Consider the following 83,090-nt stretch of genomic DNA (forward strand, 5'->3'; position numbering starts at 1 on the left):
TTTCCTGAATTACAGGATGATGCCACCAAACACGAAGCCCAGTGCCACAGAGGTAGAGATAGTTACCACACCCGGGATGAAGAATGGGTGGTTGAAGACCAAGTTACCGATACGGGTTGAACCTGTGTCATCCATCTCAACCGCGGCAAGTAGCGTTGGGTAAGTTGGCAGTACGAACAGCGCACTTACTGCTGCGAAAGAAGCAATTGCTGTTAGCGGAGCAACACCGATAGCCAATGCCGCAGGCATCAGAGCGGTAGTGGTTGCGCCCTGTGAGTACAGCAGCATAGAAGCAAAGAACAATACCATTGCCAGCATCCATGGGTAATCGCTCAGTAGTGAACCTGCCACTTCTTTGATGCCATCAACGTGACCGTTAACGAACGTAGAACCAAGCCATGCCACACCTAGTACACACACACACGCTGTCATACCAGAGCGGAATGTTGGCGCCGCTGGGATTTTCGCAGCATCGATACCGGTAGTGAACACGATAGCCGCTGCTGCCGCTAGCATGAAGGTCATGATTGCTTCGTTACGGCCCAGTGCAGGGTTCTCAATCAGGCCAACAGAGCCAGAGATAGCCGCTGCATAAGCAACAACAATCAAGATAGCCGCTAGGAAGATGAAGGTCGCTTTCTTCGCTGTTGCAGGGATCTCACGCTTGGTTGAACCCTGAAGCTTGATTAGGCCTTTCTCTAGGCGCTCCTGGTAAACCGGATCGTCTTTTAGCTCACAGCCTAGGAAGTTAGCAACGAATGCACCAACCATACATGCAATGAAGGTGGTTGGAATACAGATTGCCAGCAGGGTTAGGTAGCCCACTCCGAGCGGTTCAAGAATGCCAGAGAAGAAGACAACCGCTGCGGAGATAGGCGATGCGGTGATCGCGATTTGAGAAGCAACAACAGCGATAGATAGCGGACGTGAAGGTCGGATACCCTGCTCTTTGGCTACTTCAGCGATAACTGGAAGCGTTGAGAACGCCGTGTGGCCAGTACCTGCCATTAGGGTCATCAGGTATGTCACGATAGGCGCGTAAAACGTAATACGTTTTGGGTTCTTACGTAGGAAGTTTTCGGCTAGTTCAACCAGCCAATCCATACCACCGGCAACCTGCATAGCAGCAATCGCAGTGATAACAGACATGATAATAAGGATTACGTCAATTGGGATATAGCTTTGGCTTGTTGGCATACCCAACAGCAGAGAAAGCACGATAACACCGGCACCACCTGCCAGACCAATACCAATACCACCAATTCGTGCGCCCAAGAAAATGAACGCGAGAACGACTAATAGTTCTACACCAACCATATGATTGTCCTGTCTAAAAGTTAAAAAATATAAAAGGGGAAATCTGTAGCAAAAAAAGGCGGATCCTCATCCTGAAAATCCGCCGGGCTGTTTATCGGTTACAACTTAGTTGTAACGCTTAGCCTTGTATTCTGGGTGCATTAGGTTCTGTACCGAGAAAATGTCATCTAGTTGCTCTTCCGTTAGAAGACCACGCTCTAGAACAACTTCACGGACACTCTTACCTGTTTCAGCACAAATCTTACCAACAATGTCACCTTCGTGGTGGCCAATGAATGGGTTCAGGTAAGTAACGATACCGATAGAGTTGAACACGAAGTACTCACATACTTCTTTGTTGACAGTGATACCGTCGATGCACTTGTCACGTAGGTTGATACACGCATTCTTCAGGATATCGAGAGACTCGAACAGTGCCTGACCGATCACTGGCTCCATCACGTTCAGCTGAAGCTGACCGGCTTCTGCCGCGAAAGTGATTGTTGTATCGTTACCGATAACTTTGAAGCAAACCTGGTTCACCACTTCTGGGATAACTGGGTTTACTTTCGCTGGCATGATAGAAGAGCCAGCTTGCATTTCTGGAAGGTTTAGCTCGTTAAGACCAGCACGAGGACCTGAAGATAGAAGGCGCAGGTCGTTACAGATCTTAGATAGCTTAACGGCAGTACGCTTAAGTGCACCGTGAACCATTACGTAAGCACCACAGTCAGAGGTTGCTTCGATTAGGTCTTCAGCGGGCACACAAGGTAGGCCTGTTACTTCAGCTAGGCGTTGAACTGCAAGTTCCTGGTAACCAGTTGCTGCGTTCAAGCCAGTACCGATGGCCGTTGCACCTAGGTTAACTTCTAGAAGCAGTTGAGCGGTGTACTGAAGGTTTTTGATTTCTTCTTTGATAAGTACGCCGAACGCACGGAATTCTTGGCCAACAGTCATAGGTACTGCGTCTTGAAGCTGGGTACGGCCCATTTTCAGGATAGAGGCGAATTCTTTGTCTTTCGCATCAAAAGCACCTTTTAGGTACTCTAGCGCTTCCAGCATGCTCATGACACTGTTGTATACTGCTACGCGGAAACCGGTAGGGTAAGCACAGTTAGTCGACTGAGACTTGTTAACGTGGTCGTTCGGGTTAACGATGTCGTATTCGCCTTTCTCTTTGCCCATAAGCTCAAGAGCAAGGTTTGCAATAACTTCGTTGGTGTTCATGTTTACAGAAGTACCGGCACCGCCTTGGTAAACATCTGACGGGAACTGATCCATGCACTTACCTGTATCAAGGATCGCATCACATGCTTTAATGATGTATTCGCCAACTTCTGATGGGATAACGCCCAGCTCTTTGTTCGCCATAGCAGCGGCTTTCTTGGTAAATACCATACCGCGAACGAACTCTGGAACGTCAGAGATTGTAGTTTTAGAGATATTGAAGTTTTCTACTGCACGTAGGGTGTGGATACCCCAGTAAGCGTCGGCTGGAACTTGGCGTTCGCCTAGTAGATCTTCTTCGATACGAGTTGCAACGTTGTTTACCATTGCTTCATTTTTTTCTAGATCAATCATCTGAGACATGACGTAGCCTTAGTGGAATCTGCTAATTAAATTCAAATATTGAGCCAATTCTGAAACTTTAGAATCCATTCCGCAGAGAGTTTGGCTAGATGATCGTACCTGACACCTATTGTCTGCTGCCGATAATACTCCCCTTTAGGGGTAAAAACATAACCCAGATCACTTTTTTAAATGGACTGAAAACATTTGCACTAGAATGAGATCTTGCTCACAAAGACTGTTAACAATTTCCCCTTGGCTTATGTGCAAAAATGACCTTCTATGACAAAATGTGAATATGATGTTTCTATGTTACGGCCGTCTTATTGTAATCAATCGTTACATAGAAACCCGATAGAATAGAGTTGAAAAATGTCTGTCTGCTCCCAATATTTGTAGTATACAGAGAGATTTCTGTAGTGTGGCACCGGTGTGTTACATGTCTGACTCCAATTATCGCCTACCTGCAAGGGGAAAACCGTGTTTCCGATATTACTGTTTTTGTTTATTGTCGTGCCGATTGTCGAAATCGCCCTGTTCATTCAGGTGGGTGGTTTCCTTGGCCTAGGGCCGACAGTGGGGCTTGTGCTGGTCACGGCGGTAGTCGGTGCATCACTGGTACGCAGTCAGGGAATTGCGACCCTGATGTCGGTGCAAAGCCGCTTGCAGCAAGGGGAACTGCCCGCCCAACAAATTGTAGAAGGCGTCATGCTTGCCGTTTCAGGCGTATTGCTGTTGACCCCGGGGTTCATGACTGACGCCATGGGGATGGCGGTGTTGCTGCCTGGTCCACGTGCGTGGTTGGCCAAGCAGTTGATGAGCCGGGTGAAGGTTCAGGGGATGTCATCCGGGGCGGGGTTCAGTGCGGGATTTGGTCCGCAGGGCTTTGGCCAACACGACCCCTTCGAACAGCAGAAGCATGACCCATTCCATGATGGCGCTCAGGGCAGCCAGCAGGAGGGGGATGTGTTTGATGGCGAGTTTGAACGTAAAGACGGCAAGAAAGATGACGATGATTCGCCGCGACTACCTTAAGCATAAGCGCTTATAGAAACGACAGACATAAAAAGACAGCCTCGGCTGTCTTTTTTGTTAATGCTGTTCATATTTGTTTCGGTGGGGTTATTGGCTAGATAGAAGGAGTGGCTTGCCAGCGCCGGCGGAGCTTGATCGCATACAAATAGGCTGCCAAACCGCTGATGGCATTGGCAATCGCAATCCCGAAAAACAATCCTTTGGTGCCGTGCAGCTGGCTACCCAACCAAGCGGCGGGTAGCAGCAAGGCAAATAGGCGGAACAGATTCCACATCAGGGCCTCCATCGGTCGGTGCATCGCATTCAGGGCGCTGATCAGTAGCATACAAACCGCTTGCAAGCCGTAACTGGCCGGAACGGCAACCAGATAGTGCCAGAGTTGAGATTGAACCGCTGGATCTTGGCTGAACAAGGAAGACAACGGCCAGCTAAGTGGCACCATCATAATGAAGATCAGCAGTTGGAACAGGATGGCAAAGCGCATCGCCGTAAATAGCGCGGCAAAGGCACGTTGCGGTTTATCGGCTCCAAGGTTCTGTGCCATGAACGGCATCAGCGCTGAGCCGAGCGCCATCATCACGGTGATCAGAATCGACTCGATGCGCATCGCCGCTCCGTAGGCGGCGACGGATGCGGTGCCCTGAACTGCCAGCAGTGCCATTAACAAGGCCCCCGAAAGGGGATTGAGTGCATTGGAGAGGCCGGCCGGCGTGCCAATTTGCATGATTTGCCGCCAATCGCTGACGAGGCGGGCCAGCTGCGGCGGTGCAACCAGTTTTTCCCGCTTGATCAGTACATGTAGCGAGCCGGCTAGGGCGAAGGCCCAGCTGATTCCGCTGGCAATGGCCGCCCCTTTCACCCCGAGTTCAGGAAACGGACCGATACCGAAGATCAAAAGCGGATCCAAGGCGCCATTGATTGCCCCGGCGAGGATCATGATCTTGGCTGGGGTCTTGGCATCCCCTGTTGCCCGAATCGCACTGTTGCCGGCCATCGGGATCACCAGCAGCGGGATCGCCAGGTACCAGATAGACATGTAGTCGCTGATAATTGGCAGCAAATCGGCCCGTGCGCCAATCAAGCTAAATAGTGGATCGATGGTCAGCATACCTAACGTGGAGGCGAGTACCATCAGCAGCAGTGCCAGCAACAGGCCATGGGTGGTTAATCTGGCAGCACTGCGGGTATCACCGCTGCCCAGCAGCCGGCCGATGCTGGTCGAAATCCCGACACTGATGCCCATGGTAATGCAGTTGATGGCAAAGGTGATGGGGAAGGTAAAACTGACCGCCGCCAGTGCCTCGGTACCCAGCAGGGAGATAAAAAAAGTATCGACCAGGTTGAACATCAAAATCGCCACCATGCCGAAGATCATCGGAACGGTCAGGCGCTTGAGGACGTCTGAGATTGGTTCGGACAGCAGCCCGTGTTTATCCGGCCGACTGGTGCCAGCCCTATTAATATCTGGCTTGTTGTTATCTGCCATGGTCGTCTCGGGAAAAGAATGCCCGCTTACCCTAATGCAAAGAGTGTGATCGGGCAAAAATTCTCTGCGTTATTTTGCAAAAAAAACGTCTCTGGGCCTTGGGTTCTAGAAAAAAGACCCAACATGTTTATGTATCAGAATAAGTAAGGGCCTTAACCCCCTTGCCTTGTTATTAGTATGGATATTACCAATCAGGAGAGACGACCGATGAACATTCGTCCTTTACATGACCGAGTTATCGTTGAGCGCCAAGAAGTTGAATCAAAATCTGCTGGCGGCATCGTTCTAACTGGTTCTGCAGCTGAAAAATCTACTCGCGGTGTTGTATTGGCAGTAGGCAAAGGCCGCATTCTAGAAAACGGTACGGTACAGCCACTGGACGTTAAAGTTGGTGATACTGTGATCTTTGCAGAAGGCTACGGCACCAAGACTGAAAAGATTGACGGTAAAGAAGTCCTGATCATGTCTGAAAACGACATCATGGCAATCGTTGAATAATCCGATCACCTCGAATTAAGAATTAAGAAAGGAAGACTGAAATGGCTGCTAAAGACGTTAAGTTTGGTAACGACGCACGAGTTAAAATGCTAGAAGGTGTCAACGTTCTGGCTGATGCAGTAAAAGTAACGCTGGGTCCTAAAGGCCGTAACGTGGTACTGGATAAATCATTTGGTGCACCAACCATTACTAAAGATGGTGTCTCTGTCGCGCGTGAGATTGAACTGGAAGATAAATTCCAGAACATGGGCGCACAGATGGTTAAAGAAGTCGCTTCTCAAGCAAATGATGCGGCGGGTGACGGTACCACAACAGCAACAGTATTGGCTCAGTCAATTATTACTGAAGGCCTTAAAGCCGTTGCTGCGGGCATGAACCCAATGGATCTTAAGCGCGGTATCGACAAAGCGGTTGTCGCTGCTGTTGAAGAGCTAAAGGCTCTTTCTGTGCCATGTGCCGACACCAAAGCAATCGCTCAGGTAGGTACTATCTCTGCTAACTCTGACACAACTGTTGGTAACATCATTGCGGAAGCAATGGAAAAAGTAGGCCGTGATGGTGTTATTACGGTTGAAGAAGGGCAGGCTCTGCATGATGAGCTAGATGTTGTTGAAGGTATGCAGTTCGACCGCGGTTACCTGTCTCCTTACTTCATCAACAATCAGGAAGCGGGCAGCGTTGATCTGGAAAACCCATTCATCCTGCTTATCGACAAGAAAGTATCGAACATTCGCGAGCTTCTTCCTGCGCTAGAAGGTGTTGCTAAGGCATCTCGCCCACTGCTTATTATCGCAGAAGACGTTGAAGGTGAAGCACTGGCAACGCTAGTTGTGAACAACATGCGCGGTATCGTGAAAGTGGCTGCGGTTAAAGCGCCTGGTTTCGGTGACCGCCGTAAAGCTATGCTTCAGGACATCGCGGTGCTAACTGCGGGTACGGTTATTTCTGAAGAGATTGGCTTAGAGCTTGAAAAAGTTCAGCTAGAAGACCTAGGTCAAGCGAAGCGTATTACGATCACTAAAGAAAACACCACTATCATCGATGGTATGGGTGAGGAAGAGATGATCCAGGGTCGTGTAGCCCAGATTCGCCAGCAAATCGAAGACGCAACGTCAGACTACGACAAAGAGAAACTACAAGAGCGTGTTGCTAAGCTAGCAGGCGGTGTTGCAGTGATCAAAGTGGGTGCTGCGACTGAAGTTGAAATGAAAGAGAAGAAAGACCGCGTTGAAGATGCCCTACACGCAACACGTGCAGCGGTAGAGGAAGGCGTGGTTGCGGGCGGTGGTGTTGCACTTATCCGCGCAGCTTCAAAAGTCGTTGGCCTTGAAGGCGACAACGAAGAGCAGAATGTTGGTATCCGTGTTGCACTACGTGCAATGGAATCACCAATTCGTCAAATCACCAAAAATGCGGGTGATGAAGAGTCTGTTGTTGCTAACAACGTTCGCGCTGGCGAAGGTAACTACGGTTACAACGCGGCAACGGGTGAGTACGGCGATATGATCGAGATGGGTATCCTAGACCCAACGAAAGTAACGCGCTCTGCACTTCAGTTCGCAGCCTCTGTTGCTGGTCTTATGATCACCACCGAAGCGATGGTCACTGATAAACCACAAGCTGATGCTCCAGGAATGCCTGATATGGGTGGTATGGGCGGCATGGGTGGTATGGGCGGTATGATGTAATACCCCTATCTCACTGAGATAGCTTGAAAAGTTGATAAACGGAGGCACAAGCCTCCGTTTTTTTATGCCTGATAAACCGCGGTAAGGGGCAGCTTGGAGACAATTTGTCCTATGGTGGGCTTATCAGAAAAAAAGCCCCAAAAGCTGCACACAATATATTGTCTTATTTATCAATGACTTATGTGCTTATTAACGGCGTTATGGTTATGGTCGGTTTTCGATCTGCTTTTCCCTGATATTTAACCAGTAAGCTGTACGGTGCTGGGATTTCGAATAGGGTAAGTCAGTGATAGCAGGGGAAATTCCAGTAAATAGCCTGCGGTAGTTTGCATGGTAAAAAGCGCAAAAAGCTGCACACTAAATAAGCTCTTTTAAATCAGTGGTTTACGTTCGTATTGGGGCGGCAGGTATTAGTTTCTGATATTGGCTTGCTTTTAGCTGTAATTTTCGATTAAAGCTGTACGCTTGGGGGGCTCTTTCCCTGAACGCCTGCCGGAAAATGGCTAAAAGAGCAGAGCTGAGTTTGTCAGGGAAAAAGCCGTAAAAGCTGAACAATTATTTAATTGTTTATAATCAATTGATTAGGTGTCACTAAGAGGGGGGGGGCTACGGGGTGTTAATTTGCTCACCAAAAAGCCGATTTCAACCCTTATCGCTGTACGCCTGTTTTTCCTCGGTGTTTGACTCTTCTGCGATTGCTTGCTTCTCGCTGCTGTGTCGTCTTACCTTTTTTAGCTGGCGGCGATCACTCAAGTGGGCATGGACTCCTTTGCGCAGGATGCGCAGGCTGTTTTCTAACTTGTCGACGCCGAACAGAATGGCGACCACGGCACCTGTCATAATCACTGCGGTTTGGCCATAGCCCAAGCCGATAGTGATCCCAAGAGCGGCCAGCATCCAGACCACCGCTGCTGAGGTGACACCATGAATTTGTCCGTCTCTGGTCATCATTACCCCAGCACCGAGGAAGCCTATTCCTGTGATCACCTGTGCCATGACCCGGGAAATATCGGCATTATTGCTCGACAGCGTTTCGCCGAGGGTAATGAAAAAGTAGGTTCCCATAATAATGAGTGTCGAAGTGCGGATCCCGACCGGTTTACCCCGAACTTGGCGTTCTACCCCGATAACCGTGCCACAAATGGCACATTGGAGGAGAGCGGGCCAGGTGAAGGGAGTAATATCAAGCCATAACATGGCTGTTGCTCCTATTATTAAGACGGATTGGGTGGATGAAAAAAGCAGCCTTTAGGCTGCTTGTGGTTTTTTGTTTACCTCACGCCTTAACGACGGTGTGGCTACTGGTGAGAGTTGCGACGGCTGTTGCGCTTGCCCGCATGCTTTTCGATGTACTCGACAATCATCCCGGCAATATCTTTGCCTGTTGCACCCTCAATGCCTTCCAGGCCAGGGGAAGAGTTCACTTCCATGACCAGTGGTCCGCGCTTTGAACGCAGTAAATCAACCCCGGCAACGCTCAGTCCCATCGCTTTTGCCGCCGCAACTGCGGTCTTACGCTCTTCTGGGGTAATGCGGATCAATGAGGCACTACCACCACGGTGTAAGTTGGACCGGAACTCGCCTTCTGCCCCCTGGCGTTTCATCGCGGCAATGACTTTATCACCGATAACGAAGCAGCGGATATCGGCACCACCGGCTTCTTCGATAAACTCCTGCACCATGATGTTGGCTTTCAGGCCCATGAAAGCTTCGATCACGCTCTCGGCCGCTTTTTGTGTCTCGGCCAATACCACGCCAATGCCCTGGGTGCCTTCGAGCAATTTGATCACCAGCGGTGCGCCGCCGACCATCTTGATCAGATCCGGCACATCATCAGGCTTGCTGGCAAAACCGGTAATAGGCATGCCCACCCCTTTGCGGCTGAGTAACTGCAGAGAACGCAGCTTGTCCCGAGAACGCGAAATCGCTATGGACGGGTTCACTGAGAACACATCCATCATTTCGAACTGACGCAATACCGAGCAGCCGTAAAATGTAATGTCCGCACCGATGCGCGGAATAATGGCATCAAAGCCAGTCAGATCTTGGCCTTCGAAATGAATCGATGGCTTGACCGAGTTGATATTCATATAACAACGCAAGGCGTTGATGATTACAGCTTCATGGCCGCGCTGTTCAATGGCTTCGCGCAGGCGGCGGGTTGAGTACAGGTTTTCGTTCTGGGAGAGAATGCCAATTTTCATTGCGTTACTCATTAATAAGGTGATGGATAGTGTGCCGGGCGTGAAGTTTGGCTGCCTTCCCCGCCAGCAAATTGGAGCGCGACTATGCGCTTCCTTGGTTCAAAAAGCGAGCGATTTGGCGATGATCTTTTTTGATTGAATCAATAAAAGATATTGTTTGAATCTTTACTATCTGGCCTATCATGTTTGTTTTCCTTTTTCAGGCTTGCTTGGTAAAAAGCGTGAAAAGCTGAACATGAATTTAAATTTATTTATATCAATGACTTAAGTGTTACTTTTTGGGGGTTTATGATAGGCCAAATAGTTGTACAGGTTTTATCTGAACAAAGGGGGGTTTGCTGTTCGTGTTGTGTATCCTGATCGTAAACGATGCTTTTTTGCTTGCCGTGAGCTCATGGGGTAAAAAGCTCAAAAAGCTGAACATAATTAAATCATTAAAAAACAATCACTTAGGAGGTGATGGTTGATGTTTATCCTTGGGTGTTGTGTTGGGCACCTAAAAGGTGTTTGCTTTCTTGTTTGCTGTACGTGGAGGCTAGAGTGATATGACCCCCGTAAAGTAGACTCGGGGGTTAACTTCTCTACAGGGGAACTATTCGAGACGCAAATCCAGCGGGGTTTTGCTGCGGCGGCCGCCGATTTCCCGAGTCAGCTTAGGGACTAAGTAGCCCGATACATTTTCCATTAGGCCAGCCATTAGTTGGCGGGCCGTGTTGTCGTCGACCATGAAGTGCGCTGCGCCTTGGACTCGATCCAGTACATGCAGATAATAGGGAAGGATGCCGGTGTCGAACAGGGATTCGCTGAGGTGGATCAGGGCCTCGACGGAGTCATTGACGCCTTTGAGCAATACCCCTTGGTTCAGCAGTGTCACATCAGCCTGCTTGAGTGCCAGCATCGCCTGAGCCAGTTCCTCGTTGATCTCATTGGCATGGTTGATATGGGTGACCAGCACCGTTTGCAAACGGCTGTGGGCCAGCTGCTGGCACAGCTCTGGGGTAATGCGGGAGGGCATGACCACCGGCAAGCGGGAGTGGATACGCAGCCGTTTGATATGGGGGATCGCGGCAATGCCCTCTATCAGCCAGGCTATTTCACTGTCCTTGGCCATCAGTGGATCGCCACCAGACAAGATGATTTCATTGATTTGAGGTTGGCTGGCGACATAATCCAGCGCCAGCTGCCAGTTGCGTTTGCCGCCTTGATTATCCTGATAAGGAAAATGGCGGCGGAAGCAATAGCGGCAATTAACGGCACAGCCGCCTTTGACTATCATCAGGGCCCGGTTGTTGTACTTGTGCAGCAGGCCGGGAATGGCATTGTCCTGCTCTTCGAGTGGATCCAGAGAATACCCTGAGTGTACCTCGAATTCCTCCGCCAGAGGCAATACCTGTCGCAATAACGGATCGTTAGGGTTGCCAACTTCCATTCTATCGACAAAGCTCTTAGGGACACGCAGCGCAAATAATTTCCGGGCCGCCAAGCCTTCTGCCCACGGGGTGGGATCGATTTTCAGGCTATTTAGCAGCTGAATCGGATCAGAAATCGCATTAGCAAGATCATTCAGCCAGTTTTGCTCAACAGATGAGGCGTTTCGGGTTATTATGTCCGGCATTAAATACAACTCGAAGATGTTAAGAGGATAGAAATGGCGTCTTTCAGCACCAATGAATTCCGCGGCGGAATGAAAATTATGCTAGATAATGAACCATGTGTCATTATCGAAAACGAATTTGTTAAGCCGGGCAAAGGCCAGGCGTTCAACCGCGTTAAAATCCGTAAGCTGCTTTCAGGCAAGGTACTGGAGAAGACTTTCAAGTCTGGTGAAAGCGTTGAAGCTGCAGACGTAATCGATACTGACCTTGATTACCTCTACAACGACGGTGAATTCTACCACTTCATGAACAATGAAACGTTTGAGCAAATTGCTGCAGACGTTAAAGCGGTAGGCGAAAACGCGAAGTGGTTGGTAGAAAACAACACGTGTACACTAACACTGTGGAACGGCAACCCAATTGCCGTGACACCACCGAACTTCGTTGAACTTGAAGTGACTGAAACGGACCCTGGCCTGAAAGGCGATACTCAGGGCACTGGTGGTAAGCCTGCAACACTAACAACAGGCGCGGTAGTACGTGTACCACTGTTCATCGCTATCGGTGAAGTGATCAAAGTTGATACCCGTTCAGCTGAATACGTGGGCCGTGTGAAGTAATTCATTTCCGGTTATAAAAAAGGTCGCTTAGGCGGCCTTTTTTGTTTCTGTTACAAAGAGTTCGACTCGAGTTTTTGAAGTGCGTTTGATGCATTGAGGTGGGTGCGTCATTTTGCTTCTATTTGTGCGTTAAGTTTCATATCCTAGACCACACAGTGGAATAATAACAAGTTGGTACAGGGAATATGGATTTTAAGCCTCAGGCGCAGCAAGCGTTAAAGAAAAAAGTATCGTTACCCGTTGTGGGCGGGATCCTGGGGGTGGCAGCGCTCTTCGGTCTGGTCAACAACTCCGTACTCATGACGGATGCGGGTTATACCTATGTACACCAGAATAACCTGACCGGTGAACTGGATGTCTTCAACCAGCCTGGTATCCACTTCAGGATGCCGTTTTTGTCGAAAATCACTAAATATGATCAGGTGATCACTGTCTCCTATGGCAATACCACGGGTGAAGACTTTTACCAGCGCCTGCCGCCGATTCAGGTCCGCTTCGCCGATACCTATGTTGGGGAAATTCCGGTCACTTTCCGTTTTAAACTGTCGCAAGGTCATGACTCTATTATCAAAATGCACCGTGAGTTCCGCAATAACAGCAACCTCATTGATGCCCTGCTGGTAAAAAATGCCCGCAATGTGACGGTCATTACGGCCACCCAGTACACCGGCGAGGAGTTTTTTCAGGGCGGCCTGAACCAGTTTAAGTCCAAGCTGGGCGATCAGTTACGTGACGGGATATATATGACCGAGCGGCGTCAGGTTGAGGTTGAGCAGATTGATCTGGCGCCGGTAGGCATTAACCAGAGTAACTCCAACCAACTGCAGCGTACTCAGCAGTTGGTATGGAAAACGGTACCGATGCTCGATGTACAAGGCAATCCCAAGCGGCAGGATAACCCGCTGCGCCAGTATGGTATCGCTGTGACCCAGGTGACGATCGGTGATCCTAAACCGGAAGGGCAACTGGACAAGCTGCTAACCGACAAGAAGCGTTTAGTCGCTGATCGGATCCGGGCTATCCAGGAGCAGGAAACCTCCAAGGCGCAAGCGGAAACGGAGCAATTGCGCAAGGAAATCCAGCGCACCCGTGAAGTGCAGGATGCCCAACGCAACAAAGAGCTGGCGATTATCTCGCAGCAAAAAGAAGTCGAGATCGCACGGCAGATCGCCGAGCGAGAGATTGTCGAGGTCGAGAAAAAGAAGCGGCTAGCAGAAGTGGATAAGGAAAAAGAGTTGGCTATCGCAGAAGCCAATCTGGCTATCCAGAAAGCAAATGCGCTGTCGGCAGAGTACGAAGCTAAGGCTATCTTGGCCAAAGGGCGGGCAGAAGCCGAAATCCTCAAGGCCAAATACGATGCCTACGGTGCCAACCGGGATGTCTACTTGGCCGAGCTCAATCGCGATGTGTCGACCTCTTTGTACAACAACCTGAAGAATTACCAGATCGAGATGCCGAAAAACTACTTCGGTGGCGAGGGGGGGAAAATGACCACTAACCTGGATGTGATCACCGGCTTTGGGGCGTTGGGGATTTTGGAGCAAAGTGAGAAACTGACAAAGCAGGCGCAATAGCGTTCAAACTGGTCGAGCAGGCATAAAAAAAGCACCGCTATGCGGTGCTTTTTTTGTTTCGTATCACGATTAGATCATGAATACGAAAATTACAGCCAGTGCAGACACAAGGAATGCTGCTGCGTAGCATGCGATCTTACCTACCACACCAGTGTGGAATTTCAGGTCGTGCATACCGTGGTGCAGACGGTGCATCGCGTGCCACATTGGCAGAGCCAGAGTCGCGATAGTAAATAGTGCACCGATGATGCTGGTGACGAAGCCGGCAACGCGCTCGTAGCTCATTGAATCAGCGTCTAGGATACCCAGTGGTACCATGATACCCAGTACCAGCACAGTCACAGGTGTCAGCATTGCAAACCAAGTACCGCCAGCACCAAACAGACCCCACCATACTGGTTCGTCAGAACGTTTAGGATTTAGATTAACCACGTGGTTCTCCTTAAACTAGAACTAGTACGAACAGCGAGATTGCAGCAACTGCAGCCCACTGAGCCAGAACAACAACTTTCTTGTCCAGTGTCTTGCCTTTCAATTTGATAGGCATTACCTGAGGCATCATGCTGAAGAAAGTCTGTGCGTGGAACAGGCTACCCGCCAATGCCAGCACGTTCAGAATTACAACTACTGGGTTAGCCATAAACTCTAGCCAGCCCGCCCATGCTTCAGGGCCCTTCACTAGGCTACCTAGACCGAAAGTCAGACAGATAGTGAAGAAGATTAACGGTAAAATAGTTGCTTCACGAACCATGTAGAAGCGGTAGAAAGGGTGATCCTTCCACCAGGTGCGCTTCATTTCGCGAACGTAAGGTTTACGATTGCTCATCCTTATGCCTCCTGAGGCTTCATCATGGCGATAACGAAATCTTTAGACGATTCCACTTTGCCTTGGTTAACCGCTGCTGCTGGATCGACGCTCTTCGGACACACTTCAGAACAGTAGCCAACAAAAGTACAGCCCCATGCACCGTTTTCACCGTTGATCAGCTTCATACGCTCATCAGAACCGTTGTCACGGCTGTCTAGGTTGTAGCGGTGCGCTAGGGTTAGCGCTGCAGGGCCGATGAACTCAGGGTTCAGGCCGAACTGAGGACATGCTGAGTAGCAAAGACCACAGTTGATACAACCAGCAAACTGCTTGTACTTCGCCATTTGTTCAGGCGTCTGGTTGTTTGGACCGTCTTCAGGTTTGCGATCGTTACCGATGATGTACGGCTTGATAGCTTCTAGGCGCTCGATGAATGGCGTCATGTCGACAACCAAGTCTTTCTCGATAGCAAAGTTAGCCAGCGCTTCGATTTTCAGACCGTTCGGGTAATCACGCAAGAAAGTCTTACAGGCCAGTTTTGGCACCTTGTTGACCATCATGCCGCAAGAACCACAGATTGCCATGCGGCAAGACCAGCGGTAAGCCAGATCTTTGTCTAGGTTGTCCTTGATGTAACCTAGTGCATCAAGGACAGACATGGTTTCGTTAAACGGTACTTCGAACATTTCGAAGTATGGTTCTGCATCTTTTGCTGGGTCATAACGCAGAATTTCTACTTTTTGGATGCGATTGTCTGACATTATGCCTGCTCCTCTTTCTTCGCTGCCGCTTCAGCTGCTTCTTTTGCTGCAGCTTCTTCAGCCGCTGCACCGTATAGACGGGCTTTTGGCTGAGACTTGGTGATTGTTACGTCGCTGTACTCGATACGAGGAGCGTCATCACCGTTGTAGAAGGCTAGCGTGTGCTTCAGGAAGTTCACGTCGTCACGCTCTGTACAACCATCGTCAAGACGTTGGTGTGCGCCACGAGATTCCTTACGCTGAATCGCAGAGTGAGCCATGGCTTCAGCAACTTCTAGGCCGTAACCAATTTCAATTGCATAAAGTAGGTCAGTGTTGAATACCTTGCCCTTGTCTTTGATGCTGATGTTCTTAAAGCGAGCGCGAAGTTCTGCTAGCTTATCAACTGTTGCTTGCATCAAATCTTCTTGGCGGTAGATACCACAACCGGCTTCCATGGAGTGACCCATTTCAGTACGGATATCAGCCCAGTTCTCGTCACCTTCCTGAGACAGTAGGGTATCGATACGATCTTGAACGGCCTGAACCTGTGCGGTGATAGCGGCTTCGTTCCAGCCTTTGAATTCTTCAGCGCGTTTTGCAGCACCTTCACCAGCTAGGCGACCAAATACCACAAGCTCTGCAAGAGAGTTAGAACCTAGACGGTTTGCACCGTGCAGGCCAACAGAGGAACACTCACCAACCGCGAATAGGCCTTTGATGCGTGTTTCGTTGTGCTTGTTAGTTTCGATACCACCCATGGTGTAGTGAACTGTTGGGCGAATTGGCACTGGCTCTTCTGCCGGATCAACGTTTACGTAAGCTTTTGCAAGCTCACAGATGAACGGTAGACGCTCGTGTAGGTATTCTTTACCTAGGTGGCGCAGGTCAAGGTGTACAACATCGCCCAATGGGTGTTTGATGGTGTTGCCTTTCTGCTGCTCGTGCCAGAATGCCTGAGAAACTTTGTCACGCGGACCCAGTTCCATGTATTTGTTCTTCGGCTGGCCGATTGGTGTCTCTGGGCCCATGCCGTAGTCTTGCAGGTAACGGTAACCGTTTTTGTTCAGCATGATACCGCCTTCACCACGACAACCTTCGGTCATCAGGATACCTGTGCCTGGTAGGCCAGTTGGGTGGTACTGAACGAATTCCATGTCACGCAGAGGGACACCGTGGCGGAAGGCCATTGCCATGCCGTCACCGGTTACGATACCGCCGTTGGTGTTACAGTTGTAAACGCGGCCAGCACCACCTGTTGCAAGTACAACAGACTTCGCTTTTATGCAGATCAACTCACCTTCGGCCATGTGGATAGCCACAAGACCCTGTACTTCACCTTCTTCAACCAATAGGTCGACAACGAAGTACTCATCGAAACGCTTGATCTGATCGTATTTGATAGACGTTTGGAACAGAGTGTGCAGCATATGGAAGCCGGTTTTATCCGCGGCGAACCAAGTGCGCTCAACCTTCATACCACCGAAGCGGCGTACGTTCACGTCGCCATTTTCTTTACGGCTCCACGGACAGCCCCATTGCTCTAGCTGGGTCATTTCGCGGGTCGCGTTTTCTACGAAATATTCAACAACGTCCTGTTCACATAGCCAGTCACCACCGCCAACGGTGTCGTTGAAGTGGTTGTCCAAGCTATCCTCATCCTTGATGACGGCAGCGGAGCCACCCTCTGCAGCTACGGTATGAGAGCGCATTGGGTAAACTTTAGAAATAAGAGCAATTTCCAAGTCTGGGTTTGCTTCTGCAGCAGCGATGGCAGTACGAAGACCTGCACCACCTGCGCCGATTACAGCGATATCTGTGGTAATTGTTTTCACAGCTATCCTCCGGAGGTAAGACGATAAAATTTAAAAAAGTACGCCTAAGCGTACTTAACCTTGAAATCCTAGTGGCATTCTATGAAACAATATCGATAGAAAATTTGATTTAGACGCGACTTTTTAAACGAAATAACCCAAAAGTATAAGGTGATTACAGAAAGTGTGATTGTTATCACAATTTGTAATGTTTTATGGTTGTTAATTACTCGAAATGAAATGTGTTATTTGTTTCTGGCTCATTAAGGATGTGTTTCGGTATTTATTGCTAACGCACTAATAAAAAACAGTTTATATGACGGTTAAATGAATACTTCTATTATGATTGTTGTGTAAATGCCGATCCTGTGATTTTTGTGTTAATTATTTATTTGTTTTTGGTGTTTAAAATGCGGCTAGGTTGAATGGTTGTTGAACATGTTTTTTTCATATTTCTTCATAACTTTTTGTGTTGCAGACATTGGTGAATACTGGTGGTCATGAAGCACTGGATTATCGTACTGAGTCTTCGCTTTATTGGGCAGTAGGTATTTGGGGATATTGGGGTAAAATATAGGTTTATTTTACCCTCAATGTTTGGTGATTACTGGCTATGACTATCCACTGGCAACCGACCGCTCCTCTTACCCAGCTTAAGCAGCGTGCTGCGATACTGGCGATGATCCGACACTTTTTCGTGCAACGTGAGGTACTGGAAGTCGATACTCCGGCGATGAGCCAAGCAACCGTGACAGATATTCATCTTCACACCTTTCAAACGACCTTTGTCGGTCCAGGCTTTGCCGATGGCCAGTCGCTTTACCTGATGACCAGCCCGGAATTTCACATGAAGCGCTTACTTGCTGCGGGTAGTGGTCCTATCTATCAAATTTGTAAGTCTTTTCGCAATGAAGAGTCGGGCCGCTTTCACAATCCGGAATTTACCATGCTGGAATGGTACCGCCCTGGCTTTAATCACCATGCCTTGATGGATGAGATGGATGACTTGCTGCAATTGATACTGGGTAGCGGGCCAGCCGAGCGAATGACCTACCAGCAGGCATTTATCGGTGTGCTTGGGGTATGTCCGCTGGAAGGTGATATGCCAGCGCTCAAGGTGGTGGCGGCTAATTTGGGGCTGGCCGATATCGCCGAACCCGAGCAGGATCGCGATACCTTGCTGCAACTGCTGTTCAGTGTCGGTGTCGAGCCTAAAATTGGCCAGCAGGTACCTGCTTTTGTCTATGATTTCCCGGCTTCTCAGGCTGCCCTGGCTCAAATCAACCCGCAAGATGACCGTGTTGCCGAGCGCTTCGAGGTGTATTTCAAGGGGGTCGAGCTGGCAAATGGTTTCCACGAACTGTCCGATGGGGATGAGCAACTCTCCCGCTTTGAAGCTGATAACCGCAAACGCGAGGAAATGGGGTTAGCCCCGCAGCCGATTGACATGCATTTGATCGAGGCGCTGCGTGCCGGCTTCCCGGATTGTGCCGGTGTGGCGTTGGGGGTGGATCGTTTGATCATGCTATCGCTGGGGGTAGATCATATTGATCAGGTTAGTGCTTTTCCGATCACTATCGCTTAGTGGTTGATCGCAAAGCGTATGCTAACGCGATCCACAACGAATGAACCGCGCGGCAACTTGCCGCGCGTTTTTTTGCCGGTAGAAACGGTTCATGCATCTGCTGACAGGAGGGTATTACTGCCGCGTCTATAAGCTGGGGGAACAGCCAGTCGTTCAGGGGGCATGGTATGGCTTCGTCGCAGGGTAGGATTCCAAGGCGTCTTAACCAAACAGAGCAGAGCATAATCAAACTGCGCACCAAATGCAAATGATTATCACTTATAATTGATGCGATATCCTTAGACCCGGTCAATGTCTTGCGGTATATCCGTGAGAAGAGGCAAGGGGGATTCACCGTCTTTACTCCAGGACGACTCGGGCATTGAGGGGCTGCAGTGGACGGGCGTTGTCGCCCATCACTTTACGCAAGCTGTCGATTTGCTGCTCGGTACCGGTTTGGGCTTCGCGCATCACAAACCACCGTACCCCTTCGCTACATGGGGGGGTGGTCAGTGAGCCGTTGAAACGGAAATACTCTCGTTCCCTCGGTAGCAGATCCACTGGGTTCAGGGCGTCTTTGAGTGGTAGGGTTTGATCTGCTTCTGGCACGGTCGCCAGCAAGGTGTTGAACGCCTCGTTGCCTCGCGGTCCGGTATTAAACATGACTGCCACGACGGCCAGTTGCCCCTCGGCATTGGCATGGACGAAATGCACTTCGAGCGGGAACTGTTTGCCGGCGATATAGTTTTCCGATGGGGTATGGAAATGGAACTGCTTGAGGTCGAAGGTTTGATCATCGATAACCAGCTGGTTCTTGCCCTCGACATTGGCTTGCACGGTATGGCCGTTGTTAATTACCTCGTGGACCTTGCCTTGGTAATCTATCTGCAGCGGGGTCAGTTCAGCCTTGATAGTGTGCTTGATATCGATTGGGGTTTGGTTGACCCCCTCGCAGGTGACAAAGTTCTTGCCCCAGTTCTCGGCACCATGCTCCCCCTCGTAGCTCCATTCTGCCGCTTGGGCACTGGACAAGGATGCTGCCGCTATGGCGAGCAGTAATACTTTGAAAGACGGTGATTTCACTTTTGTTCCTCTCTTATTTTTCTATTCAACTAGCCAACCTTTCCAGTGTAGTGGGTGGGGCGTCGCTGTGGAGGGGAAGGTAGTGAAATTGGCAGCCATATCCAGTAATAGGGAAAAACGCAGGCAGTTCTTGAAAACCTAGTTATTGATTTTGCGAGGACTTCCCCAAAATACCCCCCAAAAAAAGCCGCCCTTGGTTGGACGGCTTTGCGGAGGGAGAACTGTTAGGCTACGAGCATCAGATCTTAAAACGTGAAACGTCACGGCACATATTGGCGGCGGTGCTGTGCATTTCCTTGGCATTTTCAGTCACCGCATCGGTTTGGACCGACAGGTGATCAGACACATCTTTGATCGCCTGGGTGTTGCGGCTGATATCTTCGCTGACGGCTCGTTGCTCTTCGGCGGCGCTGGCAATCTGGGTCGCCATATCCGAAATCTCGCTGATCGCCTGAGTGATTTGGCTCAGGCTGTCACTGGCAGCTTCGGCAAAGCCGACACTCTCATCGGCTAGGTTGGTACTTGCCTGCATGCTGTCGACCGCTTGGCGGGTATTTTTTTGCAGGGCCTCGATCATTGAGCGGATTTCCTCCGTCGAGTCATGGGTACGCTGGCTCAGGACCCTGACTTCGTCGGCTACAACCGCAAACCCACGGCCCTGCTCACCCGCTCGCGCTGCCTCTATGGCGGCATTGAGCGCGAGCAAGTTGGTTTGCTCAGCAATCCCTTGGATGGTCGATAGGATCTGGTTGATATTCTGGGCGTTACTTTCCAATTCATGGATTACGCTGGCGGCATCGCCGACTTGGGTTGCCAGCGAAGTAATGGCATTGCGGTTTTGGCTGATCACCCCTTGGCCCTGTTCGCAGGAGCTGGTTGATGCCTGCGCGGCGGCAGCGGTCATTTCGGCATGGCTAGCCACTTCGGCAGAGGTGGCTGACATCTCGTGGATGGCGGTGGCAATCTGGTTGATGTCGTTCTGCTGCTCGTTCACCTTCTGGTTGGCTTGCAACGTTTGCTGTGCGGACAGCTCGGCTTGTTCACCAAGACGGTCTGATTGGGTGACGACCCCTTTGATCATGGTTTGAAGCTGGCCGAGGAAGCGGTTCATGTTATCGGCCAGTACGCCGATCTCATCCATGCGTTCAATATCAATGCGTTGGGTAAGGTCACCTTGACCTTCGGCCAGTTGGGCGACTGATTCACTGAGTCGTGATAGCGGGCGCAGCAAATTATTGATAATCAGTGTAGCGATCGCCGAAATCACAATATACAGGCCGACAGAAGCCAACAGGATAAATTTGATTTGCTCGCCGATAGAGGCAAAGGCCAGATCTTTGTCTTCCACCAAAGCCAGTGTCCAGTCTGTCCCTGCGATAGGGGTGGCATAGATGAGCTTATCCTGACCGTCGCTATCGAGATGGAAAGTGTGGATAGCCGGGTTGGCAACCAGTTGCTGGAGCAGCTGCGGTGATAAATCGCGATCCAGCTCGGTCAGTGGCTGCTGGCTCAGGGATTCATCACGGTAGGCCACAATGTTGTTGTTGCCATCGACCAAAAAGGCAAAGCCGCTGTTGTCCAGTTTTAGGTTAAGCACCTGGTCGATGATATCGGTAATGGTTAAGTCGGCCGCCAGTACCCCACGGTGTTGGCCCTGAAAGGCTTTGGCAAAACTGACCACCATGCTGCCGTCGAAATCCTCGTAGGGTTCGGTCAGGATAAGCTTGTTTTGGCGCATTGCATCCTGATACCAAGGGCGGGTGCGGGGATCATAGCCTTCAGGCCAATCTTCGGTTTTGTCACCGTAGGCAATGCTACCGTCATTGAAGCCGGCGTAGACCGACAGGAACTGTCCGGCCCGCTTGGTGAGCAGCAGTTCACGGTCGACATTGTCCTGGTTGGCTATCAGGCTTTCGTTGGCCTGCATCATATCACTACGGATGGTGAGCCAGTCACTGATATTACTGCTGGTACCTTGGGCAATATCGCGCATTTGATTGTTGATGGCGCTGGTGGTCTCCTGCTGGAGTTGGGAGATGGATATCCAGGCCTGGACGGCACTGACGGTAGCGATAATTACTGCTATCGCCAGTTGTATCTTATGTTTGATCGTTAGATTCATTGTTATCTCTCTCGGCAGCCAGATGTTGATTTTATATAGATGGCATTTCCGGTGTGGTTTAGCGGAGCGGTGTGTACCTAGGACAAAGCGAAAACGCCTATGGCAGAAGGTGAATGATCATCATCGATAATTCACCGAATTAAAGTGATCGGGTTAACAGAGTTATGCTTCTAAAGGGGCGGAATAGTATGGTTGTGTGAAGGCGGTCTAAGCTGCCTTCACACTTTTGGGGTGGGCCCGGTTAGGTCAGTATCAGCGCGGCGGCATAGACCACAGCAAGGCCGACCAAGCCGATGATGAGGCCGGTTTTTGCCATGTCTTTGCTTTCAATTAACCCCGTTGAGTAAGCTAATGAGTTCGGTGGTGTCGAGACTGGCAGGATCATACCGAGCGAGGCCGAGAACGCCACAACGACCAGTACGCCTTGCAGGCCACCCATTGACGCTAGGCTTTCCATGGAAGCCGCGACCGCTGCTGCTATCGGGATCAACAGGTTGGCGGTAGCCGTGTTGGACATGAAATTCGCCATCAGCCAACAGATAATCGACAGGGTCAGTACCACGGCAATCGGTGATAGGGCATCGTAGTCCACCGCATGGGCCAGGGCTCGGGCCAGACCGGTTTTATCCAGCGCGAGACCAATGGCAATACCACCGGCAACCAGCCATAGCACTTCCCAGTTGATCAGTTTGATTTCCTCTTTACCCATGATCCCTGTCAGGGTGAACACGGCGAGCGGAATAATGGACACCACATAGACATTCATGCCATGTAGCGAGCTGGTCATCCACAACAAGATAGTGAGAGTGAAGGTGATATAAACCACGACGGCCTGCCAGCTTTTCTGGAACTGACCATTGAGCTCGAGTTGCATGTGGGTTTGGGTGGATGGAAACATTTTTTGTAGCAACCACCAGGCAAAAGCCAGTTGGAGAATAACAAACGGTAGACCAATCACCATCCAGCCAAGGAAGCTGATCGCATTCTCACCGGTTAAATATTGTAAGGCAATGGCATTGGGCGGGGTACCGATTGGGGTCGCAATACCACCGGTGTTGGCGGCAATAGGGACACACAGCACCAATGCCTTGATGCCGATATCGCCTTTGGGTACCGAAGCGACGATGGGGGCCAGTAGGGCCAGCATCATGACGGTGGTCGCGGTGTTGGACATGAACATCGAGAATACCGCGGTGATCAACATCAGGCCAAGCATAATAAATTTCGGCTGGGTGCCGAACGGTTTGAGTAGGACCCGTGCCAAATTGTTGTCCAGTTCATACTTGGAGGCGGCAATCGCGAGGGCAAAGCCCCCCATGAACAGGATGATGATTGGCGATGAGAATGAACCGAGGATATCGGTGTACTTGAGCACTTCCCCCATCTCATGGCCTGCCGGTGGTGTCCGGAAGGTATGCAGCCCGCTATCGGAGATCATGATCAGCTGCGAGGTAATGATCAGGATCGAGGTGGCAAAGACAGGGACGGGCTCCAGTACCCAGAGCAGGGCCGCAAGAGCAAAGATAGCCAGAAGGCGATGTTGGGAAACGGTTAATTCAGCGATAGGAATAGCATCAATCGGCAGCATTAGGATCCCGAGCGGGATCCCGAATGCGACCAGCAGCTTAACTAGCTGGGATATTGGGATTTTTTTCATGATATGTTGGTTTGCTTATATTATTGACTGACCCCAGCATACTATTTGGGTGTTGATATTTTCCTCGATATGGTCAATTTTTTGCATAAAAAAAGGGCCGTAAAAGGCCCTTTTTGTTCAAAAATGTTAACCGTTTAGACTTCTGGCTGCTCCGCTGAAACACGCTTTGCGTAGGCACTGCCCATCTTGGTCGGCACACCGGCTTCAAGCCCGTCGACAAATTCAATGGCATTTTCCGGGAACAGGTTGATCACGGTTGAACCCAGTTTGAAGCGGCCCATCTCATCCCCTTTCTTCAGGGTAATAGCTTGCTCACCGTCGGCTGGGTAATTCCAGCGGTGAATTTGCGGGCTGCGCGGTGGCGTAATGGTACCTGCCCATACGGTTTCAATGCTGCCAACAATCGTGGCACCAACCAGTACCTGTGCCATTGGGCCGAACTCGGTATCGAAGATGCACACCACGCGTTCATTGCGGGCAAACAAGTTCGGTACATTTTTCGCGGTAAGTGGATTAACCGAGAACAGCTCGCCTGGTACATAGACCATATGGCGCAAGGTGCCATCACATGGCATATGGACACGGTGGTAATCTTTTGGTGACAGGTAAAGTGTCGCAAAGTGGCCATCTTGAAACTGATCAGCCAGTGCTTGGTCGCCACCCAGCAACTCAACCGCTTCATAGGTGTGGCCTTTAGCCTGAATAAGCTCGCCGCCAGTGATTGGACCTAGCTGGCTGACACAAGCATCAGCAGGGTGGCAGATGACCGCCGTATCGTCATTGATTGGGCGGGCGCCGTCTTTCAGCTCCCGGACAAAGAAATTGTTGAAGGTGTCGTAAGCCGCAGGATCTGGGTTACGAGCTTCATTCATGTCAATGCCGTACTGGCGGATGAACCAGCGGATTACCGCGGTCGTTAACTTGCCGGCTTTCATTGAGGCGAGTTTGCCTGCAAGTTGCGTCAGGGTTTGCTTTGGCGCGCAGTACTGCAAGCCGATTTTGAAATTGTCGTGCACGGTATCATCCAGAAACAGTGAGTTTTTCAACAAGATAGTTACGTTATTATAACGTTGGCTCGTAATAATACCTAACTTGTTGGGGAAAGTCAGTTACTTGCTGTCGAGACTGCAGCTCCCCGCCGATACGGGGAGATGCACAGCGATCAATCAGGTTTGTTGCGTGAGAATTGGCGGTTGGCGATATTCTCAGACATGCTGTCGATGATCTTATGGTAGCTGTCGTAGCGAGCTTGGTGGATCTTGCCTGCCTCAACCGCTTCGCGAATGATACAGCCCGGATCATTGCCGTGCTTGCAGTCACGGAACTTACAGCCACCCAAGTATTCGCGAAATTCAACGAATGCCTCGGTCACCTGCTCGGGTTCGAGATGCCATAGACCGAACTCTCGTACCCCTGGTGAGTCAACCAAGTCACCGCCGTCAGGAAAGTGATACAGGCGCGCAGCTGTCGTTGTATGCTGGCCCAGACCGGAGTTTTCCGAGACATCACCGATTTCGGCATCGACTTCGGGCATCAAGGAATTGACTAGGCTTGATTTACCTACCCCTGACTGGCCGGCAAAAATGCTGATGTGATCTTTGAGATCATTTCGCAGCCCATCAAGGCCTTCCCCTGTTTCCGAGCTGACCAATCGCACTTCGTAGCCGATATCTTGGTACAAGGCGAGGGTTTCTTCTACGCGGGCGCGCTCTTCTGATGCTAGCAAATCGACTTTATTGAGAACGATCAGCGGAGGGATACCAACGGTCTCGGCTGCGATCAGGTAGCGGTCAATAATATTGAGCGATAGCTCGGGCAGCACGGCCGAGACAATGATGATCTGGTTGACATTGGCGGCCACGGCTTTGACGCCATCATAGTAATCTGGGCGGGTAAGCATCGACTCACGTTCATGGACGGCCTCTACTACACCGTTAATGCCTTGGAGTGCTTCAACGCCTGGACGCCAGACAACGCGGTCTCCAGACACCAGGCTCTGGATACTCCGTCGCAAGTTGCAGCGATGGATGATCCCGGTTTCCGGATCTTCGATATCGGCATGTTGGCCGAAACGGGTGATCACCAAGCCTTCGCGGGCTGATTCCAGCAGGGTTTCATCCCACTGAATATCATCTTTTTCGCGTTTCAGGCGTTTGTTTTGGTTTGAGCGCACACGGCGGCTCTGACCTTTAGTAAGCTTTTTCTTTTTTGCCACAAGAATATCGTTCAGTTAAGTTGGCTTACGGTAATATACCGATGCATAGTCCGCCGAAAAACCTGCCGTTGCAATCTCGGCATTGGCGCTAGTTTGGTATTATCATACATGGTTTACTCATAGAATAGGCAATATCCGATGATGATCAGCGATCAGAACCTAATTTGGATCGATTTAGAAATGACCGGGTTGGATCCAGAAACCCATAAAATCATTGAAATTGCGACAGTTGTGACCGATGCGCAGCTCAATGTGTTGGCTGAGGGGCCGGTACTTGCGATTCACCAGCCTGAAGCGGAATTGGCCAAGATGGACGAATGGTGCACCACAACCCATACCAGCAGTGGCTTAGTTGAGCGGATCCGCCAGAGTAATGTGAACGAAGAAGAGGCCATTCGCCAAACTATCGCGTTCTTGGAGCTGTGGGTGCCAAAAGGAGCGTCGCCAATTTGTGGCAATAGTATTGGCCAGGATCGCCGTTTCCTTTATAAGCATATGCCGGAACTCGAGCAGTACTTCCATTACCGTTACCTGGATGTCAGCACACTCAAAGAGCTGACCCGTCGCTGGAAACCGGAAGTGCTTGATGGTTTTAGCAAGAAGGGCAGCCACTTGGCACTCGATGATATTCGCGATTCGATTGCTGAATTACGATACTATCGTGAGCAAATAATGAAAATTTGATGAGTAAATAGACGGTTGGATAGGAAAGAACAAATTTTTTTTGAGAACTATTGCATCCGTCTCATTTCCTCGTATAATGCGCAGCCTCGAAAGGCAATTCTTACTTTAGTTTGCCTTTCAATAAAATACGGACGCGGGGTGGAGCAGCTTGGTAGCTCGTCGGGCTCATAACCCGAAGGTCGTCGGTTCAAATCCGGCCCCCGCAACCAATTTACTTGTTGAAATACAAGTCTGCGACACTAGCTCAGTTGGTAGAGCGCAACCTTGCCAAGGTTGAGGTCACGAGTTCGAACCTCGTGTGTCGCTCCAAATTGGTTTTATTGCTGAGGCGATAAGACAATAGTTGTTACCGTACTTTAACGGTGAGTATAAATCGGACGCGGGATGGAGCAGCTTGGTAGCTCGTCGGGCTCATAACCCGAAGGTCGTTGGTTCAAATCCAGCTCCCGCAACCAATTTACTTGTTGAAATACAAGTCTGCGACACTAGCTCAGTTGGTAGAGCGCAACCTTGCCAAGGTTGAGGTCACGAGTTCGAACCTCGTGTGTCGCTCCAAATTTAAGGCTTTCATTGTGCCTAACAGTGACATGCGACACTAGCTCAGTTGGTAGAGCGCAACCTTGCCAAGGTTGAGGTCACGAGTTCGAACCTCGTGTGTCGCTCCAGATTTAAGGCTTTCATTGTGCCTAACAGTGACATGCGACACTAGCTCAGTTGGTAGAGCGCAACCTTGCCAAGGTTGAGGTCACGAGTTCGAACCTCGTGTGTCGCTCCAAATTGAATCTCATGACGAAAGTGGTGAGTAAGTGAAACACAGGTAAAGCTGGTAGAGCGCAACCTTACCAAGGTTGAGGTCACGCCTAGCTCCTCGAAGATCGGGAACCTCGTGTGTCGCGCCAAATTGGTTTTATTGCTGAGGCGATAAGACAATAGTTGTTACCGTACTTTAACGGTGAGTATAAATCGGACGCGGGATGGAGCAGCTTGGTAGCTCGTCGGGCTCATAACCCGAAGGTCGTTGGTTCAAATCCAGCTCCCGCAACCAATTTACTTGTTGAAATACAAGCCTGCGACACTAGCTCAGTTGGTAGAGCGCAACCTTGCCAAGGTTGAGGTCACGAGTTCGAACCTCGTGTGTCGCTCCAAATTGGTTTTATTGCTGAGGCGATAAGACAATAGTTGTTACCGTACTTTAACGGTGAGTATAAATCGGACGCGGGGTGGAGCAGCTTGGTAGCTCGTCGGGCTCATAACCCGAAGGTCGTCGGTTCAAATCCGGCCCCCGCAACCAATTTACTTGTTGGAATACAAGTCTGCGACACTAGCTCAGTTGGTAGAGCGCAACCTTGCCAAGGTTGAGGTCACGAGTTCGAACCTCGTGTGTCGCTCCAATTTCAGGAAAGATGTGCTCCTACGAGGAACCTCGCGTACCTAGTCGGCCACGTCGCTCCAATTTCATTGCTGCCGCTGCATGAGCAGAGGTACGGCAAAGCTACTACTGTGAAGTATTAGTTCAATTGCAACATTCCTGGGTTAATCGACTCTCGATAATCTTGTGTGTTGTTTCAATGTTCCATAGCCTAAGGGCTATTGGGAACCGTTATGAAGCGATCAGCTTCGAAGACATCATTGTTGATTTGCCTCTACAGCCTTATGGCTGTTTATTTTTATTAAGCAATATCAAGATGCTCTGTTAGTGTCACATGACGACACAAGCTCTTTGAATGGTTTGATACGGGTGATGTAAATTGCCAGCAGGGAGCTGTGAATCGTATCTGTCTTAATTTATCCCGACCAGCTGATGCCTGAGCGCCTTGTCGTTCGTGGCTTTGAGACTGTGGCGGATAGAAAATTCTTTGATCGTACACAGAGTTATCCACAAAAATATGTTGTGGGTAAGTCGGTTGATTACGTGTGCCGATACCGTGTGAACAAGTCTGTATTTATCTTTTATTTATTCAATAAGACATGAGACGATAAATTTTTATCCACAATATAAGGCTTTGTTTTATATGGGTTTGAGTTTATTTGTTCAAGGCTTATATACAACCTGATCCACCCTGTGGATGTCTGGATAACTTTTTCCGGGTGGTCTATGCCGGGCTGTGTTTAATATTGGAAATAGCAGATAAAGAGACAAATTTGAAAATGTTTTCCACATTTGTTCAGAAGCCTGATCGAGCTCTCACTATGTGTGGATAACGTTGCAATATGACAGCCGGATAGATTTCGCCGGCTAGGCATCACGTGGTAGGCCTTTCTCTACAATCCGAATAAGCCGTTTGGTACTGGCAGGCAGAACACTGATAGTATCTTGTTGGCACCTTTCGAGTTGCTTGTCTTTAGCCCATTGGATATGCACATCCAATAACGCATTTTCACCCTCTCTGGACTCCAATGCTTCGATGATTTCTGGGCTATATGGGGCATTTCCCATCGCAATGGTCAAATTTCGAAGCCATTGATTATGGCCGATGCGGCGAATTGCTGAACCTTCAGTGTTTTTCAGGAAAGCGTCTTCTGTCCAAGCGTACAGTGTAGTCAAAGGCTGCTGGCGTAAGCTGTCACGACAGTGATAATCGGCTTCTTTTGTCACCTCGGAAAAGCGGTTGAACGGACAGACAAGCTGGCAATCATCACAGCCGTATACCCGGTTGCCAATGGCTTCGCGGAATTCTTCAGGGATCACTCCGTCATATTCTATGGTGAGGTAAGAAATACACCGCCGAGCATCCACCACGCCCTCAGCGACAATCGCTTGGGTGGGGCAGCTGGTCATGCAGGCGACGCATTTACCACATTGGTTTTCCTCTGGGCTATCAACAGGCAGGGGCAAGTCGACAAGCAGCTCCCCAAGGAAAAACCATGAGCCAGCCTGTTGGTTCAGTAGCAACGAATGCTTACCTGTCCATCCCAGTCCGGCTTTTTCAGCCAGCGGCCGCTCCAAGATGGGCGCCGAATCAACGAATGGTCGGTAACCAAAAGCCCCGACCTCCTGCGCAATCAATTGCCCGAGGCGCTTGAGCCGGTTGCGGATCAGCTTGTGATAGTCGCGGCCGAGGGCATAGCGGCTAATATAGGCCGTGTCGGGTTGGTTTAGGCTATGGGCAAACCCCGCTTCTGGCGGAAGGTAATCCATTCTGGCACTAATAACTCGAACGGTTCCTGGGTGTAATTCGGCCGGTCGCGCACGCATCATGCCGTGGCGGGCCATCCAGTCCATGTCACCGTGGTAGCCAGCATCGAGCCAGCGCTGTAGTTGCGCTTCATGTTGGCTCAGGTCGACATCGCTGATCCCAATCTGCTGGAAGCCGAGTTCTTGGCCCCATTGCTTGATTTTCTGGGTAAGATTGCGATAGTCGATGGTCATACTTGCAGTACCGGGCTTAATTGGGGGCGGAAGTTTACCACAACCACAGCAAATGTTGAGAGGATCATCATGAAGATCTTGGTCTATTGATCGTATTGAGTGATGTTGCCGCTACAATGGATCTTGTCAATGTGGTATCGGTCCGCCGTGTTTATGCGAAAAGGGAGGCTGTCATGAGTGCGGAATATTGGTCTGGCAAACTTTACCGAGCCGAGCAGGTTCGCCGAGGAGAGCAGCAGGTCGCTGCGCAGCAACAATTGGATATGTACCAGCTGATGGAGCGGGCCGGCACTGCGGTGTTCCGAGTGCTTGAACAAGAATTTTCCCGCCAGCATCACGTATTGGTATGCTGTGGCGGTGGTAATAACGGCGGGGATGGTTATGTCGTCGCCCGTTTGGCACGCGAAGCAGGGTATCAGGTGACGCTTTGGCAGCAGGGAGATGCGGTGACGCTCAAAGGGGATGCCGCCAAAGCCCGGGATGCCTGGCTGGCTGCTGAAGGGCAGATCTTGCCGCCGGGTCAGGCGATCCCAGCCTCGATCGAGGTAGTGGTCGATGCCCTGCTGGGCACCGGGCTCAGTGGTCAAGTGCGCGCTGAGACGCAGCGCTTGATCGTGATGATCAACCGGATCGCATTGCCTGTGATAGCGGTCGATATTCCGTCTGGGCTTTGCGCGGATACCGGAAGGCCCCTCGGTCAGGCAGTCAAAGCCCAAGTTACCGTAACCTTTATTGGCAGCAAGCAAGGGCTATGGACCGCACAAGCAGCCAATTACGTTGGCCGCGTGCAGTTTGCAGGACTGGAGGTGGCTGATGCCTTTGAGCAAATCGAATCGCCATCGGCCTTTGTGAGCCAAGTGTCAGATATCGCTTGCTGTTTGCCCCCTCGGCAGCGCGATGCCCACAAAGGTGATCACGGCAGGATCTTATTGGCTGGCGGTGATCATGGGATGGGCGGGGCGATCCGTATGGCGGCTGAGGCGGCAGCAAGAGCCGGGGCGGGTCTGACAGCCGTACTGACGCAACCTGACAATGTGTTGGCAATTGTGGCAGCAAGACCTGAAATAATGGCTCGCGGCTGGTTGGATTCGGAACGTTCTGTTCTGGCCCTGCGTCTGCTGTGGGCTGATGTGCTGGTTTTGGGCCCCGGACTCGGTCAATCGGCGTGGAGCCGGGCATTGTATGATGTGCTCGCACAAACAGAAAAAAGACACGTGGTGGATGCGGATGGATTGAACTTATTAGCACATTCACCAGACTATAAAAATAATCGTATAATTACGCCCCACCCTGGAGAGGCGGCAACGTTGCTGGCCTGCTCGGTAACGGAGGTGGAAGCTGATCGCTTCTACGCCGCAAGAACCCTGCAACAGAAGTATGGCGGAGTGGTCGTGCTAAAAGGGGCAGGGACCTTGGTGGATGATGGTACCCAGTGCTGGGTATGTGCAGCGGGGAACCCTGGAATGGCAACGGGTGGGATGGGCGATGTGTTATCCGGTATCATCGGGGCGTTGCTGGGCCAAGGTTTGTCTTTGGCTGCGGCTGCCAGGTGCGGGGTATGGATCCACAGTACCGCTGCCGACCGCTGCGCGGCAGAGGGGGAGCGTGGTATGCTTGCCAGCGATTTGTTCCCTCATATTCGACAACTAGTAAATCCAAGATAAGAATACAATGCATAGTTTTGAAATCCTGCTCGCTGATGAGCAGGCGACGGTAGATTTAGGCCACAAACTGGCCCATTCTTGTCAGCACCAGACCACTATTTATCTTCATGGTGATCTGGGTGCTGGGAAAACCACCTTTAGCCGAGGCTTTATTCGTTCTTTGGGACACCAAGGAAATGTGAAAAGCCCTACCTATACCTTGGTGGAACCTTATGAACTCCCGCCTTGGCAGGTCTATCATTTTGATCTGTACCGCCTTGCCGATCCTGAAGAGCTAGAATTTATGGGGATCCGTGACTATTTTGCCGCGGATGCCATCTGTCTTGTGGAGTGGCCGGAGAAAGGGGCTGGCGTATTGCCAGAAGCTGATCTTGAATTAGATATGCGCTATCACGGTGAGCAACGCAAAGTGACCCTGACGGCAAATAACGAATACGGTAGTGAACTCATTAAACGCTTGGAGTTGTGTTGATAGGATGTCGTTACGGGCTTTTTTGAATGCGGTGATTTTAGGGGCCAGTCTGTTTAGCTCATTGGCCATGGCAAATGAGTTGAAAGGGATCCGGGTTTGGCCGGCACCAGAGGAAACCCGCGTGGTGCTGGACCTCAAGGATGAAGCGGTTTTTAGCTACTTCACCCTGACCAAGCCAGATCGCTTAGTGGTGGATCTCAAGCAGACGGCGTTGAAAACCAAGCTACCAGTGGTGGTGAAGGACAGTGCAATCCTGACAACAATTCGCAACAGTGGTGCACCTGAAAAAGGGACCTACCGCTTGGTGCTGGAGATGAAAGCGGGGATGACCCCGAACCTGTTTACGCTGGCACCCACGCCCGATGGCCATTACAGCCACCGTTTGGTATTGGATTTGCCGCACGGCAAAGCCGTCTCAGTCAAGAAGCCTGAACCGACGTCGAAACAGCCTGTTGCGAATCAACAGGCGATATTGCCTTACGGCACTGACGATATCATCGTTGCTATCGATCCCGGCCACGGCGGGGAAGATCCCGGTTCGATTGGCCCGAGCCGTTTGTATGAAAAGAAAGTGACGTTGGACATCTCCAAGAAGGTCGCGGCGCGGATCAATGCCACCCCGGGGATGAAGGCTGTGATGACCCGTCAGGGGGATTACTTTGTTAACCTCAACCGACGTACTGAACTGGCCCGAAAAAAACGTGCTCACTTGCTGGTGTCTATCCACGCTGACGGTTTCCATAAACCTCAACCACGTGGCGCATCGGTATGGGTACTCAATACCCGCCGGGCGAACAATGAAATTGGCCGCTGGCTTGAACAGCATGAGAAGCAGTCCGAGTTGCTGGGCGGCGGTGATGTTCTCTCCGGTGGCAGCGATGATCAGTACTTGAGCATGGCGGTTCTCGATCTGCAGTTTAGCCACTCCCAGAAGGAAGGGTACGACGTTGCTAATCGGGTGCTCAAAGAAATGAGCAAGGTCACTAGCTTGCACAAAAGCAAGCCGGAGCATGCCAGCCTGGCGGTGTTGAAGTCTCCGGATATTCCGTCGTTGCTGGTTGAAACCGGGTTCATCACCAACCCGACCGAGGAGCGACTGCTAAACTCGAAGTCACACCAGAACAAACTGGCGGACGCGGTCTACCGTGGCGTATTGTCGTATTTTAACGAGAAGCCACCGGAAGGGACCCTGTTTGCTTCTCGAAACCAAGGGGTTAAGCACAAGGTGGCCAGTGGCCAGTCGCTGAGCGTGATCGCCAACCGTTACGGCACGTCTGTGGCAGCCATAAAGCAGGCCAATAATCTCAAGTCGAATACCTTGAAGGTTGGCCAGGTGTTGGTGATCCCGGGTAAAGCCCCGGCAACGGCATCTGCAGCGGCGACTGTGGCGACCACCACCAAGACAGTGACGCATACCGTGAAGCGCGGTGATTTCCTTGGCAAGATAGCCAGCCAATATGGGGTGACCGTCGCGAGTATCAGGCGTGACAACAAATTACGCTCCGATGAACTGGCGGTAGGCCAAAAGCTGAGAATCACAACCAAGGTTCCGGTAACGGCACCTGCAGCGGCGGCTGTGGCGACCACCACCAAAACGGTGACGCATACAGTGAAGCGCGGTGAATTCCTTGGCAAGATAGCCCGTCAGTATGGCGTGACCGTCGCAAGTATCAGGCGTGACAACACGTTACGCTCCGATGAACTGGCGGTAGGCCAAAGGCTGAAAATTTCAGTGAAGGCCCCGGCATCGGTGGTCCATACCGTGCAGCGGGGGGATTTTCTCGGTAAGATTGCCACTCGCTATGGAGTAACTGTCAGTCGTTTGCGTGAAGCGAACCAATTACGCTCAGACACATTGGCGGTTGGACAAAAACTTACTATTCCGAGTAGTTGATTATGCCTATTCAGATCTTGCCAGCTCGTTTGGCGAACCAAATTGCTGCTGGTGAGGTGGTAGAGCGACCCGCGTCGGTGGTCAAAGAGCTGGTTGAAAACAGCCTGGATGCAGGGGCAACCCGCATCGATATTGATATCGATAAAGGCGGCAGTCGGACCATCCGGATCCGCGACAACGGCAAGGGGATCCCCAAGGACGAGCTGGGCTTGGCCCTGAGCCGCCATGCAACGTCAAAAATTGCCACGCTCGATGATCTAGAAGCCATTGCCAGTCTGGGCTTTCGAGGTGAGGCGTTGGCCAGTATTAGTTCGGTGTCGCGCCTGACCTTAACCTCCCGCACAGCTGAGCAGGAAGAGGCCTGGGCTGCGTATGCCGAAGGGCGGGACATGGAGGTGCAACTCAAGCCTGCAGCCCACCCGGTGGGAACCACGCTGGAGGTATTGGATCTGTTTTTCAATACGCCGGCCCGACGTAAATTCCTCCGTACCGAAAAGACCGAATTTGGCCATATTGACGAGCTGCTAAAGCGCATCGCCCTTAGCCGGATGGATGCCACCATTAACCTGCGTCATAACGGCAAGGTGATCCGTCAGTATCGTGCGGCCAACACCCAAATCCAAAAAGAGCGCCGCTTGGCCGCTGTGTGCGGGCAGGCCTTCTTGGAGCACGCCCTGGCGGTTGAGCTGTCCCATGGCGACCTCAAGTTGGGCGGTTGGATTTGCAGCCCGCAGGGCGCAAGATCACAGAACGATATCCAATATTGCTATGTCAACGGCCGGATGATGAAAGACAAGCTGATCAATCATGCTATCCGCCAAGCCTACGAGACCAGTTTGGCCGCCGAACAATATGCGGCCTATGTGCTGTTTATCGAGGTTGATCCACACCAAGTGGATGTCAACGTGCACCCGGCCAAGCACGAAGTACGCTTCCACCAGGCCCGTTTGGTGCATGACTTTATTTGTCAGGGGCTGCAAAGTGCCCTGATTGAAGGGGCGGCGGATGACGCCGAGCAGGTGGTGAATGCGCCGGCTCCTAGAGCCAGTGCCCGAGCACCGGAAACGCCGTACTCTTCGGCTTCTCCCTCAACGCAGTCTTCCCATTCTCATGGTATTGCCGAACCCAATGCGGCATTGGCTGCCGTGGCTCGCACCCCGGATTACCCCAATAAGGCTCCTGCCCGTGACTGGCTAGCTGCTGGCACGTCTTCAGGAAGTACCGCTGGCAGTGATGCTGACGATCAAGGCCCTGAACCTGAATCATTTGGCTATCGCGATAGAACGGATACCTCCTATGTTCCGTCAAGGGATGAACAGACCTATCGTGGAAAAGATGGTGCTGCGGGCAGTGCTAGTCGCTCTGGCGGCAATAACCGTCCCCGTTATCAGGATGATGGCCCGAGCCCGAAAGAGGTTGAAGCCTACCAACAGCTGATGCAGACGGTGGCATCGTCGCCGACGTCTGCTTCATCGAGTTTGCCGGTATCCAATCCGTCTCTTGCTCGCCAATCGCCTGCTCAACCACAGGCCAAGCAGCCTGCGTCCTTTCATGAGAGGGCTGCCAGTCAGGTGCCAACCCGCCAGGATGCCATTGATACGACCAATGGTGTCGGGCTGGGCAAGGCCCTGTCGCTGGTGGCTAAGCAATACCTTCTGCTTAACCGTGATGACGGTCTGGCCTTGCTGTCATTGCCCCGGGCACAGAGCCTTCGGGTCAAAGGACAGTTACGCATGGCCCAGGGAGAAGGGCTGAAGCCGCAGCCCCTGCTGATCCCACATTCCATCCCCGTCGAGCCAAATATGATAAGCTGTGCCGAGCAGCACGCGATGTTGCTCAAGCAGCTCGGCATACAGCTCAAGGCCAAGAACAAACAGCAGTTGATTATCTTGTCGGTATGCCAGCCATTGCGTCAGCAAAACCTGCAACAACTGATACCGGCGCTGTTAGCCTACCTCATGTCCGTGGCCGAAGACGCAGAAGCGCAAGGGTGGGACAAACTGTTAGACTGGCTGACAGGGCAGCTGACGGTGCCCTCTGAAACCTATACCTTATCCCAAGCAATCCAGTTGGTCACTGAACTGGAGCAGCTATGGGGCCCAGAACTCGAACACTATTTTTCAGACTTGTTGCGTCCGGTTGACGTGAGCGCAGCAGTAGAAGCGTTTAATTATGACTAAGCCACTACCACAGGCTATATTCCTGATGGGCCCGACTGCGTCGGGCAAAACTGATTTGGCGATCCGATTGCGCCAACAACTTCCTGTAGAGTTGATAAGTGTTGATTCAGCCCTTATCTATAAGAATATGGATATCGGTACGGCGAAGCCTGATGCCGACGAGTTGGCGCAGGCACCGCATCGATTGATCGATATTCGTGATCCAGCGCAAAGTTATTCAGCTGCAGACTTTCGCGCTGATGCACTGAAAGAAATGGCTGATATAGTTGCACAAGGGCGCATTCCTTTATTGGTTGGTGGTACTATGTTGTACTACAAGGCATTATTGGAAGGTTTGTCGCCACTGCCAGCTGCTGATCCGGTGATACGCGCTCAGATTGAGCAGGAAGCAACGGAAAAAGGTTGGCAGGCGATGCATGAGGAATTGGTGCGGATCGACCCGGTGTCCGGGGCACGGATCCACCCCAATGATCCCCAGCGTCTTTCACGCGCATTGGAAGTTTTTCGAATTTCGGGTAAAACTTTAACTGAGCTGACGAAAACTCAAGGTGATACCTTGCCTTACAGGGTTCACCAGTTTGCAATAACGCCCACGGACAGGGCTGTGCTGCATCGGCGGATCGAGCAACGTTTTGAGAAGATGATCGACGCAGGTTTTGAGCAGGAAGTACGAGCTTTGTATGAACGCGATGATCTGCACCCTGACCTTCCTTCCATTCGTTGTGTTGGTTACCGCCAGATGTGGGAATATTTGGACGGGCAGTGTTCTTTGGATGATGCGGTTTTCCGCGGTATCTGTGCTACTCGTCAATTGGCGAAGCGTCAAATCACCTGGCTGAGAAGCTGGAAAGATCTGACGTGGTTGGATAGCAGTGACCCAGAATTGGCGTTACAAACCGTCACAAACTCAGTTAGATGTGATGTTTGATTAACGTGTATACTGGTTACTGTTTTGCGTATTTTTAATTTTGTTCGTTGCTAACTACAACTACAAACAAATAAGGAAAAGAAATAATGGCTAAGGGGCAATCTCTGCAAGACCCATTTTTGAACGCTTTGCGTCGTGAAAGAATCCCAGTTTCAATTTACCTGGTTAACGGTATCAAGCTACAGGGCCAGATCGAGTCTTTTGATCAGTTTGTGATCCTATTGAAGAACACTGTAAACCAGATGGTATACAAGCATGCGATTTCTACAGTGGTACCGGCTCGTCCAGTTAACCACCACCATACAGGTGATCGCCCAGCTTCGGCAGAACGTTCACAAGAAAAAACCGAAGAATAATACTCTTCATTAAGGAGTTGATTGCTTGTTTGACCGTTATGAATCCGGTGAGCAGGCAATTCTTGTTCATATCAACTTCACGCAAGAAGGGGAGTGGGAAGACTTAAGCGAATGCGAAATGCTAGTCTCCTCGGCGGGAGTCAATACGCTACGGGTCGTAACCGGTAGTCGTAAAACTCCCCACCCTAAATATTACGTGGGTGAAGGTAAAGCACAGGAAATTGCCGAAGCGGTTCGGGCTGAAGACGCCGATATCGTCATATTCAACCATTCTCTTTCTCCAGCGCAAGAGCGCAACTTGGAGCAGATTTGCAAATGCCGTGTATTGGACCGTACTGGTCTGATCCTCGATATCTTTGCTCAGCGAGCGCGTACCCACGAGGGTAAGCTGCAAGTCGAGCTGGCACAACTACGTCACATCTCAACCCGGCTGATCCGCGGGTGGACCCACCTTGAGCGTCAAAAAGGTGGGATCGGCTTGCGTGGACCGGGTGAAACCCAGTTGGAAACGGACCGCCGTTTGCTTCGCGATCGGATCAAGACGATTTTGCGCCGTCTTGAAAAAGTCTCCAAGCAACGTGATCAGGGACGCCGTGCACGAAACCGTGCCGAAATCCCAACAATATCACTGGTTGGTTACACCAACGCCGGCAAGTCGACGTTGTTTAACCGGGTGACCGATGCTGGTGTATATGCTGCTGATCAGCTGTTTGCCACCCTGGACCCGACTCTGCGCAAGATTGATGTGGCCGATGTTGGCACCTCGATCTTGGCTGATACGGTCGGTTTTATTCGCCACTTGCCCCATGATCTGGTTGCGGCCTTCAAGGCAACTCTGAAAGAAACTCAGGATGCCAGTTTGCTACTGCATGTGGTCGATGCCAGTGATGACCGTTTCCGTGAAAATATTGAAGCGGTTGAGACGGTGCTCGAAGAGATTGATGCCGGTGAGGTGCCAATCTTGGTCGTGATGAATAAGATCGATAATCTAGAAGGCGCATCGCCACGTATTGAACGTGATGAGGACGGTGTTCCTCAACGGGTTTGGGTCTCGGCGATGGAAGGGCTGGGGATTGAGCTGCTGTTTGAAGCTCTGACCGAACGTCTTTCTGGTACCATGGTAAAACATACCTTGCGGCTACCGCCTCAGTACATCGGGCGCTACCGGAGCAAGTTTTACCAGTTGGGGTGTATTGTCAGTGAGGAATATGATACTGATGGCAGCCTGCAAATTGACATTCGCTTACCGCTGGTAGAGTGGTCTCGGTTACAAAAAAGAGAAAGTACTTCGTTAGATGACTTTATCGTTGCTTAATGGACTGCTAGAGTAATAAGAAAAACTGTCGTCATATCATATTGATGGAGTTCTATAATGGCGTGGAATGAGCCTGGAAACAACGGCGGCCGTGATAAAGACCCTTGGGGTAACAATAATCGCGGCGGTCGTGAACAAGGTCCACCGGACCTCGATGAAGTTTTTTCAAAACTGAGTCGTAAATTCGGTGGTATTTTTGGGAATAAAAAGGGACCTTCGACCGGCGGCAGCGCTGCAGGTCTTGGGGCAATAGCAGTTGTGGCTGCTGCGGTATGGGGCTTTTCCGGTTTCTATACCATCGGCGAAGCGGAGCGCGGAGTTGTCCTGCGTTTCGGTAAATTCTACGAAATGGTAGATCCAGGTCTGAACTGGAAACCTACTTTTATCGATGAAGTCGAGCCGGTAAACGTGCAGGCTATTCGCTCTTTGCGCAGCTCAGGCTTGATGCTGACCAAAGACGAAAACGTACTGAAAGTTGAAATGGATGTTCAGTACCGTGTGGCCGAGCCACAGAAATATCTGTTCAGCGTGACTAATGCCGATGATAGTTTGCGTCAGGCCACAGACTCTGCACTGCGTGCGGTGATTGGTGACTCGACCATGGATCAGGCTCTGACCACAGGGCGTCAGGTGATTCGTGCGAATACGCAAGAAGCGATCGACAGCATTATTCAGCGTTACAACATGGGTTTGTTCGTTGTTGACGTCAACTTCCAGTCTGCTCGTCCACCGGAAGCGGTAAAAGATGCTTTCGATGATGCTATCGCAGCGCGAGAGGATGAAGAGCGTTTCGTTCGTGAAGCAGAAGCATACAGCAATGACATCTTGCCGAAGGCAACGGGTCGTGCTGAGCGTCTGAAGAAAGAAGCGGAAGGTTATTCTGAGCGCGTGATCAACGGTGCATTGGGTGAAGTCGCTCAGTTTGAAAAGCTGTTGCCTCAATACTTAGCGGCACAAGATGTAACGCGTAATCGTCTGTACCTTGAGACCATGGAACGTGTCTACTCTAACACCAGTAAAGTTATGGTCGACTCGAAATCAAGCGGTAACCTGTTGTACTTGCCTCTGGATAAGCTGATTAACCCAGCCCAGCAGAGCAGTCAGCCGAAGAGCGGCTCATCTACCGATTACGGTATTGAGTTGGAGAAAGTCGAGACCGCTCCGGTATCAACCGCTCCACGCAGTACTGATACTGGCCGTCAGGGGAGATTTTAATTATGCGTAAGTTAATGATCCCGGTGATTGTTGTCTTTATCGCGGCATTGCTGATGTCAATGTTTGTGGTGCAGGAAGGCGAGCGCGGTATTGTGGTGCGTTTCGGCCGTATCCTCAAGGCTCCGGATTCGGATGTCGCACGGATCTACGAGCCAGGCCTGCACTTCAAAGTGCCAGTGTTTGACCGTGTCCGTACGTTGGATGCCCGTATTCAGACCATGGATGACCAAGCTGACCGTTTCGTAACGTCTGAGAAAAAAGACGTTATCATCGATACCTACGTGAAGTGGAAAATCGAAGATTTCGGCCAGTACTACCTGACAACAGGTGGTGGTGATGCGTCAACAGCAGAAGCACTGCTAAAACGTAAAGTGATTGATAGCCTACGTGCTGAAATCGGTTCTCGTGAAATCAAGCAGATTGTTTCAGGTCCAGATCGCGGTAATCTAATCGATAGCAATGCCGTTGTTGAAGAAGATGACGCACCGGCAACAGAAATCGTCGCTGAAATTGCTCCTCGTAAAGAGGTAGAAGGTCAGCGTGATCAAATCATGGCCAATGTACTGGCCGACATCAAAGTCAGCGCTTTCAAAGACTTGGGTGTTGAGGTGGTTGACTTCCGTATGAAGAAAATCAATCTGCCGGATGAGATCAGCGAATCTATCTACCGCCGTATGCGTGCTGAGCGTGAGTCGGTTGCCCGTAAGCACCGCTCTCAGGGCCGCGAGAAAGCCGAGGTTATCCGCGCCCAGTCTGAGCTTGAAGTCGCGAAGATCTTGGCGGATGCTAACCGCTTGGCAGCTGTTGTCCGCGGTAACGCCGATGCGCAAACCGCTGAGATTTACTCAACGGCTTTCAATCAGGACCCAGAGTTTTATAGCTTCCTGCGCTCCCTGAAGGCTTACGAGAATAGCTTCAACTCTAAGAACGATATCTTGGTTGTTGACCCGAATACGGATTTCTTCAGATACATGAAAGAATCCAATGCGGTAGCCAACTAAGCGCCATTCTGGTTGCAATGAAAAGGCAAGACTTCGGTCTTGCCTTTTTTATTGGGTATAATTCCCGCTTGTAATGCGAGGAGAAAATGATGAGTAAAGCAATATGGCTGGCATTGGGGTTAGTCCTTGTCTTTGAAGGGCTTGGGCCGTTGTTGGCTCCGAGAGGTTGGCGTGAGATGGTGAGCCAGTTGAGTCAGCAGAATGATAATGCCCTGCGCCGAATCGGCGGTTGCTTGGTGGTTGCTGGCGGTGTCATCGTCTATATGATGTACACTAGTATGTAAATTCCGCTAGCACGTTTGCGTGACAGGCATCTTGCACATTTGCCGCCTATGGTCAAAAAATGACTGCAAGCCAACGTTGAAGGTGCTAGAATCCCTTTTTAACTACTATAGATGAAGAAAGATGGCAAATAATGTAGTCGTTCTTGGCACCCAATGGGGTGACGAAGGCAAAGGTAAGATCGTTGATCTGTTGACCGAAGATGCAAAATACGTAGTGCGCTACCAAGGTGGTCACAACGCAGGTCACACCCTTGTCATTGACGGTGAAAAAACTGTCCTTCACCTGATCCCATCAGGCATCCTACGTGACAACGTTAAATGTATCATCGGTAACGGTGTTGTACTTTCTCCTGACGCGCTGATGAAAGAAATGGGCCCACTCGAAGAACGTGGTATCCCTGTGCGCGAACGTCTGTTCCTGTCAGAAGCTTGTCCGCTAATTCTTCCATACCATATTGCTCTTGACCAAGCGCGTGAAATCGCTCGCGGTAAGAAAGCGATCGGTACAACTGGTCGTGGTATCGGTCCAGCATATGAAGATAAAGTTGCTCGTCGCGGCCTACGCGTTGGTGACCTTTTCGACAAAGAAGCATTTGCTGAGAAGCTTAAAGAAGTTATGGCTTACCACAACTTCCAGCTTGAGCATTACTACAATGCTGAGCCTGTAAGCTACGATGAAGTCCTTGAGACAATCATGTCTCAGGCTGACATTCTAACTTCAATGGTTATCGACGTAACGAAAGAACTTGATGATGCCCGTCTGCGTGGCGACAAGATCATGTTCGAAGGTGCGCAAGGTACACTACTTGATATCGACCACGGTACTTACCCGTACGTAACGTCTTCAAACACGACTGCTGGTGGTGTTGCTGCTGGTTCTGGTTTCGGTCCGCGTCACCTTGGTTACATCCTTGGTATTGCAAAAGCATACTGTACACGTGTTGGTGCAGGTCCATTCCCGACTGAGCTATACGATGGTCTGGATAAGCAAGACCCGGTTGGTAAGCACCTAGGTGAAGTGGGTAACGAGTTTGGCGCTACAACAGGCCGTCTACGTCGTACTGGTTGGTTTGATGCGGTTGCTATGCGCCGTGCGGTACAAATCAACTCAATCTCAGGTTTCTGTCTAACCAAGCTAGATGTATTGGATGGCCTAAAAGAACTTAAGATCTGTACTGGCTACAAAACCAAAGATGGCGAAATCCTAGAAGTATCACCAATGGCGGCTGATGCTTACGAAGACCTAGAGCTAATCTACGAAACCGTTCCAGGCTGGTCTGAAACGACTTTCGGTGCTAAGTCTCTGGATGCGCTACCACAAGCGGCACTCGATTACATTGCACGTATCGAAGAGCTAACGGGTGTGCCAATCGACATCATCTCTACCGGTCCTGACCGTAACGAGACAATCATCAAGGTTCACCCATACGGTGAGTAATTGCTGATTGCAGTGATTGATTTGAAAGCCAGCCCATGGGGCTGGCTTTTTTTATGGCTAATTTCTTCGCCCATAGCCGGGAAGCATTTTAGCTCCGGAGTGGAGTATGAAAGCGGGGATTGGTTCCAAAACGGGTTATCGGGGATTGCGTCAAAAATCTATTTATACTATGTCATTGAAGCGGCGGGAAATTGCCGTTTTGGTGGTTTTTTCCCTAAAGTCTCAGCGCCCGCCGCCGATAAGGTTAGCACGTTCGGAAAGAGATCCATCCATGAGCCTACGCCCGTTATTCTTTGCTATTGCCCTGTGCTGCGCAGTCCCAGCTTCCGCCTTGGAAGAGGTCGGTGAGGCCGTGCCGGTATATAGCGAAAACGAGCTTAATCGGATGTTCGTTTCCAACAATCACTTGCAACAAGTTCAGGCCGATGACTGTCAGTTGGTCCAGGACATCGAGGCCAGGGCGATCCGGGTGGAATCCCCGTCCTACCAGTTCCTGTATGGTGATATGCTGGCTTGGGGCGTGTGTGTCGAGCGCGATGTCGAGCTTGGGGTCCATTATATGCAGTCGGCCGCCCAGCAAGGCTCTCCGGCGGCGCTGGAGCAACTCGGGCGTTACTATGCTCGCGGCACCTTGGTCCAACAAGACCGAGAGCGGGCGATCCCTTACCTGCGTGAAGCTGCTGCGATGGGGAATGTCGATGCCCGTATTCAACTTGCCGAGTTATTGTTGAGTAATTATGGCAGCCCACTGGACTTTGAAGATGCCTATCGCTGGCTGTATAACACCGCGACTGCCAGCCAAAATACCCATAACAAGATTGCCCGCCTGCGGCGCGGGTTGGAAAATCGGATGCCGGCCAATGTGATTGCCAGGGCCAAGCGGCGGGATAGCTTTTGGTAGATGGATCAGTTTGGTTGATGAAACGGTTAGGGCTGACAGCTTGGCTGAAGAGAGAAAAAAAAGAGAGGCTTAAGCCTCTCTTTTGCATTTTTGCTTAAAGCACTTTATGTGGTCCGAAGCATTCGTAATGGAGTTGCTCCTCGGCGACCCCCATCTCGATCAGCTGCTTGGCCACATACTGCATAAACCCGATCGGGCCACAGAAGTAGTAATGCATGCCCGGTGTCGTTACCAACGCTTTGACCTTGCTGAGATCCATCATGCCGTCAAATTGGAAGTCTTCGGCCGGGCTGTCAGAGGTTAATGGCTCGCGGTACCAGATGTTGCTGGAAATATGCTCGTGGGCGGCCACTATGCGGGCAATTGAATTTTTGAATGCGTGGTGTTTACCGTTTTCAGCGGCGTGTAACCAGTGTACGTCAGCCTTGTGGTTAGTCAGGGTTTCTAGCATTGACAGGGTTGGGGTCAGACCCACACCGGCTGAAATCAGTGCAACTGGTGTCGTGGCTTCCACATCGAGGAAGAAATCACCGGCCGGTGGAGCAAGCAGAATATCGTCGCCAACTTGTAGGGTGTCATGCAGGTAACTCGACACCGTACCTCCCTCTTCGCGTTTGACCGAGATGCGGTATTGATCATTTTGCGGGGCTGAAGATAGGCTGTATTGGCGGATCTCCTGGAACTCGAACTCTTTTGGCTGGAGGTAAACCCCCAGGTATTGACCCGGCAGGTAGCCTGCGACAGCGGCGCCGTCGACGGGTTTGAAGGTGAAACTAGTGATCACATCACTCTCTTGGGTTTTCTCAACCAAGGTAAATTTACGGGTACCGCGCCAGCCGCCGTCCTTGCCTTCGTTCTCTTGGTAGATCGCTTCTTCCCGCTTGATAAAGATGTCAGCAAGCAAGCCGTAGGCTTCGCCCCAGGCATCCAAGACCTCTTGGCCCGGTGATAGTAGCTCGTCAATCGTACCCAGCAGGTGGCCGCCGACAATGGCGTATTGCTCGGCGGTGATCATGAAGCTGGTGTGTTTTTGGGCAATCTTCTCGACCGCTGGCAGCAGGGCCGGCAGGTTTTCGATATTGTTGGCATAGGCGCAGATCGCATTGAACAGCGCTTCGCGTTGATCTCCGTTGCGCTGGTTGCTCATATTGAAAATATCTTTGAGCTCGGGGTTATGGCTGAACATGCGATCGTAGAAATGTGCTGTTAGAGCAGGGCCTGTCTGGGCAATAACGGGCGCGGTTGCTTTAACAATCTCAATAGTTTGGGAGCTGAGCATGACTTTACCTTATATTGGTGTATTTATAATATATGTTTTAAGTTCTATCGTATCTGTATCTTTTAGTCAATATCCAGATTAAAATGTCGGCAGGAGGAGTTATTGTGCAACTGACGAGTTTTACCGATTACGGCCTGCGTGCCCTTATATATCTAGCTACCCTGCCACAGGGGGAGCTCGCGAGTATTAGCAAAGTGACCGAGGTTTACGGCGTGTCACGTAACCACATGGTGAAAATCATCAATAAGCTGGGACAGCTGGGTTACGTCGAAACAGTGCGCGGTAAAAATGGCGGGATCCGCCTAGGCATGCCTGCCAATAAAATAGTGCTCGGCGACGTCGTGCGGGCGATAGAGCCTTTGCAAATCGTTAATTGCAGCGAGGATTTTTGCCATATAACACCAGCCTGCCGGCTGAAAGGTATCCTCTTCAATGCGCGCCAAGCCTTCTTGGATGAACTGGACAATCACACCCTGTCAGAAATGATCGATGACAACCCGCCTCTACGTGTCCTGTTAGACCAGTCAGTGCAGTGATAGAAACGCAATAACTTCAAAATCTCTCTGGGGAGCTAATTTTTCGACTTGGCTCCCGTCTGTTCACCTAGGGCGCAGATATACTTGAAGTATCTCTTCGCCAACTTGGATCTAATTATGTCAAAAGGTACTACCGATTTACCGGTCGATCCTTTTCGCGATCGCGAAGCATCAAATTACGAAAACCCTATCCCTAGCCGTGAGATGCTGCTGGAAGTGATCCGGGGTTACTCGGCGCCTGTTAGCCGCGATCAGCTATTTGCAGAGCTGAAACTTGAGGGCGACGACCAATATGAAGGTTTGCGCCGCCGCCTTCGCGCCATGGAGCGTGATGGCCAACTGATTTTTACCCGCCGCCAGTGCTACGCGCTGCCGGAGCGTCTCGATCTGATCAAGGGCCATGTGATTGGCCACCGAGATGGGTTTGGTTTCCTGCGCCCTGAGGGGACCAATAGCAAAGAAGAAGACTTGCTATTGCCGCACCACCAAATGCGCGGTGTGATCCATGGCGATTACATCTTGGCTCAGGTGGCGGGGACCGATAAACGCGGTCGTCGTGAAGGCCGTGTGGTACGGGTGCTGAAGCATTACGAAGGACAAATTGTCGGTCGATTCTTTATTGAAGACAATATGGGCTATGTGGTGCCAGATGACTCCCGTATTGCCCAGGATATCGTGATACCGAATGACCAGCGCATGGGGGCCCGAATGGGCAACGTGGTGGTGGTGGAAGTCAATCAACGTGCGACACGCCAATATAATGCTGTTGGTAAAGTGGTTGAAGTGCTTGGTGAAAATATGGCACCAGGTATGGAAATCGAAATTGCATTGCGTACCCATGATATTCCGCACGAGTGGCCGTCTGAAGTTGAAAAGCAAATTCAGGGCCTTGGCGAAGAAGTGCCTGAAGAGGCGAAAAAAGACCGTGTTGATTTACGCGACTTGCCGCTGGTTACCATTGATGGTGAAGATGCCCGTGACTTCGATGACGCCGTATATTGTGAGCGCAAGAAATCAGGTGGTTGGCGCCTATGGGTGGCGATTGCCGATGTCAGTTATTATGTACGTCCGGGCACGGCACTCGATAATGAGGCGGTGAAGCGCGGTAACTCGGTATACTTCCCGTCGCAGGTGATCCCGATGTTGCCGGAAGTCCTGTCCAACGGCCTGTGTTCACTGAACCCGCAGGTTGACCGTTTGTGTATGGTGTGTGAGATGACCATATCTGAAACCGGCAAACTGTCAGGTTACAAGCACTACGAAGCTGTAATGAACTCTCATGCCCGTCTAACGTATACCAAAGTTAGCAAGATGCTGGACGGCGATGAAGAGCTGCGTGAGCGTTATGCCCCGTTGGTGCCGCATATTGAAGAGTTGTACAGCATGTACAAGGTGCTCAAAAGCGAGCGTGAAGTGCGTGGCGCGATTGAGTTTGAAACCATTGAAACGCAGTTTATCTTTAATGCCGATCGCAAAATCGATCGTATCGTGCCGGCCGTTCGCAATGATGCCCATAAGATCATCGAAGAATGTATGATCTTGGCGAACATCGCATCCGCGCGTTTTGTGGAGAAAGCCAAGGAGCCGGCACTGTACCGAGTACATGACTCTCCGGGTGAAGAGCGTCTGCTGGGGTTCCGTGATTTCCTCGGCGAGCTGAGCCTGCAGTTGTCTGGTGGCTTGGAGCCATCACCAAAAGACTATGCAGAGCTTGCTGTGTTGATCCAAGACCGTCCGGACAAAGAGCTGATCCAAACCATGTTGCTGCGCTCGATGAAGCAAGCGGTTTATCAAGCTGATAATATCGGTCACTTCGGCTTGGCGTTGAAGCAATATGCGCACTTTACCTCACCAATTCGTCGTTACCCTGATTTGACCCTGCACCGTGCGCTTAAGTACCTGATAGCCAAGCAAGAAGGAACCAATAAGGATCGTTGGACGCCAACAGGCGGTTACCACTATTCATTTGATGACGTTGACGGTCTTGGCGAGCAGTGTTCAACCACTGAGCGCCGTGCCGATGACGCAACCCGTGATGTGGCCGACTGGCTGAAATGTGAATACATGCAAGATCACGTTGGTGATGAGTTCGACGGTGTGATTGCCAATGTAACCGGCTTTGGCTTCTTTGTTCGCCTCAATGAGTTGAACATTGACGGCTTGGTACATATTTCCAACTTGGCCAATGATTATTACCAGTTCGATCCGGTTGGGCAGCGCTTGATTGGTGATAGCTCTGGGCAGGTTTACCGCTTGGGTGATACGGTAAAAGTGAAGGTTGCATCCATCAACTTGAATGATCGCCAAATTGATTTTGATATTGTAGGCAGCAATCGCAAGCCTCGTGGTGACGGCAAAACCGCCAAAAACCGCGAGAAAAAACAGCGTATGCGTAAAGCCGAAGGCATGCAGCGTCAAGGTATGAAAGTTTACCGTGTGGCCGATGGCGAAGCCCAGCAGGAGCAACGCTCTAAATCGAAGAAAGAGCGTAGCTCGGTACGCCAAAAGCTGAAAGCGGGTGCAATCCCTAAACTCGAGGGCGACAAAGCACCGGCAGGCAAGGCGGATAAAGAGGACGGCAAGGGTAAGCCGGCCGTGAAGAAGAAATCGACCAAGGCCCGTAAGAAGAAACAGCGTGCCGGTAAGAAAGAACGAGCAGCTAAGAAGAACTAAACCATGAGTAATGACATGATTTTCGGCATTCATGCCGTCAAAGCCGTTTTGGCGTCTGACCCTTCACGTTTCATTGAAGTCTTTGTGCTGAAAGGCCGTGAAGATGACCGTTTGCTGCCAGTGATCAATGAGCTGCAAATGCTGGGTATCACTATTCAGCAGGCTGGTCGTAAAGCGCTGGATGATAAAGCCCAGGGTGCATCGCATCAGGGCATTATTGCCCGTGTGCGTCCGGGTAAGCAGTTCAATGAAAATAACATTGATGACCTTCTGGCTAGCCAAGAAAACCCGCTTTTGCTGGTATTGGATGGGGTAACCGATCCGCATAATCTGGGCGCTTGCCTACGTAATGCCGATGCGGCCGGTGCCGTGGCTGTGATTGTACCGAAAGACCGTTCGGCCCAGCTGAATGCCACTGCAAGCAAGGTAGCTTGTGGTGCGGCTGAAGTCGTGCCACTGGTGCGAGTGACCAATCTGGCCCGTACCCTTCGTGCACTACAGGACAAGGGCGTGTGGGTTGTTGGTACAGCCGGTGAGGCCACCCATGATGTTTATCAAAGTAAACTGACGGGTCCGTTGGCCATTGTGATGGGCGCGGAAGGTGAAGGTATGCGTCGCCTAACCCGTGAGACCTGTGATGATTTGATCAAGATCCCGATGGCTGGTTCGGTATCTAGCCTGAACGTCTCTGTCGCAACCGGCATCTGCCTGTTCGAGGCGGTGCGTCAGCGCCAATAATCGCAGAAACTAGGAAGAACAGAACCGAGTTTTTAGCAAGGGCAGACACGCAGTGAATATTGCGTGTCTGCTTTTTTATTGCCCAGTACCCACTTTCTTTCCTTAACCATTTAACTTGCCGCCAAGCGATAAAATTCTCTTGCTTCAATTGTCCATTCTCTGTACTATTCAGCGTCCAAATTCTCGGTTCTATTTTTAGTTCCTTGCTTCCTCTGGATAACCGAGCCAACTCAGGAAGCTGATTAATCCGTAAGGAGCAACCAATGCGTCATTACGAAATCGTATTCATGGTGCACCCTGATCAAAGCGAACAGGTTGCTGGCATGGTCGAGCGTTACACTGCTGCTATCAAAGATTCTGGTGGCCAGATCCATCGTCTAGAAGATTGGGGCCGTCGTCAACTGGCTTACCCAATCAACAAACTGCACAAAGCACACTACGTTCTACTGAACGTTGAAGCTGAGCAGTCTGTAATTGACGAGCTGGAGTCTAACTTCCGTTTCAACGATGCAGTGATCCGTAACATGATCATGCGTACTAAAGGCGCTATCACTGAGCCATCTCCAATGATGAAGGCTAAAGAAGAGCGTGCCCCACGTCGTGAAGAGCGTGCAGAGCAACCAGCTCCAGCACAATCTGAAGGCGAAGCAGCAGCTGAGTAATTGTTTAATGACCCATCGTTAGGTGTTTTTGACTTTATTGCCTAAAACCCAAACGAAGCACCTTGCTAGCAAGAATAGCTTTAGCGTTCTAACTAGCAGGAAGCCAGCTTACTGCAGTAATTGTATTCGTACATTAACGTAGTAGTTAGCAAGCAAGGTCAACAAATACTCTCTCAAGTTTTAGCTGTTGGCAGTCACATTAAGGTAAGAGGCTCAGTCTCATATCACACCAGCCTTAAGGCATTGGTAATTAGTGTTTCATGCCAACCACATTGAAATAATTTAGATCAGGAGATAGCCCATGGCACGTTTCTTCCGTCGTCGTAAATTCTGCCGTTTCACTGCAGAAGGCGTACAAGAGATTGACTACAAAGACGTAGCAACTCTAAAAAACTACATCACTGAAGCTGGTAAAATTGTACCAAGCCGCATCACTGGTACTCGCGCTAAATACCAGCGTCAGCTAGCTCGCGCTATCAAGCGTTCTCGTTACCTAGCACTTCTACCATACACAGACAAGCATCTGTAATCGGTAGCGGTTTAATTAAGTTTAAGAGGACAAGATAATGCAAGTTATTCTACTTGATAAAATCGGTAACCTAGGTGGCCTTGGCGATCAGGTTAACGTTAAAGCGGGTTTTGCTCGTAACTTCCTTATCCCACAGGGCAAGGCAGTAATGGCTACTAAAGCTAACGTTGAAATGTTCGAAGCTCGTCGTGCTGAGCTAGAAGCTAAAGTTGCTGAGCAACTGACTGCTGCTGAAGCACGCGCTGAGAAAATCAACGCGCTTGAAGCTGTAGTTATCGCTTCTAAAGCTGGTGACGAAGGTAAACTATTCGGTTCTATCGGTACTCGTGATATCGCTGACGCAATTACTGCGGCTGGCGTTGAAGTAGTGAAGAGCGAAGTTCGCCTACCAGAAGGTGCACTACGTACGACTGGCGAATTCGAGATCAGCATCCAGCTGCACTCTGATGTATTCGCAACTGCTAACCTAAACGTTGTTGCTGAAGACTAATAACGTTTTTGTTGATAGCTTAAAACCAGCCTTCGGGCTGGTTTTTTTATGCCTGAAAAACAGTGGAGTAAGTGTTGGAGAGATGAAAGCCGTTAGCTTGGGCGGGGATTACATCTTGAACAGCAGGTTCATTGTCATGGCGGAGTCGCGTTTTTTCAAGCCCTCGGGTACCCAGCTGTTGAGCTTTTGGTTATTGCTGATCTTGATGGCAGCAAAGTCACTGATATCTGTCGTGAGATTGAATTCTGCTTCCATTGTGCTGTTACTGTTGCCGGCAATACCAGTGAGTCGGACACCGATCTCAACGGTTTTCGATGGCTTCCAGGTCATCTTGGCACTACCACGGAGGATCAGCTCATCCACCGTATCCCTAAAGACGATATCGTCATCATCGAGTTCATCGAGGTTGGGTTCCTGATGGCGATAGCCTGGGCCGGCTTCCACTTCGACCTGCAAGGTCTCCCGCCGTATTAGCTGGTAACCCATACCGGTTGCGAACGTAAAATCGGTAAAATACGGCCCGTAGCGATCATCGACATAGTTGACGTTGCCCAGTATATAGGTCCGTTCGTTGATCTTCTTATCGCTCTGCAGTTCGACTTGGCCCTTGCGCTTGTCTTCTTCACCGTCTTTTTCGGCCAACAGAATTCGCAGCTCGCCGCTATGTCGGTACTGGTTCTTGAGATAGGTGCCGCCGATTCGGGTGTTGAGGGTTTGCGAGTCCGAGTTTCCCCCCAGGGACTGGTAGCCGAGCTCTAATTCGGTGGTTAATGGCGGCGGGATCCGGGTTGGGCGCTCATCGCTGGTGGCGGCATTGGCATGGGTGCTGGCAAGCAGTAATAGAGCTAAAAGTGTTCTTGCCAAGCGGCCTCCTCATAGGTTGAAATAATCAAATACCAAACACAGCAGTGTAACCGATTTATGTCATCTTTAGGTCAGGAATTGCCAACAGAATGTACCTCTTGGCTTGTAAGCGCCTATTATTGCATTTCAATCGGGAAAATCGCCATCAACGCTATATTGATAGATAGACTCTTTGTGAATTAAGGTATAATGCACGGCCTAGTTTCCGGCAATCATTTCAATTTCTATGGCAGAGAATAGCAAACCGAACCCCCAGAAAGACTCTAAGATGGACGCAATCAAGATGGCGCCGCACTCGCTCGAGGCAGAGCAGTCGGTCCTTGGCGGCCTGATGCTGGACAACGAAAAATGGGATGTTGTTGCCGAGAAAGTCGTGGCCAAAGACTTCTACAGTCGCCCTCATCGGATTATCTTCGAAGGCGTAGCCGCCTTGTTAGAAGGCGGCAACCCGCTTGATTTGATCACCTTGTCCGAGCACCTCGAGACGGCGGATCAGCTTGAGGATGTCGGTGGCTTTGCCTATTTGGCAGAGTTGGCTAAAAACACGCCATCAGCAGCCAATATCTTAGCCTATGCCGAGATTGTCCGTGAGCGTGCGCTTATCCGTGACATGATCAGCGTCGCCAATGAAATCGCTGATGCCGGTTATGATCCCCAAGGTCGTGATAGTGAAGAGCTGCTGGATATGGCAGAAAGCAAGGTCTTTGCCATTGCCGAGCAACGTACCTCGGAAAACGAAGGTCCGCAGAATGTTGAAGGGATCCTAGAAAAGACCCTTGAGCGTATTGAGATCCTCTATCAGTCGCCGCAAGACGGCGTGACCGGGGTGACAACTGGATTTACCGACCTGAATAAAAAGACGGCAGGCTTACAGGGTTCGGACTTGATTATTGTTGCAGCCCGTCCTTCGATGGGTAAGACCACCTTTGCCATGAACCTGTGTGAGAACGCAGCGATGTCGGAAGAAAAACCGGTTTTGATCTTCTCGTTGGAGATGCCATCGGAGCAGATCATGATGCGTATGCTGGCCTCGTTGGCACGCGTCGATCAAACCAAGATCCGTACCGGCCAGCTTGATGACGAAGACTGGGCGCGAGTGTCTTCTGCCATGGGTGTTCTGATGGAAAAGAAGAACATGTATATCGATGACAGTTCTGGCCTGACGCCGACAGAGGTGCGCTCGCGGGCACGGCGTATTGCCCGTGACCATGGCGGCCTTAGCCTTATCATGATCGACTACCTTCAGCTAATGCGGGTACCAAGCCTGCAAGATAACCGTACCTTGGAGATTGCGGAAATCTCCCGCTCGCTCAAAGCGCTGGCCAAAGAGCTCAATGTGCCGGTGGTGGCACTGTCGCAGTTGAACCGCTCGTTGGAGCAGCGTGCGGATAAACGCCCGGTAAACTCGGACTTGCGTGAATCCGGTGCCATCGAGCAGGATGCCGACTTGATCATGTTTATCTACCGTGATGAGGTTTACCACGAAGACAGTGCCCTGAAAGGCATTGCCGAAATTATTCTTGGTAAGCAGCGTAACGGCCCGATCGGTACGGTGCGACTGACATTCCAAGGCCAGTATTCGCGGTTTGATAATTATGCTGGCCCGGCCTTTGATGATGAATAAGGCTTATACCCACGCATAGTTTCATGGGTATATACCGCCATATGATGTAGTACCGGTTTGCCGGGGCAATAATAAGTAGGAACAAAGATGAAAGCGGCAACAGCGTATATCCGTACCGAGGCATTGACTCACAACCTGCAACAAATCCGCAGCCAGGCTCCTAACAGTAAAATCCTGGCGGTGGTGAAAGCAAATGGCTACGGCCATGGGTTGGAACATGTTGCCAAAAGCTTGCCCGATGTCGATGGCTTTGGTGTTGCCCGTATTGAAGAAGCCCTGACCTTGCGCGCCGGTGGTGTCGTCAAACCAGTGTTGCTGCTGGAAGGTTTCTATGCCCCGTCGGATCTCCCGGTCCTGGTTACCAACAATATCCACACTGTTGTCCATTCTATCGAACAGCTCGAAGCGCTGGAGCAAGCTACCCTCGATGGCCCAGTGGTGGTGTGGTTGAAAATCGATACCGGCATGCACCGCCTCGGTGTCCGGCCAGAGCAATATGCTGATTTTGTCGAACGGCTCCATGCTTGCACAAATGTGGCCAAGCCGCTGCGCTATATGAGCCACTTTGGCTGTGCTGATGAGCTGTCTAGCGAGGTGACGCCGCGTCAAATCGATGCCTTTATGTCCTTGACTGATGGTTGCCGCGGGGAGCGTTCACTAGCGGCCTCGGCGGGCATATTGGAATGGCCAGATAGCCACCTTGAGTGGATTCGCCCTGGGATCATTATGTATGGGGTTTCTCCGTTTGCCGAAACAGGTCGTGGCGCTGACTCATACGGTTTGAAGCCGGTCATGACGCTGACCTCCAGCTTGATTGCGGTGCGTGATGTCAAGCAAGGCGAGTCGGTGGGCTACGGTGGGATCTGGACCAGCGAACGTGATACTAAGGTAGGGGTGATAGCGATCGGCTATGGCGATGGCTATCCGCGTACCGCACCCAATGGCACGCCGGTACTGGTTAATGGGCGTGTTGTTCCGATGGCGGGTAGAGTGTCGATGGATATGTTGACGGTCGATCTCGGCCCCGACAGCACCGACAAGGTGGGTGATGAAGCTATCTTGTGGGGCGAGGGCTTGCCAGCAGAAGTGGTTGCAGGTCATATTGGAACCATTGCGTATGAGCTGGTGACTAAGCTAACATCAAGAGTCGCAATGGCTTATCTATAATAGACCGAAGAATATCCCATCATAATGACAACAATTATTAAAGCCGCAGCAATGGTTGCGGCTTTTTCATGCTCAACAGCAGCTTGGGCCGATAGCTGGCCGTCATGGACGCCTGAGACCGCGTTTGTTCCCTTTGCGTTCTCGACCGATGCCATGGGGCTGTCCGTGGGGATGGCTGGTCTGCTCAAGGGGGCTGGACAGCCTCAAGCTGCCCTGCTCGGGGCTGGGGTCTACAGTGAGAAGGGGACCTGGCTCTCTTACTTAGGGGCCAGTAATTATATTTTCAGCCAGAATAGCCGTTGGTTGTTTGGCGCGGAGCTGTTTGATGCCAATTACAAGCAATTTGACTACTACCTGGGTGAAGCGTCTGGCAATGCTTCCAGCGCTGATGACAAGATAATAGCTAATGCCAAGGAGTTCCAGTATCGGTTGTCGATGCGCTATGTTCTGCCTATGGGGGCTGGGGACAGTCAAGGGATCCGTGCAGCCCTGACCCCTGTGCGCAAGCTCACGGGCCATACGCCCTGGGACAGTGGTGTGAGTTCCGTGGAGTTCCGGCCGTTTTACCAAGGACGGGAATTTGACGACTTGCCGACATCGCAAGTAGAACCCGCTGACTTTACCGAGGTCGAGAAGGTGTGGGGGCTGGAAACCCGCTTTGATTGGGATAATCGCAACAACACCCGTAACCCGACGGAGGGGAGCCAAAGCCAGCTCTCCGTGACCCTTGATCCCGGGAGCCATGAACGGCCAAGCTGGTGGAAGTGGGAATTTGAACAGAGTTGGTTCTGGTCCTTCGGAAACCTGGGTGAGTTGTTCGATCAGCAGGTACTGGCATTGAATGTGTACACAGCCGATACCCCAAGCTGGAACAGCACGGAGCAGGTTAATGGCCAACAAGAGTTCCGCCGACCACCGGCCTATGCGGGAAACCGTCTTGGGGGCTTGTATCGGTTGCGCAGTTTCTCCGGTGGCCGTTTTGTCGATCGGGCGGCACTGAGCTATAGCATGGAATACCGGGTGATGCCTGACTGGCAGCCGCTGGATGACTGGCCGGTATTCGAATGGTATGACGTGCCTTGGTGGCAGTGGGTGGCTTTTGTCGATGTCGGCCGGGTGGCTGATGAGTATGATCTGGCAAAGCTGCACCGTGATATGAAGTGGAGTGTTGGTGGTGCGGTACGCTTCCAGGTTGAAGGCATTGTTGTTCGCACTGAAATGGCCGCAGGCAGTGAAGACAGTTTGTTCCGGGTGATGATCAACCAGCCGTTCTAGTTAGCCTGATAGAGTCGCTGTCCATCGTGTCCCGCATCGGGCGTGGTTAGCCGTTTCGCAGGCTGCGGGGGCGTCTGGCCAAGAAATAAACTGCGCTATACTTGTTCGTACCACCGTCTGTGTTTGTTACAATATATTCTCTGTCTCGCCGTTATCCATAAATTCTCTGGTATAGATACTCATGTCATCGAAATTTCTCGAAAAGGCCTGGAGCCAAAAAACCGTTAACCTTGAAGATAAGCTGCTGCTGGTTGCCTTGGCGGAGCTATCGGACAGAGACGGTGCCTTCATCACTAGCATGTCTCAGCTTAAAGAGATGATGTGTGCCTCTGAGAGTATGCTTGATAACCTGATCGCCAAACTGTCGATGGAGCAGCTGATCATTGGGGTCAACAAGGCATCCGCGAGTTACCGTACCAGCGGCAAAATCAATGGCCGCTTGAACTTCGATGCCTATGTGGATCACAGCGTGGTTGATCACCGCGCGTCGCAAGGCAATACGGGCTATGTTCAGCAGCCTCATGCCAATCCGGACGTGTATAGTAATGCCAAGCGGGTATCGAGCTTCCATCGCTCTCAAGTTACCCCGGTGAATAAGACGATTTCAGGCAAAGCGATCAATATCCTCGAACTCTCCCCGAATGTGATTGAGCCTTGGGCCGAAGCCGTAATGTTCAAAAGTGGCTACGGCAACCAAACTCAGGTTTGGGCGTCGTTTATCGAACGTATCAGGGAAACACCAAGCAAACAGCTCTATTCGCTTGATGAACTACGAAGTCGGCTGCACTCCCACCTTCACAGCGAAAAAAGTTACAAGCAGGGTTATAACCGCCCTGCTTCAAGGCCTCAGGCGGTGAAACGTGGTGCCATTGATATTCTGGAAGAAAAGATTGCTAACTTTAACTTTAAGAGTGACGACGAAGGGGATGACTTACTATGAGTTCTCCAAAGAACATCAGTGAAACGCACGCCGAGTATTGGAATCGAATTAAAAGTGAGCTCAAAGCGCCCAAGCAATCAGACAAAAGTGTGACATCAGCCTCTTCTGCCTCTGTTCCGGCTCAGCGCCAACCGGCTGCCCCTGCGATCAGGGCTACGGTACCTGCCCCTGCACCGCAACCGGATGATACCAGCGCGATAAGCTTTTCGGCTGAGAGCCAAGGGGTCTCGGGGTTCTCCCCGAAAACCCAGGTGATGCTGGATAAGTACAACGGCACCAGCCAAAAGAAAATCATGCAATTTTGGTATGACATGAACATGAATTTCGGGCAGAGCAAGGTGCGCCAGGAATTTGGTGACGAGCCGGGTGAAAGGTTGATGCAGTTTGCCGCCTCGCTGGATCGCAATAGCTATCGTCGACTTAAAGACAATCTGGATGAGCGCTTGAAGAAAGGCCAGGAATGGCCGCCTTCTTTTGCGGTTTTCAAAGCCCTGAAAGATACCCCGACCGATCGTGAGATCCTCGAAGCCCGGACTAACATACTGACACTGAAAAAACCGGTTAGCCGGGTTGAAATTTATATTAGCAAGCGTAAATCGGCCAAGCTCAGAACGCTGTCTGAAAAACATATCGCAGCAGAATTTCGTACGCTCTACCTCGAGGCGTTTGAGGAGGTGGAAATTTATGATCGTGATATCAAGCTGGATGAGAGGGAGTCGGCAATCAGCGAAGTCACCAATAATATCCCCAAATCAGAAATGGATAAGGATATTGATGACCGGATCGCGCACGGTTACAAATTACCGGGTAAGCTAGGGGATACTTTCGACAGGATCCAGTCCCTGAGGTCGAGTAACAGCCATGTGGTTATCGACGAGATTGACTAACCTTGTGCCATGCTCGCAATATAGCGCTGTTTTGTTTTTATAAGGTTTGGGTCGATGCAAGAATTCACAGTGCTAGAGCGTAAAGAGTCCTACTTCCTGTGCAGAAAGGGCACAGGCCACTGTCGTATTATTATTGATGAAAATAGCCAGACCCTGCCTTTGGGTACCTTCATGCTGCATGCAGAGGAGATATCGGACCGCTATACCCACCATGCCAATGATAGCGTGTTCCGGTTGCTGATGCCTTTTGAACAGCAGGGGAACATTGATATCTGTACCTTGGCGACGGGCAGAAAGAATCACTTTGTCTACAAGCGCTGTTTGCAGCTCGGCGGTAAATGGGAGCCGGTGCTCAACGAATGGGTTTTCTCGGCGGCCATCAAGCATGAGGTCGATAAATTGGCCGAGCAGATCAACTCTGAACTGCTCTATATCGAAGCCACCTTCAACGAAACCATCAAATTGACGACTGGGCCACTGACCCTGTTTGGCTACCCCCTGGTCAAATCTGTCGGTAGCAATGGCAGGGTGCAGTTAAATTATGGGGTGAAGCTGACTGCCGGCGAGATTGTGTGTATGCCAGCAGATACGGTGCAAACCATTATCCTGGCTGACTCGAAAGTCCAGCTATTCGTGCCAAAGGCGCTCCTCGAACTGTCGTCGTGTCATGAAGACTTCCTCTGTATTGTTGATATCGAGAAAAAGCGCAAGCCCCGCAAGAAACCCACTTTTCCGTGGTAAATCCGAACCACCCCAGAGATGTTATTGTTCGGTGAGTATTATTCTCCCTGCAGGGTGATCACAATGCGCCGGCTACCGCCTTGGTCACGGTGCTCGCCAAGGTAAATGCCCTGCCAGGTGCCTAGTGCGAATCGGCCATGGCTGATCGGTATGCTGACACTGCTGCCGAGTGTCGAGGCCTTGATATGGGCTGGCATGTCATCATCGCCTTCATAGGTGTGCTGGTAGTATGGGGCGCGCTCGGGAGCAGCCTGGTTGAAGTGCGCTTCCATATCACGGCGTACCGTCGGGTCGGCATTTTCATTGAGGGTTAGGCTGGCCGACGTGTGCTGGATAAAGAGGTGAGCCAGCCCGATATTGATCTGGGCCAACTCCGGGATTTGTTGTTCAATTTCACCGGTAATAAGGTGAAAGCCACGGGGCCGTGGGCGAAGCTGGATTGTTTTTTGGTACCACATCGTTATTATCCTTACTGATACTCGAGCAATAAATACCACATAGCTTGGATATATGGCGGTTTTATGACCCTGCAACTTACTCTTTAGTTTCGTGACCTGACGCAATGAAGATCGGTATCCCTTCACGTCATAATCACTCATAAGTTGTAAAATTACAAAAATTTAGCTGGCCTGATAAGTTGAGCTACACTAGGGTCAACGTAACGAACAACATTTACTAAGATCGGGGATCCATTGCTTGGGTTTTGCTGTCAAGACTAATGGATTAACAATTAAAAATCAGGAATTTCATCATGTTGAAAAACATCAATCCAACCCATACTGAAGCGTGGAAAGCGCTGACTGCACACTTCGAAGATGCCCAGGATCTTCAGCTAAGCGAGCTTTTTGCCAGCGACAGCGAGCGTTTCAACAAGTTCTCGGCCAACTTCGGCGATGACATCCTACTGGATTTCTCCAAGAACCTGATCACTGAAGAGACCATGGGTAAGCTAGTTGCCCTGGCTGAGCAGACAGAAGTAAAAGCTGCGATTGCAGATTTGTTCAGCGGTGAAAAGATCAACCAAACGGAAGGCCGCGCGGTATTGCACTCGGCGCTGCGTAACCGTAGCAACACGCCAGTTATGGTTGACGGTGAAGACGTCATGCCAAACGTCAATGCGGTACTGGAGAAGATGAAAGCCTTCACTGCGCGTATTGTTGACGGTGAATGGAAAGGTTACACCGGCAAAGAGATCACTGATGTTGTTAACATCGGTATTGGTGGTTCAGATCTTGGTCCATACATGGTGACTGAAGCGCTGGCACCCTACAAAACTCGCCTTAACATGCACTTTGTATCGAACGTTGACGGTACTCACATTGCAGAAACGCTAAAAGAGCTAAACCCTGAAACGACGCTGTTCCTGATTGCTTCCAAGACGTTCACTACTCAGGAAACCATGACCAACGCCCACTCTGCTCGTGATTGGTTCCTAGCCACCGCGGGTGATCAGGCTCACGTCGCCAAGCATTTCGCCGCGCTATCGACCAACGCTCAGTCGGTATCAGAGTTCGGTATCGATACCGACAACATGTTCGAGTTCTGGGACTGGGTTGGCGGTCGTTACTCGCTATGCTCGGCTATCGGCCTGTCTATCAGTCTATCTATTGGTTTTGACAACTTCGTGGCGTTGCTTGATGGTGCCCACGCTATGGATCAGCACTTCGCCCAAGCGCCACTTGAGCAGAACCTGCCTGTGATCCTTGCTCTTATCGGTATTTGGTACAACAACTTCCATGGCGCTGAATCAGAGGCGATTTTGCCGTACGATCAGTACCTGCACCGTTTTGCAGCTTACTTCCAGCAAGGCAATATGGAGTCAAACGGCAAGTGTGTTGACCGTGGCGGTAACCCGATTGATTACCAAACGGGCCCAATCATTTGGGGTGAACCAGGTACGAATGGTCAGCATGCGTTCTACCAGTTGATCCACCAAGGGACTAAGCTGATCCCTTGTGACTTCATTGCTCCGGCAATTAGCCACAACCCTCTGAGTGATCACCATCCTAAATTGATGGCGAACTTCTTTGCTCAGACCGAAGCGTTGGCATTTGGTAAAACCAAAGAGCAGGTTGAAGCTGAGTTCCTGGCTGCAGGCAAAACTCAGGCAGAAGTGGCTGAGCTGGTACCATTTAAGGTATTCGACGGAAACCGCCCAACGAACTCTATCCTTGTTAAGCAAGTGACTCCAGCGGTACTGGGTTCTCTGATTGCGCTTTATGAGCACAAGATCTTCACTCAGGGCGTAATTTGGAATATCTATAGCTTTGATCAGTGGGGGGTTGAGCTTGGTAAGCAGCTTGCAAACCAAATCCTACCTGAACTAGGTGGTGAAGAAGCGGTAGCGAGCCACGATAGCTCAACCAACGGTTTGATCAACGCATTTAAACAATGGCGCCAGTAAGGGCGATGGGTTGTTGAAACAATAAAAAACGCCGCTTAGCGGCGTTTTTTTTATGAAGAGCGAGTTGCCGGCATTAAGACAGAGCAATAACTTCGCTAGCTTGTGGACCTTTCTGACCATCTGTCACGATAAACTCGACATTTTGACCTTCCTGCAGGGTGCGACGGCCCTGAGCCTGAATAGCACTGAAGTGGACGAATACATCTTTGCCATCAGCACCAGAAATGAAGCCAAAGCCCTTTTCATCGTTGAACCATTTAACGGTCCCAGTCAGTTTGTTCATGTTACGTTCTTTCCTTTGAATGAGGGTATTTCCTTGCTTAGCCCCTACGGGGAAGCAAAATGACGCGCAGGGGTACATCAAATCATAAGTGTGTTGATGCCTATCCAGCATAATGAGCATAGATCGAATATATGACAGTTGGTAGTTTTTTATTCGAGATTTGTGGCAACTTCACATAAAAATCAAAGTGATAAGTTTGATGATAGATTGCGGGAAATACTTTCAGCCAGCGAGGCTAGCTGAAAGTCAAAGGAGAGTGTGGAAGTGGGGTTTAGCTGTCAAAGCATATTTCAATAAAGGCTTTGCCGTATTCAGAATCAAACGGCATGATGATGATGGCACTATCACACTTGTGGGTGATGGTATGGCCACGGCCTGAGACGACAGCTGGCGTTGCCATATCGAACTCATAGCCTTTTTCGGCCAAAATGCGTTTAGCGCCACCGGTTACCATGTTGGTAATTTCACCTACCATATCAGTGACTTCCTCGTTAATGCTGTGTGGGCGTTCACCCAGCATTCTCTGCATGATCTCCAGAGCGAGCCCTTCATCAAAAGTGATTGACATCGAGCCTCTGGTTTTCGGACCGACCATACCAATCAAGCCTGAGACATCGCCTCTGGCTACTTCATCTTTTTTTAGCCGGGGTTTCTGAGGAGCCAGCTCCATTGACGCCATTGTTTTGAGAACATTCAACAGTGACGCTAAGAAAGGGTTTACGAATTCTGCGCGCATAATTTAATAACGACGATCTCTGTCTGAATAAAATAACTTACTTGTTTTTACAATGCTGGCAAACACCATGGCTTTCAACGACATGGTTAGTGACCTCAAAGCCTCGCTGCTCGGCGCGTTGGCGAAGAAGCTTGGCAAGCTCTTCGTCGTGGCACTCTTCGACGTTACCGCACTGGCTGCAGATGAGAAGCTGGGAACAATGATCAGCGTGACCCAGTAAGCAACAGGCAATATAGCTATTGGTTGATTCGACTTTGTGGACAAAGCCTTGGGCTAGAAGAAAGTCCAGCGCTCGGTAAACCGTCGGCGGCTTGGCTTGGGGTTCGCTGTCGCGCAGCAAATCCAAGAGTTCATAAGCACTGATGGAACTGTGGTGTTCGATGATCAGGGCCAGAACTTTCAGTCTTTGAGGTGTCAGTCTTACTCCTCGTTGCTCACAGAGCTGCTGGGCGGTTGCCAGCAACTGACCTTTATTTGCCATATAACCTCAAAATACAAGCGATAAGCCTTACATATTACCACACTCATGCCCAAAGTGACCTTTGTTATGGTGATTCCGTTAATTGCGCCTGAAAACGAACTGGGAAAAAGAGGCGTCTTGCATCAGTGATAAGCATTTCATGTATCTCTGTTTACCTTTTTTGCGAAAAAACACCTAAAAGCTGTCGTTGTGACTCGTCTCGCTTGTCTCTTTTTATAACTCACTGATTAATAATGGGTTTAGTGCTTGTGCAGCTTTTCTTGTTTTTTCTCTCGTCAGCGATGAAGTATTTTCATTATGGAGGATTGATTAATAATTCTTTTAAATTCAATGCCTTATGTTTGAGTGTTGAGTTTTTCTGATGTTAGTTGGCCTATGGTGTTCTTTTTGCTCTTAGTATTTAGTATATGATGTTCTATTTGCTCTTAGTATTTGGTACATCATGATCTATTTAGTTGGATCAATTGGCCTATGATGATCGTTTTACTGTGGCTGTCGAAGCAAACTCATCACTGTGTTGATGTGCTTCTTTTTTGTTTTTTTTCAGCGAAAAGGTGAACCAGTGCTTTTGGTGATAAGTGATATTGATATTGATCCTTTAAAATTCAACAACTTAAGTTGAATGTACAGCTTTCCTGGTTTTTTCGATGGCTTGCTGTTGTCAAAATGATTGTATGCCTGGGTTTGATGAACATTTGTTTTTTAAGGTGTTGTTTTTAATCGCCTTTTATTTTGCCATTAAAAGGTTTGCCGGGGGCTAAATACTGCTGGGTAAGCCAGCTGTTTGTGGTGGTTTACAGGAGGTGTTGCCTTAATTTTTTGGGTTGTCTCGGTGGTATTTGGGATAAAGGCAGGAATAGGGTAGAATCCGCCTCCTTGCAGCGTTGTGAGATCCATGGCGTGGGAGGATCGTTCCCAAAGTGCCTGGAACGAGAGATTTAGCGGTCGATAATGAGGTTTTCCGATGACAGATACTGCTGTTGTAATGAACGAACAGTCTAATGATGAGCAACTACAGTTGGGTCAATACCCGGACTGTCGTCTATCCATTGCGCCGATGCTCGATTGGACTGACCGCCATTGCCGTTATTTCCATCGTTTGCTCAGTGAGCGTACCCAGCTTTATACCGAAATGGTGACCACGGGAGCCATTATCTACGGCAAGGGCGATTATTTGGCCTACAACGAAGAAGAGCATCCGCTTGTGTTACAACTGGGTGGTTCAAACCCGGTCGATCTGGCCCAGTGTGCCAAGTTGGCGGCTGAGCGCGGCTATGACGAGATTAACCTTAATGTCGGTTGCCCGTCTGATCGCGTGCAGAATGGCCGTTTCGGTGCATGCCTAATGGGAGAAGCCGATTTGGTGGCACAGTGTGTCTCTGCGATGCGCGAAGTGGCAGATATTCCGGTATCGGTAAAGACCCGAATTGGTATTGATGATCAGGATTCATATGAATTTCTGACCGACTTTATTCGCACCGTCAGCGAAAAAAGCGGTTGTGAAGATTTTACCATTCATGCCCGTAAAGCGTGGTTGAGTGGTTTGAGCCCGAAGGAAAATCGTGAGATCCCACCACTGGATTACCCGCGTGTTTATCAACTGAAGAAAGACTTTCCACACCTGACCATGGGGATCAATGGCGGTGTGAAGACCATGGAAGAAATTGAAGCGCACCTTCAGCATATGGATGGTGTAATGGTGGGCCGTGAAGCCTACCAAAACCCTTATTTGTTGGCTGAGGTTGATCAGCGTTTGTTTGGTTCTGATAAGCCGGTGAAAAAGCGCCGTGAAATTGTGGAAGCCATGTTCCCGTATATTGAGCGTGAGTTGGCGAAAGGAGCTTACCTGAACCATATCAGCCGCCATATGCTGGGGTTGTTCCAGGGTATGCCGGGTGCGCGCCAGTGGCGCCGTCATATCAGTGAAAATGCCCATAAACCAGGTTCTGGTATTGAGGTACTACAACAGGCGATGGCGAAGATCCCGGCTCACCTTGATGTGTAAGGTATTGATATAATAATGGTGAATTAAGCCGATAAGTTGGCGAAATATACCAAGCTCAAAATTGTGAAGGCATGCCGCATTACGGCGTGCCTTTTTTAATGTTCTGATTTTATTGGTAAAGCTCTTTTTCTTACAACGTGGTCTAATTTGTGCAATGCCTAGGTTATATAAGGCAATGGTATTGCCAATGATGCTTACTGGATGTCGAAGGAGAGAGCGATGATTGAGTTTCTATTTTTGCTGGTGTTTGCCGTGGTGTTGGTTTGTACCGGTGTGAGTATTCTGGGGATGGCGTTGGCGGTTGCCGCTGGTTTTATCGTCATGGCGGTTGCCGGGATGATTGGGGTGATGTTTAAAATGCTGCCTTGGCTGCTGCTGATTGTTGTCGGGGTGTGGTTTTACCGTGAGCATAAAACTGAGCAAACGCACAGAAAACGTTACTACCGCTGATCGTGGTTGAAAATAAGGCCACGATAAGGATGCAAAATTTTGAAAAGAAACCAGATGTTTGACATTTCAAGTGCAGTTTTCTTAATCGGCATCTGATATAGTCTGGCCGTTTTTTAGCTAAATACTAATAAAGAGCGGAGACTCGAAATGAAAAAATTAGCGCTTTCTGCGGTAGCCGCTGCTGTCGCACTGTCTGCGGCAGTGCCTGCCCAGGCAGCAATGCTGTTTGGGGTAAAAGCCGGTGTTGATGCTTGGTTCACCGATGCCAAGGTTAACGATAGCCGTAGCCTGTCTGACAGCAATACGTCAGGCTCTTACTATGTGGCGTTTGAGCATTTCGTTCCATTGGTGCCAAACTTCCGTTTGCGTTACACCGATATCGACAACGGTAATGTGTCATTCGGCCAAACGGATTACACCGCATACTACGAAATTCTGGATAACGATGCTGTGGCGTTCGATATCGGTGTGACCATGAGCAAGTTCAACTCGGGCAAGTTCAATAACGAGAAGTTCAGCGAGTGGCAGCCAAATATCTACGGTAACGTTGAGCTGGGTATCCCAATGACACCAGTATCACTGTTCGGTGATCTTAACTTCGGTAACTACGATAGCACCAGCACCGTAGATGGCCAGGCTGGCGTGAAGTGGAGCATTCCACTGGTCGCGGCAGATCTGAACCTGCGTGCAGGCTACCGTGTGATGGACTACGATTTTGACTTCATTAACACTGGCGGCGAATTCTTTGCTGACGGTTGGTTTATCGGTGCAGAGATCGATATCTAAGCGATTAAATTAGCTCATCTATTCCAAAGCCACGAGAAATAGTGGCTTTTTTATTGCCTATTTTCTCGGTTTTGTACCATTTTTATAAAAGGTGCAACTGGAAGGGGCAGAGGCTTATGACGTTAACCGAATTGCAGAACCTCTATACCAAGAACGATATAGTGGAAGCCGTAATCGAACCCTCCATTCAGGCAAATGGATGGATCGTCGAGTTTCGCCATCGCCGGGGCGGTTTTGTCCCTCTGACTGACGGGGCGGGTAGTGAAAAATGCTATCGCGATATTGATACGGCCACCGAGCGGGCATTCGAGGTTGGTTTTCACCAAGTGAGGATCGCCGATACCTTTTGAATACAAAGAAAGGCTGCAGCGTGAGTTGCAGTTTTTTTTACCCACCATCCTTACAAATCGTTATAAAACATTCTTATCTATTCTTTCTTGTTATTTCCCAGAGTAGCTAATCTAACCCATACGCAATGTATAGGGATCGTCGTGTCATGTTACTTAAGGAACTTTCAGCTTTGGCCAGCCCGCTCAATGATCAGCAAATAGGTCAATTACAGCAGGCTGCTGCCGAGCTTTCGCCACAACAGTTGGCGTGGATCAGTGGTTATTTTTGGGGCCTTAGCCAAACTCAGGTGGCTGGTCAGGCTCAGCCTTCACCAGCACCCGCATTAGCAACCAGCAATCAACCTGCCGGTAAGCTGACCATCATTTATGCTTCCCAGACCGGGAATGCCAAAGGGGTGGCTGAGCAGCTGAAAGACGAAGCAGACGCCAAGGGCATCAAGGCGGAGGTTTTTGCTGCCGGGGATTATAAGGGGAAAAACCTCGCCAAGGAGACCCATGTCATTATTGTGGCCTCCACCCATGGTGAGGGAGAGGCACCCGATGATGCCATTGAGTTGCATGAATTCCTGCAATCGAAGAAAGCCCCTCAACTGCCTAACTTGCAGTATGCCGTGATTGGCTTGGGCGACTCTAGCTATGAATATTTCTGCCAGACCGCCAAAGACTTTGATGCTTTCCTTGGCAAACTTGGGGCAACATCATTCCTGCCTCGTCTCGATTGTGACGTGGATTACGAGTCAGAGGCCGTACAGTGGCGCGCTCAGGCACTGGGTAAGGTTGAGGAAACCCTGAAATCTGACCCCGCATCCGGTGAAGCGGATATCGTCCAGCTGCCCGTTGGCCAGGCAGCTCCCGCCGTATCCGTTTATAGCAAGAAGAACCCGTACCCGGCTGCATTGCTGGCCAGCCAGAAAATTACTGGTCGGCAGTCGGGTAAAGATGTTCGCCATGTGGAAATCGATCTTGAGGGCTCCGGCCTTACTTATCAGCCGGGTGATGCACTGGGGGTGTGGTACGACAACGCGCCGGATTTGGTCGAGGCGATTCTGCATAAGGTTGGTTTAGCGGCCGACGAGCAGGTTGAGGTGGATGGCGAGTTGCTGCCGCTGGCTGATGCTCTGATCCGCCACTATGAAATTACGCTCGCCAACCCGCAGCTGGTGACCAAATACGCTGAACTGTCAGGCAGTAAAAAATTGGCGAAGCTGGTCGAAGACAGAGACAAGCTGCGCGAATATGCCGCCAATACTCAGATTATTGATGTTCTTAGTGAGAAAAAAGCAGCTCTGAGCGCAGAACAGCTGCTTGGCTTGCTGCGTCGTCTGACCCCCCGCTTGTATTCGATTGCCTCGAGCCAAGAAGAAGTGGGTGACGAAGTGCACCTGACCGTTGGGCTGGTGGAGTACCAGAAAGGGGGTGAAACCCGTCAAGGCGGTGCCTCTGGCTATTTGGCCCAGCGGTTGGAAGAAGGCGACAGCGTTAGGGTATTTGTCGAACCCAACAACCATTTCAAACTGCCGGTAGATGATACCACTCCGGTGATCATGGTCGGGCCGGGCACGGGTATTGCGCCGTTCCGTGCCTTTGTTCAGGAGCGGGATAACCGTGATGCCAAAGGTAAGAATTGGCTGTTCTTTGGCGACCGAACCTTCACAGAGGATTTCTTGTATCAGGTTGAATGGCAGAAATATTTGAAATCCGGTGTGGTGGATAGGATCGATGTGGCGTTTAGCCGAGATCAGGCTGAAAAGGTGTATGTCCAGCACCGCTTGCTCGAGCATGCGGCAGAAGTGTGGCAGTGGCTGCAAGACGGTGCTCATTTTTATGTCTGCGGTGATGCGACTCGTATGGCCAAAGATGTCCACGATGCCCTGATTACGATTGTCGAACAGCAGGGGAGTAAGAGTCGCGAGCAGGCCGAGCAATATTTAAGTGAACTACGCAAGAGCAAGCGTTATCAAAAGGATGTGTACTAATGAGCGAGCAAAAACTGTCGGATAACGAACGCCTCAAGCGTGAAAGTAACTTCCTGCGTGGCACCATTGTCGAGGATTTGAATAACCGGATCACCGGTGGCTTTACCGCTGATAACTTCCAGCTGATCCGCTTTCACGGGATGTATCAGCAAGACGACCGCGATATCCGTACCGAACGAGCCAAGCAGAAGCTAGAGCCGCTGCACAATGTGATGCTGCGGGCCCGGATGCCGGGGGGAGTGATCACGCCTAAGCAATGGTTGGCGATTGACAAGTTTGCCGCGGATCATTCCCTGTATGGCAGTATCCGCTTGACGACCCGTCAGACTTTCCAGTTCCACGGTGTACTCAAGCCGAATATCAAGCTGATGCACCAAACCCTGAACCAAATCGGCATTGACTCGATTGCCACCGCCGGTGACGTGAACCGAAATGTACTGTGTACCACCAATCCGGTGGAATCCGAGTTGCACCAGCAGGCGTATGAGTGGGCAACGAAGATCAGCGAACATTTATTGCCGAAAACCCGTGCTTATGCCGAGATTTGGCTTGATGGTGACAAACTGGAAACCACGGATGAAGAGCCGATCCTCGGTAGTAATTACTTGCCGAGGAAGTTTAAAACTACCGTGGTGATCCCACCGCAAAACGATGTCGATGTTCATGCGAATGATCTGAATTTTGTCGCCATTGCTGAGCAGGGCCAATTGATTGGTTTCAATGTGCTGGTGGGGGGCGGTTTGGCTATGACCCATGGTGATAAGGCCACTTATCCGCGCAAGGCGGACGATTTTGGCTTTATCCCGCTGGAGAAAACCCTCGATGTTGCTGCGGCAGTGGTCACTACCCAGCGCGATTGGGGGAATCGATCTAACCGCAAGAATGCCAAGACCAAGTACACCCTAGACAGGGTCGGTGTTGATGTCTTCAAGGCCGAAGTTGAGAAACGGGCTGACATCGAGTTTGCCCCGAGTCGACCTTATGTCTTTACCGAGCGTGGTGACAATATTGGCTGGGTCGAAGGGATTGATGGCAAGCATCACCTGACGCTGTTTATTGAAAATGGTCGTTTGTTGGATTATCCGGGCAAGCCTTTGAAAACGGGGGTGGCGGAGATCGCGAAAACCCATAAAGGGGATTTTCGGATGACGGCGAACCAGAACTTGATTGTCGCCGGTGTCCCCGCGGCCGATAAAAACAAGATCGAAAAGATCGCGCGCGATCATGGCCTGATCGATGATGGCGTTTCCGAGCAGCGGAAAAATGCCATGGCGTGTGTCTCACTGCCTACTTGTCCGTTGGCAATGGCGGAGGCTGAGCGTTTCTTGCCGGAGTTTGTCACCGATATTGAACAGTTATTGGCGAAGCATGGCTTGCCGCAAGATGACAACATCATCTTGCGGGTGACCGGCTGCCCGAATGGCTGCGGCCGGGCCATGCTGGCTGAAGTCGGCTTGGTGGGTAAGGCGCCGGGGCGTTATAACCTTCATCTCGGTGGTAACCGTAACGGTACTCGGATCCCGAAAATGTACCGTGAAAACATTACAGTCGAACAAATTTTTACCGAGTTGGATAGCCTGGTTGGCCGCTGGGCCAAGGAGAGGGAGGACGGAGAAGATTTTGGCGACTTTACTATCCGTGCCGGCATTATTGAGCCGGTCCTGATTTCAAAGAGGGATTTTTATGCCTGATAGCCAATACGCCTCGTTGCTGCAAGCCAGCAAGGTGGAGCAAATCCTGGAATTGGCGGAGATCAATGCCAAGCTAGAAGTGATGAGTGCCGAACAACGTATTCGTTGGGCCTTGGACAATTTGCCCGGGCAGTTTGGCTTAGCATCGAGCTTTGGCATTCAGTCAGCTGTGATGTTGCATTTGGTCACGCGGATCAAGTCCGATATCCCGGTGATTCTAACCGATACCGGTTACCTATTCCCTGAAACATACCAGTTTGTCGATGAGTTGACCGACCGCCTGGGGTTGAATTTGCATGTTTACCGCGCAGAATTGAGTCCCAATTGGCAAGAAGCGCGATTTGGCAAGCTTTGGGAGCAGGGCATTGGTGGGATCAAGCAATATAACCGACTGAACAAGGTTGAGCCGATGCGGCGTGCCTTGGATGATCTCGGGATTTCAGCATGGTTTTCCGGCTTGCGCCGTGAACAGTCACAAAGCCGGGCGACCTTACCGGTGCTGGCGGTGCAAAATGGTTTGTTCAAGTTCTTGCCTCTGATTGATTGGAGTGACCGGGACATTGAGCAGTACCTAGCCGAGTATCAACTTCCCTACCATCCACTCAAGGATAAGGGCTACCTTTCCATCGGCGATACCCATACCAGCCAAAAGTGGCAGCCGGGTATGACGGAAGAGGAAACCCGTTTCTTTGGCCTCAAGCGTGAATGTGGCTTGCATGAAGAGGATGTCGAAGCAGATGGTTCTGGTATCTAGCGGACTCAGTTTGCCGAGGTAGCGGTAGATAAAGCCTTACTCATTGCTGGGTAAGGCTTTTTTACATCATGCTGACAGAAAAGTGGGGCTTGCACGGTATCGTTGCGCGCGTTTTTATCGGTCCTAAGTTAGCCTGCGGCTTGCCAGATGCTTCCGAGGTTATCCATCAGGGACGAACTGGCCCCTTGATCACCCAGAAATTGCATCACAACGGGTATGAACTGGCTTACCATGCTGGGATCCATACCGAGGGCGCTGAAGACTTGGTTGATGGTATCCATATTGCCAAGTAATGCACTGGTTCCGGGGGGGAGGCTGCCGGTGAGGGAATCTAGCCCGGGGATCATCTGGGTGAGCTCGGTCGCTTGTTCACCGCCAAGTTGGCTAGCTGCAATGGAAAGCAGGGCACCGGCTCCGCCAGCCGCTTGTTCTGTTGAAACATCAAGCTGGTTGCTGAGTAAATCAGCCAGTGGGTTACTGAGGGTCGATGCCGCTTCTTCGTCATCACCGCCGAATAAGTCAGAAAGGCTGAAGGCGTGGCTGGTGGCAGGCAATAATAAGCTACCAATAAGTAGCAGTAGCCAAGTTTTGGCACGGGGTCGGGTCAATAGGTACATCTTTCGCAATCCTCCATGTAGGCGTCGACTATTGGGTTTCCCATTAAAGATTAGTCAGGAATGCGGGGTAGGTACCAAATTATATGGCAAAAAATGAATTAAAAGATAAAAAGAGACAAACTTTGGGTAGGATAATACGCAAGGGTGGTGAGATTTGGCCAATAAAAAACGGTGCCAGAAGCACCGTTTTTGTCAGTAATCGTCAGGCGATTAAAGAATGTCTAGTAGTTCTACTTCGAACACTAGCGCTGCATATGGAGGGATCGCTGCACCTGCGCCGCGCTCGCCGTATGCTAGATTCTGTGGGATGTATAGTTTCCACTTAGAACCAACAGGCATCATCTGTAGAGCTTCAACCCAACCAGCGATTACGCCAGTTACAGGGAACTCAGCAGGCTGGCCGCGAGATACAGAGCTGTCGAAAACAGTACCGTCTGTTAGTTCGCCGTGGTAGTGAACGCGTACTTGCTTGTCTGAAGATGGGATTTCACCGTTACCTTCAACAAGAACTTCGTACTGAAGACCAGATTCAGTTACTGTAACTTCTGAGCGTAGTGCGTTATCTTTTAGGAACGCTTCGCCGTCAGCGGCTGCCGCTTGTGCTTGCTCCTGACGAACAGCTTCTGCACGAGTGTGTAGATCGCGTAGTGCGTTGTTGATGTCATCAACTTCGATTTCTGGCATGTCGCCAGTTAGAGAAGTTGCGATACCTTTGGCGATAGCAGCCACATTCAGGCCCTCTAGACCACTTTGTGCTAGCTGCTGGCCCATTTGAAGACCGATACCGTAGCTTGCTTTAGTTTCAACTGTATCTAGTTTTACGTCAGACATGGTGTCATCTCTTTAGTAGAGTGAATAAAGCAGGCAGGATAACAGTTTCTCCCCCTAGGGGTAAACCATTGTAATAAGCTGTCGATGGATAGCGTGAATTAGATAGCGCTGGAGTGTTGTGTATGGGACAGGCCAAACGCCGTTCGAACAAAAAGAGTGAATTTACGTGGCCTCGTATCACCTTTGATAAGGAGGCGTTCAAACAGGGAGGCGCGGCTATCCGTGCCAAGTTTGCACCCTTGGAAAGCAAATGGCAGCAGTTACCCACATTGCATCGCCGTGCGTTGGCCATATTGGTTCCGGTGACGGCGATCCTATTGGTTATGCCGGGGGAAAAGCAAACAGTTCGGGTTGAGTCATCCGAGCCTATCCGCCGTGAATTGTCCCTGAACCTAGAGAGCCAGCAATCGCAGAGTGTGGCGGTTGGGAAGAGGGAAGAGCCGGTATCGCCTCCTCGTCCTTCTCGCATCAGGCCATTAGAGCCGGTTGAGAGTCAGCCTATTGCCTCCAAACCTGAAGCCAAGCAGCCTGAGAAAACAGTCAAGGCGACGTCAACTCAGCCAGCAAGTGCCGACTGGCAGCGTTACCAGGTAAAAAGTGGCGAGACCCTCGCCAATATTTTCCGCCAGCATAACCTGCCGCTCAATGATCTCTATGCGGTGGCTGCGATTGAAGGGGATGACAAACCACTGAGCCGGATCAAGGCTGGCCAATGGCTGCGTTACCGCCAGACCGCGCAGGGTGGTTTGGATGCCCTGCAAATTGAACGTCGTAACAGCGAGCCGGTATTGTTTTTCCGCCGCTCCGATGGCAGCTTTGTTCGCCGCACCCAGTAAAGTATTCTTCGCACCGAGATAACGACCAATGAAAAAAAGCCACCTTGCTCGGTGGCTTTTTTTATTTGGTGATCCGCATATCGATATGTGGGATGCCATCCTCAAGGTATTCTTCCGAAAATGCCTCGAAGCCATAGCGTTGGTAGTAACGCAGCAAGTGTGCCTGGGCCCCAATCTCAATGGTTTCCCCCGGCCACAGTTGTTCGGCCAGAGCTAGACCTTGTTCAAGAAGCGGATAACCTACCCCTTGGCCGCGAACAGCCGGTGCAGTAACAACTCGGCCAATACTGACACCATCATAGGTCGTACCGGCAGGCAATAGGCGCAAGTAGGCAACCAATGTTTCGTCTTGATAGCCGAGTAAATGGTAAGTTCCGGCTCTTCTGTCATGGTCATCCAAGTCCGGGTACGCACAAGTTTGTTCAACCACAAAGACATCGCTACGCAGCTTGAGCAAGTCGTAAAGTTGGTGTGTAGTCAGTTGGTCAAAGCGCAGGCATTGCCATTGCATCACATTCTCCTGATGGTTGATGTGGTTCATTGGCCCATCAGGATAAATGAACCCTATGGGCTTGGCATTAACTTAAGGTAAGTTGAGCTGTTATTTATGCGGCTATTCACAGCTTCGGCTTCGGATTCGGCTCAGGCTGGTGGGCGTAATCCCAAGGTAAGAAGCAATTTGGTAATCGGCAAGTTGCGCCTGAAGATCAGGGAAGTGTTCGCAAAACAGGGTGTACCTCTCTTCCGGTGAGTGGACGAGCATAAAACGCTCTTTGTGCTCCTTAAACAGTAGTTGGCGCTCTAGCAAAGCCATATAGAGGCGAGGGCTGGCCGTTTTCCATTGTTCGATAAGCGCTAGGGGCAGTGCCAGTAATTGGCTAGCGGACAAGGTCTCTAGTAAATACTCGGAAGGACGGCCAGTCAGTAGGCTTTCAAAGCCGATGATGAGCTCTTGCTCCCAGTAAAACTCCTTGCTGAAGTGACGGCCTTCAGGTGTTAGGTAACTGGCATGGCAAACCCCTTCGGCCAGGAAAAAGGCATAGTCAGGTTGCGCACCTTGGTTGAGCAGGATATGGCGGGTCGGAAGTTCCATCGGCTCTGCTGCCGCAACAGCTTGGTGGAGGGTCTCTTCATCGGCACCATGGTTCTGGAGAAACTGGATCAGGGCTGTTTTCATCTTGTGCTCGCAGGATCAGATAACGCTTTATCATACCAAAAAAATACCGCAGCCGAGGCTGCGGTATGTTCATGGGCGGTTCGTTCTCCGACTTACTGTTGCAGGTCGATTCGGTATACCGCAAAGCCGATTTCATCTTTACCGGTTTTTTCCATTGGGTACTGTGCTTTGTCTTTGATGAAGCTGGCTGCTTTGTCGCCCGGTGAGGTTTCGAAAGTGATGTTCAGCTCTTTCTCACTTTTCAGTGGGGCAAAACGCCAGTTGTTGTCAGCACTTGGCGTCACTTCACCTTGCTCTTTGCTGACGCGGGTAATGTAATCCGCGACAACTGTGCGGTTCTCATCTGGCGAGGCAAAGGCAATGTATTCTTCACCAGTACCGGCAAATTTACCGCTGTATGCACGGTAGTTGTTGGTGGCGATGATAAACGGCTGGGTAGGATCAACTGGCTTGCCATTGAAGGTCAAACCTTGAATACGTTCTGCCTTGTCGTTGATCAGCTTGCAGTCGCCATCGTAGCGGGCTGGCTGGGAAACATCGATAGCATAGTTTACGCCGTCGATGACATCGAAGTTATAGGTGCGGAAACCATCCCAGTTGATCAGCCCTTGCTGCTTGTCGCTGCTAAGGTCGATTTGGTTGAATTGGCCGGCAGAGCATTCCAGCCATTCTTTGACTTCTTTACCGGTGACTTTCAGTGCCACTAAGGTGTTCGGGTAAAGGTACAGATCTGCCGCGTTACGGAAGGTTAACTGGCCAGATTCTACTTCGGTAAAGTTGGTTGGATCGTTACCACGACCGCCGGCCTTGAATGGAGCCGCTGCAGACAGGACGGGAATTCCGTCTAGATCTGGGTCGCCTTGGATAAAGCGCTCAACATAATCTTGCTGGGCAAGGCTGACGATTTGTACCGTTGGATCATCCTGAACCAGTGCCAGGAAACTGTACATGACATCGTTGGCCTTACCGATTGGCTGGTTGACAAATTTGCGGGTACCGTCGTGTTCAGCTTTGATGGCTTCGACCATTTTATCGTCAGCTTCAACAATCGCTTCGCCTTTGATTTTATCAAAGATAGGGCGGGCTTCAGTTTGGGCGCTAGTGACCGTCCAGCTTTCGCCTTTTTGCTTAAGCACCAAGTCAATGACACCTAGGTGATCACCCCAGCGACCGGGCATGACGGCAGGAACACCGTTGATGGTGCCTTTCTCCACGTCGGTATTAGGCAGGTTTGCAAACGCCTTGCTTGGGAAAACGGCATGCGAGTGGCCAAAGGCGATCGCATCGATGCCTTCGACTTCTGTGAGGTAATACACTGAATTCTCGGCCATCACTTTGTAAGGGTCCACAGAGACACCAGAGTGCGGAATGGCAATAATGATATCAGCACCTTCCGCTTTCATTTGAGGGACGAACTTTTTAGCAGACTGTTTGATATCTTCAGCCTTGACCTTGCCTTCTAAATGGCGTTTGTCCCATACCAATATTTGTGGTGGCACAAAACCGATGTAACCGATCTTCACTTCGTGTTCGGCACCATCGGTGTCCTTGAAAATGTGAGATTTGATCACGTAAGGCGTAAATAGGTTTTTACCTGTTTTCAAATCGTAGACGTTGGCATTGACGTACGGGAAGTTCGCGCCGGCAATGGCCTTGTCCAGGAAGTCTAAACCGTAGTTAAACTCGTGGTTACCGATGTTACCCACTTCGTAGTTCAGCTGGTTCATTGCCTTGTAAACTGGGTGAATATCGCCTTCACCAAGCCCCTTAGCAGCCATGTAATCCCCCATCGGGCTACCTTGGATCAAGTCGCCGTTATCAACCAAAACACTGTTGGTCACTTCGGATTGGGCTTGCTTTACCAATGTTGCAGTGCGTACTAGACCCGTTTTTTTCGTCGGTTTGTCTTTGTAGTAGTCATAGTCCATGACATTGGTATGGATATCCGTTGTTTCCAAGATGCGAAGCTTGATGGTGTCTGCTGTAGCCGGTCCTGCCATAGCCAGCATGCCGCCCAAAATCGCAATCGATAAGGGTTTGGCTGATAACTTCATAATTTTCTCCGTGAGTGTCGGTATAGGAAAGCGTGCATAAGGTAACAAAAACGCTTCCTAAATTGCGTAACAGAATAGCTTTTATGTGTGATTAATCGCTTTTTTCTGCGTATTTTTTTGTGTTGTTGGAGCGGGGTGGATCAGATAACAACATTTTGACTACGTATAAGCCCGAGAAAAAAAGCAATGCATATTATTTAGTTGAATTTATCACTGAGGTGAATGGTTTCCTTTCTTAATAATGGTCGAGATTTTGCTAATTGAGCGAACTTATCTATGGTTTAAAAGGTAAGAAGAGAGATTAATTTTGAGATAAACATTTTGGAATAAAAAATGAAATTTAAGAATTTCAGGTAATAAAAAATCATAACTATAGTGATGCTATCAACGGATTCTTAGGGGCATTCACACATGGATTATCTGCCAATTTTTGCTGATCTAAAGCGCCGACCGTGCTTGGTTGTTGGCGGCAATGATATTGCTTGGCGCAAGGCGAAGATGTTGCTCAAGGCAGGGGCAGATGTAAAGGTTATCAGCCCGGAGCTGTCACCTCTTTTCCAGCAAGCGGTCGATAACGGCCAGCTGACTTACCTGGGCGAGGAATTCTCGCCACATCACCTTGATGGCATTTTCCTCGCGATTGCCGCCACTGAACGCAAGGCGTTAAACGCTCTTGTTTACCAATCAGCTAACCAGCGGCAGGTGTTGGTCAATGTGGTGGATGATACTCAGCGCTGTAGTTTTATCGTCCCATCGGTTGTCGACCGTTCACCCATTATCGTCGCCGTTTCGTCATCGGGCCAAGCGCCGGTACTGGCAAGATTAATACGTGAAAAGCTCGAGGCATTACTGCCACAACACCTCGGCCTAATGGCTACGATCGCAGGACGTTTTCGTTCTCGCTTGGCCAAGACGGTCACATCATTCCCTGCCCGTCGTCGCTTCTGGGAGCAAGCTTTCAATGGGCGTTTTGCCTCATTGGTAGCTGCTGGACAGGTTGAGTCGGCAGAGTATGAACTGGAGCAATTGAGCCAAGGGCAAAGCTCTGGCGGCGAAGTCGCTCTTATTGGTGCTGGTCCCGGGAATGCTGGGCTACTGACTCTCAGGGCGTTGCAATTATTGCAACAGGCTGATGTGGTGCTGTTCGATTACTTGGTTTCGGATGAGGTAATGAGCCTGGTCCGCCGCGATGCTGAACGGGTTTGTGTCGGTAAGAAAGCCGGCTTTCACAGTGTGCCTCAAGGGGAGACCAACCACTTGCTGGTGGAATATGCCTCCAAAGGTAAGCGTGTTGTCCGCCTTAAAGGGGGGGATCCCTTTGTCTTCGGTCGTGGCGGTGAAGAGCTGGAAGTCTTATTTGAGCACAATATTCCGTTTGAAGTGGTACCGGGGATCACTGCAGCGGCGGGAGCGACGGCGTATGCCGGCATTCCATTGACCCATAGGGATCATGCCCAGACGGCGATGTTTGTCACAGGGCACCTAAAAGCCGGTAGCGATCAGCTCGATTGGCATACTTTGGCCCGGGGCAATCAGACCTTGGTGATCTACATGGGTCTGATGAACTCCTCAGATATCCAGCAGCAGTTGATTCAGCATGGCCGCGATGACACCACTCCGGTTGCGATCATTGAGCGCGGTACTCAGCCAACCCAGAAGATTTTCAAAGGCCAACTCAAAGAGTTGGAAGAGTTAGCTCAACAGGCGGCTTCCCCAGCACTGATCGTAGTGGGTGAAGTGGTCAATCTATCAGAAAAATTACATTGGTTCGGAAAGCAACCTCAGCCTGCTTATCCCAGTGTGGATGAACAAGGTGCTGTGGTGAAACTGGCTTAGCATGGAGAGAGTAATGGACCCGAAAAGATTCACCCATTTAAAGCAACTGGAAGCGGAGAGTATTCATATTATCCGCGAGGTTGCCGCCGAGTTTGATAACCCTGTCATGATGTATTCCATCGGTAAGGACTCCTCGGTCATGCTACATCTTGCCCGCAAGGCCTTTTACCCAGGGAAGATCCCGTTTCCGCTTTTGCATGTCGATACCGATTGGAAATTCCGTGAAATGATCGAGTTCCGTGATCGGGCGGCCGAGAAATACGGCTTTGACCTGTTGGTACACAAAAACCCTGAAGGGTTGGCGATGGGAGTAGGGCCTTTCACGCATGGCTCATCCAAGCATACCGATATAATGAAAACCCAGGGCCTCAAGCAGGCGTTGAATAAATACGGGTTTGATGCCGCTTTTGGTGGCGCCCGTCGTGATGAAGAAAAGTCTCGCGCCAAAGAGAGAGTGTATTCATTCCGTGACAAGAACCACTCCTGGGATCCGAAGAACCAGCGACCGGAGCTCTGGAAGACTTACAACGGTCAGATAAACAAAGGTGAAAGCATTCGGGTCTTCCCGTTATCCAACTGGACTGAATTGGATATCTGGCAATACATCTACCTCGAAGGGATCGAAATAGTCCCTTTGTACCTGTCTGCAGTGCGTCCGGTTGTTGAGCGTGATGGTATGTTGATCATGGTCGATGATGACCGGATGAAGCTTCAACCTGGTGAACAGATAGAGCAAAAGAGTGTGCGGTTCAGAACCTTGGGCTGTTACCCACTGACGGGAGCGATTGAATCAGAGGCCGATACGCTCCCCGGCATTATTGAAGAAATGCTGGTGGCCACTTCCAGTGAGCGCCAAGGTCGGGCGATTGATCATGATCAGTCCGGTTCGATGGAGCTCAAGAAACGTCAGGGATACTTCTAAGGAGAGAATTATGAACAGTACAATTGAACAACAAGTGGCCGAGCTGGGTATTGAAGCCTACCTCGATCAGCATCAAAACAAATCCCTACTGCGTTTTCTGACGTGTGGATCGGTCGATGATGGAAAGAGTACCTTGATTGGTCGTCTGCTCCATGACTCGCAGCAGATTTATGAAGATCAATTGGCTGCCATTCATGCCGATAGCCAGAAGGTCGGGACGACCGGCGATAAACCAGACCTGGCACTGTTGGTTGATGGCCTTCAGGCCGAGCGGGAGCAGGGGATCACGATTGATGTTGCTTATCGTTATTTCTCTACCAAAAAGCGCAAGTTCATTATTGCTGATACCCCTGGGCATGAGCAGTACACCCGGAACATGGCGACCGGTGCTTCGACCTGTGATGTGGCTGTTATTTTGATTGATGCCCGTAAAGGGGTATTGGATCAAACTCGTCGTCACTCCTACATTGCCAGTTTGCTGGGGATCCGTCATTTCGTTGTGGCTATCAATAAGATGGATTTAGTGGGTTTTGAGCAGTCACGGTTTGAATCTATTCGTGATGAGTATCTTGCGTTTGCCGAGCAACTCAATCCGCAGCTGGAAATCAAGCTAGTACCGTTATCCGCCCTAGAGGGGGATAATGTGGTCGACCTTAGCGACCAAACGCCGTGGTATAGCGGTGAATCGTTGCTATCAATGTTGGAATCGGTGGATATCAATGTTGACCGCCAAGCGGGGGATTTCCGTCTACCGGTTCAGTATGTAAATCGACCTAATTTGGACTTCCGTGGCTTTGCTGGTACCGTCGCATCGGGCACGATCAGCGTAGGGGATGCCATCAAGGTGCTGCCATCGGGCAAGCATTCTCATGTTGAGCGTATTGTGACCTTTGACGGTGATTTGCCTGCCGCCTTTGCGGGCCAAGCCGTTACTCTGACACTGGCCGATGAAATTGATATTAGCCGGGGCGATACTCTTGCTGCGGTCGATAACGAGGTCTCTTTGGGCAACCGAGTACTGGCTGATATTGTGTGGATGGCAGAAGCACCGCTCGAAGTGGGACGGCAGTACGATATAAAAGTTGCGGGTAAAAAGACCGTGGGGAGTATTTCAGCTATTCGCCATCAGGTTGACATTAACAACCTTAGTACCTTTGATACTGACAGCCTGCCCCTAAACGGTATTGGTTTATGTGAAGTCGCTCTTATTGAATCAATCGTTGTGGATCCATACCGGCATAGCCCAGATACTGGTGGCTTCATCGTTATCGACCGCCTGACCAATGTTACTGTTGGTGCAGGGATGGTGCGAGAAGCGCTTGCCGAAGAGCAAGCTCTCACCTCAATATCGGTATCTGCATTTGAAGTTGAACTTAATGCTCTGATCCGTAAGCACTTCCCTCATTGGCAGGTGAAAGATGTCAGTAAGCTGCTGGGATAATGATAATGCAATGGGAACAAGGAATGGTTCTTGCCATGTTAATGGTGATTGTAACCTGCCTGCTTGCGACAAGGATCAAGCCAGCTTATTTGTTTGCTGGGGCTGCCTTTGTTGGTTTTCAGGGCGGGATGATTGATTTGCCAACGTTGGCAGGCAATTTTACCAATTCATCACTATTAACCTTGGTGTTATTGATCCTTGTTTCTATTGGATTGGAAAAAACCCGATTGATAAGTTGGGTCGGGAAGCAAATATCGAGTGGGGGGCAATCGATGGTTGTCGCGAAACTGGGACTATCGACCGCCTTCCTGTCCTCCTTTACCAATAATACTGCTGTCGTGGTGTCATTAATTGGGGCGATCAAGCGGAACCAGCGGCATGCCCCTTCGCGCTTGTTGATCCCCTTATCCTATGCAGCCATTTTGGGCGGGACATTAACCCTTATTGGCACCTCAACAAATTTGATCATTAATAGCTTTGTCGAAGACGCCGGGTTACCCAGCTTAGGCTTTTTTGCGCCCACGACGATTGGTCTGGCTGTCTTGGCTGTTGGCTTACTGATTTTAATCCCGTTAAGTTATTTACTACCTATTTATGATGACAGCTCACAGGATGATCTGCCCTATTTCTTGGAGGCCAAGGTTGTCGGTGGCTCTCCACTGGTAGGTAAAAGTGTAGCCGAAAACGGCTTAAGGGCGTTGCGGCGATTGTTCCTCGCGGAGATCGTTCGGGATGGTCAAACCCTTGCTCCGGTCTGTCCTGAGACACAACTCAAGACCGGTGATACTTTACTATTCTGTGGTGATGTGGAAAGCGTGACGACATTACAGGAAATCAATGGACTCCAACTTTTTGGTCAGCATCATCTTAATGGTCAGTCCATGCTTGAAGTTATTGTCAGTCACTCTGCCGGGATCCGCGGAAAGACCTTAAAGAGTGTTCAGTTCCGCGAGCGATTTGATGCGGTTGTTGTGGCCATTCGCCGAGGCCATGAACGGTTGGCTGGTGGACTTGGAAATATTGAACTGCATGCTGGCGACACCTTGGTGGTAGTGCCGGGAAAAACTTTTAACAGTAAAAAGCAGCAACTTAATCGCGAGTTTGTCCTTGTGAACGGACTGGACTCGAGCGCAAGGCTAGATAGTAAAAAAAGCACGACGGTACTTTTGGGTTTCATGCTGGTTATTGTGGCGGCACTCTTGAATGTGTTGCCCATCATCAAGGGGCTGGCTGGCTACTTAGTATTGCTGATTGCCTTCGGGGTGGTCACGTTTGCCGAGCTTAGGCGGCGTTTTCCTATTGATATTGTCGTGATTGTAGGCTCGGCATTGTCACTGGCTCAATTGATGTTATCTAGTGGGCTTTCTGAGCGAATGGGAGACATGTTGATGACTGGTTTTGCGGGGGGGGGAATGTACGGTGCGCTGGTTGCGGTGTATTTACTGACCTTGGTCTTAACAGAGTTGGTTACCAATAATGCAGCCGCCGCATTGGCATTTCCTATCGCATACAGTTTATCGCTGAGCTATGGCGTCGATCCGATGCCTTTCATTATGGCGATTTTATTTGGTGCCAGTGCTAGCTTTATATCTCCTTATGGCTATCAAACTAATCTGTTGGTCTACAGCGTGGGTAATTACAAGCTGAAAGATTATTTACGTATTGGGCTGCCTATTTCATTGGTGTACTCGGTGGTTGTACTGACCTTGATACCACGACTTTTTCCCTTTTAATGATAAATATAAATGGAGTTAGCTATGACATCGGTTGTTCGTTCGGCAAACAATGACAACATTGTTTGGCATACTCACCAAATCGATAAAGCCTTCCGGGCAGAGCAAAAAAAACAACAACCCTGCGTACTGTGGTTTACAGGACTCAGTGGGGCAGGTAAATCGACGGTCGCAGGGGTATTGGAGCACCGCTTGGCAGAGATGGGCTATCATACCTATTTATTAGACGGCGATAATGTTCGTCATGGACTTTGCCAAGATCTTGGGTTTTCTGCTGAAGACCGCCGGGAAAACATTCGGCGTATTGGAGAAGTAGCAAAGCTCATGGCTGATGCGGGATTGATTGTATTAAGCGCGTTTATTTCTCCTCACCGGCACGAGCGTCAGTTAGTGCGTGACATGCTTCCTTCGGGAGAGTTTCTGGAAGTGTTTGTCGATACACCATTGGATGAGTGTGAAAGGCGAGACCCGAAGGGGTTATATAAAAAAGCACGAGCGGGGGAGATCAAACAGTTTACTGGGATTGATTCTGAGTACGAGAAGCCATTAGACGCTGAGGTTCATTTATCAGCGGGCCATAATGATGTTCAACGATTAGTTGATCAATGTGTTGATGTGCTGAAAGCTCGAAAAATTATTGAATAACGGAAGGAGTGATGTGTGGGAAACCAACTTGAATCACTACATCAAATAGCATTGGAAGCCGGTAAGGCTATTATGGCGCTTTACCATTCTCATATTGAGGTGTCAGAAAAAGAGGATCGTAGTCCGGTTACCGCTGCCGACTTAGCTGCAAATGCAATTATTATTGAAAAGTTGGCTGCATTAACACCCGATATCCCCATAGTCTCTGAAGAGTCTGCGCATATCCCTTGGGCAGAGAGAAAACATTGGCCACTATTCTGGTTAGTTGACCCTTTAGATGGCACCAAAGAGTACCTGCGTAAAAATGGTGAGTTCACCGTTAATATTGCGTTGATTGAACAAGGGCTACCAGTCATGGCTGTTGTCTATGCCCCTGCTCTCGGTAAAACGTGGTTAGGTGATGGTCATCAAGCTTGGCTCATTAACAATAATCAGCGAGAGGAAATCAAAGTAAAAGCTGCCAACTCACCTGTTGTGGTTGGGAGTCGCTCTCATCCTAGCCCTAAAATGGAAGAGTTCTTGGCTCAGCTTTCGACATACCAATTAGTCGCGGTGGGTTCATCGCTGAAGTTTTGCTTAGTCGCAGAAGGTCGAGCTCAATATTACCCGAGACTTGGCCCGACGATGATGTGGGATACAGCAGCAGGCCAATGTATTGCTGAAAGTGCAGGAGCGATTGTCAAAAACCTTGATGGTACCCCACTGCGTTATGATCGAGAAGAACTGCTCAACCCTTCTTTTATTGTCAGTCTACCGATCTAAATTTCTTTAGAGGGCTAATACGTCCTCTTTTTTAAAGGTTCTACCACACAGAGAGTAGATATTGTCTACGCTTAATGGTGCGCTTTAGTAAATAACGGGTACCTGAAGCGTTGCTTTGGGCGTTTTTTGTGTTTTTTACCCGTTTACGTTTCTTTTGTCATCAATTGGCCAAAAAAGTCAAAAAAACCATTGCTAATACTTCTAGTCTCCCTATAATGCCGCCTCACCAACGGGATAGCAGCTTCTTAGTAAGCTATTCACAAATTGTGGATAACTTGTTGGTGATAGGTCTGCAAAATTTTGTTGTCATTTTTGAGCTTGACTCTGAAGTGTAAATGACTAGAATTGCCGGCCTTGCTTGTTAATAGTGATGAATTCTTTAAAATAAGAATTTATCCATTGGTAAGCCTTGTCAGCAAAGCGTTTCAAAGAAAAGTTTTTTGAAATTAATTGTTGACACCGAGGTTTGTGCTGGTAAGATACGCAGCCTCAACCGACACGCAGTGTCGAGTTAACGCTCTTTAACAATTTGACCATGCAATCTGTGTGGGCACTCGTGAAATGATAGTCAACAAAAGAATTATCAATGAAACTGAGTGACCAATACAAAATAGCGATTCTATTTATAGGAAAGGTATTTTGGCA

General features: G+C 50.3%; 73 protein-coding genes and 10 tRNA genes. 56 read left to right on the forward strand and 27 right to left on the reverse strand.

Translation table 11 applies throughout. The features are described 5' to 3' along the window. Positions 1 to 9 precede the first annotated feature (9 nt). The gene (locus C9I99_RS22095; RefSeq protein ID WP_107350999.1) at positions 10 to 1,317 is read right to left on the reverse strand and encodes an anaerobic C4-dicarboxylate transporter; all 1,308 of its coding nucleotides are present in this window, start codon (positions 1,315 to 1,317) and stop codon (positions 10 to 12) included. A 105-nt stretch (positions 1,318 to 1,422) separates the two neighbouring features. Beyond that, positions 1,423 to 2,886, reverse strand: a complete 1,464-nt coding sequence (gene aspA, locus C9I99_RS22100; RefSeq protein ID WP_107351000.1) for an aspartate ammonia-lyase — start codon at positions 2,884 to 2,886, stop codon at positions 1,423 to 1,425. A gap of 459 nt (positions 2,887 to 3,345) precedes the next feature. On the opposite strand from aspA, the gene C9I99_RS22105 reads away from it, so the two are divergent. Then, positions 3,346 to 3,900, forward strand: a complete 555-nt coding sequence (locus C9I99_RS22105; protein ID WP_107351001.1) for an FxsA family protein — start codon at positions 3,346 to 3,348, stop codon at positions 3,898 to 3,900. Between the two features lie 94 nt (positions 3,901 to 3,994). Here the strand turns inward: C9I99_RS22105 and C9I99_RS22110 are convergent, their stop codons facing one another. Beyond that, positions 3,995 to 5,386, reverse strand: a complete 1,392-nt coding sequence (locus C9I99_RS22110) for an MATE family efflux transporter (RefSeq protein ID WP_107351002.1) — start codon at positions 5,384 to 5,386, stop codon at positions 3,995 to 3,997. 207 nt (positions 5,387 to 5,593) lie between these two features. Between C9I99_RS22110 and C9I99_RS22115 the strand changes: the two genes are divergently transcribed. Beyond that, positions 5,594 to 5,884 (forward strand): co-chaperone GroES, encoded by a 291-nt coding sequence (locus C9I99_RS22115; protein ID WP_107351003.1) that lies wholly within the window; start codon positions 5,594 to 5,596, stop codon positions 5,882 to 5,884. 41 nt (positions 5,885 to 5,925) lie between these two features. Continuing rightward, positions 5,926 to 7,572, forward strand: a complete 1,647-nt coding sequence (gene groL, locus C9I99_RS22120) for a chaperonin GroEL (protein WP_107351004.1) — start codon at positions 5,926 to 5,928, stop codon at positions 7,570 to 7,572. A gap of 642 nt (positions 7,573 to 8,214) precedes the next feature. On the opposite strand, the gene C9I99_RS22125 is transcribed toward groL, so the two are convergent. The 3 genes from C9I99_RS22125 to epmB form a co-directional block, all read right to left on the reverse strand. Beyond that, positions 8,215 to 8,769 (reverse strand): MgtC/SapB family protein, encoded by a 555-nt coding sequence (locus tag C9I99_RS22125; RefSeq protein ID WP_107351005.1) that lies wholly within the window; start codon positions 8,767 to 8,769, stop codon positions 8,215 to 8,217. Between the two features lie 101 nt (positions 8,770 to 8,870). Beyond that, positions 8,871 to 9,776 (reverse strand): 30S ribosomal protein S6--L-glutamate ligase, encoded by a 906-nt coding sequence (gene rimK, locus C9I99_RS22130; protein WP_107351006.1) that lies wholly within the window; start codon positions 9,774 to 9,776, stop codon positions 8,871 to 8,873. A gap of 592 nt (positions 9,777 to 10,368) precedes the next feature. Continuing rightward, positions 10,369 to 11,391, reverse strand: coding sequence for an EF-P beta-lysylation protein EpmB (gene epmB / locus C9I99_RS22135; protein ID WP_107351007.1), 1,023 nt, complete (start codon positions 11,389 to 11,391; stop codon positions 10,369 to 10,371). 33 nt (positions 11,392 to 11,424) lie between these two features. On the opposite strand from epmB, the gene efp reads away from it, so the two are divergent. Beyond that, a complete protein-coding gene (efp, locus tag C9I99_RS22140; protein ID WP_107351008.1) occupies positions 11,425 to 11,991 on the forward strand; it encodes an elongation factor P in 567 nt (188 codons plus the stop codon). A 185-nt stretch (positions 11,992 to 12,176) separates the two neighbouring features. Continuing rightward, positions 12,177 to 13,565 carry an SPFH domain-containing protein gene (locus C9I99_RS22145; protein WP_107351009.1) on the forward strand — a complete coding sequence of 463 codons (1,389 nt, stop codon included), beginning with the start codon at positions 12,177 to 12,179 and terminating at the stop codon, positions 13,563 to 13,565. Between the two features lie 69 nt (positions 13,566 to 13,634). On the opposite strand, the gene frdD is transcribed toward C9I99_RS22145, so the two are convergent. From frdD to frdA, 4 genes are read right to left on the reverse strand one after another with little or no spacing between them, the layout of a single operon-like run. Continuing rightward, on the reverse strand, positions 13,635 to 13,997 hold the full coding sequence (gene frdD / locus C9I99_RS22150) for a fumarate reductase subunit FrdD (protein WP_107351010.1): 363 nt from the start codon (positions 13,995 to 13,997) through the stop codon (positions 13,635 to 13,637). Positions 13,998 to 14,007: 10 nt separating this feature from the next. Further along, on the reverse strand, positions 14,008 to 14,391 hold the full coding sequence (gene frdC, locus C9I99_RS22155; RefSeq protein WP_107351011.1) for a fumarate reductase subunit FrdC: 384 nt from the start codon (positions 14,389 to 14,391) through the stop codon (positions 14,008 to 14,010). A 2-nt stretch (positions 14,392 to 14,393) separates the two neighbouring features. After that, positions 14,394 to 15,134, reverse strand: coding sequence for a succinate dehydrogenase/fumarate reductase iron-sulfur subunit (locus C9I99_RS22160; protein ID WP_107351012.1), 741 nt, complete (start codon positions 15,132 to 15,134; stop codon positions 14,394 to 14,396). Then, positions 15,134 to 16,948, reverse strand: coding sequence for a fumarate reductase (quinol) flavoprotein subunit (gene frdA, locus C9I99_RS22165; protein WP_107351013.1), 1,815 nt, complete (start codon positions 16,946 to 16,948; stop codon positions 15,134 to 15,136). Before frdA ends, C9I99_RS22160 begins: the two co-directional genes overlap by 1 nt. A gap of 592 nt (positions 16,949 to 17,540) precedes the next feature. Between frdA and epmA the strand changes: the two genes are divergently transcribed. After that, positions 17,541 to 18,512, forward strand: a complete 972-nt coding sequence (epmA, locus tag C9I99_RS22170) for an elongation factor P--(R)-beta-lysine ligase (RefSeq protein WP_107351014.1) — start codon at positions 17,541 to 17,543, stop codon at positions 18,510 to 18,512. A gap of 339 nt (positions 18,513 to 18,851) precedes the next feature. On the opposite strand, the gene C9I99_RS22175 is transcribed toward epmA, so the two are convergent. The 5 genes from C9I99_RS22175 to rsgA form a co-directional block, all read right to left on the reverse strand. Next, entirely contained in the window at positions 18,852 to 19,574 is a 723-nt protein-coding gene (locus tag C9I99_RS22175) for a carbonic anhydrase (RefSeq protein ID WP_243734683.1), read from the reverse strand. Between the two features lie 238 nt (positions 19,575 to 19,812). Next, positions 19,813 to 21,696: a methyl-accepting chemotaxis protein gene (locus C9I99_RS22180; protein ID WP_107351015.1), complete on the reverse strand. Its 1,884-nt coding sequence runs from the start codon at positions 21,694 to 21,696 to the stop codon at positions 19,813 to 19,815. A gap of 241 nt (positions 21,697 to 21,937) precedes the next feature. After that, positions 21,938 to 23,353, reverse strand: coding sequence for an SLC13 family permease (locus tag C9I99_RS22185; RefSeq protein ID WP_107351016.1), 1,416 nt, complete (start codon positions 23,351 to 23,353; stop codon positions 21,938 to 21,940). A gap of 134 nt (positions 23,354 to 23,487) precedes the next feature. After that, a complete protein-coding gene (gene asd / locus C9I99_RS22190) occupies positions 23,488 to 24,369 on the reverse strand; it encodes an archaetidylserine decarboxylase (RefSeq protein WP_107351017.1) in 882 nt (293 codons plus the stop codon). A 146-nt stretch (positions 24,370 to 24,515) separates the two neighbouring features. Further along, the gene (gene rsgA / locus C9I99_RS22195; protein ID WP_107351018.1) at positions 24,516 to 25,568 is read right to left on the reverse strand and encodes a small ribosomal subunit biogenesis GTPase RsgA; all 1,053 of its coding nucleotides are present in this window, start codon (positions 25,566 to 25,568) and stop codon (positions 24,516 to 24,518) included. A gap of 138 nt (positions 25,569 to 25,706) precedes the next feature. Here rsgA and orn point away from each other — a divergent pair, with 138 nt between their 5' ends. From orn to C9I99_RS22250, 11 genes are all read left to right on the forward strand, one after another. Continuing rightward, entirely contained in the window at positions 25,707 to 26,252 is a 546-nt protein-coding gene (orn, locus tag C9I99_RS22200) for an oligoribonuclease (protein WP_107351019.1), read from the forward strand. A 132-nt stretch (positions 26,253 to 26,384) separates the two neighbouring features. Next, positions 26,385 to 26,461, forward strand: a tRNA-Met gene (locus C9I99_RS22205). 24 nt (positions 26,462 to 26,485) lie between these two features. Continuing rightward, positions 26,486 to 26,561, forward strand: a tRNA-Gly gene (locus tag C9I99_RS22210). A 69-nt stretch (positions 26,562 to 26,630) separates the two neighbouring features. Beyond that, positions 26,631 to 26,707 (forward strand) — tRNA-Met (locus C9I99_RS22215). Positions 26,708 to 26,731: 24 nt separating this feature from the next. Then, a tRNA-Gly gene (locus C9I99_RS22220) sits at positions 26,732 to 26,807 on the forward strand. A gap of 34 nt (positions 26,808 to 26,841) precedes the next feature. Further along, positions 26,842 to 26,917, forward strand: a tRNA-Gly gene (locus C9I99_RS22225). A gap of 34 nt (positions 26,918 to 26,951) precedes the next feature. Continuing rightward, positions 26,952 to 27,027, forward strand: a tRNA-Gly gene (locus C9I99_RS22230). 193 nt (positions 27,028 to 27,220) lie between these two features. Continuing rightward, positions 27,221 to 27,297, forward strand: a tRNA-Met gene (locus C9I99_RS22235). A 24-nt stretch (positions 27,298 to 27,321) separates the two neighbouring features. After that, positions 27,322 to 27,397 (forward strand) — tRNA-Gly (locus tag C9I99_RS22240). 69 nt (positions 27,398 to 27,466) lie between these two features. Next, positions 27,467 to 27,543: transfer RNA gene (locus C9I99_RS22245), tRNA-Met, on the forward strand. 24 nt (positions 27,544 to 27,567) lie between these two features. Further along, positions 27,568 to 27,643: transfer RNA gene (locus C9I99_RS22250), tRNA-Gly, on the forward strand. 845 nt (positions 27,644 to 28,488) lie between these two features. Here C9I99_RS22250 and queG read toward each other — a convergent pair. Further along, positions 28,489 to 29,622 carry a tRNA epoxyqueuosine(34) reductase QueG gene (queG, locus tag C9I99_RS22255; protein WP_107351020.1) on the reverse strand — a complete coding sequence of 378 codons (1,134 nt, stop codon included), beginning with the start codon at positions 29,620 to 29,622 and terminating at the stop codon, positions 28,489 to 28,491. A gap of 173 nt (positions 29,623 to 29,795) precedes the next feature. Here queG and C9I99_RS22260 point away from each other — a divergent pair, with 173 nt between their 5' ends. From C9I99_RS22260 to motX, 12 genes are all read left to right on the forward strand, one after another. Next, the gene (locus C9I99_RS22260) at positions 29,796 to 31,286 is read left to right on the forward strand and encodes an NAD(P)H-hydrate dehydratase (protein ID WP_107351021.1); all 1,491 of its coding nucleotides are present in this window, start codon (positions 29,796 to 29,798) and stop codon (positions 31,284 to 31,286) included. Positions 31,287 to 31,293: 7 nt separating this feature from the next. After that, positions 31,294 to 31,758 (forward strand): tRNA (adenosine(37)-N6)-threonylcarbamoyltransferase complex ATPase subunit type 1 TsaE, encoded by a 465-nt coding sequence (gene tsaE, locus C9I99_RS22265; RefSeq protein ID WP_107351022.1) that lies wholly within the window; start codon positions 31,294 to 31,296, stop codon positions 31,756 to 31,758. Positions 31,759 to 31,762: 4 nt separating this feature from the next. Next, positions 31,763 to 33,652, forward strand: coding sequence for a LysM peptidoglycan-binding domain-containing protein (locus C9I99_RS22270; RefSeq protein WP_133638291.1), 1,890 nt, complete (start codon positions 31,763 to 31,765; stop codon positions 33,650 to 33,652). A gap of 2 nt (positions 33,653 to 33,654) precedes the next feature. Next, positions 33,655 to 35,832 carry a DNA mismatch repair endonuclease MutL gene (gene mutL / locus C9I99_RS22275; protein ID WP_107351023.1) on the forward strand — a complete coding sequence of 726 codons (2,178 nt, stop codon included), beginning with the start codon at positions 33,655 to 33,657 and terminating at the stop codon, positions 35,830 to 35,832. Beyond that, positions 35,825 to 36,760, forward strand: a complete 936-nt coding sequence (gene miaA / locus C9I99_RS22280; protein ID WP_107351024.1) for a tRNA (adenosine(37)-N6)-dimethylallyltransferase MiaA — start codon at positions 35,825 to 35,827, stop codon at positions 36,758 to 36,760. Before mutL ends, miaA begins: the two co-directional genes overlap by 8 nt. An 86-nt stretch (positions 36,761 to 36,846) precedes the next feature. Continuing rightward, on the forward strand, positions 36,847 to 37,116 hold the full coding sequence (hfq, locus tag C9I99_RS22285) for an RNA chaperone Hfq (protein WP_039458576.1): 270 nt from the start codon (positions 36,847 to 36,849) through the stop codon (positions 37,114 to 37,116). Between the two features lie 25 nt (positions 37,117 to 37,141). After that, a complete protein-coding gene (hflX, locus tag C9I99_RS22290; protein ID WP_107351025.1) occupies positions 37,142 to 38,431 on the forward strand; it encodes a ribosome rescue GTPase HflX in 1,290 nt (429 codons plus the stop codon). A 57-nt stretch (positions 38,432 to 38,488) separates the two neighbouring features. Further along, complete coding sequence (gene hflK / locus C9I99_RS22295; RefSeq protein ID WP_107351026.1) at positions 38,489 to 39,646, forward strand: FtsH protease activity modulator HflK; 1,158 nt, start codon at positions 38,489 to 38,491, stop codon at positions 39,644 to 39,646. Positions 39,647 to 39,648: 2 nt separating this feature from the next. Next, positions 39,649 to 40,647, forward strand: coding sequence for a protease modulator HflC (hflC, locus tag C9I99_RS22300; RefSeq protein WP_107351027.1), 999 nt, complete (start codon positions 39,649 to 39,651; stop codon positions 40,645 to 40,647). Positions 40,648 to 40,736: 89 nt separating this feature from the next. Then, positions 40,737 to 40,931 carry a DUF2065 domain-containing protein gene (locus tag C9I99_RS22305; protein WP_208113452.1) on the forward strand — a complete coding sequence of 65 codons (195 nt, stop codon included), beginning with the start codon at positions 40,737 to 40,739 and terminating at the stop codon, positions 40,929 to 40,931. Positions 40,932 to 41,052: 121 nt separating this feature from the next. Continuing rightward, the gene (locus tag C9I99_RS22310) at positions 41,053 to 42,369 is read left to right on the forward strand and encodes an adenylosuccinate synthase (RefSeq protein WP_107351029.1); all 1,317 of its coding nucleotides are present in this window, start codon (positions 41,053 to 41,055) and stop codon (positions 42,367 to 42,369) included. A 271-nt stretch (positions 42,370 to 42,640) separates the two neighbouring features. Beyond that, positions 42,641 to 43,270 (forward strand): flagellar protein MotX, encoded by a 630-nt coding sequence (gene motX / locus C9I99_RS22315; RefSeq protein WP_107351030.1) that lies wholly within the window; start codon positions 42,641 to 42,643, stop codon positions 43,268 to 43,270. Between the two features lie 94 nt (positions 43,271 to 43,364). On the opposite strand, the gene hmpA is transcribed toward motX, so the two are convergent. Then, a complete protein-coding gene (gene hmpA / locus C9I99_RS22320) occupies positions 43,365 to 44,549 on the reverse strand; it encodes an NO-inducible flavohemoprotein (RefSeq protein ID WP_107351031.1) in 1,185 nt (394 codons plus the stop codon). 104 nt (positions 44,550 to 44,653) lie between these two features. Here hmpA and nsrR point away from each other — a divergent pair, with 104 nt between their 5' ends. The 6 genes from nsrR (at position 44,654) to rplI (ending at position 50,177) form a co-directional block, all read left to right on the forward strand. Beyond that, positions 44,654 to 45,085 carry a nitric oxide-sensing transcriptional repressor NsrR gene (gene nsrR, locus C9I99_RS22325; protein WP_107351032.1) on the forward strand — a complete coding sequence of 144 codons (432 nt, stop codon included), beginning with the start codon at positions 44,654 to 44,656 and terminating at the stop codon, positions 45,083 to 45,085. 117 nt (positions 45,086 to 45,202) lie between these two features. Further along, on the forward strand, positions 45,203 to 47,758 hold the full coding sequence (gene rnr, locus C9I99_RS22330; protein WP_107351033.1) for a ribonuclease R: 2,556 nt from the start codon (positions 45,203 to 45,205) through the stop codon (positions 47,756 to 47,758). Positions 47,759 to 47,761: 3 nt separating this feature from the next. After that, positions 47,762 to 48,496: a 23S rRNA (guanosine(2251)-2'-O)-methyltransferase RlmB gene (gene rlmB / locus C9I99_RS22335; RefSeq protein ID WP_107351034.1), complete on the forward strand. Its 735-nt coding sequence runs from the start codon at positions 47,762 to 47,764 to the stop codon at positions 48,494 to 48,496. 263 nt (positions 48,497 to 48,759) lie between these two features. Further along, positions 48,760 to 49,158 carry a 30S ribosomal protein S6 gene (gene rpsF, locus C9I99_RS22340; protein WP_107351035.1) on the forward strand — a complete coding sequence of 133 codons (399 nt, stop codon included), beginning with the start codon at positions 48,760 to 48,762 and terminating at the stop codon, positions 49,156 to 49,158. A gap of 301 nt (positions 49,159 to 49,459) precedes the next feature. Then, entirely contained in the window at positions 49,460 to 49,687 is a 228-nt protein-coding gene (gene rpsR / locus C9I99_RS22345; RefSeq protein WP_005421136.1) for a 30S ribosomal protein S18, read from the forward strand. Between the two features lie 37 nt (positions 49,688 to 49,724). Then, positions 49,725 to 50,177: a 50S ribosomal protein L9 gene (rplI, locus tag C9I99_RS22350; protein WP_107351036.1), complete on the forward strand. Its 453-nt coding sequence runs from the start codon at positions 49,725 to 49,727 to the stop codon at positions 50,175 to 50,177. A gap of 108 nt (positions 50,178 to 50,285) precedes the next feature. Here rplI and C9I99_RS22355 read toward each other — a convergent pair whose 3' ends face one another. After that, a complete protein-coding gene (locus C9I99_RS22355; RefSeq protein WP_107351038.1) occupies positions 50,286 to 51,041 on the reverse strand; it encodes a DUF481 domain-containing protein in 756 nt (251 codons plus the stop codon). Positions 51,042 to 51,267: 226 nt separating this feature from the next. Here C9I99_RS22355 and C9I99_RS22360 point away from each other — a divergent pair, with 226 nt between their 5' ends. From C9I99_RS22360 to C9I99_RS22385, 6 genes are all read left to right on the forward strand, one after another. After that, positions 51,268 to 52,665, forward strand: a complete 1,398-nt coding sequence (locus tag C9I99_RS22360; RefSeq protein WP_107351039.1) for a replicative DNA helicase — start codon at positions 51,268 to 51,270, stop codon at positions 52,663 to 52,665. An 87-nt stretch (positions 52,666 to 52,752) separates the two neighbouring features. After that, positions 52,753 to 53,832, forward strand: coding sequence for an alanine racemase (alr, locus tag C9I99_RS22365; RefSeq protein ID WP_107351040.1), 1,080 nt, complete (start codon positions 52,753 to 52,755; stop codon positions 53,830 to 53,832). Between the two features lie 24 nt (positions 53,833 to 53,856). Continuing rightward, positions 53,857 to 55,107 carry a BamA/TamA family outer membrane protein gene (locus C9I99_RS22370; protein WP_107351041.1) on the forward strand — a complete coding sequence of 417 codons (1,251 nt, stop codon included), beginning with the start codon at positions 53,857 to 53,859 and terminating at the stop codon, positions 55,105 to 55,107. 181 nt (positions 55,108 to 55,288) lie between these two features. Beyond that, positions 55,289 to 56,047, forward strand: a complete 759-nt coding sequence (locus C9I99_RS22375; RefSeq protein WP_107351043.1) for a hypothetical protein — start codon at positions 55,289 to 55,291, stop codon at positions 56,045 to 56,047. Then, on the forward strand, positions 56,044 to 56,934 hold the full coding sequence (locus C9I99_RS22380; protein WP_107351044.1) for a hypothetical protein: 891 nt from the start codon (positions 56,044 to 56,046) through the stop codon (positions 56,932 to 56,934). Before C9I99_RS22375 ends, C9I99_RS22380 begins: the two co-directional genes overlap by 4 nt. 54 nt (positions 56,935 to 56,988) lie before the next feature. Further along, positions 56,989 to 57,675 (forward strand): hypothetical protein, encoded by a 687-nt coding sequence (locus tag C9I99_RS22385; RefSeq protein WP_107351046.1) that lies wholly within the window; start codon positions 56,989 to 56,991, stop codon positions 57,673 to 57,675. A 38-nt stretch (positions 57,676 to 57,713) separates the two neighbouring features. On the opposite strand, the gene C9I99_RS22390 is transcribed toward C9I99_RS22385, so the two are convergent. Further along, entirely contained in the window at positions 57,714 to 58,133 is a 420-nt protein-coding gene (locus C9I99_RS22390) for a secondary thiamine-phosphate synthase enzyme YjbQ (RefSeq protein ID WP_107351047.1), read from the reverse strand. A gap of 293 nt (positions 58,134 to 58,426) precedes the next feature. Between C9I99_RS22390 and pgi the strand changes: the two genes are divergently transcribed. Further along, entirely contained in the window at positions 58,427 to 60,079 is a 1,653-nt protein-coding gene (gene pgi / locus C9I99_RS22395; RefSeq protein WP_107351049.1) for a glucose-6-phosphate isomerase, read from the forward strand. A 73-nt stretch (positions 60,080 to 60,152) separates the two neighbouring features. Here the strand turns inward: pgi and C9I99_RS22400 are convergent, their stop codons facing one another. The 3 genes from C9I99_RS22400 to zur all read right to left on the reverse strand — a co-directional run bounded on the left by C9I99_RS22400 (position 60,153) and on the right by zur (position 61,579). Further along, a complete protein-coding gene (locus tag C9I99_RS22400) occupies positions 60,153 to 60,362 on the reverse strand; it encodes a cold-shock protein (protein ID WP_107351050.1) in 210 nt (69 codons plus the stop codon). A 271-nt stretch (positions 60,363 to 60,633) separates the two neighbouring features. Beyond that, positions 60,634 to 61,098 carry a chemotaxis protein CheX gene (locus C9I99_RS22405; RefSeq protein ID WP_107351052.1) on the reverse strand — a complete coding sequence of 155 codons (465 nt, stop codon included), beginning with the start codon at positions 61,096 to 61,098 and terminating at the stop codon, positions 60,634 to 60,636. 37 nt (positions 61,099 to 61,135) lie between these two features. After that, complete coding sequence (gene zur, locus C9I99_RS22410) at positions 61,136 to 61,579, reverse strand: zinc uptake transcriptional repressor Zur (protein ID WP_107351054.1); 444 nt, start codon at positions 61,577 to 61,579, stop codon at positions 61,136 to 61,138. A gap of 985 nt (positions 61,580 to 62,564) precedes the next feature. Here zur and dusA point away from each other — a divergent pair. The 7 genes from dusA to C9I99_RS22445 all read left to right on the forward strand — a co-directional run bounded on the left by dusA (position 62,565) and on the right by C9I99_RS22445 (position 69,591). Then, positions 62,565 to 63,584: a tRNA dihydrouridine(20/20a) synthase DusA gene (gene dusA / locus C9I99_RS22415; protein WP_107351082.1), complete on the forward strand. Its 1,020-nt coding sequence runs from the start codon at positions 62,565 to 62,567 to the stop codon at positions 63,582 to 63,584. Positions 63,585 to 63,803: 219 nt separating this feature from the next. Then, the gene (gene pspG / locus C9I99_RS22420; RefSeq protein ID WP_107351055.1) at positions 63,804 to 64,034 is read left to right on the forward strand and encodes an envelope stress response protein PspG; all 231 of its coding nucleotides are present in this window, start codon (positions 63,804 to 63,806) and stop codon (positions 64,032 to 64,034) included. A 147-nt stretch (positions 64,035 to 64,181) separates the two neighbouring features. Then, entirely contained in the window at positions 64,182 to 64,820 is a 639-nt protein-coding gene (locus C9I99_RS22425; RefSeq protein WP_107351056.1) for a TIGR04219 family outer membrane beta-barrel protein, read from the forward strand. Between the two features lie 116 nt (positions 64,821 to 64,936). Continuing rightward, on the forward strand, positions 64,937 to 65,170 hold the full coding sequence (locus tag C9I99_RS22430) for a thymidylate kinase (RefSeq protein WP_107351058.1): 234 nt from the start codon (positions 64,937 to 64,939) through the stop codon (positions 65,168 to 65,170). A 146-nt stretch (positions 65,171 to 65,316) separates the two neighbouring features. Then, positions 65,317 to 67,146: an assimilatory sulfite reductase (NADPH) flavoprotein subunit gene (locus tag C9I99_RS22435; protein WP_107351060.1), complete on the forward strand. Its 1,830-nt coding sequence runs from the start codon at positions 65,317 to 65,319 to the stop codon at positions 67,144 to 67,146. Then, complete coding sequence (gene cysI / locus C9I99_RS22440; RefSeq protein WP_107351062.1) at positions 67,146 to 68,837, forward strand: assimilatory sulfite reductase (NADPH) hemoprotein subunit; 1,692 nt, start codon at positions 67,146 to 67,148, stop codon at positions 68,835 to 68,837. The genes C9I99_RS22435 and cysI overlap by 1 nt, the downstream gene beginning before the upstream one ends. Continuing rightward, positions 68,830 to 69,591, forward strand: a complete 762-nt coding sequence (locus tag C9I99_RS22445; protein ID WP_107351064.1) for a phosphoadenylyl-sulfate reductase — start codon at positions 68,830 to 68,832, stop codon at positions 69,589 to 69,591. The genes cysI and C9I99_RS22445 overlap by 8 nt, the downstream gene beginning before the upstream one ends. A 128-nt stretch (positions 69,592 to 69,719) precedes the next feature. Here C9I99_RS22445 and C9I99_RS22450 read toward each other — a convergent pair whose 3' ends face one another. Both C9I99_RS22450 and bamJ read right to left on the reverse strand, forming a co-directional pair. After that, positions 69,720 to 70,208 (reverse strand): DUF2780 domain-containing protein, encoded by a 489-nt coding sequence (locus C9I99_RS22450; protein WP_107351066.1) that lies wholly within the window; start codon positions 70,206 to 70,208, stop codon positions 69,720 to 69,722. A gap of 210 nt (positions 70,209 to 70,418) precedes the next feature. Next, positions 70,419 to 71,039, reverse strand: a complete 621-nt coding sequence (gene bamJ, locus C9I99_RS22455) for a BamJ family beta-barrel-assembly machinery protein (protein WP_107351067.1) — start codon at positions 71,037 to 71,039, stop codon at positions 70,419 to 70,421. 122 nt (positions 71,040 to 71,161) lie between these two features. Between bamJ and C9I99_RS22460 the strand changes: the two genes are divergently transcribed. Next, the gene (locus C9I99_RS22460; RefSeq protein WP_107351068.1) at positions 71,162 to 71,875 is read left to right on the forward strand and encodes a LysM-like peptidoglycan-binding domain-containing protein; all 714 of its coding nucleotides are present in this window, start codon (positions 71,162 to 71,164) and stop codon (positions 71,873 to 71,875) included. 61 nt (positions 71,876 to 71,936) lie between these two features. On the opposite strand, the gene C9I99_RS22465 is transcribed toward C9I99_RS22460, so the two are convergent. From C9I99_RS22465 to C9I99_RS22475, 3 genes are all read right to left on the reverse strand, one after another. After that, a complete protein-coding gene (locus C9I99_RS22465; RefSeq protein ID WP_107351069.1) occupies positions 71,937 to 72,386 on the reverse strand; it encodes a GNAT family N-acetyltransferase in 450 nt (149 codons plus the stop codon). 102 nt (positions 72,387 to 72,488) lie between these two features. Continuing rightward, a complete protein-coding gene (locus C9I99_RS22470) occupies positions 72,489 to 73,052 on the reverse strand; it encodes a Crp/Fnr family transcriptional regulator (protein WP_107351070.1) in 564 nt (187 codons plus the stop codon). Between the two features lie 92 nt (positions 73,053 to 73,144). Further along, positions 73,145 to 75,106 carry a bifunctional 2',3'-cyclic-nucleotide 2'-phosphodiesterase/3'-nucleotidase gene (locus C9I99_RS22475; RefSeq protein ID WP_107351071.1) on the reverse strand — a complete coding sequence of 654 codons (1,962 nt, stop codon included), beginning with the start codon at positions 75,104 to 75,106 and terminating at the stop codon, positions 73,145 to 73,147. A 411-nt stretch (positions 75,107 to 75,517) separates the two neighbouring features. On the opposite strand from C9I99_RS22475, the gene cysG reads away from it, so the two are divergent. Genes cysG through cysQ form a run of 6 tightly spaced genes read left to right on the forward strand, consistent with a single transcriptional unit; the run spans position 75,518 to position 82,445 of the window. Beyond that, complete coding sequence (cysG, locus tag C9I99_RS22480) at positions 75,518 to 76,942, forward strand: siroheme synthase CysG (protein ID WP_107351072.1); 1,425 nt, start codon at positions 75,518 to 75,520, stop codon at positions 76,940 to 76,942. A gap of 13 nt (positions 76,943 to 76,955) precedes the next feature. Further along, complete coding sequence (cysD, locus tag C9I99_RS22485; RefSeq protein WP_107351073.1) at positions 76,956 to 77,864, forward strand: sulfate adenylyltransferase subunit CysD; 909 nt, start codon at positions 76,956 to 76,958, stop codon at positions 77,862 to 77,864. Positions 77,865 to 77,874: 10 nt separating this feature from the next. Further along, the gene (cysN, locus tag C9I99_RS22490) at positions 77,875 to 79,305 is read left to right on the forward strand and encodes a sulfate adenylyltransferase subunit CysN (RefSeq protein WP_107351074.1); all 1,431 of its coding nucleotides are present in this window, start codon (positions 77,875 to 77,877) and stop codon (positions 79,303 to 79,305) included. Positions 79,306 to 79,310: 5 nt separating this feature from the next. After that, complete coding sequence (locus C9I99_RS22495) at positions 79,311 to 81,038, forward strand: SLC13 family permease (RefSeq protein WP_107351075.1); 1,728 nt, start codon at positions 79,311 to 79,313, stop codon at positions 81,036 to 81,038. Positions 81,039 to 81,062: 24 nt separating this feature from the next. Continuing rightward, positions 81,063 to 81,683 (forward strand): adenylyl-sulfate kinase, encoded by a 621-nt coding sequence (cysC, locus tag C9I99_RS22500; RefSeq protein ID WP_107351076.1) that lies wholly within the window; start codon positions 81,063 to 81,065, stop codon positions 81,681 to 81,683. A gap of 15 nt (positions 81,684 to 81,698) precedes the next feature. Then, positions 81,699 to 82,445, forward strand: coding sequence for a 3'(2'),5'-bisphosphate nucleotidase CysQ (gene cysQ, locus C9I99_RS22505; protein WP_107351077.1), 747 nt, complete (start codon positions 81,699 to 81,701; stop codon positions 82,443 to 82,445). Positions 82,446 to 83,090: the final 645 nt, after the last annotated feature.

It is taken from the genome of Photobacterium lutimaris (assembly GCF_003025555.1).
Taxonomy (GTDB): Bacteria; Pseudomonadota; Gammaproteobacteria; order Enterobacterales; family Vibrionaceae; genus Photobacterium; species Photobacterium lutimaris.

Coding starts and splice junctions, on each gene's coding strand:
- rpsF (WP_107351035.1), top strand. CDS start 48,760: ATGCGTCATTACGAAATCGTATTCATGGTGCACCCTGATCAAAGCGAA.
- orn (WP_107351019.1), top strand. CDS start 25,707: ATGATGATCAGCGATCAGAACCTAATTTGGATCGATTTAGAAATGACC.
- C9I99_RS22495 (WP_107351075.1), top strand. CDS start 79,311: ATGCAATGGGAACAAGGAATGGTTCTTGCCATGTTAATGGTGATTGTA.
- rimK (WP_107351006.1), bottom strand. CDS start 9,776: ATGAAAATTGGCATTCTCTCCCAGAACGAAAACCTGTACTCAACCCGC.
- C9I99_RS22460 (WP_107351068.1), top strand. CDS start 71,162: ATGGGACAGGCCAAACGCCGTTCGAACAAAAAGAGTGAATTTACGTGG.
- C9I99_RS22385 (WP_107351046.1), top strand. CDS start 56,989: ATGCAAGAATTCACAGTGCTAGAGCGTAAAGAGTCCTACTTCCTGTGC.
- C9I99_RS22145 (WP_107351009.1), top strand. CDS start 12,177: ATGGATTTTAAGCCTCAGGCGCAGCAAGCGTTAAAGAAAAAAGTATCG.
- tsaE (WP_107351022.1), top strand. CDS start 31,294: ATGCATAGTTTTGAAATCCTGCTCGCTGATGAGCAGGCGACGGTAGAT.
- C9I99_RS22125 (WP_107351005.1), bottom strand. CDS start 8,769: ATGTTATGGCTTGATATTACTCCCTTCACCTGGCCCGCTCTCCTCCAA.
- motX (WP_107351030.1), top strand. CDS start 42,641: ATGAGCCTACGCCCGTTATTCTTTGCTATTGCCCTGTGCTGCGCAGTC.
- C9I99_RS22305 (WP_208113452.1), top strand. CDS start 40,737: ATGAGTAAAGCAATATGGCTGGCATTGGGGTTAGTCCTTGTCTTTGAA.
- cysD (WP_107351073.1), top strand. CDS start 76,956: ATGGACCCGAAAAGATTCACCCATTTAAAGCAACTGGAAGCGGAGAGT.
- C9I99_RS22180 (WP_107351015.1), bottom strand. CDS start 21,696: ATGAATCTAACGATCAAACATAAGATACAACTGGCGATAGCAGTAATT.
- rnr (WP_107351033.1), top strand. CDS start 45,203: ATGTCAAAAGGTACTACCGATTTACCGGTCGATCCTTTTCGCGATCGC.
- cysC (WP_107351076.1), top strand. CDS start 81,063: ATGACATCGGTTGTTCGTTCGGCAAACAATGACAACATTGTTTGGCAT.
- C9I99_RS22470 (WP_107351070.1), bottom strand. CDS start 73,052: ATGAAAACAGCCCTGATCCAGTTTCTCCAGAACCATGGTGCCGATGAA.
- bamJ (WP_107351067.1), bottom strand. CDS start 71,039: ATGTCTGACGTAAAACTAGATACAGTTGAAACTAAAGCAAGCTACGGT.
- C9I99_RS22095 (WP_107350999.1), bottom strand. CDS start 1,317: ATGGTTGGTGTAGAACTATTAGTCGTTCTCGCGTTCATTTTCTTGGGC.
- C9I99_RS22390 (WP_107351047.1), bottom strand. CDS start 58,133: ATGTGGTACCAAAAAACAATCCAGCTTCGCCCACGGCCCCGTGGCTTT.
- C9I99_RS22465 (WP_107351069.1), bottom strand. CDS start 72,386: ATGCAATGGCAATGCCTGCGCTTTGACCAACTGACTACACACCAACTT.
- C9I99_RS22400 (WP_107351050.1), bottom strand. CDS start 60,362: ATGAACAAACTGACTGGGACCGTTAAATGGTTCAACGATGAAAAGGGC.
- cysI (WP_107351062.1), top strand. CDS start 67,146: ATGAGCGAGCAAAAACTGTCGGATAACGAACGCCTCAAGCGTGAAAGT.
- alr (WP_107351040.1), top strand. CDS start 52,753: ATGAAAGCGGCAACAGCGTATATCCGTACCGAGGCATTGACTCACAAC.
- rpsR (WP_005421136.1), top strand. CDS start 49,460: ATGGCACGTTTCTTCCGTCGTCGTAAATTCTGCCGTTTCACTGCAGAA.
- frdC (WP_107351011.1), bottom strand. CDS start 14,391: ATGAGCAATCGTAAACCTTACGTTCGCGAAATGAAGCGCACCTGGTGG.
- C9I99_RS22260 (WP_107351021.1), top strand. CDS start 29,796: ATGAGTGCGGAATATTGGTCTGGCAAACTTTACCGAGCCGAGCAGGTT.
- efp (WP_107351008.1), top strand. CDS start 11,425: ATGGCGTCTTTCAGCACCAATGAATTCCGCGGCGGAATGAAAATTATG.
- pspG (WP_107351055.1), top strand. CDS start 63,804: ATGATTGAGTTTCTATTTTTGCTGGTGTTTGCCGTGGTGTTGGTTTGT.
- cysG (WP_107351072.1), top strand. CDS start 75,518: ATGGATTATCTGCCAATTTTTGCTGATCTAAAGCGCCGACCGTGCTTG.
- C9I99_RS22370 (WP_107351041.1), top strand. CDS start 53,857: ATGACAACAATTATTAAAGCCGCAGCAATGGTTGCGGCTTTTTCATGC.
- C9I99_RS22380 (WP_107351044.1), top strand. CDS start 56,044: ATGAGTTCTCCAAAGAACATCAGTGAAACGCACGCCGAGTATTGGAAT.
- C9I99_RS22115 (WP_107351003.1), top strand. CDS start 5,594: ATGAACATTCGTCCTTTACATGACCGAGTTATCGTTGAGCGCCAAGAA.
- C9I99_RS22270 (WP_133638291.1), top strand. CDS start 31,763: ATGTCGTTACGGGCTTTTTTGAATGCGGTGATTTTAGGGGCCAGTCTG.
- queG (WP_107351020.1), bottom strand. CDS start 29,622: ATGACCATCGACTATCGCAATCTTACCCAGAAAATCAAGCAATGGGGC.
- hfq (WP_039458576.1), top strand. CDS start 36,847: ATGGCTAAGGGGCAATCTCTGCAAGACCCATTTTTGAACGCTTTGCGT.
- pgi (WP_107351049.1), top strand. CDS start 58,427: ATGTTGAAAAACATCAATCCAACCCATACTGAAGCGTGGAAAGCGCTG.
- dusA (WP_107351082.1), top strand. CDS start 62,565: ATGAACGAACAGTCTAATGATGAGCAACTACAGTTGGGTCAATACCCG.
- C9I99_RS22425 (WP_107351056.1), top strand. CDS start 64,182: ATGAAAAAATTAGCGCTTTCTGCGGTAGCCGCTGCTGTCGCACTGTCT.
- aspA (WP_107351000.1), bottom strand. CDS start 2,886: ATGTCTCAGATGATTGATCTAGAAAAAAATGAAGCAATGGTAAACAAC.
- epmB (WP_107351007.1), bottom strand. CDS start 11,391: ATGCCGGACATAATAACCCGAAACGCCTCATCTGTTGAGCAAAACTGG.
- C9I99_RS22110 (WP_107351002.1), bottom strand. CDS start 5,386: ATGGCAGATAACAACAAGCCAGATATTAATAGGGCTGGCACCAGTCGG.
- mutL (WP_107351023.1), top strand. CDS start 33,655: ATGCCTATTCAGATCTTGCCAGCTCGTTTGGCGAACCAAATTGCTGCT.
- hflC (WP_107351027.1), top strand. CDS start 39,649: ATGCGTAAGTTAATGATCCCGGTGATTGTTGTCTTTATCGCGGCATTG.
- C9I99_RS22360 (WP_107351039.1), top strand. CDS start 51,268: ATGGCAGAGAATAGCAAACCGAACCCCCAGAAAGACTCTAAGATGGAC.
- cysN (WP_107351074.1), top strand. CDS start 77,875: ATGAACAGTACAATTGAACAACAAGTGGCCGAGCTGGGTATTGAAGCC.
- rlmB (WP_107351034.1), top strand. CDS start 47,762: ATGAGTAATGACATGATTTTCGGCATTCATGCCGTCAAAGCCGTTTTG.
- C9I99_RS22430 (WP_107351058.1), top strand. CDS start 64,937: ATGACGTTAACCGAATTGCAGAACCTCTATACCAAGAACGATATAGTG.
- groL (WP_107351004.1), top strand. CDS start 5,926: ATGGCTGCTAAAGACGTTAAGTTTGGTAACGACGCACGAGTTAAAATG.
- C9I99_RS22310 (WP_107351029.1), top strand. CDS start 41,053: ATGGCAAATAATGTAGTCGTTCTTGGCACCCAATGGGGTGACGAAGGC.
- C9I99_RS22185 (WP_107351016.1), bottom strand. CDS start 23,353: ATGAAAAAAATCCCAATATCCCAGCTAGTTAAGCTGCTGGTCGCATTC.
- C9I99_RS22160 (WP_107351012.1), bottom strand. CDS start 15,134: ATGTCAGACAATCGCATCCAAAAAGTAGAAATTCTGCGTTATGACCCA.
- C9I99_RS22450 (WP_107351066.1), bottom strand. CDS start 70,208: ATGTACCTATTGACCCGACCCCGTGCCAAAACTTGGCTACTGCTACTT.
- hmpA (WP_107351031.1), bottom strand. CDS start 44,549: ATGCTCAGCTCCCAAACTATTGAGATTGTTAAAGCAACCGCGCCCGTT.
- miaA (WP_107351024.1), top strand. CDS start 35,825: ATGACTAAGCCACTACCACAGGCTATATTCCTGATGGGCCCGACTGCG.
- C9I99_RS22405 (WP_107351052.1), bottom strand. CDS start 61,098: ATGCGCGCAGAATTCGTAAACCCTTTCTTAGCGTCACTGTTGAATGTT.
- C9I99_RS22445 (WP_107351064.1), top strand. CDS start 68,830: ATGCCTGATAGCCAATACGCCTCGTTGCTGCAAGCCAGCAAGGTGGAG.
- hflK (WP_107351026.1), top strand. CDS start 38,489: ATGGCGTGGAATGAGCCTGGAAACAACGGCGGCCGTGATAAAGACCCT.
- epmA (WP_107351014.1), top strand. CDS start 17,541: ATGACTATCCACTGGCAACCGACCGCTCCTCTTACCCAGCTTAAGCAG.
- C9I99_RS22375 (WP_107351043.1), top strand. CDS start 55,289: ATGTCATCGAAATTTCTCGAAAAGGCCTGGAGCCAAAAAACCGTTAAC.
- rplI (WP_107351036.1), top strand. CDS start 49,725: ATGCAAGTTATTCTACTTGATAAAATCGGTAACCTAGGTGGCCTTGGC.
- C9I99_RS22475 (WP_107351071.1), bottom strand. CDS start 75,106: ATGAAGTTATCAGCCAAACCCTTATCGATTGCGATTTTGGGCGGCATG.
- zur (WP_107351054.1), bottom strand. CDS start 61,579: ATGGCAAATAAAGGTCAGTTGCTGGCAACCGCCCAGCAGCTCTGTGAG.
- C9I99_RS22435 (WP_107351060.1), top strand. CDS start 65,317: ATGTTACTTAAGGAACTTTCAGCTTTGGCCAGCCCGCTCAATGATCAG.